Origin of the sequence: Bergeyella cardium (assembly GCF_003614945.1) — a bacterium.
GTDB lineage: Bacteria > Bacteroidota > Bacteroidia > Flavobacteriales > Weeksellaceae > Bergeyella_A > Bergeyella_A cardium.
The window spans coordinates 1,233,174-1,348,516 of the sequence record NZ_QYCZ01000001.1 but is presented as its reverse complement, the minus strand read 5'-3'; the positions used below and the strand labels follow the sequence as shown (position 1 = coordinate 1,348,516).

Here is a 115,343-nt window from a genome sequence, read left to right as displayed (position 1 = left end):
CAACGGTTTCAAACTCTTGAGGGCGGTATTTTCGGGCCGAAACAATGAAATTTTCCATACGCCAAAAATAGGTATTTTTATTTTAATACTATTGTTTTAGTGAGTAATTATTTTTTTACGGGAATTTTCTACCCCATACATTAGAGAGATTTTTTTCTAATTCTGCCCTCCCCATCCCATCAATGCAAAAAAGGGAGCGTGCATAATGAAAAAAATAGGAAAAACGCCCTCTGAGGGGTCTCTATATAGGTTGATGACAAAAAAACGCTCCAAAAATTTTTTGCGAAATCAAAATCGTGAAGATTTAAAGGGTTTTTGCTTGTTTTGTTATTAAATCAATAAAAAAACGCTGTTTTAGTTTTAAAGGAGCTTGCCAGAGAGTAGTAGCCCTGCTACGGAGAAGTAAATAATCAGCCCTGTAACATCTACAAGAGTGGCAACGAAAGGTGCAGATGAGGTAGCGGGGTCAAGTTTCAGTTTTTTCAGGATAAAAGGCACCATAGAGCCAGAAACCGCTCCCCATAGTACGATAGCCACCAGAGAAATCCCTACGCTGAAGCCTATGGAAACCCAGAACTGACCATAATCTATAAGCCCCGCTTCTTGCCAGAGGGCAATTCGTAAGAAACCGATAGCGCCTAATATGCTTCCGAGGAGTGTGCCTGTTATAATCTCTTTGCGCATTACATACCACCAGTCTTTTAATGAAATTTCTTGCAGAGCCATTGCCCTGATGATAAGTGTTGCTGCCTGCGAACCAGAATTCCCTCCACTGGAAATGATGAGAGGGACGAAGAGTGCGAGTACCACTGCTTTTTCAATCTCGTTTTCAAAGTAGCCCATAGCCGTTGCTGTGAGCATCTCGGAGAGGAAGAGGATAACGAGCCAAAAGCCCCTTTTTTTTACCATTTCCCAGATAGAAGTATCGGTATAAGGCAGGTCGAGAGCTTCCAAACCCCCGAATTTCTGGATGTCTTCGGTGTTTTGTTGCTCTATCTGGTCGAGGATGTCGTCTATGGTTACAATCCCTACCAGCACCCCTGCTTCGGTGATGATGGGCAGTGCAGAGCGGTCGTATTTCTCAAAGTAGGAAACGGCGTCTTCCTTCGTTGTAGTGGTAGTGATTGCCACGAAGTGGTTATCGGTAATATCAGAGACCAAAGCGTCTTCCTCAGAGAGGAGGAGATTACCTATGGTAAGGTCATCAATCAGTCTATTTTTTTCATCAACCACATAGAGGTGGTTCATTGTTTCCACTTTTTTTCCCACCTTTTTAATTTGTTCAAGGCACCTTTTTACTGTCCATTCCTTTCGGATTTGGATGTAGTAGGGCGTCATCAGTCGGGCAATGGAATTGGCATCATAGCCTAAGAGTTTGAGGGCAACCCGCCTTTCCTGAGGATTAAGGTGGTTGATGGAGTATTTTATCAACTCATCGGGAAAGTCTTCAAAGAGTGCCGTACGGTCGTCTGGCGTCATCGCATTAAGGATTTCCGAAACCTCTTCACTTCCGATTCTCCTAATGGTTTCCTCTTGAAAATCTGGTGCAAGATGAGAAAAAACCTCTGCTTTATATTCTTTGGGTACTTTTAAAAAGGCAAGTACGCGCTCGTCTGCGTGAAGCTCGCTCAGAGTTTCAGCAATATCGGCAGGGTTGAATATAAGCTCGGTTTGATTCACGATTTCTCCTCTTATTTGCGGTGCAAAAGTAGTTTAATTTCATAAAAAATGAAAATAGATACCGTAGGCAATTGTGGCAATTAATTAAACTTCTATTTTAATAAGTCATCAATAGATAATCTTATTTTCTTAGTTAAATAAAAACTCTCTGTGCAGTGGATAAATGCTTCAGAGGCTATCCGTTTGTGTTTGGTGGGAGGGTGAGGCTTTTTTATTTTTGCACTTTGATTTTTTTTGAAGAAAAAGATGAAATTAATTAGGTTTATATTGATTTTTGGAGCCCTTTGGGGAAGTTTGATAAAGGCGCAAGAGGATTCATTGAATGTAGAACTGAAAAAAATACATAAGAAAACCAATATTTTAAAGGAAAAAGACTCTTTGAGAGAAGTTTTGCTTAGGGAAGAGTTTGCAAATCTGGCTGCACCCAAGTCTGCAGAGCTCGAAAAGTATAAAAAAGAGCTTAGAAGGATTCGGGAGGATGATTCTCTGCGATTGGCACAGGAGAAAGAGGAGATTAACAGGCTTCGGGAGAAAGTGGAGCCACATTTAGTACAGTTTGATCACAAAATACTCTTTAAAATATATTCTGGTCTGGGACCTTTCTCAGCAAAAGATAGAGCCCTCAATGCTACTCAACAGATAGAAAAAGTTTTTGAGGGAAAAATTTATATAAAAGACTCACTGAAAGCACAAAAAGCACATAATTATATCAATATTCTATACTCGGGAAATATTATTACAAGTATTTCCGAAGAAGATGCCCTCTGGGAAGAATCTACTCAGGAAGAGCTTGCAGATAGGTACCTAAACATCATACAAACAAGCCTAGAGGCGAGCAGAGAGGCGCATACTTTTGAGAATACGGTGAGCCGTTGGCTGCAAGCGCTGGGCATTGTAGTGGGGTTTGTACTCCTTTCTCTTTTGACTGACAGGCTTTTTGGTTTTGTGATAAGGAAAATCATCCGCTCTTGCGAGAGGAAAGAAGGTGGCCTCGAGGTGAAAAACTATCAAGTGATGAACAACCGCCAGCTGAAGAAATTCCTCGTCAGAATCCTGAAATGGCTCAGAATCATCATCAAAATCTTCCTGTTTGGCGTGAGCCTTAGCCTTATTTTCATCGTCTTCCCTGCCATTGAGCACTGGATGATGATGCTTTTGCATTGGCTATCCGCCCCATTGAAGGAGGTTTTTGACTCATTTGTGGAATATATTCCCAATATGCTGAGGATTATCATCATCCTTATCGTCGGGAACTACTTAAACAAGCTGCTGAGGTTTATTACCATAGAAATAGAGAGAGAAAAGCTGAGAATAAAAGGTTTTCACACGGAATGGGCAAGGCCAACTTACCAACTGATGAGGATTTTCCTGGTTGCCTTCACCATTATAATGGTTTTCCCCTTCCTACCAGGGGCAGATACCAGCGCATTTAAGGGAATATCTGTCTTTTTTGGGGTCATTCTTTCCTTAGGTTCGTCCTCTGCCATCGCAAATACCATTGCGGGCTTCATCATCACCTATATGCGGCCTTTTAAGGTGGGCGATTGGATTAAAGTGAACGATATTACGGGCGAAGTGATAGAAAAAACCGCCCTTGTAACGAGGCTGAGAACCATAAATAACGAAGATGTTACCGTACCTAACTCAATGATTCTCACAAATAAGACGATTAATTACAGTTCCTCCACACCAGAAAAGGGATTGATATTAAATGTAGAAATGAGCCTGAGACACGATATCCCATACCACACGATCAACCATTTAATGATAAAAGCGGCGCTAGAAACAGTGGGAATAGAGCCTTCACCTGCACCCTATGTCCTTAAAAATAAGATTCTGGAAACCAATGTAGTCTACCAACTCAATGCCTATACACTACAGCCCGATAGAATGTTTTACATTATCTCTGACCTTAATGAAAATCTCATTAAAACCTTCGAAGAAGCCGGCATACCAATACTTAGCCCTGTATATTACCCAAAACCAAAGACTGATTAATGCAAATAAACCTTATAGAATCTATCTATAATTATAAATTATACATTAGATTTGGAGGATTATATGAAATTTTATACTTTTGCCGCTCAAATTTTTAATAATACAGAATTATGAGAAAGATTATTCTTGGAGCTATAGTATTAGGAGCAGGATTATTCTCCAATGCTAATGCACAAATCCAAAAAGGTAATTTGATAATTGGTGGAGACATCTTCGGTGCTAATTTTGGACTGAACAAAGGTGGAGGATATAACTTCAATCTTCAACCGAAAGCAGCTTATTTTGTAGAAGATAATGTAGCAGTCGGTGGATATGCAGACTTAGGTTTCAGTGGCTCGAACGGAGGACAAACAAAATTCACTTATACAGTAGGAGCTTTGGGAAGATATTACTTATCACCAGGACAAGGTGGCGTAGATAACCTTCTAAAGCACGGAAGATGGTTCTTGGAGGCTAATGTAGGCGTAGGTGGAGAATCAATTTCCAAAGGAGGAAACTCTGCTAACGGTCTTGGCTTTGGCTTCGGACCTGGATACTCTTATTTCTTGACACCGAACATCGGACTAGAGGGAGTTGTTAAATATGATGCAAATGCGGGCTTTGGTAATGGAGGTTATACCCACAATATTAAATTTGGTTTAGGGCTCAACATCTTTATTTCTACTGCAAAGGCAGAAGAAATCATTAAAAATGTAAAATAATTTATATTTCATAGTTGTAGAATCTCCACTCAGTTTTTTTGAGTGGAGATTTATTATATATCTCTTATATATTGATGATATCCATCTCACCGCAGAGTGGGCGCTCAAATAAGCTGGCAAAGGGCTGGTTTTTATAGTTCGGATTGCCCATAATGTGCATAGATTTCGTAATGGCAGCTTCCGCAGTAATATTATGACCGCTAATGGCCCCAACTTTATGGAAAATATTTGAATTGGAATACTTCCCAATGGCTATTCCGCCAGATACACACTGGCTGATAACGACAATCTCTATCCCTTTATCTCTAATTTTCATTAAAGTGTCTTCAGTATCTTTGTTATTGAATATCGTACCAGAGCCAAAGACTTGAAGCACCAGAACTTTCACCGTAGGAAGGATGGAGAAGTGCTTAAGATTCATACCTGGGAAGATGCGGACGAATAAAACATCAGTGGAGAGGTGGAAGTCGCAATAAAAATCCTCACCCGAAGGGGGGCGGTAGAGCACTTCTTTATCAATATTGAGATGTACCCCCGATTGCCCCAGCACAGGATAGTTTGGGCTTTGATAAGCATCAAAATACTCGGCAGAATGCTTCAGCGAACGGTTTCCGCGCAGGAGTTTATACTCAAAATAGAGGGCGATCTCCTGTATTACAGCCTCGTTACCATCATAAAGACTGGCGTAGTAGAGGCTCGTCAGGAGATTCTCCTTAGCATCTGTTCGGAGGTCTCCGATCGGGAGCTGGGAGCCCGTTAAAATCACAGGTTTCTTTAAATTTTTGAGCATAAAACTAAGAGCAGAGGCGGTGTAGGACATTGTATCCGTACCGTGCAAGATGAGAAAGCCATCGTAATCCTCATATCGCTCTTGGATACAGCCTGCAATGCGTTTCCATTCCTCAGTACCTACATCTGACGAATCCAGAGGCTCTGGGAAGGAGTAAAGAGAGACTTCGCACTCAAGTAGATTCATTTCGGGAATCTTTCGGAAGATATGTTCAAAGTCAAACGGCATAAGGCTACCTGTTTCGTAGTTCTTTTCCATACCTATCGTCCCTCCTGTATAGATAATGAGCACTTTCCTTTTCATTATTTCAGAAAAATTTTATCGATAATTAGAAATGAAAGCTTTGCCCAAGCTCTGGGAGGAGAAGTTCTACGCCATTCTCTTCAAAAACCTGTACAGCAGCCTTATGATCTATGCTGATAGGAGGAAAAGTATCAAAATGAGCACCGATAACTCTTGGAGTTTTAATGAGTTTTGATGCTGCAAAGGCCGCCTCTTGAGGAGACATTGTATAATGCCCACCGATGCACAAAATACTGAGGTTTATCTTTCCATAAAGCCCTTCGAGCAAGCCCATATCGGCGATAGCACCAGTATCTCCCGAGAGGTAGAGGTTATATTCTGGCATTCTCAATACAAAACCTGCCACAGTGCCTCCATAACTCCCATCTGGAAAGGAAGAAGTATGAGCAGCAGGTACCATACTGAGCATCAGCTCACCAAGATGAGCCGTACCTCCTATATTGAGGTCTATTGATTTAGAATGAGAGAAGTAAGCGCAGATTTCGGGTTGAGCGATGAGAGAAGCATCGGGGTGATGCTGCAAAACCTCTTGCACATCTGCGGTATGGTCTGCGTGAGCGTGGGTTATTAGCACAAAATCTATTCTCTGAGCAGCGATATCAAAGCCCGATTTTTCCTTTTGATAGTTATAAAATGGGTCGGTAATGATCGTTTTTTCGTTATAAGAAATTAAAAAGCAGTTTTGACCTAAAAATCTTATTTCCATAGAATTATTTTTTAGAGGTTGAGTTTAATGCCCAAATATAAACATTTCAAAATAAACCTTGCCATCCTTGTGAATCATTTAATTCTTAGTATATTTACCGCATTAATTAATACTTATAATAATGAACATCAATTGGAAAACAGCGAAAGAATACGAAGACATTACTTATAAGAAATGTAATGGAGTGGCGAGGATTGCAATCAACAGGCCTGAGGTGAGAAATGCATTTCGGCCGAAAACAACCTCAGAGCTTTACGATGCTTTTTATGATGCGTATGAGGATGCATCAATTGGGGTAGTTCTCCTCACAGGGGAGGGCCCGAGCCCGAAAGATGGGGGCCACGCCTTTTGCAGTGGGGGCGATCAGAAGGCTCGTGGGCATCAGGGATATGTAGGGGAGGATGGTAGGCATAGGCTGAATATCCTTGAGGTGCAGCGGCTTATCCGATTTATGCCAAAGGTGGTCATCGCCGTAGTGAATGGATGGGCTGTAGGTGGTGGGCATTCGCTTCATGTGGTCTGTGATCTTACCCTTGCCAGCGAAGAGCACGCGATTTTTAAACAGACAGATGCCGATGTAACCAGCTTTGATGGAGGATACGGTTCGGCATATCTCGCAAAAATGGTGGGGCAGAAAAAGGCGCGGGAGATATTCTTCCTTGGGAGGAATTATTCCGCAAAAGAAGCAGAGGCTATGGGTATGGTAAATGCCACAGTACCACACGAAAAACTAGAGTCCACAGCCTATGAATGGGCTCAGGAGATTTTGGCAAAATCGCCTACCTCCATACGAATGCTTAAGTTTGCTATGAATCTAACAGATGATGGTATGGTAGGCCAGCAAGTCTTTGCAGGAGAGGCTACTCGCCTTGCTTATATGACGGATGAGGCTAAGGAAGGAAGAAATGCTTTCCTCGAAAAAAGAAAGCCCGATTTCGGAGAGAATCAATGGATTTCATAGGTGAAAAATCCAATAGATAGAGGATGAATCCTTAAAGGAAAGAACCAATACACTATATGCAGAAATATTACCTGTATCAAGGTTCTTCTTGCTAACAATTGGTTATTGAAAAAAAATCTATATCATAGAAAAAAGATAATCTGTACTCAATGAAACAACTCATCTATGTATTTATAGGAGGTGGGGTTGGGAGTCTGTTAAGATTTTGGCTGTCTAATTATACACAGAAGTTTTGTCAACTCCATCATTTCCCTATTGGAACACTTGTAGTAAATATTTTGGGATGTTTTATTATGGGATTGCTATCATCTTGTATTAATGTAAATTCAACATCTCTCCGTCTTCTCTTAATGATAGGTTTTTGCGGTGGTTTTACTACTTTTTCTACATTCTCAGCAGAGAGTATTAGCCTTCTGCAAGAGGGGAGTGTCATTACAATGTTCCTCTATATAGTATTAAGTCTAATATTGGGCTTTTTTGCTTTTGTTTTGGGAATGAATATTATAAATAAAGTATATTGATGGTGAGAATTTATCCCTGATTAGGATATAGATGATGAGCAATCTGTTTAGAAATTTCGTCTAACATCTTATATCTATTGCGATACAGAGCTCTTTTGTGGGTTTTTATCTCTTCCATTGGCTTGCGGTAGAGCGTTGTAGGGAGTTTAAACCAACCTTCGGTATATTCCTCTCCTCCTGCCTCTTTCCAAAGAGCGTTATAATCAAAACTCAGTTTATGCAACCAGTCAATATGGATGAAGTGCTTTTTATTATGGGCTTGTATGCGGTTACTAGTACCTAAAATTTGGGAACAACCAAGTTGTCGTGCAATTTCCTGAACAATAAAGATAGCCAGAGCTTTTGGTCGCAGTCCATACATCAGTTTTTGAAGGTCTTTTACATTGTTTTCCACAGCTGAAAGTCTGTTGCCCTGTACACAACCGATAAGGCAGGTATAATTTCCATTTTCTTCCCGCTCTATACTGAATGCCACTTCATAGATAAGCCCTCCTAATTGCTCGCAATTAATAGATGCTACAAATTCACCTTCTTTTCGGAATCTTTCATTGTAGCCGAGATAGATTTCTCCTTTCGTTTGTTGGTCTTTAAGGATAAATTCTGAGATTTTAATGGGAGATGAATTTTTTACTACTCTTCTAAGAAAGGTATTGGTGTTTGCAAGGGCATATGAATCAAGGATAACCTTTAATCTTCTATTTTTATCCCACTTTGTTGAAAGATATACCCGAAAGGGTTTAAAGAAAAGTCGTGGGCGGCTCTCAGTAAGCCATTTGTTTTCTTCCTGGCTGATAAAGCTGAACCACTTTTTGGCAAAACCTAAATTTAGAAAACTATGAAAGAGTATTTTTCTCTTCTGTTTTATGATATATTTTGGACTTTCGGTAGAAAATCCCCTGTCTACCATTTCTTTTGCGGTTTTTATTAACTCCTTAGTTGTCATCACACTTTTATCGTCAGTCTTCATCACTATATCATTTAAAATATCCCCAAAAATAAGTTTTTTTCTAAAACTCATTAGCGGAGTGATTATTATCTATGCCACTTTACTCTCTAATGTTTTTGTAATCTTTTAAAACAGGAGAAAGTATGATTATCAATATATCTCTGATGCACTGTTTGGAAATTTAGGGGAAGAATGTATTTTTGTATTAAGGAAAAAATGGGAGCGGTCTATTGGCTATACAATAAAAGTCCCAGAATAAAGTTTTTATACCAATTATTAGAGAACAAAATCGATAGATTAATGAATAAGATACTGGCATTTGCTTTCATTGCTTTGTCATCACTGGCATTTTCTCAGATTAAGGAGGAGAAGCTTATACTCGAAAGAAAACGAGAGCCTGAAGTGAAGAGAATTGAGAAGAAAAAGGCAGCTGCACCTCTTGAAAAGAACTATCCGCCTAAGGAAAAAAAGGTGGAGGATTCGCTAAATCTGAAGTATGATATTATTGATGTGCCTTCGGTTTCTGATTTCCAGACATCTACGATACAGAGGACAGACATAAACCTAAAGCTCTCGAGAGAAAGTCAGAATAACTACTTCCGAATCGGTTTTGGAAACTACGGTAAGGTGCTGGCGGACGGAAATATATCCAAAATGCTGGACAACAAGATAGAGCTGGGAGGGGATATCCATTACCTATCGACCAGTGGGCTTAAAAAGCAGTACGATTGGGATTCTGGGCAATACAATGCCGATTTGGCAGCCTTTGCAAAGCATTATGGCGAGAAAGGAAAGGCTTCTGCAGTGGTAGAATACAGCCGAAATAGTTATAACTTTTATGGAATTTATAACAATGATTTTGCTGTGGGAAAAGACCTCAGCCAAGCGACAAATCACCTTAAAGTCAATGCCTACTATGACTATTATTCCAATGAAATCCTCAATGATGTTCGGGTGAAATCCTCTTTTTTGAGCGATAAATTCAAGGCGAATGAATCAGCAGTGGAAATGATTGCGAATTTATCAAAACATCACTTGGATTTATCGAGTGATATCCGTCTTAATGCAGATTTGGGGCTAAATTTACTCTATCAGAACACCGATTTTGAGGTAGGAAGTCAGCATAACTCGAGTTTTCTCAACTTTGAGTTCAATCCAAAACTGAGTTTCTTCAAAGGAGAGTCACATCTTCGCTTGGGGTCTGGCTTTTCCTTCTTTAGTTCCAAGAATAGCAGCCTTGCAATCACTGAGCCTGAAAAATTCTCTAAGATATATTGGTTCCCAGAGGTGGAGTTCCTCCTTGCGGTTGGGAGTCCATTTAAATTCTATGGTGGGGTAGATGGTGGATTGAAAATTAACTCCTATTCCAGTCTATTGAGTGAGAATCCTTACCTCCTGCCAGACCAAGAGCTGAAACCTACACAGACCAAGTACAGATTCTACTTTGGATTAAAGGGGGATATCTCCGAAGCCTTTAAATATGATGTTTCTGCAGGTTTTTTAAAGCTTAGAAATATAGCTTTCTTTAAGGCAAATGGCTTTCCAGATAGCAGAAGTCCAGAGCAACCTTATGAATTTTCAAATACTTTCTCTGCATTGTATGATAATGGCAGTCAAAGTTTTGTAAAAGGCAGCATACACTACTTCCCGATAGCTAATGTAGTGATAGATGGAGAACTTTCTTTCCAAAAATATACCCTTGATAACCACGAATATATCTATAATGTGCCGCTTGTTAAGGCAGAATTGGGGGCGACCTCCTTTATGTTGGGCAGGAAACTCCAACTAGGGGTAAAAGGCTTCTTCGTAACGGATAGAACCAGCAATTCTTTCAGTTTAGTTTCTTCTTCTCTTCCTTATCCAGTGCTTGAAGAGGATAAAGACACCAAGGTTGGGGGGTATGCCGATATAAACCTCTCTGCAGAGTATAAACTTCATAAAAATTTCAGTATATTTGCCCTCGCAAACAACCTATTGAACGCTAATTATCAAACTTACAAAGGGTATAAGGTCTTAGGAACACAAATACTTGGCGGTTTGAAAATCAGTTTTTAAAATCAGTTGGAAATATGCAAATGGTCGCATAGTTTAATGGATAGAACTTCGGATTTCGGCTCCGACAGTGAGGGTTCGAATCCTTCTGCGACCACAATCTACTTTATAAATCATGTGTTTATAAAAATTGGGGACTAAATCAGGAACTTTTTAGATTCCTGATTTATTATTAATACAAAAAAGGCTACTGTAGAGAGTAGCTTTTATTATTGATCTCAAAAGTTAGGATATGGTATTATTTATTTAGATATTTTAGTTCTTTTTTTTGTTAGAGGTCCCTTATATCCTTTTGATCCTTTTAAATTTTACTTTTTGTAATGTTCCTGCAGGAGCATTAGGATGATTATTTGGTACCCATTGTTTTACCCTAACAGCATTTATATCTTTTTTGCTACCGTTACTATAAGTTATTTCTACAGCTTTCCCATTCCTCCCCATTCTATATTTCAAAGTATTAATCTTAATACCTCTTCCCATTCCTCTCCCATACATAAACTCATATCTGGCTTGTTTGGAAAAGTACCCTCCTAAAATAAATGCCCTATCCATATAATGATAATCTCTAAGGGCATATATCATTTCAAATTCAACTAAAGCTCCTCCACTGAAAAAATTAAGTGCCTTTTCATACCAAGTTCGTTCTTTAATTGATGGAATAGGGTCTTCTCCTCCCATCTTATGCATCACATGATTCAGCCCAGCAATAATCTCTCCTATTGCAGCTCCCTGCCAAAAGTTCCCTCCACTCAGCTCTGCTCCTATGTCTCCACTTAATGTTCCAAAGAATATCTGTCCCCCTGCACTACTAGACCAAGACCCTACAATTTGTCCAAAGGCTTCTGCTCCTAAACTTCCTCTGGATCAAACCATTCTTTACGCTTAGCCACTTCTATCATATGGGAAACTTTAATAACAGGATGTTTTTGTTTGTATTTAGGAGGACTTAATAATAACCAACTAAATAAGCAACCTAAGGGAGAAGGGGTAGGATTGAAATATTTCTCAATATCTAAATAGCCTGAATTTATATCAAATTCTTTAAAAAAATCATTCATCAAGAAAAATGCTTCATCATCTAAATAATCAGGATGGTTTATGATATAATCTTTTTGAACTTTTTTTGAAATATTTTTTTTGAAAAAAAATAAAACTTTATCTTCTATACTCATAATTAAAAATTTACTTAGGGCTATTAATAAATTTATATCCTCCATATATCATGGAATCTGTACCTATTAATGCAGAATTTCTTCCTATAAATACTCCTAAATTATTGGTTCTCCATAATTACTTCTTAACCACATTGCAATACCTTTTGACCATCTTGGATAACCTTCTGATGTCTCTTTTGGGATATGCTATTCACTTTTATAAGATTTTCAAATTTATGTTTTTAAATAAATATGGTTTGAAGATAGAATTTTAGAATTTTCCTCTTTTTTATATTTATAAATGATATTTATTTTATAAACAGATTTCTTTGGTAGTAGGAGGTAATTAAAAAATTTTGTTTTACTATTATAGTAATTTTTGTAAAAATCAGCTTCTTTATATTTTTGGATAGGGAATGTTAGTGTGATATTTTCATTTTTTTTAAGTAAAAAAGAATTGTTATCTTTTTTTAATGAATATAGCTCATTGTAATTATTGGAGATAGAAATAAATCTTGAAGAAGGCTTATTATTAGTATACATAATAAAAATATAAAATGTGTTTTCCTGAAGAGTATCTATATCGTTTATATTCTTATAAATAATATATTTATAATCATATTGGTTTTTTATTGATAACTCATAATCACAATTATTAAATATTGTTACTTTTAAATAATCAGTGTCGATATTATTTATTTTAATACCTTCTTTTTCTGATAATTTAATTATGGGTAACAATAGGACTAATAATATTTTTTTCATTTTTCCATACAATTTAAACTTTCCAAGTTATTGTTTCTATATTTTTCATAAAATATACTTCGTAAAGAATCTATGTACTTATTTAAATCAGGACTTTCATAAAAATCCAATGCTTTCTTTAAGGTCATAGTAGTTTTAAGATTTGGGTTATCTGTTGGCATACTGGGGGAATAGTTTTTCATAAGCCATTTATTAATCATTTTTTCATAATTTTCATCGGTATAAGAAGGGTGTTTTGAGGAATAAAAATCAATTTTAAGACAATATTGATGATATAGCTCTGTTGAGGATAGATCAAATAGTGAATCTATCTTTTTTATATTATATTTTTTTTCTTCTTGCTTTATAGACTTTTCATACAAATCTATAAATGCATATCTTCTATGTTTTGATAATAGAATTTCTATTTTCATTTTATCCTCTTTTTCTTTAATTTTTTTATTTGAGAAACACTGAATAAAAAGGATAAATATCAAAGGGTAATACATATATTTCATACTTAGTAGAATTTATTATAATGATTTAGATAAAGTGTATTTCCAAATCTTGGGTTTCCATTATTTCTAAAAACTATATCAACATGATAAATCTGTCCTTTTGCTTCAAATTTATTAATAAACTGAATAGCTATACCAAATTGTGACATATTAGCCCCTCCATTAAATGAAATGAATCTAGAATCTATTGCCTTATAAAAGCTAGTTGCAGATGTATAATATTTTTTACCTTTTGCTCCATAATAATCTCCTCCTATATCAATTTTAGACTTTTCAAAAGCAATACTCATCCTAATTGCACAAGTGTTTTCATACTTACTTGGATTCTTCAAATATTCTTGATAGAGAGCTCCCCCCACTTCTTTATAAACAGATTCCGCATCAGGATATTTATCATAATTTGGATAATTACCACCTATTAATTCTATTTCATTTTCTGTAAGCCGTCTTTTATTGATAGGCTTTCTTGGATCTTCACCTCCAAGTTTATGCATCACATGATTTAGCCCTGCAACAATACCGCCTATTGCAGCTCCCTGCCAGAAATTTCCACCTGTAAGTTCAGCACCTACTCCTCCAGACAGTGCTCCAAAGAAAATTTGTCCTCCAGTGCTACTAGACCAAGACCCTACAATTTGTCCAAAGGCTTCTGCTCCTAAACTTCCTAAAGCTCCACTAGCAAAACCTTGAAGGAAATCTCCCCCTTGTAACACAGATAATACTCCCTGAGACACTCCATGTGCTGCTGCCTGAGCTAAAAACTTAACTCCCCCTAATGCTTGAACTACCTTTCCAGCTGCAAAAAGCTCTCCTAATCCAAAGGTAGCTGCTCCCGAGATGGCTCCAAATAGAGTTGCTTTTAAAGCTCCTCCAATATTCCATGATCTAAATTACCTGTAACAGCTAGTATCTAAAATAATCTATATACTATCATTCCTATACATTTTTAGGTGTATAGTTGCTTTTACCAATCAGCTTTATACTTTTTCCAGTCTTCTGGGATTTTCTCCCATTTTTCATACACTTCACATTCCATTACATCATTAAATGTATGATCATGTAATATATATATTTTATCTCCTTCTATTTTTACACTTAATGTTGCTATATATATTCCTCCTCCTTGAAACGCAAATTGATCGTCTATTTTTATTTTATTATTTTTGGTATAAATAATACCTCTCATCCCTGACCTACTGGGATCTCTATTAACATCATCATACTCAATATTTTGTCCATTAGGAGAGGTTAAAGTTCTAAAATGTCCTGTTGGATAAAATTGTATTACTCTATTTACATCAGGAATTTCACCACCTATATTATTGTAATTATCATCCGAAAAATATGAGTATTTTTTTTTATAAAAGTAATTTATATCTATATTTTTATATACATCCTCCCGAAAATATTGGATATTTCTAAATACATTCCCTTTTGGAACTTTAGTTCCATTGTATAAAATCTCACTTTTAATACAACTATTAAGAAATAATACGCCTAAAAAAAATATAATTCTATTTATTCTTACCATGATGTAAACATATTTTTTGTGTGAGATTGAAAATAGGGTTTTATTCCTTTTGATAAGACCCCAAAACCAGGCTGTGGAGATAGCCAAGAATGTGCTAAAATATTCTGTATCGGATAAGATGTTTATTTTTATCTCATTTATTCTTTAAATACTTTACCAGTCTGGATACTGTCCCTCTATATTTTCTTTTGGGAGTTTTATTTTTTTTAAAACTTCTCCATGTTGAGGATGTGATTTCCTATACAAGATAATACTATCACCTCTTACAAAACCAAAACTCTCAGATATATATAAAGTACAATCTCCTATAGTTAATCTTTTTATCTTAATATTTCCTACAGAATCTACTTCATAATATCCCATCTTTGCTTTTTTAGAGTCAAAAATATATTGCTCTATTGGGGTTTCTTTTTCTATGATAAATAATCCCACCTTACCATTAGAATAAAACTTCGAATAAGCATTATATGGATATGTATTTTCTGAGCCTAATTGATAATAATTAGAAGAAAATGATGCATAAGAATAATATACAGCCATTGTATCTATGATATCATTATAAGTATTTTTATATCCTTCTATACTTTTTCTAGGAAGCCCATATTCTGATCTAAGTCCCGTGTAACAACATGATACAATAGAAAAAGTACCCAAAATTATTTTTATTAAATTTTTTACCATGATGTAAATTTATTTTTTGTGTGATATTGAAAAATATGTATACTACTCCTGCTTAATCAATTGTAAGGAACCAATTTTATAAATGGTTGATTTGATTTTTCACTTCTAAAAATTAAAGAATCTCCATTATTTTTCTTTATAAGAATCTCTTTTATCCATCCTCCTCCCTGTGGATGTGTAAAATACTCTTTAATAATAAAACAGCCTTTTTCATCAAGATAATATTTCCCTTTTTTATATTTTGAAGAGACGCGAACTATCTTATCATTATAATTTGTTCTTGAAAAATATACAATATTCCCCTCTTTTGTGAATTGTAGAAAACTATTTGTTTTTCTATCAAGATAATTTTCAATAGGAATTGATTGATATAATTTTGAAGTATCAATTATGGAAAATACATCTTTACTAAACATTTCTTTCTCACATTCTTGTTGGAAAGTACCTTTAGATATAACTATATTATTGATACATCCCAGACAAAAAAGTAAAATTATAATATACAATAAGATATTTTTTCTTGTTACCATGATGTAAATCTATTTTTTGTTTGAGCTTGAAAATATGGCTTCCAATCCCAAGATTGGTCTATATTCTATCTTTTCTTAATATATTTTGTAGTATAACCTTTAGTCTGAGGAGATTTAAGAACATTACCTATAATAGTATCCCCATTAATTTCTAATTCTTCTATAGAAGTGAAATTTCCTTGTACATGTTTATGGCTAAATATAAGGTTTATTTTTCCATTTTTTATACAATATTTCCCCTCATTATACTGATTTTTCTGCTTTCGAAATTCTATAACTTTTCCATTGTTATAAAATCGGAGACCCAAACCTAATTCTTCTAATTTGACTGTGTCTTTTCTTGAATTTATAAAAAAATCCTTATTGTCTAATTCTATCAATCTATAAATGGAGTTTGTGTCTATTTTTCCTAATACTACTTCTTTTAAAACATTATCTTTACTACAGTCTATATTTTCGTGCATAAAAACACATGAATTATATCCCATACAAAGAATGATAGCAAGACTTATTTTTATAATTTTTTTCATTACCATGATGTAAATTTATTTTTTGTGTGAGATTGAAAATATGGATTCCATTTCCAAGATTGGTTCTTAAATCCCCCATCCTTTATTAATCCATGAATGAATCTATCTTGAATAGCATGTCTTACATGCTCACTATCTGTACCAATTCTAAAATTTTTCCAACCTATATAAGCCGCTCCTAATCTATATTTATCTCCTATTTCTGCTACAAATCCTCTTGGATATTTTCTTCCCCAAGATGTTACTCCTTCTACTCTTGGAAAAATCCCATTTTGATCAGACATTCCTGTCTTTTTTTCATATTCTAAATCTCTATATCCTGTAAAGAGGTTTATACCTGCAGAAAAGTCACCTATACTTATATTGAATGCGGCTGTCCTATAGCTATCCCCTTTATCTCCTAATCCTAAATGTTTAATTACGGCACCTCCATCATTTTCATAGTTCATTCTAAAATCACCATGTCTAAATCCAATAATTCCTGTTTTTTGTGCTAACTCTGCCATACTACCAGAACCACTCCACCAATTAGAGCCTAAATTAAATCCAAATTTGCCATCATCATAAGAAAACATTTCAGATTTTCTATACTCCCATCCACTTAGTCCACTTCCTGCATGTGCTGCATAGTACATTACCCCAAAACCATAAGAATAAGAAAAATCTCCAGCATGAAAAGTTGCACTTACATTTGCTCCAAATCCCCAGCCTTTTCCTATGGCAATACTTGGCGAAATATTAAAACTAAAATCACCTATATTAATTTCCCAAGAAGGTAACACACTTGATATTATACTACCAAAAACATAATTAGTGTAAGAAAAACCTGCTGTAAATAAACTTGCATTATAAACTCCCCCAAAAACTGCTCCCGTAATAGTTCCCATCAATATAGACTTACCAAATCCACTCCATGAAAAATTTCCAGTTATTACAGCGTTTAGAAGATATGAACCTGCACCTATTGTGGCACCAACCACCGCTCCTGTTATTATTCCTGCAGCAATTTCATCCAATTTTTATTACTAACTTCCTACAAATTTACTATTAAATAGAGACAGTAAAAACATAAAATAAACAACTTTATTTTAGATTTATTTTTGCAGGGATAAACTCAAAATCTCCTGTGAAATATTCATAAGAACCACATTTCTTATTTTTTATTTTCAATAATACTTCTTTGTTTTTTTTATCTGCATTTTTTAGAATATGAAAATATCCATTATTGTTTAATACAATATTCTCTCCTTGCCTATAATTGGTGATTTTAAAATAATATTCCTTTTCATTATTCGCTTTAATATATTTCAAAAACTCATTTCCTTTGATAAAGGATTGACAACCTAAGCTATCCATCAATGTCTTATCTTCGGTATTAGGAAGTAATTTTCCAACTTGGCTCAGCTGAATATATTCAGGATTACTTTTTTCATATTCATCTTCGTAATAAAAATCAGTGAGCATAGGAAATTCTATTAAAAAATTTCTATTAGTATTATTTCTCAGTTTCATTACCAACATACTATCAATTTCACTCATTCGTGTTTCAATTACTATTTCAGGATTTTCCGTAAAACAACTGCATAAAACGATAGATAAGAAAAAGATAATTGCATTTTTCATATACTAAAATTTGAAAGATTTAATTAATGGTTGTAATAATTTATCTAATTCTAAATGAGATTGTGGTATTTCCCATGATTTAATTACTTGCATCCAATTAGTTGGTTGAAGCCAGCTATTATGCTTAAATAACTCCAAAGACATTTTTCTAATTGAAATATGCCCTAGATCATCAAAAAAAACACCAAATCTTCCAGACCCTTTAAAAGCCGTATTAGCCAATAAAGAAAGATTAGAATTGTTTAAAATAACATGTCCCGTTTCATGGGTGATTACTTCTGTTAAGAGGGCTTTTGATGAAAAGGCATATTTAGAAATATAAATATCACTTTTTATAGTTACACCTAATACATCACCAGAAACTCTTTGACCATTTACCCCTATCTTATCCCAAAAATTCTGTTTATAAAAAGCTCCATCTTTTGCAATAGCATATCCATTAGGGTTTTTTAAGTAATATTTTTGCACACCATAATTACCCAATCCTCCATATCCTTTTTCAAATTCTTTTAATGTTCCATAAGAATATTTTTGTGCTTTATCTGAAGATGAACCCGAGTTCATCGTATCTTCTCTCTTTACCTCATGTACTCTATCTCCTCCTTTAAAGAATTTACCAACTTGCCAACTAATCGCAGCTATAGCCCCGCCAATTATTGCTCCTTTAAATACACCTTCTAAAAAGTTTTGTCCAGTTAATAATGCTGTTACCCCTCCACTTCCAGCTCCCGCTAATGTGCCATTTCCTACAGTTGCCCAAAATCCACTACTACTAAACATCTGTCCTAATGAACCCAAAACCGCTCCTGTAATAGCCCTATAGACTTACCAAATCCACTCCATGAAAAACTACCTGTAATTGCAGTTTGTACCAGATACATCCCAGCACTTATTCCTGCTCCTATAACTGCTGCTGTAGCTGCTGCTCCCCAAAAAGCAGGGAGCGCCGCAAAGATAGCAAAAACAAACTCCCCACTTGGGTCATTATACATTAGTGGGTTGTTAAGTACATAGCCATATTTGTTATAGTTTTGAACATTTTGCTTCCTATATCTGTTTTTCGAGCTCAATTTCGACTAATAAAATTTCATTTGATAAAAAAACAAAAATTTCATCTTCTTCGATATAATTGTTTTTTTTAAGCAAATACAATTCTATTAATGATATTAAATACAAATATTTTTCTAATGATATTTCATTGTTATTATACTTTTTTTTCAATAAAAGTAATGCATCTAATGTGATATTAAAATTATCTAAAATACTTGTATCTAAAAAATTAATACTACCTCTATTTTTATAACTTTTTATAAACAGATTTATATCTTCAGTATTAATGTTTATATTATCTAAATCCATTATTTACTAATTATAATTCTACCATATTCCTTGACTTTCTTTACTAAGTGCTCTAAAAATAGATGATAATCTTTTCATGTCATATGAAGTTGCCATATCCTTTATATGATATTTTTCCAATTCTTCTATATCATCAGATAATTGACCTAATGTTAATTCTTCAGGCTCTTCATAAGGATTGAATATTGAATCATCAGGAATATCCCAATAATAATCAGTTTTTATTTCAATTTCATCTCCTATATTTTCTTTAAGCTTAGAAAACAAATACAATGTTATTAATTCTAAATTTTTAATCTTTATAGTCATAACTTATTCTTTTTTGTTTCTTGGATTTCAAAATTTACTTGAGCTAAATTAAATACTCTTTCTATCCCCATATCATCAATACATACATAATCAAAAGGAGGCTGGTTTATATAAAAATTATTTTTAAATCCTGTTAACCTATCAAATTTGTATTCTTTGTTTTTAATCTCTAAATTATTTAATATATCTGTAGCCTTAGGAATGATCACTTTTATAAAATGCGTTGGTTGAGATTTAATATCTGTCATTCTGCTGCTATCACTGTAAAAATCAGCACCTTCTCCATATACTTCTAAAAATTCATTTATGTTTAGTACATTTCTCTCAACCAATAATTCCCAATTAACTTGTACCCAATCATTCATAAAATCCTCTTGATTGCAATATAGATTATCATATAACAAAGGATAAATTATATCCCAATTTCTATTCAAAAATCTAGAAAATATATTTATTGCTTCTTTTACTTTCATTTATTTAGATATTTTAGTTCTTCTTTTGTTGGAGGTCTCTTATATCCTTTTGATCCTGGTAATGAATTTTTAAACTTTACTTTTTGTAATGTTCCTGCAGGAGCATTAGGATGATTATTTGGTACCCATTGTTTTACCCTAACAGCATTTATATCTTTTTTGCTACCGTTACTATAAGTTATTTCTACAGCTTTCCCATTCCTCCCCATTCTATATTTCAAAGTATTAATCTTAATACCTCTTCCCATTCCTCTCCCATACATAAACTCATATCTAGCCTGTTTTGAAAAGTGCGCACCTATAACAAGCCCCCTCTCCACAGTAGAAAGATCTTTAAGAGAAAGCATCCACTCAGCTTCATCTAATGCTCCTCCACTGAAAAAATTAACTGCCTTTTCATACCAAGTTCGTTCTTTACTTGATGGAATAGGGTCTTCTCCTCCCATCTTATGCATCACATGATTCAGCCCAGCGACAATACCTCCTATTGCAGCTCCCTGCCAGAAATTTCCACCTGTAAGTTCAGCACCTACTCCTCCAGACAGTGCTCCAAAGAAAATTTGTCCTCCAGTGCTACTAGACCAAGACCCTACAATTTGTCCAAATGCTTCTGCTCCTAAGCTTCCTAAAGCTCCACTAGCAAAACCTTGAAGGAAATCTCCCCCTTGTAACACAGATAATACTCCCTGAGACACTCCATGTGCTGCTGCCTGAGCTAAAAACTTAACTCCCCCTAATGCTTGAACTACCTTTCCAGCTGCAAAAAGCTCTCCTAATCCAAAGGTAGCTGCTCCCGAGATGGCTCCAAATAGAGTTGCTTTTAAAGCTCCTCCAATATTCCATTGATCTAAATTCCCTGTAACAGCTAGCCCTATTGTATAGCTTGCTAGCCCTACTGTAGCTCCTATAACTGCTGCTGTAGCTGCTGCTCCCCAAAAAGCAGGGAGCGCCGCAAAGATAGCAAAAACAAACTCCCCACTTGGGTCATTATACATTAGTGGGTTGTTAAGTACATAACCATATTTGTTATAGTTTTGAGTATTATATGGGTCTTGGATGTTCTCATCTGCATTTAAAAATCTTCTTAAGAGTGGGGCATACAATCGCCCATTCATATGTATGATGCCTACTTCTTGGAAATGTTCGTGTGAGGTATATCCTCTATCAATTAATAGAATTTTCTTTTCAATTTTATCAGGATCAGAGATAATTTCATTATCACGAATTTGTAGATGAGTAAGATTCCCCCAAGCATCATAGTGTCTTTGTTCTAGCTTATCTCCTTTCTCATCACTAATAGCGAGAATAGACCCAAGATAATCTTTATGCAGGAACTTATAAGAGCCTTCGGAATCTTCATTAAAATCTTTTATATAGATGATATTACTTTCATAAGGAGAGCCTCCTATGTAAATAATGGATTTTTCAGAGCCATTAGAGTGATCTAATGTTACTTCAAAAGTTCCGTCTTCACTATAGTATCTGGTGTATCTACCATGTCTTTTTTCATTATCAACTTCTCCTCCGAAGCTAACAAGCTGTCTCATATGAGTAAGTCCATATTCAAACAGAACATCTCCTTTTACTCCATTAATAAATACAGGGTCATTATTTTCATTATAAGCAATATTTTCAATATGTCCATAATTGAATAATTTGTTACCAGTAGAATTTAAATAAATGGAAGTAGGCTGATAAACTTTTTTATTATCATCAAAAGAAATAGTTCCTAATTGGTCATTCTCAATAATTCTACCTTGAGGATCATATTTATTGGAGTGCATTTCTCCAGTTCTTGGGTTGCTCCAATTAACCAGTCTATTATGATCATCATAGATAAAGGATTCAGAAATATTGAAGCTACCACCAGTAACTCTAGAGTTAAGTTCATTTTTTATAGCATTAAAAGAGTATGATATATTAAGAATATCAGGTTTATCTTGAGATGTATGATGGATGTTTTGTAAAAATCCATTTCTATCATATGTATTTTGAATAGATGTTTTTCCCAGTTTAGTTTTAGTAGCTTGTCCTTTGGTATTGGTTTCATTTAATTCCCAAAGAACTTCGTTAGAATCTTTATCTTTGATTTGATAAAGCTCGCCATTCCAAGAGCTATATGTATATAAAATATTGGTTTTTAAATGAGCTTTTGTTTCTAATGAGTGGAGAGATTTTGTAAAGGAGATAATATTATTTTTATCATCATATTTAATATTATCAGTATTAAAATAATATCCATTATTTTCCTCAGAAGAGGATAATACTCTACCAAAATTATCATAATTAATAGATGTACTGAATCTTTTTCCATTAGAAAAACCTTGTCTATTAATGATTAGTCCTTTGCTATTATATGAAAAGGATATTGTTTTATCGGTTGCATTAGATACATCAGTAGAGATTTCTTTTTGAGAGATAAGCTGGCCTTTATCGTTATAGAAGAAGGATTTTTCTCCTTTAGGACTTATTTCTTTAGTAAGAAGTCCGAATCCATTATTGTATTCGTAGCGGTAAATACCATTAGAGGGGTCATTATATTCTATTTTTCTTCCCCAAGCATCATACTTAGTAATAACGGTATTAGTTCCATATTTTGCTTCAGTAACAGCACCATTAGCATTATATTTAAAATAGATAGTACCTCCTTTATCCTCAGTAGAGGATATATTTCCTAGAGGATCAAAAGTTTGTTTTTTAAATTGGTTATTAGCATTGGTTTCAGTAGTTGTTATTGAATTTTTAGAGTATTTAGTCTCAATAATTTTACCTGTAAATGCAGTAGCTTTAATAGGGCGAGAATATTCATCATACAGGATTGAATTCCATTTAAAGTTTTCATTATTGTTCGTGTAGAAGGGTTCTGTTATTGCAACTTTTCTTCCTAATGGGTCAAATAGAGTCCATACTGAAATATATTTTCCGGTATCGAAAGCTTTTGTTGTTGTAAGGAATGTTTGCCCTATTTTATTGGTATAAGAAATATTTTCTCCACCATCAGAGGTATATTCTGTTACTTTTGTTGTACCTGTATCAAATTTTTCATAGGAATAAGAAACTGTTCCTGAAAGATTATTTTGGGTATTAAGAAGCTTTCCCCAATGATCATAGGAATTATGGAGAGTATTTCCTAAAGGATCGGTTTGAGAAAGAACTAATCCCCAATCATTATAGGTTATATTAGTAATTAACCCTAGATTATCTATTTTTTGAATTACAAACCTGCCCTTATCTTCATAAAAGCTTCTGGTTATTTGAGTATTGTTATCAATACTATTAGAGATAATTTTCTCTACGATATTGCCAAATCCATCATAGGAATAGGTTTCATTAATCCATCCAGAGTTATTATTATTCCAAGATTTAATAGATTTAAGGAGGTTGTTTTCATAGAAATAATCTTCTTTTGCTCCTTTGCTGTCTCCATAGGTACGGAGAAGCTCAGTTTTAGATTTAGGTCTTCCTATATTGTAATCTTTTCCTTCGGCGGATAGATTAGGAGGATAGTACTCTATAGCTGTAGTTTTTTCTGCAAAACCTTGATTTGTATTTTGAATTGTTTTTACTGGAAGGTAATATTCATTATACTCTACTGTGCTTGTGGTGATAACCTCTTTAAGAAAATCTTTCGTTATTGTCTCGGTAGGAACAATAGCAGTAACAACCTTTGCTTTGTTCCCATTATTTACTGAAGAAATAATTTTACCATCAAGGAGTTTATCAAATTTATATTCTATGGTTTTTAGGGTAAGAAGCTGATTATTATTAAAAGATAAATCAGAAGGAAAAATACAATCTTCATCATTGGTTTTTATACTCCATTCTTTAATAGGTACTCCCTCATTAATAGGATCTATCTCTACACCAGACCAAACTTTAGTTTTTTCAAATTCAGAAGAATACCAGGAAGAACGAGCGGTTTTTCTAAAGCCTATAATACCTTTCCCTTGAAGATGAGAGATGAATCCTCTGTATCTAAAATCTTGTTTTATTTGAAGAAGATTAGAATCTTCTATACCTGGTATTAATTGTTTTAATTGAGAAACCACATAGGACTGAGCAAGTTTATCAAGTTCTATATAAGGATATTTTTCTTTTTTACTTTCAGAATAGAAATTAGGATTTTTATTTGGATCAAGTTCTTTATATTCTATTTCTGTATATAATCCTCCTTGTTCTATTGATGTAATTCTATAGTTGGAAGGTGTATTAAAATAATTAAGATGTATAATATGATTTCTATCACAATTATTGGATGGACAATCATCAGGTCTTCCTATGAGGACGATTTGTTGGTTGTTTCTATTGATAAATATTGGGCTAAAGGGAATAATCTTACCTTGGAAATAATTTGTAGAGTATTTGGTCTGCCCAAAATGAAAAGGAAGGTTAGTTCGTCCTATTCTTTTATTACTATTCGTTGAGTAAACAAATAATTCTACATTTGTATATTCTGAGTCACTATGTTTGTTCCAGCTATGATCTCGAAGAATAACCTTTGTTACAATAATTTCACTTTTTCCATCACCATCAAGATCTGTAGAATTATACTTATAATAAGTGTGGGTTCCATAATGACAGTATGTCTCAAGGAAGATATTTCTATGCTTTCCCTCATCTGATTTTTCAATATTAGAAGAAAAATATATAAAATCATTGTAGATAAATTCTTTAAAACCATCACCTGTAGATATATAGAATTTCCATTTTTTGGATCTATTTTCCTGAGGGATGGCAAAATCTACTTTTCCATCTCCATTAAAATCTCCTTTTATTAAACTATGAATAAGCCCCGTTAATGAGATATTAGGATGAAGTTTTGTATGAATATACTTTTTGCCAGACAAATCTTTTTTTAAATTAAAAATCTTGTCTATACGATTGTTCTCTATTTTGAATAATTCATCAATTCCATCTCCATTAAAATCAGCAAAGTTCCAGTTTTCCCCCTTGTTATCTTCAATATCAAACATATAAAAACTTTGTTCATACGGAGTTTCTTCTTTAATATCAAAAAGAATAGAAGAGTTTTTTGTAAATGTATATATACCAGGATCAAGATTATCTGGTAATGATTCTATGGGATTAGATATTTTTGTTTCTTGATATGATGATGCATCGGAATTATTTAATAAACTATGAAAAACCTCTGTATTATCATAGGTGAGATTAGGTAACCTAATACTACTATAAGAGCTCTCTTCTTTATCTATTTCTTTATAAAAAATAGAGTGAGAAGGAGGAGGTGGGTCTAAAAGATCTGCTCTATGGCAATCTACATTATGTATAAAATTTAATACAAGCTCGCTTAGTCCACCTCCATCATAGTCATAAGCATCTATATGGTCAAGCCAAGAATTTATTTTATGGCAGTAAAGATTACTATTATTATATTCTGGAAATTTACTTGAGGCTTCAAAATCTTCAAACTTTAGAAATTTTGAATATAGAAAATCAAGGCTTTTATTTTTGATATTTACAGAATAAGCTTTAAACTCGTAGTCTATTATTTTTAAATCATTACCTCTTTGTTTTTCTACAGGAACAATAAGTACAATATTATTTCTAATAATATCATTTTTTTTGATAGTGGCTAGAGTAGCTTTACTAAAGTCCTTATGGCTAAAATCAGAAAAGTTATAACTTAAATTAACAGCATCTGTACTTTGATAGATAGATTTTTTAAAAAATAGCTGCCCATCATTTGTCATTTCTATGAAATCAATAATACCATCAAAGTCAAAGTCTCCATATTTTTTATACTCTGTATGTTTTATCTCATAGTCAAAAGAGGTGTTTTCGGCTATATTAAGAGGTTTTTCATATTTAAAGGATACAGGATTTGCAGGCTCATTTTGTGAGTTATATTCTGTGATATTTTTTACAGATTGATAGCCCGAATTTTCAGTTTTATTATATGTAATAACATATTTTTTAAATTGTTTTCTATTGCTATTTACTATAATATCTGATAGTATGTGATGTTGAATAAATAGAACTCCAGCTATATAAGAAGATTCCTTGAATTCTCTAGCATCATAATTAAATATAATTTCATTAAAATGATTTTTATTGAGATTTTCATTTCCTCCCCATTGAATACTAGATATTGAAGAAACATTATCAAATTGTATATAATTGTAAGAGATGTAATTACCTTGAGCATCTTTCCATTTTGTAATATTATACTCTATAGGGTTTTTAGAATTAGCTATACTTCCATACCATGCTTGAGAGCCATCTTCAAAAGTGACTTCCCAATAATTAGGGCATTTCCAATTACTATTAGTGCCGATTGATTTTATTTTAATATTAGAATATTTTTCGGTGGTATATATAGCTCCATCTTTACCATAGTCTCCAGAAACGAGGATTAATTTTTGTCCATTAAAACTATAATTATCTTCATATGATAGCTGAATTTCTTGTCTAGTACCATCTTTATCCAAGGATTTCCCTATTCTGGAAATAGCTGTAATACCAGAGATATTCCATCCATAACCAGCAATACCATTACCTGTCCCACTAGTATATGTTAAGTTAATTTGAGGAGCTACGGATTTTATACCAGGAGGTAAAGCTATAGGAAGACTAAATTGTAGCTGCCCCATTCCATTTACTTCAATATTTCCTTTTGTATCATGAAAAAAAATATTAGATTTCCTACTAGGACTTATAATTTTATTTATTGTACTAGATGTGGGAAATAGTTGCTGACCAGAGAAAAAAGAGGAGATAATTATAAATAAAAAAAGATAGGAATTTTTCATATGAACTAGGTTAAAAGTTTATTTTTTGATAAAGTGGCGAGAGGTGTAAGCACCATCTGTTAATTCTAATCTTAAGATATACATTCCAGGATTAAACATTGTCATATCAATAGGAAAATCATATAATAGATCTTTAGGATTGTTAATATATATATTCCTTAATATAAAAGGAGAGAATTGAGGTGCATATATTTGTATTTTTGATACAGTTGTGGCTGCTTTTGATGAAAATCTTAAATAGAGAGTACTTTCTACTGGAACAGGAAATATTTTGATTTGTTTCCAAATCCAATGATTTCTATTTTCAAAAAAATCTCTTGGAATTGGTTCTTGTGTTTTAGGTGGGGGGCATATTCGAGAATGTATTATTTCTTGTCGTGTTTGATTCCCTGCTTCATCATAATTAAAGACTAATCGAAATTGAGCAAAAGAGGAAGTTGATATTATAAAAATAGCAAAAAAGGAAAAGTATAGTTTCTTCATAATATTTACATTTTTTTATTGACTTATTGCTTTTTTTTATCCTTATAGGTAAATATATTATAGAAATAAAAAAGACTTTTCAAAAGTATTATAATTTTAACTTACTTTAAATTTTTAACACTATGATTTTTATTATATTTTGATTATTTTAATAAAAATCAACTATATACATAAGTAAGACAATGTAAAAAAACACCTTAAAAACTCATTAAAAAGAAAATATACTAGTGAATTTTACCTGAAATGAGCCACAATATCTGATCAAAAACAAACTATCTTCCAAAAAATTATTGCCTTTATAGAAGAGTTCAAAGAAGGTGGGAGTGTAGAATTAATCAGTTGAGTGGATAGGAAAGTTTATTATAATATTTCTTCTGGATAACTATAAAAAAAGCGCAAAATCTACTATTATTTTTTAGGGAGGAATTCCTTTGAAATTGTATTATTTAGCATTATTGTTTCTTTACTCGCTATTATGTAGAAATAACAAGCATGTCTCTGCTTGGAGGCAAAAATACCGAAAATATCTTTTGGGAGTGCAAAATTACTTCTTAGTAGTAGTGCTTCCACTACCTTTAGAATGAGTATTTGTACTGGACGTTTTAGGAGGATTGTTCGTTCTATTGCTACCAGATGGGTTTCCTGTTTTAGAAGGGAAACCTGAATTGGGATTACTAGCTCCTGGTTTTACTTTGCTCATAGTAGATTTTTTTATTACTCCCACAAAGATACGGTATTTATATATATTTATAATGCCTAGGATATTATTTTTTCAAATTATTTCCATAGTATAGATGCTCAATTCTCTAAATATAAGAGTAGTAAATTTAATCAAATAATTTTACTTATTACTTATCCAGTTTATTTTATAAAAAAGGACATTTTGTTGTATATTTACACTGATAAAAGATAATGAAAACATCTGTTTGCATATTAAATAAGATTAATAGACTTCCCAAAGGGTATGTTTTTACCTATAAAGATTTCAATCAAAAGGTGAAAAGTAAAGAAACTATTATTAAAGCATTGAATAGAATGGTAATTTCAGGGAATCTTGAGAAGATTGCTAAAGGAAAATTCTATAAACCAGAAGAAACTGTATTTGGAAAGTTGGAACCATCAAGAAAGCAGATTGTGAAAGGTTTACTTTAAGATAATGAAAAAAATACAGGCTTTATTACTGGATTAAGTATCTATAGTGAGATGGGATTAACAACACAAGTCAGTAACACCATTCAGATTGGAAAAAATGAAATTCGTCCTACTTTTAAAAGAGAAAGATTTACAAATTCTTTTATTAAGCAAAAAAATATAATTACTAAGGAAAATATTCCTTTACTCCAGATTTTAGATACTATTAATCAAATTAAAAAAATTCCAGATACAACGACAATGCTGAATAAATCCGTATTAAGAATTATCGAAATTATAACTCCCTTTCTGACGAGGGAATTTTTAACATTCAAAAATTATCATTAAAATATCGTCCTTTTACATGAGGTTTTATAGGTTGGTTTTTTGTAAAAGAGGAATTACATAAAAAGTTAGATAAAAAATATGTTAGAAAAAGCAAGACAAATAGCAATAAATGCCCATAGTGGGCAGGTTGATAAAGGAAGTAGTCCTTATATATTACATCTTATAAGAGTAATGAATGCGGGTACCACAACTGAGGAAAAGATTTGTGGAATGCTACACGACCTTGTGGAAGATACAGATTGGACTTTTGAGCAGCTCAGAAATGAAGGCTTTGATGAAAGAATTATAGAAGCTTTAAAATGTCTTACAAAAAATGAGGGAGAGGGCTATGATAGCTTTATACAAAGAGTTATTACCAATTCAATAGCTATAAAAGTAAAGCTGAATGACTTGCAGGATAATATGGATATTCGCAGGCTTTCAGAGATTACAGAAAAGGATAGGGAGCGCCTCAATAAATATTTACGAGCTTATAAATATTTAAAAAGTATATCCTAATTGGATACTGAACCAGAAAAATTATACCTCTTTTTCTATTTCTTTTCATTTTCAGAAATTGAAAAGGTGAATTGAGTAGGCAAATTCAATATTTATATGAAAGCATAAGAAGATTATTAAAAAATGATTACCTTTGCCCGCGAATATTTAAAAAGTTTAAATAGTAACCGTGTTCAATACGGAACACACAGAAGATTAATTTTTTTATGAATGCACCACAAGCAATCAAAGAAACTATCCTGCTAAAAGATGGCAGGGAAGTTACCATCGAAACAGGCAAACTGGCTAAACAAGCCGACGGAGCCGTAGTAGTAAAATGTGGCGGTACAATGCTCCTCGCAACCGTAGTTGCCGCAAAAGAAGCCAACCCAGGTACGGACTTCCTACCGCTAACGGTAGACTACAGAGAGAAGTTCTACGCAGGAGGAAGAATTCCAGGGAACTTCTTCAGAAGAGAAACAAAACCATCGGATGACGAAGTCCTTACAATGCGTTTGGTAGACAGGGTACTCCGCCCGCTTTTCCCAGATGACTTCCACGCAGAGGTTCAGGTGATGATTTCCCTCATTTCCTACGACAAAGAAGTAATGCCAGAAGCATTGGCAGGTCTTGCAGCATCGGCAGCAATTGCCATTACAGACATTCCTTTCAATGGTCCTATGTCTGAGGTAAGAGTTGTGAGAATAGACGGAAAGCTGTCCATCAATCCAAGCTATGAAAACCTCCTGAAAGCAGATATAGACATTATGGTAGGCGCTACGAAGGACTCTATCGTAATGGTGGAAGGTGAGATGAAAGAAATCTCCGAGCAGGAAATGCTTGAAGCCATCCAATTTGCACACGAGGAAATAAAAATACAGATACAGGCTCAGGAAAGGCTCGCTGAGAGGGTAGGGAAGTCTCTTCCCAAGAGAGAATACTGTCACGAGGAGCACGATGAGGAAATCCGCGAGAAAGTTTGGAAAGAATGCTACGATAAGGTGTATCAGGTGGCAAAAATCCCTTCCAATAAAGAGGAAAGGGCAGAGAAGTTCCAAGCGATATTAGATGAATTCCTCGCTCCTTATGCAGAAGATGAAGAGGAACTCGAGAGAGTAACGCCATTTGCTGAAACCTACTACCACGATGTGCAGAAGGAAGCAATGCGCCAGATGATATTAGAGGAGCAAATCCGATTAGACGGAAGGGATCCATTCACCATCCGCCCAATATGGTCGGAGGTAGATTATTTACCAGGAGCACACGGCTCTGCGGTATTTACCAGAGGAGAAACTCAGTCGCTCACGGCAGTTACGCTCGGGTCTATTAAAGATGCTAATCTTATCGACAGTGTGATTACCCAGCACGATGAGAAATTCTTCCTCCACTATAACTTCCCTCCGTTCTCCACAGGAGAGGCACGCCCGCTAAGAGGTACTTCAAGGAGAGAAGTGGGGCACGGTAACCTCGCTCAGAGAGCATTACAAGCAGTAATTCCAGAAGATAATCCTTACACCATCAGAGTGGTTTCCGATATTTTGGAATCCAACGGTTCATCATCTATGGCTACGGTTTGTGCAGGCACCTTAGCACTAATGGATGCAGGGGTACAGATTACAAAACCTGTATCAGGTATCGCAATGGGGCTTATTACCGATGAAAAAACAGGAAAGTGGACGGTTCTCTCCGATATCTTGGGAGATGAAGATCACCTCGGAGATATGGACTTTAAGGTAACAGGTACCGCTGATGGTATTACCGCTTGCCAGATGGATATTAAAATCCAGGGGCTTTCTATGGATATTATGGAGAAAGCACTCCTCCAAGCAAAAGAGGGAAGGTTGCACATTCTCGGTAAGATTACCGAAACCCTTTCTACACCGAGACCAGATGTGAAACCTCACGCACCGAAGATGGTTCTAATGGAAATCCCGAAAGACTTCATCGGAGCAGTAATAGGTCCTGGTGGTAAGATTATCCAACAAATGCAGAAAGATACGGATACCGTTATCTCCATCGAGGAAAGAGATGAAATCGGTTATATAGAAATTGCAGGTACCGACAGAGAGAAAATCAATCAAGCCGTAGCGATGATTAATGAAATCGCTTTTGTACCTGTAGTAGGCGAGGTTTATAAAGGAAAAGTAGTGAAGATTATGGATTTCGGAGCGTTTATACAGCTTGCAAAAGGTACCGAAGGGCTTCTCCACATCTCCGAAATAGACTGGAAGCGTACCGATAAAGTCCCTTACAAAGAAGGTGATGTGGTAGAAGTGAAGTTTATGGGCTACGATAACCGTAGGAAGATGAAACTCTCCCGAAAAGTTCTCCTACCGAGACCTCAAAAAGAGAATAAACCCAAAGCTGAGCAAAACGCTCAATCATAATAACACAGGCTGCCGAACTCGGTAGCCTTTTTCTCATTTCTTTTAGATTGAATCAATGACCAAAATCCTGAACTATCTCTGGCGTGGCTGGCTCCTCATCCTCGGAAGTTTGCTTACAGCTTTCTGCTTCCTGCCTGTGTATTTTCTTTCTTTCAGTAAAAAACACTACAAATATGCCTACTTTTTTGTGCGAATATGGTGCTTTGGGCTGTTCTACGGTATGGGGTTCAGGTACAGTTTTATTGCAAAGACACAGAAGAAAATTGAGAGAAATAGGCAGTATATCATCATTGCCAATCATACCTCTATTATGGATATTATGCTCGTTTGCCTGCTCTTTCCTCACCACCCTATATGTTTTGTAGGGAAGAAGGAACTAGAGAAAATCCCTGTTTTTGGGACGATATACAGGCGGATTTGTGTGTTAGTAGACCGTAGCTCTGCAAGGAGCCGTGCTGATGTCTATCGTAAATGTGCAGAGCGGATGAAGGAGGGCGACAGCATCGTTATCTTCCCCGAAGGTGGCGTACCAGATGATACCCGCATTGTGCTGGATAGCTTTAAAGACGGAGCCTTCTCCCTTGCTACTACTCACCAGTTTCCCATTGCGGTCTTTACATTCTCTGGCTTAAAAGAAATGTTTCCTTTTGACCATTCTCAAGGGTATATGGGGCGGGTAAAGGTTTTCTTTAATGATATTTTGGAGCCCAACGAAGACCTCCAAGCTCTTAAATCTAAAGCCTACCACCTTATAAAATCTACGCTCTGTGAAGATAGCATCTAGCTTTTAGCAGTCTACAAATAGTTTGTAATAAGTGCCTCCCACGCCAGTGGGTGCTGGGTTACAGTTGCCTATTGTATAGTTTAGAGGAGCTCATTGGTACGGTGATTTTAGATCCTGATTTTGATAATTTGATAAACAGTAAGTTATTTTAATGTTATTTTTTTATGGTTTGCATGAAAATATTAGTAAGGTTACTAAGATGACATATTTAATGAGATGGCGATTAGAATTTTATCAAAAAAAATCGCTTCAAACCAGAATTTGAAGCGATTTTTTTGCGTATAGCCTATTGCTTACTGCCTACTGCTATCTAATTATTGGCGTTGGAAGACTCACCACCAATATTCCAGGTAAGACCGAAACGGAGGGTATTGTCAAGAGCAGTATTTGTCTTTGAAGTATTGATGAGGTAGGAGATATCCAGCCCGAAAGACTGATATTTAAAGCCCACCCCTACGGTAGCGAAGCGTCTGCCGCCCTGCTCATCGCTCTCGTGGAAGTAACCACCACGCACAGCAAAGGCATCATCATAGGAGTATTCCACAGCACCGCTTAGCATTACACTTTTTTTATTGCTGAAAGATTTACCTATACCCTCTACTACACCTACATTAGGAACTTCGTATTTAGGGTTGTTAGGATCGGAATTATTTAGCTGAGAGCCTGGAACGAGGAGTTTTGATGCTTCAAGGGAAAGCCCTACTTTATTCATATCATCAAGATATAAATCATAGCCAGCACCTAATCTGAGTGTAGTCGGCAGATAGGAACGAGAGTTTTCATCTCCTGAATAGTCCAATTTTGGTCCAAGGTTCTGAATAGCCCAGCCCGCTCTTGCTGTACCTTCGTAGTCTCCAAAGCTGGAGTGCTTTTCAGACTGATAGAAACCTGAAACATCTACTGCGAAAGTATTGGCAGGTTTTATAGTGCTGTTGTCTCCAAAGGTACCGAAATCCGAGCGGATGTATCTACCTGTAACTGCCATAGAGTATACATCTGAGAGTTTAAGCCCATAGGCTACATCTACAGAAAATTCATTAGGCTTTACCTTACCTGTAGTTACGATTTGTGTGCCTGACAGTTGATTGAGTTCCACCTCTCCCATATTAAAATAATTGATACTTGCAGAGATGGTAGATCGCTCTTCCTGCCCCAGAAACTGATGATAAGAAGCATAGAGGAGGAATACATCGCTTGTAAGTTTGCTGAGATAAGGCGTATAGTTTACTGCTACAGCAGAGCTAGTTTTACTGAATGGGTACTTAGCGGCATTCCAAAACTGAGAGAATGCATCTGTAGAGGTTGCTACCCCTTGGTCCCCCATACCTGCTGCTCTTGCATCTGGAGTTATTCTGAGGAAAGGAGCCCCTGTAAGTACGGGTTTTACTTCTTGAGCTGCTGCCGAAAGGCTAAGCCCAAGCCCAAGTCCTACAAATAATTTTGATTTTAAGTTCATAAACGAATATTTTAATTATTATAATCTGTTTTATTTCAGCAGTACCATCTTTTCTATGGCAGATGCTGTTCCTTTACATTTGTTTTGGTTTTTACTTTTCGCCAAGATTTTAAAGATATAAGTTCCCTTGGCTACAGTATCTCCGAAATCATCCGTTCCGTCCCATTCTATTGCCTGTTTAGGCGTTCGGAAGCCTTCTCTGAATGGTTCGGCACTTATTGTAGTAGAAAATGTTCTGACCAGCTTCCCTGTAATAGTGTATATCTGAACATTGACATCAAGGATGTCATCGCAATTATGTTCAAATTGTATATAGGTTTTATCCGTAAAAGGATTTGGCCAGTTGAGAGGTCTATTGATGGTCAAATTAGCCTCTGCATCATCTTTTACTACGAAGTTTAACGAGGTAGTAGTGGAATTATTGTTTATATCCCAGACCTTGAATGTAAGCTGATGAGCACCAGGTTTTAGATTGCGAAGAGGGTAGGAGATACTGCCTTTCTGATAGTCGGCAAGAGATGGATTGATACAGCCATTGCCTTCGCCCGCAGTGTAAAAATCATTTAGTACTACGGTATTGACTACCTGCCCATCGAGCACAAGACTGATGTCGTGCCCAATACCGCTACCTGCGGAGTTGATGCCTATATTATCGGTAATGCAGGCGAGTAGGGTAGGGTTCTGATGGGTAATTCCCCCGTCAGCAAAGTTGGTATTGTTCATATACAGTTTTACGGCTGGTGGAGTAGAGTCATTGATTGGGTTCGGGTTGATTTCTCCTATTGGGTAAGCTTTGTTCTCATATACATCATAGGCATTGCCTTTTGCAGATTCGAAGTTGTCTGCATAGGCTAAAATTCTACCTTCGCCTAAGGTATAGTTAATATCTTTTGGCATATAAAATTCGGCGGTATAGAGCCCATTAGCTACTTTTCCAGAGGTTTTTACTATGGCAGCATTTTCCTCGGTATATTGCATTGTGCCGAGATTTCCATCATTGTTTTTGGTTTCTTTATTTACCTTTTTATCAAATATGCTGATGCTTACTTTTCCGTTGAAGTTAGTATCTGTATTCCCCGAATCATCAAGCACTCTACCCGAGATTTTCACGAAATCCAATGCTCTGATTTTTCCATTTTCTGGGGTTTCTATATTGTCTATGCTCAGCTTTTGTTTTGGTCGACTAAGCGTCATTGCAGGGTCTCCGAGTAGATTTACTTTTAAATGGTCGTAGCTTACTCCTTTTTCCTTTCTTGCAGCGAGGAAAGCATCTCCAAGAGTATCGAAGTTATTATTCGTTATTTTGAAGATATGATTGGTGAATATCTTGGTTAATTCAGAACCATAATGCACACCGATTGCCCGGCTGGAAGTAATCATATTGGCTGCACCGCCATTAGGGTGTTTGATGACCTGCTCACCTACGGAATTTACCAGAGGTTCGTCCCAGAGTGTAAATTCACAGGTAATGGTAGAAATGAAAGGGAATCGGCTGTAAATAGACGAGTAGTTATTAAAGTTTTTTACTTCATCAGAGGTTAAGATTCTCTCCTGTGCCCAGCCGTTAATACCTCCATGCCCAAAGTAGAAGAGATAGAGGCTATGTCCTACATCATTAGCTATTGCTTGATTTACTTGTGGATATCTCTGTCCTCCTGCTACTGTTTCCGCTTGAAAAGCATCTATATACAACTTTCTTACATTGTATTCTTTTCTTTCGGTACTGGTTTCAAAATTGGTTTTTATGGATTCATCTACGATTTCGTGGAAGGCAGGACCTCCTTCGTTATTATCATCTACTATAAAGTCGAGTTTCATTTTCCAATCTCCAAAGGGGGAGGACTGACCTGGTAGTGCATTATAATAAGCCAAGGTTTTATCTACCAAGAGTTTTGCTTCGGATACATTAGAGGCAATTAACCTTCCGATAGGTATTTCAGGGATATTATTGGTTATAGAAATATTTCTGCCTTGTGGAGCCGTCATTACGAAATAATCATCGGTAACGAAAGATGAGCTGTAATTACCGCTGATTTCGCTCTGATAGCTTGGGATTACATTATCATTGCCTTTGGTTTTGTTTTTATAGTCGTAGCTGGTATCTCCAATGATGAGTACATATTTCACGCCCCCTCTTTCCTTATGGAGCCTTGTAATAAAGTCCCTTACAGCAGTTATATCTACTCTACCGCTGCTAAATTCATTATAGATTTTCTCAATATCTACTACTTGGGTGCTAAAGCCTTTTTTGTCTCTGTAATATTGAGCGATTCTCTCTCCTTGAGCCATCATATCTGCTCTGGTAATGATGAGGTAATCTATATTTTGAAGCGAATGCAAGTCCTGATTGGCAATTCTCCCAACAAATGAAGGTGTATATGCCGAAGAGCTTTTAAATGCTATAAATTCATTGTTGAAAAACGGACTGCCGGCATTATATCCGAAGGAGAAAGTTGTATTATTTCCAGATTTATTTACTTTTCTTTTTGCGTTAGTAATATCGGAAACATCCCATACCTGCTCTATTTGTGAAGCATCGGAGATAGAGAAGCCATAGTTATCATTCGTCTTTTCATCTATATCAAAAACCCTGAAATTCATCTGTGAGCCATTGAATTTTAAGTCTTCTTTATAGGTTACTTCTGCATAGTCAAAGTAAAGCAATCCATTCGGATTGGCAGAGATATTTGGAGTAATATTTATTGTGATGCTATTTCCAGAGAGGTTTTTTATGGTTCTTTCATCTGTTTTTTTGTAAAACTCTCTTTCAGGAAGTGAGCCAGAGCTCCTCTCATTGGTATTATTAATATCTATTTTAAAGGAATTTCTTCCTCCATTATAATTGACTACAGAAGTCCTGTAGGTAATCTCATCACTTGGCTGTATTGTTGAGCGCAGATTAAAGGTAATGGATTTTTTTGTACTGAAATGGTCATCTACCCAAACCCGTCCTACTTTCATCAGGTTATACTTGTCATTATCTACGAACTGATAATCATCAAAGCGGGTAAAAGTAGTTCCACTAATAGCTATATCACTATTTTGGATTCTCTTTCCTTCAACTCCATTATCAAAATTAATGAAGTAGTAGGAGTAGTCGTCATAAATATTTTTGGTGTGTGCGGAGCGGTCGGTTCTGCTGTCTTTCCTTTTATTTCCATTTCCAAATGTCCCGTACAGATTATATCCATCGGTGCCTTGAGCATAAAACAGAGCATAGTCTCCATCGTTCCAAACACCATCATCTTCTCCTATTACCTGTATTGCGAGTTCTTGAAGTGAAGAAAATCGTTCATCTTCATTGTGTTCTGGGAGTATTATCCCACCATTTCCATAAATTTTAAAGTGTTTTGGATTGATGTTCCCAACATTAATCCCGTTATCTGAGAGGAATTTTTTATCAATTTTGAAAAGTCCAGATTTATCTACTTTTATTTTGTAGAAAGTTCCATTATTTAGAGGGTTTTCGGTAGTTCCAAGCCTTTGTGCCGATAATTTTCCTGTCAATGCTTCAGTACGCACATCATCTACTATTTCAAAGGATTGAAGCTGGTATAAAACATCGCCTTCCCTCTTAAATGCCGATATTTTTGCATCATAAAACTCCTGCCCTGTCTTTGGATCAGTGTAGTAACTTACTCCTTCTGTTGCTTCACTGCCCAAAATATCATCAGGAATATCTAAAATGTCTTTTCTGCTTATGGTTTTCCATTGCAGGTTGTCAATTTTTACACCTTTTCCATTTGAGCTATTTCTCAGGCTTACATAAACGCTTCCTCCCTCTACAGAATAGCCTTTATTGCTAAATTTAGGGTAGGTCATTTTTGTAAATCCATAATCTACTGTCTCGGTTCCCTTCCAGTTCAGATTTACTTTCTGTCCGTGCAGATACGCTGAAAAACCAAATAATAAAGATATACAGATAGTAGTTTTTTTCATACTGAAATTTTCAAGCTACAAAATAAACGAAAAAAATAAAAAAATGATATGGTACAATAAAAATAATTTCCCCTCGTTTAGCTAATGTATTTTTTGGAGAGATACTATCTACTTGGGTTTAATTGAAAGTAGTATTACGAAAAATTTGAAAATCTGCAGAAGAAAAGAAATATACAGTGGGAAAAATCAAGAGGCTAAGTAGAAAAAATAAAACATATTAAGGAGAATTAAATCCCAAAAATCTTTAGACTCTTCATTATTTTTAAATCAAAAGAAATCCTATAGAGAACACAAAAAATATGGACATTATTTGAATAATTCATTCAATTATATTTTCTTTGTGACCTGAAATTTTTGTATAATATCAAAGATTATGAAAAGAATAAAAAATATTTCTTTTTTGGTACTTGGTTCTGCCTTACTTCTTGTAAGTTGTGGAGGCAATAGCACTAAAAAAGGGGGAGGAACTAAAAAATTCACAAGCCAGTCGGGCTGGAAACCAAACGAAAAGGAAGGTTGGTTCTTCTCTGGCAAACAACAAAAGCAAAAAGGCTGGCCAGGAATGATCTATGTAGAGGGGGGAACCTTTACTATGGGAGCTGTTAAAGACGATGTAATGCACGATTGGAACAATACTCCAAGAAGAATGCAGGTAAGTTCTTTCTTTATTGGTGAGACCGAGACTACAAATTACGATTATCGTTCTTATGTTACTTGGCTTAAATATGTATTCCCACCCGCTGACCCTGGCTTTAGAGATATTTATAATGGAGCACTTCCAGATACTACGGTTTGGGTAAACCAGCTTTCCAGAAACGAGCTTGCAGAGACCTATTTCAGATCTCCTGAGTATGATTATTACCCTGTTGTAGGGGTTTCTTGGCTTCAGGCATCAAGGTATTGTGATTGGCTTACTGATAGAGCTAATGAGAAAGAGCTGATGAACCAAGGAGTTATTTCCAAGGATCTCTATTCTAATGAGAGCAATAATATGGGAGTTTCTGCATTTACATTGGATAAGTATAAGGCAAATGATCCAGAGATGCAGGCGTACCTCAATACCCAAAGATTGCAGAAGACTACGGGAATCAATACCAACAGCCAAAGATTACTTGCTGCTAATAGAAATGCAGCTGCTGGTGTTGTAGAAAAATTCAGACTTCCTACTGAGGTAGAATGGGAATTTGCAGCATTAGGACTTCAGAAAGACAGGGAATATAACCTTTACTTAGGTAAAAGAGCCAAGATTGAGGATCTGAGAGGAGCAAAAGGCAGGAATAGAGGAATGTTCCTCGAGAATTTTAAATACGGTAGAGGAGATTACTCTGGAGTTTCTGGTTGGAAAAATGATGGTTCTGCCATTACTTCTGATGTAAGACATTATCAATCTAATGATTTAGGAATCTATGGTATGTATGGGAATGTCGCAGAATGGACTGCCGATGTATACAGACCTATTATAGATGATGAGGCTAATGACTTCAACTACTTCCGAGGTAATGCTCCAAAGCAGGTAGTAAAAAATCCTGATGGTACAAGCCGAATCGTTTTACAGGATAAGATTGCTTATGATACCTTAGCTGATGGAAGGCTAATTTATAAAGGGCTTCCAGGTCAGTATGAGAGACAAACCGTTGCGGATTATAGAAACTTCAGAGATGGAGATTTTATGTCTTCCTTAGAAGCAGGCTATGGTAGAGGGGCAGACAGTGTATCTGCGGGTTATAATATGTATAACTCCCCAAGAAAAAGATTCCATATAGACGCTAATGGAAATGTTATTATGGAGAAAGATCGCGTGAAGAGAACATCTCAGATTAGTGATGAAATTCGTGTAGTAAAAGGGGGCTCTTGGAAAGATACCGCTTATTGGTTAGACCCAGGACAAAGAAGATTCCGAAAAGAAACCAAAGGCTATGGCTGGATTGGTTTCCGTGTGGCACAAGATGCTAAGAACTCTGATAAGCCACGAACAAAAAGATAATTTATATTTTCATCATAGTACATTGAATAAGTCTTCCAAATTTTTGGGAGACTTATTTTTATTAAAGTTTTGTAACCTTTTCTCAGGCTTTTTCGTATAAGTAATTGTAGTCCATAAAAAGGGTTATCCAAATATAAGATGAGACAACTAAAAATTACAAAACAGGTTACCAACAGGGAAACAGCATCGCTTGATAAGTATCTTCAAGAGATTGGTAAAGTAGAGCTAATTACTGCAGATGAAGAGGTAGAACTCGCTCAGAAAATCCGTGCAGGAGATAGGGTAGCTTTGGAAAAATTGATTAAAGCCAATTTGCGTTTCGTGGTTTCTGTTTCCAAGCAGTACCAAAACCAGGGGCTTTCTCTTCCAGACCTTATTAATGAAGGGAATCTCGGTTTGATGAAAGCAGCTAAAAGATACGATGAAACCAGAGGATTTAAGTTTATCTCTTATGCTGTTTGGTGGATTCGTCAGTCTATTTTGCAGGCATTGGCAGAACAATCGAGGATTGTAAGACTTCCGCTGAATAAGATAGGTTCTATTAATAAGATTAATAAGGCGTATGCGCTACTTGAACAAGAGAACGAAAGACCGCCTTCGCCAGAGGAATTGGCAGAAGTACTCGATATGAGCGAAGATGATATTAAAGAATCGATGAAGAACAGTGGAAGACACCTTTCGATGGATGCTCCGCTTGTGGAGGGGGAAGATTCTAATTTGTATGATGTGCTCCGCTCAGGTGAGTCGCCAAGCCCTGATAAGGATTTGATGCTCGAATCCCTTCAAATAGAGATAGAAAGAGCGCTACAAACCTTAACACCAAGAGAAGCAGATTTGGTAAGGTTGTATTTCGGGCTTAATGGTAAAAATCCGATGACGCTAGAGGAAATCGGAGAGACTTTTGACCTTACGAGGGAGAGGGTAAGACAGATTAAGGAGAAGGCGATTAAGAGACTGAAACATAACTCGAGGAGTAAGATACTGAAGTCTTATCTCGGGAAATAGAAAAGGAAAACAGCTGATGAGTCAGCTGTTTTTTTTTGTTGTTATTTCTTGCGTTTTGAGATGGATTTTGCTTTCTGCTGAGCTCTGTTGGCCCCATATTTCTTTGGAGGTTTTCTTTTGCTTGGCCCACCGAGGTTGATTTTTTTATTTTTTGATTTTTTTTCGTGGAAAGCGCCTCCACCTTCGTTGGTTTTGAGTTTTACAGGGTTTTTCATCTTCACCTCTTCTTTCTCGGAGGCTATTTTTTTAGGATTTATAGCTACAAATTCTTCAGGGAAGGGGAGGAGGGTGAGTTCTTTATCCATCAAGAGCTCGATGTTGAGAAGCGGAAGCTCTTCTTTCTGTGTAATGAATGTGAGAGCCCTTCCATTTTTATCGGCGCGACCTGTACGACCGATTCTGTGGATGTATTGCTCGGGGATTTCAGGGACTTCGAAGTTGATAACATCGGTGATGTTTGATATATCTAAGCCTCGAGCCATTATATCGGTTGTAATAAGCCCTCGGATTTCTTCATCTTCAAATTTTTTCATTGCACGGAGGCGATAATTCTGGGATTTATTGGAATGGATGACATCAAAGGTGTTTGGGAAGCGTTCGTTGAGCTTTGTGAAGAGGTAGTCGGCATTTTTCTTATTGTTATTGAATATGAGAACCTTGCTCATCTCTGGATTTGTGCTGAGGAGGTATTCCAGAAGATTGATTTTGGTATTAAAGTTCTCTACTTTGATGCCCGTTTGCTCGATTTTCTCAATCGGAGTGCCTGATTTTGCCAGCGAAATCTCTACGGGAGAGGCAAAATACTCGTGGAGCATTTCATCGACGGCTTCGGTCATAGTCGCGGAGAAGAGGATGTTCTGTCTTTTTGCCCTCATCATCTCAAAAATGTGGGTAAGCTGTGGTCGGAAGCCGAGATTGAGCATTTCATCGAACTCATCGATGATAAGTTTTTTGATTTCCTTGAGCGAAATGGCGTTATCGATTGCCAGATCCATCACTCTGCCTGGCGTGCCGACGAGGATGTCGCATCCATCATTAAAAAGGAGCTTCTGAGTATTGATATTCTTCCCCCCATAAACACCGATGACCCTCGTGCTGAGGTTTTGGGTGAGCCGATCGAGGATTTCGGTGATCTGAACGACGAGCTCGCGGGTCGGAACGAGGATGAGTACCGTTGGATTGCCACTTTTACTGTACGACCAGTTTTTGAGGACTGGAAGTAGGTAAGCGAGGGTTTTCCCAGTGCCGGTTTGGGCTATCCCCATCACATCTCTCCCTGAAAGTATGGGGCTGAAGGTTTTCTGCTGGATTAAAGTGGGTTCAAAGAGGTTGAGATCGGCAAGCGCGTCTAAGATTTTATCTGAAAGATTGAAATCTGCAAAAGTTATAACCATTTCTAATAAAAAAATATGGGCAAAGATAGTTTTTTCCTTTTTAGTTGTGCTGGGGAAGTTATTTATGGAAGAGATAAGTAGATAAATTGGGGGTATCTGATGTGTGTATTATTTTATAGTAATGGAGTAAATGCTTTTGTGCTATGTGAAACAAATAAAAAACTGCAATGATAAATTTCATTGCAGTTTTCCTTTGATAGTTAATAATATGAAAGGTTTACATATAGAAACTGTTGATAGGATCCCCTTCTGTTTCTCCTGCTTGATCGGCTTCCAAGATATATTCCTGAACCTTTTGAGGAGTTATATTGTAATATTTAGCTAGGCTTTTGAAGAATTGATCTTCACCATCGTTATATCCAACTACAATGAAAGGGATATCTTTAAGAAAATCAGTAGTTCCAGAAGTTAGCAGCCTTTTATGGGGCTCATTGGCTGGAGAGGTTGTCCCATCCTGATTGTATTTGGATACATAAAGATGACGGAGTTGTACTGTCATATTGAATTTAGCCAGATTTTTCTTGAAGAAGAAGTAACCTTTGAGTCCTATAGGATCATTGGTGAGTTTAGTACCTTTTGTAACATTAAACATTCCATTTTCTGGATCTGTATCTCGATAGGTGTAGCTGTAAAGGTCTGTAATAAACTTTTTACCATCACCAAAGTTCTCACCAGTAACCCAATTAGAGTATTGCTTAACCGTAAAAAAGTGTTGGTGGATGTCTAGCATCTCGGGGGTGAGGAATTGGCTGTTCATACGCTCTCCTTTACTGTTGTAATAGATGATTTCCATAGCGTATCGGGTTGCTCTTGGCTCACCATTGAGGTCCGGTTCACCTGTGGTAACGACTATTGGAGCGTTATCGTCTTTTTTTACTCGGTAGAATTTGTATTTATCTTTTCCGTTTTTATCTTTTCCGTCGCGGGTAACCCTCATATCCTCACGGGTAGTTTTGATGTATCCGTTTTTATCAATTTCATAGGTAATGAATTGCTTTTTAGGAAGAATAGGGACATCTATTAAAAGTCCATTTCCGTGAAAAAGCTTCCCATGAAGATGCCCTTCGTGTACGATGATTTCTACTTTTGCCCAGTTATCGTGCCCTTTTTCTTCGTGCTCGTTTGTAGGAGGAGCGGGCTGCTCATTGTCTCTGTTGCAAGAGATAAGGCTGAATGCGATGATCGCCGAGAGGGCGAATGTGATGATTTTTTGAATGTTTTTTTTCATTGTATAATAGTTTAAAATTTTAGAAATTATAATTAATTCGAAACTGAATATTTCTGCCAACGCCGTGCACAAAATATCTGAAATTGTCCGTATAATCCTTATACAGATGATTCAGGAGATTGGTTGCAGTAAGGGACATACTCATATCATTTTTTGTATTGATACTGATATTTGTGCCTAGCGAAAGGTTGAGTAAATGGTATGCTGGTGGAGAGTCTGGGATGAGATCAGCCTCTTTACTGAACCTCTTTTGTTTATTTGCCCAGAGATGTTCTATACTGATATAGGCACCACTTAGTCCTGTGAGTTTCGATAAGTTGAAATTTAAGGACTGAGAGAGATTCTCTGGTGAAATGGAGGGAAAATAATAGTCCTCCGAAAGGTTGTCAGCATATACAGCAGAGGCTTTTGCCGAATATTCTAACCAAGAGAGCGCTTTGAGCTTTATACTGAGGTCTGCACCCTTGAAAAGGGCATCAGACTGCTTGTAGGCAAAGACAGGGAAGTATCCGCTCCAAGTTTCTTTGAGCTCTTTTGTGGGCATTTCGTAGATAAAGCCTTTAATCTTTTGTAGGAAGATATCTGCTGAAATAAAGAGCCTCTCGTTAGCATATTCTATTTTAGAACTCCATTTTATGCCTTTTTCAAGGTTGAGTTTTTCATCTCCTAAGAGATAGAAAGCACTCCCGTGATGCACTCCGTTGCTGAAGAGCTCTATCGCTTCGGGTGCGCGCCAAGCTAGACCGATGTTTGAGGTTATTGAGAGGCTGCGACTGAAACTTTTATTCACTCCAAAGTTATAACTGAGATTGCTAAAAGTTCGCTCACCAGAGTAGTAAGCTCCATATCGGTTGTAGCCAGCAGCATTAAAGGTTTTATAGTCATATCGAATGCCTGCATCTAATATCCAAGAGCCTTTCTTGAACTTTTCGGAGAGGTAAACTCCAAAATTATTGGAGATGAAGTTGGGCAAGATGGAGTTGGTACCATTGCCAGGGATGTTATAGTTGTCCTGCCTAGAGCCCGTAACGCCTATATAGTTTTTGAAGTATTCATTATGCTCCTTTTCAAAATCTAATGATGCTGTATGTGTGCTTAGCTGGACATCAAAGGTAGGTTTGGAGGCGAAGGGCCCTATCCGAAGGTCGTATTCCTGCCTATGGTTTCTTTGATAGGCATAAATGAAGCTGAACTTGCCAAAATTTCTGTCGCTTTCTATTTTTAGCTTGGTAATCTGGTGTTTTACTTCTTGTTTTGGGAGATTAATATCGTAGGAAAAGCTTCCTTTATCGAGTGGTCTTCCGTATTCTAACCTGATATCCCAGTCACTCATACTTCCAATTCTTGAACCTTGGAAAATCCCGAGCTTCGTAGAGAAGAAACTGTGGAAAATCTCGAATTTCTCGTGTGGTAACTGATATCCGATGTTTGCAGAATAATTGAGCTCTCGAATTCCTGTATTCTCTACATAATAATCGGGAGTTTGATAGTTGCCCGCCCTCTTACCACTCGACTGAATACGCCAAGCAATAGGGTTTTTCTTATTGAAATTCCCTTGTAGCATCAGGTTGCCCGCCCATTTTTCTCCGTTGGACTCGCCTGTAAGCTGAGCCTTGCCACCGATAGCCTTACCATCGTAAGGTAAAGCTTCGCTTCTAAGGAGCACTACGCCACCAAGGGCATTAGCACCGTATTTTACGGCTTCTGCACCTTTGACGACCTCTATATGATGGGCGAGGAACGGGTCTATCTCGGGGGAATGGTCATTTCCCCACTGCTGGCTTTCAATTTTTACATCGTTATTCATTATCGCAATGCGTTGATTGGTTAATCCTTGTATAACAGGTTTTGAAATATTACCTCCGTTTTGGAGCATTGTAATGCCAGAGATACTTTTCAGAGCATTAGCAAGGTTATCACCGCTGCTTTTCTCTAAATCTTTCTTACTTAGCTCTGAATAGATGTGGGGTCTGTGGAAAATAAGCGATTTTTTTATAGTTATGGAATCGATATTCCTCGTTTTAATCTGGGCATAAGCTATTCCACTACAAAGGAATAGTCCTGCTAATAAGACTTTATTGTTTTTCATTAGATATAGCTTCCAACTGGGAGGACTGATAGTGCTCACAGTGTGGTAGGCTCTTAGTTATCCTCTGTATAGGGAAACTTTTAGCCGTAGAATGGAAGTCATTTACTGGTTAATAATTATTGTAATACTTTGAAAATAAGGAATAACACAACTTAGGCTTATTATATTAAAGCATTGAATAGTTGTGCAAAAGATTTTATGCAATGGGAGGCCCCCTTTGCTGAATCAGAAACTGAAATTCTGAGAAATAGTTTGAACAATAGTATTTAGGCACAGGAATAAACTTGTGCTCTGTATGATTTTTTATGTTAATATACTCCGCGAGTAAAGGTGTATATTGCAGGAAGTGGAAATTACAGATAATACAGTCTTCCTTTGCCTGAAATGCACCTTTGTGGTGATCGTACTTATACTCTAATTCCTCCTCGTGATGATGATGTAAATCAGTATAGTTTATTCCATAATTCGCAAATGTAAAGATACTTAGCAATAGTATTGCCAGTATCTTCTGTACTTGTTTTATATGCTCTCTCGGGAATAACACGACTGCAAAAGTATTTATTTTTTTGTTAAGTGTCAATAGGTGGTAAGCAGTAGGCTTTTGGCTATTAGCTAATTTTTATAAGTTTTGCAAATTTTAGGAGGAGGTTTTTCTCATCATTTCCTTCGAAGAGGATTTTGGCTTTTATATTTTGAGGGTCTGTACCGTCAAGGAGGAGAACTTCGCCTATACCAAATCTGTCGTGCCTTACTCGGTCTCCTACCTCAATATTTTGAGTAGAGCCTCCTGCTGGGTTATTGATTTGTGCTTTGGCAATAGGATTTAGTCGCTTAGGCGCAGGCATAGGACTTTCTTTTTTAAGGTTAAGAGGTTTCTTAGGTTCAATCTTTTTAAAACTTCTTGGAGTAGGTGGAGTATCATCAAAAATATCAGATTTTAAGCCAGAGCGGTTGATGACTTTCCTCTCAGCAGTGGGGTTTATGAAGTCTATAAACCGAGTATCTACCTCGCTTATGAATCGGCTTGGTTCGCAATCAGTAATTTTTCCCCACTGGAAACGAGATATAGCGTAGGTGAAGAATGCCTGCTTCTCGGCTCTGGTGAGGGCTACATAGAATAGGCGGCGCTCTTCTTCTAATTCCTCCCGTGTAGAGGTACTGAGAAAACTCGGAAAGAGATTTTCTTCTAAACCTACGAGATGCACAACAGGAAATTCCAACCCTTTAGAGAGGTGGATGGTCATTAGGGAAACTTTATCCTCATCATCGTCTTCTTTTTTATCTTGATCGGTAGAGAGGGCTATATTTTCCAAGAAATTGGAGAGCGAGGCATCGCCGTCTTCTAACTGAAGCTGTTCGTCTATGAAGCCTTGCATTGAATTCATTATCTCTTGGATATTTTCTACTCGAGAGATGCCTTCTGGCGTTTGGTCTTCCTTCAGGATTTTGATGAGCCCGCTTCGTTTGGCAACTTCCATAGCTACGGTGTAGGCATTTTCGGTTTTTAGCATTACTCGGAATGCTTGAATCATTGACCAAAAATCTCCCAGTTTATTTAGCGTAGTATTGTTTATTTTGAGCTGTGGAGCATAATGAGAGAGCTTGTTCAGCACTTGAGAGAGTGGTTGATTAATAGAATCTGCAAAGACGATGAGCTTATTCTGAGTAGTCTCTCCGATGCCTCTGCCTGGGTAGTTGATGATTCTTAGCAGTGCCTCATTATCATTTTCATTCACCAAAAGGCGGAGGTAGGCTATTAAATCCTTCACCTCTTTTCTTTGATAGAAAGACAGTCCGCCATATACCCGATAGGGAATATTCTTCTTCCTCAGGGCATCTTCGAGAGCGCGGGTTTGGGAGTTGGTTCTATAGAGTATGGCGAAATCTCCATACTGTCTCTGTTCTTGGTTGTGAAGGTTCCAGATATTGGTTGCTACGAAGTTTGCCTCATCAGCATCGGAGAGGGCGCGGTATATTTTTATTTTATCACCAACTTCATTGTCACTAAAAACATTTTTCGGGAACTGCTCAATATTGTTGGCGATAACGGCATTTGCTGCTCCTACTATATTTTGTGTAGATCGGTAGTTCTGCTCCAGAGATACTGTTATTGCATCGGGATAGTCTTTTTTAAAGTTGAGAATGTTTTGAATATTTGCTCCTCGAAAGGAGTAGATAGATTGGGCATCATCGCCCACCACGCAGAGGTTTTCAAACTTCGAGGCAAGAGCTTTTACGATGAGGTATTGCGAGTGGTTCGTATCCTGATACTCATCTACGAGAATGTATCGGAACCTGTCCTGATACTTCGCGAGCACTTCGGGAAATCTCGTAAGTAATTCATTTGTTCTTAGCAGGAGGTCATCAAAGTCCATAGCACCATTTCTGAAACAAGCCTCTACATACCTTTTATATATCTCACCGATATGTTTCATATTGGCTTGTGCATCGGCTTCTATCAGTTCAGGGTTATTGAAATAAGCCCTTACTGTAATGAGGTTGTTTTTATAGGTGGAGATTCTGGACTGTACTTTCTTTGGTTTATAGAAATCGGGATCTATATTCATTTCTTTGATGACTTTTTTCAGTACATTGAGAGAGTCCTGAGTATCGTAGATGGTAAAGTTGGATGGAAAGCCGAGGTGATGAGCCTCTATTCTAAGTATCCTTGCAAATACTGAGTGGAAGGTTCCCATCCAAATACTTTTAGCATCGCTAATGCCTACTACTTTCGCAATTCGATCTTTCATCTCTCGAGCAGCTTTATTGGTAAAGGTAAGCGCCAGTATATTGAAAGGATCTACCCCATTGGTGATGAGGTGGGCAATGCGCATTGTGAGCACACGAGTCTTCCCAGACCCCGCCCCTGCCAAGACCATTAGAGGTCCATTAAGGGTAGTTACAGCTTCGTATTGATTTTCATTGAGCCCTTTCAAGTAGTCTTCCATCACTAAAAAATTTAATTTGCAAATATATTACAGAGGTAAGCAGTAAGCAATAGTCCATAAGTAGACTAACCACACACATACCGCCTACTGCCTAAAGCAAAAAAGGCTGTCTTTATTGCAAAGACAGCCTTTTTTATTGGTAAAAACCTGTCAGGGTACCCCGATAGGATAATTGCCTGCCTTGCTAAAGGCTTCCCATAAGGGAACAGGATAAAAAACCACTTTTTGGAGGGAGATAAGTCCGTCAGCTGGTAGCTGGCTAATAGCCAGAAGCCAAAAGCTAGAAGCCAACTATTGGTATCGGCGGTGTTCTTTGGGTTTTGAGAAGCGGTTGATGAGGGGTTTTATAAGGGCTTTGTACTTCTCGATATCGAAGACTTGGGAGTCCGTGAGTGCTTTGTAGGAAAGCCAGATGCTGAACCCAAAGAGTACGATATTAGGAATCCACGCGGCAGCATAAGGGTCTAGCTCACCTTTCCAAGTGAGGTTTTCTACGGAGATATTCAGTGTGTGTAGAATGAGGTAAATGATAATGGAGATGACGACAGGGAGCCCCATCCCCCCTTTCCTAATGATAGAACCGAGGCTGGCACCAATCATAAACAAAATAATACAGGTACAGGAGTAGGCGAGAATCCTCTGCTGGTAGAGAATCATTTTATTTCGCTCTTTTACTGCATCCATAGCGAGTTCTTCCTTAAATGCAAGCTCAGCTTTCAGGTATTTTATCTTGTCATATGCTGCGTGGAGCGCCTCTATTTTTTTCTCCTTTTTTAGGGTATCTATCTTGTATTGAGGTTCTATTTTCTTGCCTTTGAAATCCCGTTTATCGAGGTATTCTATATAGTTATTTGCATTTGAGGTGAGGGTAGTGCCCAAATCCTTAAAGGTGGAGGCATCGTTTTTCTTGCCTTTATCGATGAGGGTATCGATGCCCAAGTAGGAATTAAACCTGTAATCTTCGGTAATCTGCTCCTTTTCCATAGCCTGCTCTACCAGCTCGGTAATGTCTAAATAGGATACCATTGTATCAAACTTAATCGACTGGTTGGGCTGTTTTAGCCTTTCGGAATCGGTTTTATTTCTGAATTTATCTTCAAAGATATATCCATTGTAGAGGGTGAGTTTGAGGTAATTTTTATTCTCCTTAGCCTTTACAATCTCTCCTTTTTTAGCGATGATGGACTGCTGGTCGTCATACATCCCAGCGGTTTTATGAATGAAAATTCCCTCGATATACTCGCCGTTTTCGCCATAGATTTTATCAAACTTCATTGAATACCCAGGGATTTGATTGATGAAATGCCCAGGGATAAAGTTGAGTGCAGGGCGAGCCGTCGTAATATTATACATCATATTCTTAGCCTTGCGCTGAGAGTAGGGGCTTATATTATTCTGAAAGAGAAATAATATGACGGAAAGGATGAGGCTAACGATGAAGAGTGGTGCCATAATCCGTGCAAGAGAGATTCCCGCAGCCTTCATTGCAGCGAGTTCGTAGCGCTCACCAAACTCTCCAAATGCCATAATAGACGCCAGAAGAATGGTGAGCGGAAGCACCATCGCCACTACGGTAGCCCCAGCGTAGAGCATAAACTTCATAATTTCGAAATAGGTAAGCCCTTTGCCCACGATTTCGCTGAGCTGTATCCAGAGGATATTCACTACGAAGAGGAATGCCAGAATGCTAAATATAAAAAGGAAAGGACCGAAAAAAGTCTTGATGATATACCTATCGAGAATCTTCATAGAGGGCAGAAAGAGGAGCCTTAGAGCTCAGTAATGATATAGTTTTTGTAATTCGCTTTTTTAAAGGTGAAAGTATCGGCGCTCAGGTTTTGGTTCGCCTTATACTCTTGGATGCTAATCCTTGCAAAAGAATTATCGGTAGAGGTCTGGTCTATCCTCAGAATTTGATTCTGTTTGGTATCTATATAGATATTCACTTCCTTTATTCCATTGCTTTTAATCGGTGTTAGCTTTATCTGCTCGGTGCTTTTACCTTCTATGGTCTTTTTGCCTGCGTAGGTAGTGTTATATTCCTTTTTATAGGAGTTCAGGTAGTTGGTAGGGGAGAACATCATCTCGCTACCATTGGCTTTTGCTATGGTTACTTCCTGGTCTTCACTGCTGATGTTATAGACTTTATTACCGTCAAAAATCTGCTCTATACCCATTATTTTGAGCCTATGTTGGGTTGGGGTAGTGTAGAAAGTTCCTGTTTCGGTTTTGGTTATTTTTCCTTTTTGCCCACTCCCATAGCTGAATTTAAAGAAAGTATTTTTATTTGCCTTGTATTTTTTAGCTACGGCATCTAATATTTGGGTAGATTTAGCATCTGCTTTCTGAGCATAGATGAAAGCAGTACTTGTGATAATGCAGATAAGTCTGAGTAGTTTTTTCATTTTATTTTAATTGTTTAATTATTTTCTGAATTGCTCCAAATGTTGTTCCAGAGTATTTAAATCGGTGATGAGCACTTCGCGTGGCTTTGCACCGTTGAAGCTCCCTACAATACCTGATGCTTCCAGCTGATCCATAATCCGCCCTGCTCTGTTGTACCCGAGTTTCAGTTGCCTTTGGAGCATAGAAGTAGAGCCTTGCTGAGTAGAGACAATGATTCTTGCTGCTTCTTCAAACATTGCATCTTTTTCATTCGGGTCAAAGCCTCCTGCTGAGCTTCCATTTTCCTCAGAAGTATATTCTGGAAGGAGGAATGCTGAGGGATAACCTTTTTGCTCACCAATGAAATCTGCGATTTTTTCTACCTCTGGGGTATCTACAAAGGCGCATTGCAATCTTAGGATTTCGCTACCATTAAAGAAGAGCATATCCCCTTTACCTACCAGCTGTTCTGCCCCTGGCGAATCCAGAATTGTTCGGGAATCTACACTTGAAATTACTCTGAAAGCTACACGGGCAGGGAAGTTGGCTTTTATCATCCCTGTAATCACATTTACGGAAGGTCTTTGCGTTGCTACGATGAGGTGTATGCCCACTGCTCTGGCAAGCTGTGCAAGTCTGGCGATAGGGTGCTCCACTTCTTTTCCTGCGGTCATTATAAGGTCTGCAAATTCATCAACTACCAAGACGATATACGGCAGGTATCTGTGTCCATTCTCTGGGTTCAGCTGTCGCTCGGAGAATTTTTTATTATACTCTTTTATATTTCGGCAGAAAGCGGATTTCAGGAGCTCATACCGAGTATCCATCTCAATACAGAGGGAGTTGAGGGTATTAATTACTTTATTGGTATCGGTGATGATGGCTTCCTCTGCATCTGGGAGCTTTGCCAAATAGTGTCTTTCAATTTTGGAATAAAGGGTGAGTTCTACTTTTTTTGGGTCTACCATTACGAATTTAAGCTCGCTCGGATGTTTTTTGTAGAGCAGAGAGGTGAGTATGGCATTAATCCCTACGGATTTTCCTTGCCCAGTAGCTCCTGCCATTAGGAGGTGTGGCATCTTGGCGAGGTCTGCCATAAAGATTTCATTGGAAATGGTTTTCCCAAAGACGATAGGCAGTTCCATATCAGTGTTTTCAAACTTTGATGAGGCGATTACACTGCGCATAGAGACCATAGAGGTTTTTTGTCTCGGAACTTCTATCCCGATAGTCCCTTTACCAGGCATTGGTGCTATGATACGAATTCCTGCTGCCGAGAGATTTAAAGCGATATCATCTTGTAATCTCTTAATGGTAGATACTCGGATGCCCGCTTCCGGAACGATTTCGTAGAGGGTAACGGTAGGGCCAATCGTTGCTTTTATCTGGGCAATCCCGATGTTGAAGTTTCGGAGGAGACCTACAATTCGGTTTTTATTCTCTTCCAACTCCTCTTTGTTGATGGAGATTTCCTCATTACCATAATTTTTCAAGAAATCAATGCTCGGAAATTGGAAGTTTGGGAGTTCTAATTTATGGTCATAAAGTCCGTATTCTTCTACTAATTGTTTAGATTTCTGCTGTATATCGGTGAGGTCTTCGTCTTTGGGTTTTGCTATTTCTATTTCAAAGTCTAAATCATCTTTCTCGCTTTTGGGTGTTTCAGGTGGGAGTAAAGGCTTTGCAGGAGTGGCTGGAATCAGCTCTTCCGAATTAAAGGTTATCTCTGTGGAGTCCTTAGCTTTTTCTTCTAATGCTGCAGGTGAATCTTTTACACTCTTGATTTCAGGGCTTATACTTATCTCTGGTGTAGTATCGATTTCAATCTCTGTGGAGCTGCTTACGGTAATATTATCAAAATCATCATTGGTTGTGTTCTCCATTGGTTCTGCTTCGGTTTCATCGTCATCAAAGGAGGGGAGGAGGCTTTGCGCTTTGTCTTTAATGGAATAAAATCTCGCTTTTATCGCTTCTGGGCGGAGGTTAAATTCTAAAATAAAGTAAAGCAAAATACTACTGGTAATCACTACCCACAGCCCGAAAGTCCCAATAATTGCATTGAGGTATTCCATTATCTGATAGCCATAAACGCCGCTTATTGCGCCTTGTCCTTTGCTTATCGCTCCAGTGAATATCGGTAGCCAGCAGATGAAAAATAATGAATGCCCGAGGGTTTTCCAAGGTTTGAAGTATTTCTTTTTGAGGATAATCAGCCCGAATACGAAGAACAGAAAAGCGATGATAAAGGCAGCAATTCCTATGCTTTGAAAGATGAAGAAATTCCCCAGCCAATCGCCCATTTTGCCAAAGAGGTTGGAGGATTGTATGGACTTGTCCAGCATAGTACCCGCTTGGCTTTGGTCGGCTTTCCAGTTTTTAAGATAAGAGATGAAAGAGAGCGCAAGTACAAATGAGAATATGATAAAAGATATCCCAAAAAATATCCTTGTTTTAGAGAGTAATTTACCTTGTTTTGAGGTATTGGTTTGGTTTTTCTGCGTGTTTTTGTCCATAATCTGATGGGCAAATTTAGATAAAAATTAGTTGCAATAAAATAAGGACAAGAGAAATTCTTATCCTTATTTGCCTTTGAGACTTTGTTCTATTGTTTTAGAAAATCATTCTCCCGAGAAGGTAGGTAAGCCCTGCGATAAGTGCGCTTACGGGTATCGTCATAATCCATGCCCAGAGGAGGCTTACGGTAATTCCCCACCGCACTGCGGAGACTCTCTTAGTGAGCCCCACTCCAATGATAGACCCCGTGATGGTATGCGTAGTAGAAACCGGGATACCAAAATGGTCGGTTAAGAACAGGGTGATAGACCCCGCCGTTTCGGAGCTTACACCCTCTAATGGGGTTACTTTTGTGATTTTCGTACCCATTGTTTTTACGATTTTCCATCCGCCGCTCATCGTTCCGAGTCCTATTGCTATAAACGATGTAATCGGTACCCAAGTGTAGTGCTCGGCGAAGTATTTAAACCTGTCGGGAGCATCGATATAGGCTACATCATTAATGTTCAAATGGTGGTAGATGACCGCTGCACCTATAATCCCCATTACCTTTTGGGCGTCGTTTAGCCCGTGCCCTAAGCTGAGCAGTGCAGAGGAGGCCAGCTGGCATTTTTTGAAAATTTTCTCCGCCTTGTGAGGGTTTGAATTTTTAGAAATATAAATAATAATAGAAGTGATGGTAATCGAGATAAAAGCACCCAGCACGGGAGCCATAAAGATAAACAGAAAGATTGGGATTACTTTGCTGTACTTCACTACGCTCTGCTGGCTCACTTTGTCCATCGTGGCAGAGATGCTGTCCCACAGGCTAAGGTCTGGCTGTGCCTGTACAATTTCGTTGTAGTCTAGGATAAAGGCGTGCATCAGTGCGGCACCGAGAAAACCACCGATTAGGGTGTGAGAGGACGATGAGGGAATCCCAAACCACCAAGTGAGCAAGTTCCAGAATATCGCGGCGATAAGCCCACTGAAAATCACTTCAAGGGTGATGAAATTTTCGTTTACCGTCTTGGCAATCGTATTTCCGATTTTAAACTCACCGATGATGTAGTAGGCGATGAAAAAGGCGGCGAAGTTCCAAAGTGCTGCCCATACTACGGCTTGGAAAGGCGAGAGAACTTTGGTAGAAACCACCGTGGCGATTGAGTTTGCTGCATCGTGGAAGCCATTGATGTAATCAAACAACAGGGCGAGAACGATGATGACGACCAGTAATACGGGTAAATCCATTTCCTATGCGTATTTAATGATGATATTCTCCAAAATATTGGCTACATCTTCCGCCTTGTCGGTTACGCCTTCTAAGTAGTCCAGCACCGAATTTACTTTTATCACCCGTATAGGGTCGTTCGTTTCAAAGAGGTTTACCAATGCTTTGCTCAGCACATCATCGGCAAGGTTCTCGTAGGAGTTTATTTTGCTGCAAGACTCCTTTACTCCTGCGGGGTTTTTGAAGTCTTTAAGGTTTTTTACCGCGTTCTGAATTTCCAGGCACGCCTTGTATATCAGCAAAGAAAACTCCGCGTATTCCTTCGTCTCAGGGGTTTTGTAGAGAAAGAGGTACTTCGCGGAGGCATACATATAGTCGGCAATATCGTCCATACTATTGCTGAGCATAGAGATATCTTCCCTGTCAAACGGTGTGATGAAATTCTGCCCGAGCTCTACGAAAATCTGATGCGTGAGGTCGTCATTTTTATGTTCAAAATCACTGATTTTTTGGAGGAAAATCTCATTATTTTGGTCAAATTCCAATATCCCTTCGTGGAAGAATTTAGACATCTCTACGAGGTTTTGGGCTACTTTATCAAAAAGTACGAAGAACACCTTGTCTTTGGGTTGGAAAGCCTTGAAAATATTACTTAGTCCCATTATTTGTTTTTATTAAAATTCGGCTACAAATATGTAAAATAAGTTTCGTATACAGAAAAAATGGGGATTAATTTTTACTAACATCTCTTTATTTAAAGCGGGTTTAAAGTATCAATCCCCCTGAAAAACAGTTCTTATTGGGTTTATCGCTTTTCGCAGGTTCTCAGAAATCGTTTATTTTAGGATTTGATATATTTTCGTCTTCTTTTTTGCGAAATATTCAATAAAATGATGAAATCATTTGTTCTTTGGTCTTGCGCAGTTTGCGCCATTGCACGGAAGTACTTCCGAGATGCGTTTCAGTTTGCGCCAGACCTCCGAAGCACTTCCGAGAGGCATTTCAGAACTGCGCAAGACTTCGGAAGCACTTCTTTTTTGCATTTCAGAACTGCGCAAGACCTCCGTAACACTTCCGAGAGGTATTTCAGAGCTGCGCAAGACCTACGGAAGCCTTCCGATGAGCATTTCAGAACTGCGCAAGACCTACGGAAGAGATTTTAAATAAAGCCTTTCTCCGCCTTAGTCTATGGCTAAAATGATTATCTTTGCCCGCAGTTTCAGGGGGAAGTTTTCCATTCTTCTACCCAAGAAAACGGCATTAAACCTATTAAAAATAAAAGATAAATGACCAGGAAAACGATTGCTTTAGCCATTATAGCCAGTGTTTTATACATCGTAGGATTTCTTTCGTCTTATCCTTATTTACTGGATTTTGAGAACCCCAATACCCCGCCCACAGGCGCCCTGAGATCGGTAGTAGAATATGAGCTAATGTTTTTATCCTTCCTCTCGTTCTGTATTTTTTTACTGAGCAAGACTAAGGTTTTAAGGGGGTTGAGCTATGTGCTTTTGCTTTTTCTCAGCCTTAATTTTATGCTCTCGGCATCGTGCTTCTTTATCTATAAGCAGGGGTTTAATGTGGGGATGACCATCAGTATCTTAGAGACCAATGTCTCCGAAAGTTTGAGTATGGTACGCACCTTAATCTATCCTATCTCAGCGAGTTTGGTTTTTTACATCATCCTACTGATGCTCTTCCGCAGTGGGGTAAAGGATAAGGAAAACCTCTCACCGAAATTCAGAAAATATACTGTGTTCTTCTCCCTGCTCTGGCTCGTGATGCCTTATGCTTATTCCCTCAAGCATACCTATATTAAGAATAAGGGAGGGGGAGTGATGATTAAAAATACCTTCTATCATCTGTCCGATTTTCTAAGAGCGAATAACCTGAAAAAAGAACTGGAAGAGGTGAAAAATGCCAAGGTAGATTATCAGCTTAGCCGTACAGATACCGAGCCTGTGGAGACCATCGTAGTCCTCGTAGGAGAGTCGCAAAGGAGGCAGAATATGTCGCTCTACGGCTACGAAAAAGATACTACCCCCGCCGAGCTCGCCGAGAAAGCCAATATGCTCCTCTACCAAAACGCTTATGCACCTGCAGCGATTACCAACCTCGCCGTACCTATCGCCCTTAGTAATATCAATATACAGCACTACGGAAGAGGGGTAAAACAGCTCAGCGATAACATCCTGAATGTAGCCAACCACCTCGGCTATGCTACCTACTGGTACAGCACGCAGGGAGGGGCGCAGGGCATTACTGCTATTGCCAGCTTTGCTAAGGAAAAGAAGTATATTAATGGCTATGATGAAGCCCTACTCCCCCCTCTGAAACAAATCTTAAAACAAGGAGCAAACAAAAAGAAACTCATCGTGCTCCACATTAATGGGAGCCACCCCTATTGCTGTGATAAATATCCTCCAAAAGAAGCCGTATGGCAAGGCGGAATAGATGAATGCTATGACAACTCCATACGATACACCGATAAGATTATCGGGCAAATCTTCCACCTGCTGAAAGACCAAAATGCAAGTCTCGTTTATCTCTCCGACCACGGACAGATTAAAGAAAAAGATACCTATAAACACGGTGATTATAAAGAAGCCGTACAAGTGCCGCTCTTTATTTGGTACTCTGCTTCCGTTCATACAAAGAATAGAGGAGAAATCATCTCCGAAACTACCCCTACTTCGGTAGTCTATCCAAAAGTTCTCGAGCTTATGGGCGTTAAAAATCCTAAAACCATAAATAATGCAGGTAAATACCTCAAACTCGACCTCCAAACCATAGACTACAAAAACCTGAAATAGAAACTTGAACTTAGTATATTTGCTCTAAATTTTTAAATAATGATAGATAGTTTTAATATACGAGTCTATGCCCTCTGTATAAAGGACGAGAAAATCCTTATCTTAAATGAAGAATATGCAGGCAAATACCTTACAAAGCTCCCAGGTGGGGGACTTGAATTTGGCGAAGGTACCCTCGAATGCCTCCAAAGAGAGCTCGCCGAAGAGCTTAATCTCAGCATAAAATCAGCAGAGCATTTCTATACTCAGGAGGATTTTCTGGTATCCAGGTTTAAGGATAATGAGCAGCTCCTTACCATTTATTACAAAGTAGAACTGGAAAACGATGAAGATTTGCTCGTAATGGATCCGTGTATAGAGCAGGTCGTATGGCACCCAATAGCCGATGGAAATCCTTTTGACCTACCGATTGATAAAATTGTATATGAAAAACTCGTAAGTGAGAGGGAATACTAAAGCCGAGAAAGGTCTCGGCTTTGGTTTTAGTATCCTAAAAGTTTGAGAACTTCTTCGGGTTTTTGCTCTTCACGGAAGACGGTATAGGTAAAGTTCCCCTCCTCATCGGTATCTATAAGGATGTGCTTGGGCTGAGGCATCAGGCAGTGATGCACTCCACCATAGCCGCTAATCGTCTCTTGGTACGCTCCCGTATGGAAAAACCCGATGTAGAGTGGCTTGGTATCGTTATAAGTTGGGAGGTAGATGGCGTTAATGTGCTGTTCAGAGTTATAATAATCATCCGAATCGCAGGTAAGCCCACCGAGGAATACCCTTTCATAAGTATCTTCCCAGCGGTTCAGGGGGAGCATAATGAAGTGCCGAGAGATGGCCCAAGTATCGGGTAGGGTGGTCATAAATGAGGAGTCTATCATATTCCACTTTTCCCTGTCGTTTTGTCTTTTCTGAGCGATGATTTTATAGAGGTGCCCCCCGCTTTCGCCTACAGTAAAGCTCCCGAATTCGGTATAGATGTTCGGTTCTTCTACGCCTTCTTCTTCGCAGAATTTCTTTATCTGAAACACGATTTCATTAATCATATACTGATAATCGTAGTCAAAGTTCAGCGATGTTTTTATCGGTAGCCCACCTCCGATGTTTAGGGAATCTACTTCTGGTGCTACTTTTTTGAGCCTTGCGTAGACTCTCAGGCATTTGTAGAGCTCGTTCCAATAGTAAGCCGTGTCTTTAATCCCCGTATTGATGAAGAAATGTAACATTTTAAGCCTTGCACTTGGGTGGTCGGCTATTTTTTGGCTGTAGTAGGGGATGATGTCTTTGTAACCAATCCCCAATCGAGAGGTATAGAACTCAAATTTTGGTTCTTCCTCAGAGGCAATACGAATCCCGATATCAAAAGTAGTGTCTATACTTTCGGTGAGCTTTTCCAGCTCTCGGTAGTTGTCCAAGATTGGGATAATGTTTTCAAACCCTTGATTGATGGCATCGGCAATTTTATTGAGGTAGTCATCGGTTTTAAATCCATTGCAGATAACCTCCATATTTTTATCAAACTTCCCTTCTTCGTACAGAGATTTCACGATGTCCATATCATACGCCGATGAGGTTTCAATAGAAATATCATTCTTCAAGGCTTCATCTAATACAAATTTGAAGTGGCTGGATTTGGTACAATAGCAGTATCGGTAGCTTTTTGTGTATTCATTTCGCTCGAAGGCTTCCTTAAACCAAGTTTTTGTCTTCTGTATGTTCAGCGATATTTTGGGGATATAGTTAAACTTCAGTGGCGTACCAAACTTTTCCACCAGCTCCATTAGTGGGATGTTGTGAAATTTCAGGTTGTTTTCCTCTACATTAAACTCCTCCGTAGGGAAGTAGAGCGTTTGGTCGATAAGCTCAGAATACTTTATTTTCATTTTCTAATTAAGGTAATTAAGTCGGTCATTTAATATCGGCTGCAAATTTGCTAAAAAAATTGATAGCAAGGAGGGAGGTACTGCCTCTTTTTTCATTTTATAAATAAAAGCACGCCCAGCGGAGGAGGCATTGCCTTTTTTTTAGAGGTATCGTTTCTTTTATTAGGAGGCATCGCCTCTTTTTTATTTAATAATTAAGTGGAGTAAAGGCGTCGTTTCCGTATTATCCAGACTATAAAGAGGAGTATCACCGCACTGAAAGTCATCATCCCAAAAATATTTTTCATCATCGTGAAAATACTCCCGAATTGAACCACCATTGGGGAGAGTTCGTCGTAGCTTTTAAGTCCGATAAAGGTGCAGAGGTTTTCAGAATAATCAAAAAAGCTGGTGAGCAGCGGTAGATAGCTTAGGATTTTTAGCCATTTGCTTTCTGCGGAGAGCTGTTGCAACAGCCTGCTGATAATCCAAGTATAGGCTAAGGCAAAAAGCGCTGGGTAAAACGCATCGAGAAAGAGCTGAGGGAAGAGGTAATAGCTGCGCCCCTCGCTTCCTAAGGCGGTGTATAGCGCTTCTACTTCGTTTAGTGTATAGCCTTTTGGTCTCATATCTAATATAGGCAAGCCCTGTGAAAGCATTTGCAGATGAGGGATGCTCACTACAATCATCAATAAATACACCGCATTGGCAAGTAGAAATGCTATCCATATCTGGCGATTTTTCATCGGTGCGAATACTATTTTTTTCATAGTGATTTATTAAAAAAAAGAGGCAAAGCCTCTAAGTAATAAAGGAGGCAATGTCTCCCCCCTTTAATGGTATTTTAAATTCATTTTGGGTTTTATTTTAAGAAGGGTTTCGTAGATGAGTTGGATTACATTCTGAACATCTTCTTTAGAGACCATTTCTACTGTGGTGTGCATATACCTTAGGGGGAGTGAGATGAGGGCACTGGGTACGCCGCCGTTGGAGTGTGCAAAGGCATCAGTGTCTGTACCTGTGGAGCGGCTTGCAGCGGCTCTTTGGTAGGGAATGTTTTTCTCCTTAGCGGTGTTTATAATCAGCTCCCGAATGTTGTGATGCACACTTGGTGCAAAGAATACCACAGGACCGTTGCCACATTTTTGGTCGCCTTCTTTTTTCTTATCAATCATCGGTGTGGTAGTATCGTGGGTTACATCGGTTACGATGGCGATATTGGGTTTTATGGTGTCGGCAATCATATCTGCACCGTATAGCCCCACTTCTTCTTGTACGGAATTGGTAATGTAGAGTCCGAAAGGGAGTTTCTTTTTGTTCTCTTTTAGCAGGCGGGCTACTTCGGCTATCATAAAACCACCGATTCGGTTGTCCAGCGCACGGCATACGAAGTATTTATCGTTCATTTCAAAGAACTCATCTGGGTAGGTTATCATACAGCCCACATAGATTCCGAGGCTTTCTACTTCTTCTTTGGAAGAAGCACCGCAGTCTATAAAGATATTTTCAATTTTTGGGGTGGGTTCGTCTTTGCTTCCTATTCGTGTGTGTATGGCTGGCCAGCCAAAAACGCCTTTTACGATTCCTTTTTCTCCGTGTATATTTACCACTTTGGAGGGAGCAATGGCTTGGTCGGAGCCCCCGTTTCGTATTACATAAATGAGCCCATCATCTGTGATATAATTCACATACCAAGAGATTTCATCTGCGTGTGCTTCTATCACTACTTTGAAGTCTGCATTTGGGTTTATAATCCCGTAGCAGGTACCGTAGTGATCTACTTCTATGGTATCTACATAGGGCTTTATGTAGTCCATCCATACTTTTTGTCCATTGCGTTCGTAGCCTGTAGGAGAGGCAGTATTCAGATAGTTTTTTAGAAATTCTAATGATTTTTCATTTGTATTCATAAGAAAGGAATGGTTTTTGTGTCGTTGGAAAATTCAAGGCGTAAAAGTAATGAATATTAATAAATATACGAGCATTTTCTTCCTTTTTATAAGTATTTGGGCTTATTCTCAGGATGATAATACAGCGGTAACGGTGAAGTCTCTAAGCCAGTATCCACAGGATAAGATAAAAGTAGATGAGCACGGTAACCGCTATTATTATGATGAAGCTCAAAAGGCCAAAATTTATGAAATAGATGGAGAAACGGTCGTGGTTTTAGATGAATTAGTCCTTCTCAATAAGCCTAGATTTAATAATCAGCTCGACAAAAATTATTATTTCTTTATCAATAAAAAACTCAGCAGGGTGTATCCACTCTTTCTAGAAGCGCTTGACCAATATCGTGATTTAGAACACAAATTAGAACAATACAAAGGTCGCGAACGCAGGCAGTATATAAGAAATAAGCAAAATGAGCTCGCCTCTCAGTACGAAACTAAATTAAGGGAGCTCACCACTTCCGAAGGGCAGATTTTTGCCAAGCTAATGCACAGGGCAACCGGAAAAACCGTATATGAAATTATAAAGGAGCTTAGAGGAGGCTGGAGCGCTTTCTGGTGGAATGTAAAAGGAAATGCAGTAGATGTATACATAAAAGAGCCGTATGACCCGCACAGGTTCAGGGCTGATGAGTTTTTAGAAAACCTTCTCCAGAGCAGTTGGAATTTTGGCTATCTAAAGCCTTACGAAGGTTATCAGGACTTTAAAATTGCAAGAGGTAATTAGTTTTCGATTTTCCATATAATTGTATTTTTCCCAGCAGTAGGCTTTCCTATTGCTGGGGTTTTTATTTTTGCGAAGTCTGTGCTAATCCTTACATTTGTTCCCTTAATTTTTGAAAATAAATAGGATTATATAATGAAAAACTTTGTAGAAGAACTGCGCTGGCGAGGGATGATTCAGGATATAATGCCTGAAACTGAAGAACACCTTATGGAAGGGCTTCGTTCGGCATATATAGGATTTGACCCTACTGCGGATTCATTGCATATTGGGAATTTGGTTGGGATAATGATGCTAAAACACTTCCAGAATTGCGGACATAAGCCGTATGCCCTTGTGGGTGGTGCTACGGGGATGATTGGCGACCCCTCTGGTAAGTCGGCTGAGAGAAATCTCCTGACTGAGGAAATGCTCGCACAATACATTATGGGCATTAAAAAACAACTCTCAAAGTTTCTCGATTTTGATAGTGATGCTCCTAATGCTGCCGAGCTCGTTAATAATTACGATTGGATGAAAGGCTTCTCCTTCCTCTCTTTCATCCGTGATGTGGGCAAGCACATTACTGTAAATTATATGATGGCAAAAGACTCCGTAAAGAAACGATTTGACCCCAATGAAAACACCGATGGAATGTCCTTCACCGAGTTTTCTTATCAATTGATTCAGGGCTATGATTTCCTCCATCTCTACAAAGAAAAGCAGTGTACGCTCCAGATGGGCGGCTCCGACCAATGGGGGAATATCACTACGGGTACGGAGATGATTAGGCGTATCTCTGGCGGTAAGGCGTATGCAATGACCTGCCCGCTCATCACGAAGGCAGACGGCACCAAGTTCGGAAAAAGCGAGGGAGGGAATATCTGGCTAGACCCTGAGAAAACCTCACCCTATAAGTTCTATCAGTATTGGCTCAATACCTCAGATGCCGATGCCGAGCGCTACATCAAAATCTTTACAATGCTCGCGAAAGATGAGATTTCTGCTCTCGTAGAGGAGCATTCTCAGGCGCCGCACCTCAGAATTTTGCAGAAGAGGCTCGCACAGGAAATCACCACTCTTGTGCATTCTCGAGCGGACTGGGAGAATGCCGTAAAGGCATCAGAAATCCTCTTCGGAGGGGCTGCCTCTCAGGAAATAAAAACATTGGCGCCACGAACTTTCCTTGAAATCTTTGAGGGCGTACCTCAGAAAGAAATCAGCCGCGAAGAGGTCTTGGGCACTGGCATCGTAGAGCTGCTCTCCGAAAAAACAGGCTTCCTCAAATCCAAAAGCGAAGCGCAAAGAGAGCTGAAAGGCAATTCCATCTCGGTAAATAAAGAGAAGGTGGCAGATTCATTTGTAGCTCGAGAGGAGGATTTCATTGCGGGAAGCTATCTCCTCCTCCAAAAAGGAAAGAAAAATTATTTTATCATTAGAATAATCTAATTACGATTTTAATTAATAGTTATCAAACTCCTTCTTAATATTTTTCCTTATTCAGGGAAGTATTGGGAAGGAGTTTTTCTATTTTTTCAAACTATATCGGTAGGTTTATATTTCCTATGGGGTTTCCAACTTTTTGCTTCACTGATGGCTAAAATAGAAAAAGGAGAAATAAATCGATAGTTTTTAGTGTAGATTTATTGAAAATGAAGTTGGAGTAGGAAATAAATACTGTTGAATAAATTTAAAATAGTATATTTTATAGGTGGTTCATTGGTTTTTAATAAAAATATGGGCTAATCAGGTTTTATTGCATTAATTTTATTAATTTGATTTGTAGGTTTTTATATTTAAACCTAAAATGAAATGGGAAAAACTTAGGCTAAAAATTTGAGCTATCAATATTTTTTTACATATTTGGGAATTCAAAACCCATATTATAATTATAGGTATGATACATAAAAAAGATATGAGAATAAAAGTATTGAGTGCCGGTGTTTGGTTTTTCTTAGGACAGACGATGATTATGGCACAGACGAAGAAAACCGACTCTACGAAAGTGACGAGCATAGATGAAGTAGTAGTAGTAGCGTACGGTAAACAAAAGAAAGAAGCGATAGTAGGTGCAGTATCCTCCGTTGATAGTAAGACCCTTAAGACGCAACAAGCAACCAATATTGGTACAGCATTGCAGGGCTCTACAGCGGGGGTTAATATTTATAATACCTCCGGTCAGCCAGGTTCATCGCCATCTATCTACATTCGCGGGGTAGGCTCTATGTCTGCGAGTACTTATCCGCTGATTATATTAGATGGAGTGCCGTTTAACGGTAACCTGAGCAGCATACCGCAAGACCAGATAGAATCTATGACGGTGCTGAAAGATGCTGCATCATCTGCACTCTATGGTTCCAGGGCGGCGAATGGGGTGATTGTAATCACGACTAAAAATGGGAGGCTAAACGCTAAGCCTTCATTTAATCTCACTTCATTGGTAGGGGTATCCTCACCGGGGGTGAAACTTCATAAGCTCCTCGGTGCAGAAGACTTTATGAAATACACTTGGCAGGCGCTTAGAAACAGCCAGCTCTATACTTATGATGCACAGGGTAATCTTACCATAGGAAACAGTGCTGCGGCGGGTCAGTACGCATCTGATAATTTAATAACCACTCTTGGCTATAACCCTTATAATGTAGCTCGACCGATAGATGAAAATGGTAATGTGGTAAATGGAGCAGGTCTTCGATGGGATACCAATTGGGAAGATGCTGTACTTAATAAAGCAGCATTTAAACAGGAGCATCGTTTTGATGTGAGTGGTGGTAGTGCCAATACACGATACTTCTTTGCAACAGATTACCTGAAAATGGACGGTATGGTGAGGTCATCAAACTTTGAAAGAGTAGGCGTAAGGATGAATATGGACTCCAAATTGAAACCTTGGCTTAATGCAGGGCTCAGAACCGCATTTAATGCTTCCAATGAAAATATTCCTACTCAATCAGGATATGAAGGTGGTATGGCTTGGATTTACAGAATGCCAAACATCTACCCAATCTATAAAATGGATGCAAATGGGCAGCCTCTAAGAGATGCACAGGGACATCCTATTCTTGACTATGGTAATGGTACAGGCATTAATTCTAAAAGACCATCAACTGTAGGAAATAATGATAATATATTGGGAGATCTTAAATATGATAAAACCCTTATAAGAAGGTACAATACCCTCGTAAATGGGTATATGGAAGCTACACTTGCTCCTTATCTTACCTTTAAATCTCAACTCGGTTATGAGTTTTATATCTATGACTCTTACAGCTACAGCAACAACCGATATGGATATGTAGCTGCAACAAGTAAAGGAAGTATTACCCAGGTGAGAAATATCAATCAGACGATTAACTTTACCAATAGCTTAAACTATAACCAGTCCTTTGGAGAACATAACCTCAATGGGCAAGGGATATTCGAGGTATATCAATATACTTATGAGCCATTCTCTGCTACAGCCACTGGTTTCTTAACAGGTGTAGATGTACTCGATGGTGCAAGTGTGAAGAAATCTATTACAGGGAATTTCTATCGTGAAAGATTGGTTTCGTATTTGGGAAGGCTCTCTTATAACTATGGAGGTAAGTATTTCCTCGAAGGCTCTTTCCGTACCGATGGCTCAACCCGATTTAGCAAAAATACCAGATGGGGACTCTTCTACTCCGGAGGATTCTCTTGGGTAATCTCCAAAGAAAACTTCTTGAAAGACTCTAAGAATATCAATAACCTTAAACTAAGAGCTTCTTATGGAGAATTGGGGAATAATAAGACAGATTCTTACTTCCCATACATCACACTCTACAATGCAGGATATAACCAGGGAGAAAATCCGGGGGTAGTTTTAGGAGGAGTATCTGATAGAGATTTGCGTTGGGAGAAAACAGCAACGGTAAATGCAGGACTTGATTTTGCTATTCTAAAAAAAAGGATAAATGGTAGTGTAGAATACTTCGAGAGGAGCTCTGTAGATTTGATTTACGCGAAACCGTTACCAGGCTCTACAGGGAATAAATCCATAGTAACCAATATTGCAAGTTTAAAAAACTATGGCTGGGAAGCAAACCTCAATACGGTAAATGTGGAATCTGATAATTTTACTTGGAACTCAAACTTTAATATTTCATTCGTTAAAAATAAAATCACAAAATTCCCACAAAAAGAATTGCTAACGGGAACTAAGAGATGGGAAGAAGGTCGCTCTTTATACGATTTCTTCCTTCCAGAATGGGCAGGTGTAAATCCTGATACAGGTCTTGCTCAGTGGTATATTAATGATGCAAACGGTAACAGAGTAACCACTACCGATTACAACGAAGCAAATAAGAAAGAGAACAGAATCTATAAAGGGTCTTCTCTACCAGACTTCACGGGTGGCTTTACCAACTATTTTAAGTATAAAAATTTAGACTTGAATATCCTGTTTAATTTTAGCTTTGGTAGTTATATTTATGACTATACTTATGCGGGGTTAATGTCTGGTTTAGCAGCTGTTAGACAGCAGTCAGAGGATATTAAAAATGCTTGGACTCCTGATAATAGATATACTGATGTACCAGCACTTTTATATGGAACTCAGGATGCGAATAAAAATGCCGCAAGCTATTCTACGAGATTCTTATTCAAGAATAATTACATAAGACTAAAATCCTTAACTCTTGGATATAACTTACCCAAAGAAATGCTTGAAGGTATAGGTGCAAAAAGCCTTAGATTCTTTGTACAGGCAGATAACCTTTGGACTTGGCAAAGTCATAAAGGTATAGACCCAGAGCAGGGAGTTTCTGGTACTACCGACGATAGAACCCCGTCTTTCAAGACGATTTCTGCAGGATTTACACTTGGTTTTTAATTTAAAATTTAATCGAAATGAAAATAACGAAATATATTATAGGACTATTAGCAGTGGCGATGACTCTGCAATCGTGTAGAGAAGAATATCTTAATGAACCACAGCCAAGAGATGCCGTTATCGAGGAAACTGTATATAGCACAGTGGAAAATGCTATGGCACATATTACTGGAACTTTAAGGCTGATGAGAGCGAGTTTCTATGATGATGCTTACTACTTGGCATATACCAATCTGGCGTCTGTTTATTATGCGAGAACAGTAAAGGGGAATGACTTTATTCTAAACAGTACAGACTTCTTTACCCGAGATTATAATTATACGGGTATAGATGCTATTAATGCTCGCCCTACTTTTACCTGGGATTATTTTTATCAGTTGATTAATCAGACTAATGCTCTTGTAAATGGTATTTCTAAAAGTACAACAATAACAGAAGCTGAGAAGAAACCTCTTCTTGCTCAGGCATTGGCTATGCGGGCTCTTTTCTATTTTGAGCTGAGTATGGAGTTTCAGACTACTTATTCCTACGATACTTCCCTCTTTGCTCCTCCTATTTATAAAGAAGCGAATACTACCCAAGGCTTACCGATGAGTAGCCAAAAGGAAATGTATGACTTTATCGTTTCTGATATAGAGAAAGCTATTGACTACGGTAGCTATGACAGAATAGATAAATCCTACTTTAATAAGCAAGTAGCTTATGCTATTGCTGCAAGAATATACCAAGTAATGGCAGGAAATACTAAAAATGCTGCTTATTGGACTAAGGCAAGAGACTATGCTAAGCTCGCCTATAATTCTAATATAGTCACTGCTTTGGATGCGGATGCGTATGCATTAGGTTTTGACTCTGCTACTGAGAATAAAGAATGGATTTTAGGGATTATACAGAAACCTGACCAAACCGTTACTTGGAAAACGGCTCCGAGTAGCTTCCTTGCAAGCCCTTGGTACGATACAGCTTGGGCAAATGAGAGTTTTGTGGCTCAATTTGCAGATGGAGATGTTAGGAAACTTTTCTATGATTACAATTTCTATGGAACTACAAAACAGAGAACCAGTAAGTTTACTTACTCAGATGCTGTAGATGTAACCCTTATCCGTACAGCAGAAATGATACTCATAGAAGCAGAGGCAGAGTATAATTTAGGAAATGAGTCTACAGCTCATGCACTCCTTTTCCAATTGCAGAAAAACAGATACCCGAATGCAGTACAATCTTCCAATACGGGAGCAGCACTCTTAGAAGAGATTCTTTTAGAAAGAAGAAAAGAGCTCTATGCAGAGATGGGAGTAGAGTGGTATGATGCTAAACGACTCCAAAGAGGGATTACAAGAGATGCTAACCATCCTACGGCACTCACACTTCAACCGAATGATAAGAAATTCTATCTGGATATTCCACAGTCAGAAATTAATGCAAATGATAATATTCCAAATAATATAAACGATAGAAGGAAGAAGTAATAATAAAGCTGTCTCGTGCTCGCGAGGCAGCTTTTCAATAAGTAAAAAGTAAAATGAGCACGACACAAACACAAGAGCAATGGAATTGGTGGAAGAATCTCCCAACGATATGGAAGAAGATATTCACGGCTCATATCTACTTTCCAAATGAGGTGAAGAAAGGGTTTAATGATAGTTTCATCATAGAAAATGCGTCTGAGAGCTTTCAGTCCGAAGAAGATTTACAGGAAGTCTTTCAATTGGTTCGCCTTAAATATTATTGTGAGTTTCCAGAAAATAGAATATCAGAAATCCCCGATTTTAAGTATCATAAAAGCCTTGTGTGGATAGATTTATTGGGAAATACTATAGAAAATATAGACTACCTTTCACCTGTAACAGGGATGTGGGAGCTCAACCTTTCAGAGAATAAAATACGAGATATAAAAGCGCTTTCGCAGATGAAGGAGCTTAGTGAAGTAGAGCTTGCTTCTAATCAGATAGAAAGTCTTGAAGCTTTTTCAGAACTTTCAGAAATCACAAATTTGGATCTCAATTCTAATCATATTAAGGATATTTCTCCTCTGTCGGGTCTTAAAAATCTTCTTTGGCTCAACCTGAGTGATAACCCGATAGAAGATATTTCTCCACTTGCAGAATTGCCTCAGTTATTGTCATTAAGCATTAATGGAGTTGAAATTTCTACAGCAGAATTAGCTTGGCTTAAACAAAAACTCCCTTCTACAGCTATTTATCATTAGGGAGTAGGAATACTAATCATCCAATATTGAACTAATAAAAAATTATATTATGATTTTAAAAAACCTAAATTATCCGCTTAATTTTAAATTTAAGCTTACGACCCTTGCGAGTGACTTTAACATTACCGATAAAGACGGTAATTATGTAGCTTATGTGAGACAGAAAATGTTTAAACTGAAAGAAGATGTTGTTATTTTCAGTGATCAGAAAAAGACCACGGAGCTTTTTAGAATAAAGGCTGACCGATGGATGGATTTCAATGCCTGCTATGATATTATGGGACTGCCAGATAATAAAAAATATGGAAGGCTCGTGAGAAAAGGTGTGAAATCTCTCTGGAAAGCTACTTACCAAATAGTAGATGAGAATGACCAGGAAAAATTCATAATAACAGAGGATAACGGTTGGGTGAAGGTCTGGGATAGTATTGTAGGAGAGATTCCGATTATTGGAATGTTCACAGGATATTTTCTAAACCCTTCGTATACGGCTCGAGACCTCTCTGGGAAGGAAGTTTTCAGGCTTAAGAAAATGCCATCCTTTATTGGAAGACGATTCCAGCTCGATAGATTAGTAGATATTTCCGATGAAGATGAAAGCCTTATCGTGCTATCTTTTCTAATGATGGTGCTTCTTGAAAAATCAAGAGGGTAATCATTACTATCATTCTTTGAAAGAGAAAAACAGAGACCTGATACTAAGGTCTCTGTTTTTTTATATTTGAGTATGGGGGTGTTAAATATATTTAACAGGGCATTTTATCTTTAAAAAATTATTGCAGAATTTTCTCCCAGATTTTGAGAATATCAGCTTCTTCATTTTTTAGGCTGTAAGTTTCGAGGATAAAGTCAGATGCCATTTTACCCTTTTCTAGGATAGATTGAGGGTCGCTTTCGTACTTATGCATTAGCCTTTCTATATTTTTTGTAAAGCTGATAATATCTCCTTCGGCTATTGGGTAGCTGAATTCCGCTTTTAAATATTCCTTACCTCCCTGCCCTTGATAACCGATAACAAAGCATCCGCACGCCATAGCTTCGGCAGGTGGTAGCCCGAAGCCTTCTCTATGGTTGAAGCTCAAAAATATCAGACTTTGTTTCATTATTTCTGCTACTTCTTTTTCAGACTTATTGTCTATGCTCACCAGCTTCCAGCCTTTGGATGCTGCTCTTTGCCTTAAAATATTGATGACTTGAGTTACATCTTCGCTAAGTTTCCTCGGCATAAAGCAGATTTGCTTTTCCTTTTTATCAGAATAGTTGAATATATGATGATTAATCCCCAGTCTAATCCTATGGATTTCGGATTTTGGAAAGGCGTATTCTAAGTAGTTTTTGGAGTCTTCAGATACTGTGATAATTGTCTGAATGCTCTCCTGAGCACAGGTATTATTCCTGTTTATAGATGATGTATTGAAAGTATAATAGCAGTTTTGATTAAAGATAATTTTCCTTACTTCTGGCTCTACAGAGTAAATAGCATTTCCATAGATTTCTGGGAAGACCAATATATCATTCTTACCTATTGTTTCACTCTGTCTTTTGAGCAGAGATAGTTTTATTTTTTTTGAAAAACTAAGTTTTTTTCCACTTAAAAAGTATTTTAGTAGTTTGAATAAAAATGGACTACTCTTTATAACTGCACTTGATTGAAACCACTTTTCTTTTGTTTTCTTTTTATGAAGAACAAATGCTTGGTAGCCGTTCTTTTGCAGTATTTCTACCTGTCTATAAATTTGCTTTATACCGCCACTTGCAAACTTATTTTTGGGGCATACAAAGTATATCTTAGTGCTTTTCATCATTGGATAAAATATTTTTAATCCAGTTTTTAATATGGTATTTCTTTTTGATATCCTTATCTATCTCCACATAATCTTCATAGAAGAATGAATCATCAATGTTTATATTATTAATGTCTTCAATTATGAAAATATTTTTAGGATGATAAAAATCGTAGTTTATAATATTTTTATTCGTCGTTATGAGTTTTTTCTTCAATCCTAAGGCTTCGTATGGGCGGAATGATAGCCCAACCTGATTGTTATGAGCAATATCCAAGATAATTTTACTGTCTAAATAGTATTTATACGATTCATAAAAGGGAATAATATGATCAATTATCTCTAATGGAGGTAGGATATTTTCTTTTATTAAGCTCCTGTCGTGAGTATAGATTTTCCCTTTTGATGCTATATTTTTCTCTCTAAAATAATCAAATATGGCTAAGGTATCACTAATTCTTTTATCATAGGTTGCAAGGTAGCAAACCATATTTTGAGAACCGATACTGTTATCTTCTGCAAAGTAAAAGTTCGTTATCTTTTTGAGGTTATATTTCTCGCAATCAGAGCTATCGAAGCTGCAGCATCTGTCGAATTTTGTGATGTATTTTTCCTGACTTGGAATTTTTTCTATACTGTCCCAAAAAATCGCAATAGAATATGCACATCGGGAGAGTATGTATTCTAAATCAGATGGGTGAACTGTGTCTGGTCTATTGATGAGTAATACATCAAAAGTTTGATTTGCAATGGTATTTTTTATATAGTCTTTGGTCTTCTTGTGTTTTATATTTACACCCAAGAATAATTTAGAGAAGAAATTATAGACTCTCTCTCCGAAGTTTTTGTATTTATACTTTTTTGTTGAGTTTAAGTGAAGTACTTCGTAGTTTGAGTAATTAATAAGCCCAGTATGCACAACTTCATTAAAACTGTAATAGTCAGGCGCTACGAATAATAACTTTCCTTTTGGACTGTACAGAGCAGATGTTTTGGTATGAGAGCTGGGTTGAGTATTTATATTTTCTTTTTTTTCATTCATAGTGTTAGTGTGAGTAATTGCAAAGATAGAATAAATTATACAAGCTCTTGGTAAACTGATATTAGGTCTCTGGAGATTTGGTCATCATTAAATTTTTGTACAAAATCAAGGTTTTTTTCTATTTTAATCTTTCGATAGTCTGAATCATTCCAGAGAAAGAGAATTTTAGATCGTATATCTTCTATATCGAGAGGATTAATGTATGTAGAATGTTCCCCTCCAGCTTCTGGAAGACTACTTGTATTGCTTGTAATGACGGGGATATTTGAGTATAGAGCCTCGATAATAGGTATGCCAAAGCCCTCAAAGAGGCTTGGATAAATGAATAGGTTTGATAGCTGATAGACTGCCGCTAACTCTTTCATCGTGATGTGTTGTAAGTGGAGGAGTTTGATATTTAATCTTTGGGCTTCGTGCTGTACTTTTTTGAAATAGGAGGTAGGTCGTCCGACCGCAACGAGTGGTATCTCGGTTTTGTGGAGTGCTTGTACGACGGAAAGAAGGTTTTTCCTCTCTTCAATTGTCCCTACATTTAGTAAAAACTTTTCTGGAAGGGAAAATTTCTCCTTTATCTTTGCTAAATATTCTGATGGAAGTTTTTCCTTGAATGCTTGATGACAACCTTGATACACAACTCGGATTTTATCCTCTGGTACCTTTAAGAAGTCTATAATATCTTTTTGTGTCTGCTCTGAGATAGCGATAATGAGGTCTGCCGTTTTGGCAGCATATTTAAACTTTTGGAAATGGATTTTTCTATCAAAGAAAGAGTAGAGGGCTGGATAGCGAACGAATATTAAGTCGTGGATAGTAACTATCTTTTTAATTTTTTTCTGGTTCCAGCGCAGGGGAAGTTCTCCAGAGAGTCCGTGGAATATATCGGCATTTAGATTTTGTGCATCAATGCCCATATTGAGCTGTCGACTGAAGAGACCTTTTGATATAGGAGTGAAACTTACTGAATCGAGAGATAGAATATCTGCTCCGCGCTCGCTCCTATTTTTTGAAAGCAGCAGATATTCATTTTGAGGATAATGTTGAGCCATTATACGAACCAAATCTCGAGAATAATTGCCAAGACCTGATGTGTTATGGAAGAATCTCTTTGCATCGTAAGCTATTTTCATTGTTTTTCTATGTTTATATTATGTGTGTTTTGTTGGATTTTTCATTTCACTTATTGGATATTTTATTTTACTTCTTAGAATTTTTATTATATCTATAAGATTTTATAGTTCTCTCTTAGGGTTTTATTTTTCGTTTTATGGGTTTTCTATTATACTCTTTGTGGTTTATATTTTATATGATAGGATTTTTAGTTTGTTTGTTGGATTTTTAACTTCACTCAATAGATAGTATGTTTCGCTTAATGGATATTATGCTTTGAGGATTCGTTTTTAATTAAATCTCGATAGAGTGCTGTTTTCCATCCTTTTTTATTAATGTGTATAAGGAGTTTTTCAAATTTTGCAATCATTTTATCGCCTGTATTTCTTTTGACATAGTGTGGGAAGTTGAATTCTTTATGGTGTAAGTTGGTGAACTCCCAAGGATGGAAGTAGAGGGTGGCATATCCTGTGCTTTTTATACACTGAGAAAGGAGGATATTGTAGATTATGAGAGGGAAATTATGGAATGATAGCCAGAATAGAGGGAATCTGAGAAGGCTAACGGCTGTAGGTATTTGCCAGAGGTCTTTTTCTTTATAGAACCTCTTAGGGATATGACTTTTGTTGTATCTACCAGGCAGGATGGTAGGGTTCACTGAAGAGTTATAGAAATATCCTGCTTTTTTAACTTCTTCAGCGGGGATGTCTCGCATTCTGGGCATACGGAGCCCGAGTATGGGGGTGTGGAAGTCTTGTTCGAGGGTCTTTTTTGAAAGCTCGAGGTGAGGGATTTCAAAATCTGTATGATAATAGGTATGTGAAGCGAGCTCGTGCCCTTCTGCAAGCAGTCTGTTAATAAGATCAGGGCAGTTTTGTGCAAATACAACGGTGGAGAAGAATGTTGCCTTTGCTTTGTGCTTTTGTAAAAGGTCGAGAATGGCAATTAAGCCTTTTCGGGAGGTTGATATTTGTCGGTCAAAGTCTATTTCGTAGCCATATTCTTTTGGCATATCAAATTCTTCGATATCAAAAGAGAGGTAAATCATTGGTTTAAAAGGTTGATAAATAGTTTTATATAATAGATATAATATTACTCTGCACAGATTTTATAGATAAATGTGCAGAGCATTTATTATGGACAGCAGATGCTATAGTAGAGGCGGAAAATCTTTTGATATGCTGGATTTATCTCGCTTTCTATCGGCTGCATTCATTTTTATAAGTATCTTAGAGATAGTGTATTCGTCTTTTTTATGTGTTCCTTTATAAATAATTTTTCCTGCATCAGCAACTTCGCTTATATAATTATAGAGATTTTTAAATACAGGCATTGCCTGGTGAGTTGTATTCTTAGATTTGTTCATTAATGAGTTTTGGAGGACATTGAGCCTTTCCAGTTCTGTTATTGAGAGGTTTAGCTTGTCTAGAAAGCCATCAGGCATATCTGTGAGCTTATCTTTATTGGCTACGAAATGAGGGAGAAACTCTCTAAGAGTCAATACGGAGCGTTCTATATTCTTTGCGCGGAGTTGTTTACTAATTTTTGTAAGCATTGAGGACTCTATTTTGGCTCTATCGGCATATTTTTTAAGAAATAGGAGCAAATCTTTGAGTTTTGTAGCCTCTTGGTAGAGCTGTTTAGTGGTTTCCTTTTGCTGGATACGGGTTGCGCTGATTGATGTAACCTTGCGGACTTCATCTATTGCCTGTTTAAAGTTTGCTAGATAGCTTGCGTCCATTGTTTTAAAGGCAGTGGTGAAATCTGCGAGGTCTCGCTCGAAACTTACTACGATAAAATCTGCTAGTGCAGCGTAGTTTTCTTTTCTTAAATTGAGTTTGTAAGACATAACTTTTTAATTTTTTTATATTAAACAATAAGATTTTTATGATGTGATAAAATTTTTGGTAAAATTAATATTATTTATTTATACTCCAAATAATTGATGAAGATTTTTTTTAATATTTTTATTTTCTCTCTTCGATGGGGTGAGTTTTTTAATGAATAATTATTCTAATTCGGGCGATTCTATTATTACTTTATTAAGGGTTTTGTATAAAGCGATAATAAATTTGTTTTGTTTAATATCATTTTTTAGTAGTTTGATATTTTCTTTTTCTATTTGAATACGAGGCTTGTATGGTTTGATACTATAGTACGGTATTTACTATAGATTATGCTCTTGTATAATGTATTCTGGGCGTATTTTGGTTTGTTTAAAGACTTTTGCGAGGTATATCCCGAGTATTCCAAGTATAGAGAGCTGTATTCCACCGAAGAAAACGACTGTCATAATCAGTGATGCCCATCCTGAAATCTCGGTGCCGCTTAGAAAAGCGTAAAGTACATAAGGTATATAGAGTAGGGAGAGTAGTGAGAAAATAAACCCGAGATATACAGCGAAGTATAGAGGTTTTACACTGAATGCAGTAGCTCCTGCGAGAGCAAGATTGAGCATTTTCTTTAATGTATATTTTGTTTCTCCAGAGTGGCGGGCTTGTGCAGTGTAGGGAATATAGATTTGATTAAAGCCTACCCAAGGTACAATGCCTCGAAGGAATGGTTCGCTTTCTTTCATTGATTTTATGATACTTACGACGGATTTATCGAGGAGTCGGAAGTCAGCTGAGCCTTCTTTTATCTCTACATCTGAGATAAGATTAAGGAGTTTATAGAAATATTTTGATGTTTTATCTTTCTTTTTTGATATTTCGGCAGGGTAGGAGCGTAGTGTAGCAACTACTTGGTTCCCTTCTTCCCATTTTTGGAGTAGTGTAGGGATGAGATGGGGAGGATGCTGCATATCGGCATCCATTGAGATGACTGCGTCGCCTGTTGCATAGTCAAGACCTGCTTTTACAGCCAGCTGATGCCCAAAATTGCGAGAGAAAGAGAGAAAGTGGATGTTGGTATGCTCTGATGAAAGCTCTTGAAGGAGAGTTTTACTTCCATCGGAGCTTCCATCATCTACGAAAATGAATGAATGAGTGTATTTTTCTTTTAGCTCGCTCTCATCAAATACAGTTTTAATGGCTTGATAGAGAACTTTGATGTTATCTCTTTCATTATAGCAAGGAATAATGATTTGTATATGTTTCTTTTGCATTATTCTATGGTTTTTAGGTTATATTTTATTTCCTCGTCTTTATAGTTTAGGGTAAGCATTTCGTATATAAGAGTAAGCCAGACGAGTGTAGGAGGTATGGCTCTTAATGAATAGTGAATGATATAGTTCTCCTTAATCGGTTTGAAGAGGTCGGTAGGAGAGAGAGAGGCTAGTATTGTCAGGATAAGGAGGATTAAGTTCCAGATTTTATATTTTGATGGAGAGGCGGTGTACCATAAGCCAATACCTACATAGGCGATAATATAGGTGCTGTTCTCCGTTCCTGTGCTGAAAAGACAAAGGAAGAGGCTAATGGATGATAAGACCATTAGTCTAAACTTTAAGCTACTGAATTGCTTATATCTAAGATAGGGAAGGAGGAATAATATAATTCCAGAGAGGATAACGAGCCCGTTGTTATTGTATATACCTGTTCGCTGGAGGAAACCGAGTAGGGATAAGTTCTGCAAGTTAAAGCTAATATCTGTATTCTGCTGGTTTTTCTCTTGCAATACTAAGAACCAGCCTTTATATTGCTCAATGACGAATTCTGGTGAGGAGATAAGCATTGGTAAGCAGAAGAGTAAGATAAACCAGATGATGAGAGAGTAGATAAAGCGAAGTTTATCCTTTGCAAAGAAAAAGAATGCTAATCCTACAATTCCGTAGAGCTTTGTAAGTGTTCCGATAACGATAAATAAGGTTGCCCAATGGCTTTTCCCCTTTTCGATAAAGATAAATGTAGCAATGAGCAAGCTAATAATACTCGGGTTAAACTGTTGCATACATACGGCAGTATACAAATCATGCGTGGATATGAGTATTATACCAAAGATTTGTTGTTTTGTGAGTGGGAGATTCATTATTGCCCAAAGGAGTAGGAATGAATTTGTGATAATCCAGAGTGATGCGCCAATTTTATCCTGTAATAAAGCAAAGGGAGCGATAATCAATGAAAAGAATATGCCGTAATGATTAACATCAAAGTACTCTGAGGGATATTCTTTGTATAGTCCAGTCTCGGATAGGGTATGCCAGAATACGCCTTTGAAGATAAGGTAATTGTTAAACTGACCCTTAATAAGGATATTCTGGATGATACTTGCGAGCGTAAGTAGCACCCATACGATAGAGACTATTATAATATTTTTTGAGTATTTCTCTTTCATTATATTTTGTTTTAGACTTTGGATTATCTATTATGCTTGTTGGATTTTATTGTTCACTCTTTGGATTTTGATTTTTGATTTATGGATTTTATTGTTTGTTCTTCAGTGCTTCTATTTTGCTCTTTGGATGTTGTTATTTGCTCTTAGAGTTTTCTGTTTTAGTCTTTGGAGTGAGGTTTTTAATGTATAAGATAAGGTTTAACCTTGTTAGATTAAACCTTATATCTTTTTCTTAGACTGATACACTGTTTTCTCGGAGAGCATCATTTAAGGAGGTTTTTTTATCGGTGGATTCTTTTCGTTTTCCTATAATCAGAGCGCAAGGTACTTGATATTCTCCTGCTGGAAAACTCTTTGTATAGCTTCCTGGAATCACTACGGAGCGTGATGGCACTCTTCCTTTGAGTTCTACAGGTTCTTCGCTTGTTACATCAATTATCTTGGTGGATGATGTAAGTACTACATTGGCTCCTAAAACCGCTTCGCGCTCTACTATAACGCCTTCTACGACAATGCAACGAGAGCCGATGAATACATCATCTTCTATAATCACTGGTGCAGCTTGGAGAGGCTCTAATACACCACCGATACCGACACCTCCGCTTAGATGGACATTTTTACCAATCTGTGCGCAGCTTCCTACAGTTGCCCAAGTATCTACCATAGTCCCAGAATCTACATAAGCACCGATATTTACATATGATGGCATCATTATAACGCCTGGTGCAAGGTATGCGCCCTGTCTTGCAATAGCGTGAGGGACTACTCTAACGCCCTGATTAGCATAATCAGTTTTTAGAGGGATTTTGTCGTGGAACTCGAAGCATCCTACTTCTATCGTTTGCATTTGTTGAATAGGGAAATAGAGTATTACAGCCTTTTTAACCCATTCATTAACCTTCCAACCTTCTGATGCAGGCTCTGCGACGCGTATTTCACCTCTATCGAGGAGTGCTATGACTTCTCGGATGGCTGTTTTACTCTCTTCTTGTTGCAGTAGATCGCGGTTTCCCCAAATTTCTTCTATCTTCTTTTGAAGTGTCATATATTTATACTTTATTATATTGTATTTTCTTTTTAGTTTGATTTTCTTTGTTTTAGAATATCCTCTTGGCGTGTAAGAAAGCTTTATTCCAGTACTTTTCACTGAGAGAGGAGATGATGACACCTTTGGAGGTGGATGCGTGGATAAACCTGATTTCTCCACTTTCATCGATGGAATGAGCAATGCCTACATGAGAAACTCTACTCCCTCCGCTGGTGGCAAAGAATAATAAATCGCCAGGCTTGATGTGATTGACGGAGATAGAACTTCCTATTTCGGATTGGTCAGAGGAGCGTCTGGGGAGGGTATAATCATTCTCGGCAAAGACCGTGAGCGTAAATCCTGAGCAATCAAACCCTGAGGATGTTGTGCCACCGAATCTGTAGGGCGTTCCTAAGTACTTTTCTGCGTCTTTCAGAACTTTCCTGATATGTTTCTCGGTCTTTCCGCTGAATTTGGAGGTTAGATTTCTTGTTTCGCTCGACTGATAGCGTGGTTTATAGCTTGCGCGGGCTGATTTAGTCGTCGAACAGCTTGTTACAAGCATCAGGATGCTTAGTGTGAGGATAAGTTGTTTCATTATAAGTGTTTGAAGGCTTCAAATTTAGGGAAAAATAAATTGATTACAAATCGTTTTTTCTATTAGAATGCTTATCTTAGCACATTATAAAAAATCTTCTATTATGGAAAGGAAAACGAGAGTTTCAGTCTTTGAGTCTGAAAGTACAGCCGAAGTACAGCTTATTAAAGCGAGATTAGAGAATGCTGGCATTGAATGTTTTATTGAAGATAAGTACTTGTCTTTTACTACAACACCTACAGCAAATACTCTAAGGGTCTTGGTGAGTATTTTAGATGAAAAAAAGGCTTTTGAAGTTATTGACTCTTATATTAAAGAGGCGAGATAGTCTATTGATGAAGAAAGATATTATATTTATACTTCCTGACTTGGAAACAGGTGGGGCAGAGAGGATTGTTACTACTATTGCGAATCATCTTCCAAGAGATAAATACGTACCTAAGCTAATGCTTCTTCGTAAAGAAGGTGGTTATCTTCAATTATTACGAGATGATGTGGAAGTGATAGACCTAGGGGTTCAGCGAATACGATACTCCATTCCATTTATTCTTAGGGAATTAATGAAGCGAAAACCCGATATTGTATTCTCAGGCTTTGGAGAAGTAAATGCTTATCTTTCCCTTTTTATTAGGCTCTTTCCTAAGGTAAAATTCATAGCAAGGGAAACTAATGTAGTCTCTGAACATGTGAAACGAAAGGAGATTCGCCTGTTCTATCGTTTTTATAATAATTATCATAAGATTATCTGCCAGAGCGATGATATGCAAGCTGATCTTCAAGAGAATTTTGGTGTGAAGCAAGAGAAGATGGTAAAGATTAATAATCCTGTAGATTTTGATTTTATAGACCAACAGCTCAGTATATCCTCCCAACCGCAGGCTTTAGCCTCTGAAGAATTTGATGTAAAAGATGTTTTAGCTATTGGGAACCTTTCTTCTCGCAAAGGTTTTGATAATTTACTTAGAGTATTTTCTTTTCTCCGTGATGAGCCTATCAGACTGCATATTTTAGGCGATGGAAGAGAGCGTGAGCAGCTTTCTCAGCTTAAGGAGCATCTTGGGCTTTCTAATGTATTCTTCCACGGAAGGCAGCCAAACCCTTATCAGTATTTTAAATATGCTGATTTGTTTATCCTCTCCTCACGATATGAAGGTTTTCCGAATGTACTGTTAGAAGCGGGAGCTTGTGGGGTTTATTCTCTTGCCAATGACTGTCCTGGTGGTATCCGAGAGATTATTCAGCCAGGGGTAAATGGAGAGATACATCGCATAGAAGATTATGAGAGATTTGCAGAGAGAATTAAGCAGGTTCTAAAGGATATTTATGATAAAGAGAAGATTAAAGCATCCATCAGAATGCGATTTTCCAAAGAGATAATTCTCGGTAAGTATGAAGAGGTACTTGGTAATTTATGATATTATTAAGTTTTTTCGCATTAGAATCTTGTGATTCGTTTAAAAGTTGTACCTTAGCCCCAATTGAAATTTAAAAATTAAAGTATAAATAAAATGTCACAGTTTGATGTTACCATTATTGGTTCAGGTCCGGGTGGTTATGTAGCAGCGATTCGTGCTGCACAATTAGGTTTTAAAACTGCTATTATAGAGAAATATCCTACTTTGGGAGGTACTTGCCTTAATGTAGGTTGTATTCCATCTAAGGCTTTGTTAGACAGTTCAGAACATTTTGAAAAAGCTAAACACGAGTTTGCAAATTTGGGGATTCTAATTAATGAACCCAAGGTAGATTTGCCGAGAATGATTGCTCGTAAAAATGAAGTGGTAGAGACTACTACCAAGGGAATTAATTACCTTATGGATAAAAATAAGGTAACCGTTTTCCAAGGGGTGGGGAGTTTTGAATCTGCTACTAAGGTAAAGATTACTAAAAATGACGGTTCTACCGAAACCATTGAATCTAAGTATATCATCATTGCTACGGGGTCTAAGCCGTCATCATTGCCGTTTATCAATATTGATAAGGAGAGGATTATTACTTCCACAGAGGCGTTAAATCTACAGGAAGTACCTAAAAAACTCCTTGTTATTGGTGGGGGAGTTATCGGTTTAGAGCTTGGTTCTGTGTATTTAAGGCTTGGAGCAGAGGTTACTGTAATAGAGTATTTGGATAAGATTATCCCAGGTATGGATGGCTCATTGTCTAAAGAACTTCAAAAAGTATTGAAGAAGCAGGGAATGAAATTTGAGCTTTCTACTGCAGTTTCTGCTGTGGAGAGAAATGGAGACTCTGTAAAAATCACTGCAACCAATAAGAAAGGAGAGGTGAGTTTTGAGGGAGATTATTGCCTGGTATCTGTGGGGAGGAGACCTTATACTGATGGCCTCGGCTTGGAAAATGCAGGTGTAGAGCTTGATGAGAGGGGTAGAGTAAAGGTAAATGACCATTTACAGACGAATGTATCTAATATCTATGCAATAGGAGATGTGGTGAAAGGTGCAATGCTTGCCCACAAAGCTGAGGAAGAAGGTGTATTCGTGGTAGAAAGCCTTGCTGGTCAGAAACCTCACATTAACTATGACCTTATACCCGGGGTTGTTTATACTTGGCCAGAAGTTGCAGGAGTAGGCAAAACTGAAGAACAGCTAAAAGAAGCAGGGGTAGAGTATAAAGTGGGTAATTTCCCTATGAGAGCTTTGGGTAGAAGCCGTGCTTCTGGAGATACTGACGGCTTTGTAAAGATTCTGGCAGATGCTAAAACAGATGAAATCCTCGGTTTCCATATGATAGGAGCAAGGGCGGCAGACCTTATTGCTGAGGGTGTTACGGCAATGGAATTCCGTGCTTCTGCAGAGGATCTCACCAGAATGTCTCACGCGCACCCTACCTATGCAGAGGCCGTAAAAGAAGCGGCACTTGATGCTACAGCTAAAAGACCGCTACATATATAGAGGTTTTAGAGTATAAAATACAGGTTTAGAGATGTTGACAATTTTGTCAGCATCTCTATTTTTTTTATGATTTTGATGACTCATGCTATTCAAAATGTAAGAGTTAAATAAAGTTAATAGGATTAATAAGCAAAATACTATGTTTTTCATAACTATGAATTTTAAAATATGAAAGCAGGAATTCTTGATTTCCTGCTGTGGAAATTTTTTTTCATCACTACGAAATTCTAATTTCATCACTACGAAACTCCAATTTCATCACTATGAAATTGAAATTGTCACGCGTGGAAAATTTTCAGAATACTTTTTGGCATTTTAATCGGTAGCTGGCAGAGGTTTTCCTATTACATTTGTCATTAATAAAAATTATTTTATGTCATTTTGTCATAAAAACGAAAAGAAAAATCTCTGGTATGGAATTAGCCAATACGGCGATGTCGTTTTAGAGGAGAAACCTCACGACAATCATTTAAATTTTAATTAAAAAATAAGAAAATATTATGAGTAAAATTATTGGAATTGACCTTGGAACAACCAACTCTTGTGTTTCAGTTATGGAAGGGAAAGACCCTGTGGTTATCCCAAATGCGGAGGGCAAAAGAACAACGCCTTCTATCGTAGCCTTTACCGAAGACGGTGAGAGAAAAGTGGGAGACCCAGCGAAAAGACAAGCGGTTACCAACCCTAAGAAAACCGTATACTCTATAAAGAGATTTATGGGTACTCACTATTCAGACGATGCAAATGAGATTTCAAAAGTGCCGTACGAAGTGGTGAAAGGAGCAAATGATACCGTAAAAGTAAAGATTGATGATAGAGAATATACGCCACAGGAAATTTCTGCAATGACACTTCAAAAGATGAAGAAAACCGCAGAGGATTATCTCGGTCAGGAAGTAACCAGAGCTGTAATTACCGTACCTGCTTACTTTAATGATGCACAGAGACAGGCAACCAAAGAAGCTGGTGAAATCGCAGGTCTTAAAGTAGAAAGAATCATTAATGAGCCGACGGCAGCAGCATTGGCTTATGGTCTTGATAAGAGCCATAAAGATCAGAAAATAGCAGTATATGACCTCGGTGGGGGTACCTTTGATATCTCAATCCTTGACCTTGGTGATGGTGTATTTGAAGTGCTCTCTACCAATGGGGATACTCACCTTGGAGGCGATGACTTTGATGAAGTGATTATCAACTGGCTTGCAGATGAGTTTAAAGCAGAGGAAGGTGTAGATTTAAAGGCTGATGCCATTGCACTTCAAAGATTGAAAGAAGCGGCTGAGAAAGCTAAAATTGAACTTTCAGCTTCTTCACAAACCGAAATCAATCTTCCGTACATCACTGCTACGGCATCTGGACCTAAGCACCTTGTGAAAACCCTTACAAGAGCTAAATTTGAGCAGCTTTCTGCCGACCTTGTGAGACGCTCTATGGAGCCTTGCAAAAAAGCACTTCAAGATGCAGGACTATCTACATCTGATATAGATGAAGTTATCCTTGTAGGAGGCTCTACCCGTATTCCAATCATTCAAGAAGAAGTAGAAAAATTCTTTGGTAAGAAGCCTTCCAAAGGGGTAAACCCAGACGAAGTAGTTGCCATAGGGGCTGCTATTCAGGGAGGTGTGCTTACAGGAGATGTGAAAGATGTGTTACTCCTTGATGTAACTCCGCTTTCTCTCGGTATAGAAACAATGGGTAGCGTATTTACTAAACTTATTGAGGCAAATACTACGATACCTACAAGAAAATCTGAGGTATTCTCTACCGCAGCAGATAACCAGCCAGCAGTAACCATCAGAGTAGGGCAGGGAGAAAGACCGATGTTTAATGATAATAAAGAAATCGGAAGATTTGAATTAACAGATATCCCACCAGCTCCAAGAGGTGTTCCTCAGATTGAAGTAACATTTGATATCGATGCAAACGGTATATTAAGCGTTTCTGCGAAAGATAAAGGTACAGGTAAGGAGCAGTCTATCAAGATTCAAGCATCTTCTGGATTGTCTGATGAGGAAATAGAGAGAATGAAGAAAGAAGCTCAGGAAAACTCTGCTGCCGATGCTAAGAGAAAAGAAGAGGCAGACCTTCTCAATAAAGCTGATGGACAAGTATTCCAGACAGAAAAGCAGTTGAAAGAATTTGGAGATAAAATCCCAGCAGATAAGAAAGCTGCTATAGAAACTGCAGCAGCCGAGCTGAAAACAGCCTTTGAAGCAAAAGATTTAGAAGCTATTAAAACTAAATCTGAAGCTCTTGATGCCGCTTGGATGGCCGCTTCTGAAGAACTTTACAAAGCTCAAGCAGAACAGCAGGGTGCAAACCCAACCGATGGTGCTAAAACTAACACAGGAGCTACCGATGATGTTCAAGACGCAGACTTTGAAGAAGTGAAGTAATTACGCTCACAAACGAGCATCAAACAAATAGTAAATAGCAGTAAGATAATAACTTACTGCTATTTTTATTTATAGAGTTTCTCATATTTCTTCGTTTCCTATTGATTTTAGTCGTATATTTGTACCATATTTGTGCCGCGACTTATTAGTGTATAAAGTGCGACTTAAATAAAAACAGAAATTGATTATCAGATAGATAAGAGAAGCGTATGCCAGCTGCAATATTTCAGATTGAGCGAAAGTGCGAATTGTGTGGGGAGACCTTTCTTGCCAAAACAATCACATCGAGATATTGTTCTACACAATGCTCAAGGTCTGCGTATTCACAAAAGAAGCGAGAGGAAAAGTTGGAAGAGCTCCGACGAGAGAGCCCCGCAAAGGTTCCCAAGGAACAACCCTACCTTTCTATCTCCGATGCTATTGCTCTATACGACGTTTGCAGAGATACGCTATACCGACTTGTTAGAAGTAAGGCTCTCCGAAGTTATAACTTGGGAAAAAGGATGACTCGCATCTGTAAAGAGGATTTAGAACGCAACTTTAATCTGAGGCCTGTTGATGAGCAAAAGGCGAGAAGAAGAAATGAGGCTAAGCTTTACAACCTTGAGCCCGAGTATTGTTACACAATTGGTGAAATAACAGCCAAGTTTGGTGTTACAGAAGGGACGGTATATAAGCATATCAGAAAGTTTTCCATTCCCATAAGGCAGAATAGACCAACTGTATAAATAACCTTAGATACAGATGAGAAAAGAATTACATAATACGAAAGTAACTGTGAGACTTCGCAAGAGTGCATATAGAAATGAGTGGTATCTCTACATTGAGAGTTATCCTGTCTATATCTTTGCTAATCTCTCAGCATTTTATTAACCTTACTTGAACCTTCTTTCTTTAATTTGTGTAAAGGTTTTATGTCATCGTGTATATAATTATCACACAAAAGATCTTTATTCCTTGAACCCGTGTAGTATGATGGAGCTTGAAATCCTTTCGGATATAATTTTTGATTTCTTACAAACGGAATAGATCTCTTATCCTCAGAGCAAATAAGCCTGCACTTAGTATCGATAACGATTGCAACTAAATGCGGATCGTCAAAATTTTCATCCTTCCAAACGGACTCTATCTCTGCTTGAATTTTATCAATATTCTCAGTATTTCCAATAATTACTTTATTGACTTCTTTTAGCAGTCGAAAAATAGGTAAATACTTCGGGGATTTTTTCAACTCAGCAATATATTTTGATCCGCCATAGACTAGTAATCCTTTTCCACTAACTATCCAATCAAGGACGGGTTTATACTCTTGATGATTTGCAGATTTTTTATCAAATACATTTGCAAAACAATTTGTGTCAATGATAATCGCCATTTTTCTACAACTCTAAAAGCTTAAGTTCTTCGTCGATAAAGAAGTCTCTGTAAGAACTCGGGACTTCACTTGTGAAAGAGCCATCACTGTTTATTTCTAAATGAGATATTCTGTTCGTATGTTTTTCACGTTCAAAAAATATTACTTGGCTATTAACTCCAGATTTTCCCTCTTTTGATAATCTATATCGAAAACGATTAATTGTGAAGTCACTATGTGTTTCTATTAGAAAAGTATTATTGTCTTTTTTTGCAGCGTTGAACAAAAAAGACCCGAACGCAGCTTGCGCTTTTGGATGTAAATGCACTTCGGGCTGTTGTATTGAAAAACAGAAATCTTTTGAAGATAATATTTCTACAATTAATGGTAAACACTGGGAAACTCCATATCCTACATTTGGTAGTTTTATTTCTGTGTCATCATATTTCACAACAATCTCAAAAGGAGAAGCTGTTTTTACTCCATAATTTTTTATGCATAACTCATCATAAAGATTTGACTCGCGCCCAAACTGATTAAGAATTTGAAGAATTCTCGCAGACTCTTTTTTCTTAGAGTTTGCAAACAACTCTTTTAAAAGCGATGGAATATGTTCACCTTCGGGAGAAAATTTCACTTCATAGGATTCATATATCCTTTTTGCTTTTGCACGAATTGGCGCAAGCCAAATATATCGTTTATACAACAGTGGTTCTGCTGCAAAAGGCATTGTAACTCGTTTGTTTTTAAAAGCAAGTCTATCTTCCAAAAAAGAAAAAAGTATAAATAAAGGGAGTTTTTGAGGAATATCAATCCTATTATATTTTTCACTATAATTAAAGTCTTGACACCAGTTAAGAAATGAAGAATTACTTAAATCTCTTGTACGATAATGTATTTGTTTTTTAGTTATCTTCATTAGAAAATCAGTAGTTTCGGTTTGATACTTTATTTGAGAAATTTTAGGTATTGATTTGTAATCCTTAAATTCCAATAAAACTCTTCTGATAGAGCCTTTTTCATTATAAGGAACTTCAATACCTATTCTAAAAAAAAGATCTGATGAATTGCGATTAATAATTTCATCAAAATATCCTAGTTCAACCTCAGAGTTGTTAAATTGTTCATTAAACCAAAATTCTTTTGAATTAATAATGTTTATCAATTTTAGGATAGAAGTTTTTCCTGTACTATTTTCCCCGACAAAGAAATTAATCTCTTTTAACTCAATTACCTGTTCCTCAAAACCCTTATAGTTTTTAATATATATTTTCTTCATAATTAAACTTGATTTACTTCTATATTTATCTCTTAAAAACACTCTCTAATAGTTGCAATCATATTTCAATCCAGCAAACTAGCATGTGTCTCATAACCAAATCACCTCTGCAAAGTTACAAAACTTCCTTTACTCCTTTCTCCATTTCCGAAAAAAACTTCCACCATTCACTAACAACCACTTTCAAATTCCACTATTTGTAGTGTTTTCTCCGTGTTTTGAATCACAGGGAAAACACTTTATTCATTTGTGCCATGTTAAACTCAAAATAGTATAGACATGGACAACAACGAAATTTCTTTTGAGAATCTACCGAAGGCGGTAGCTCACTTAGTGAACGAAGTAGCTGAGATCAAAGCATTGGTCGAGAAAGGGCAAGATGCGGTTATTTCTCCAAAACGTATTCCTATCGGGATAGATGGGCGTGTAAAATCATCGGGAAAGCCAAGCCTACAATTTTACGCCTGTGCGTAAGCGTTTACTCCCTTGCTACAAGAATGGAAAGCAACTCTACTTCTTCGAGGATGAGTTGCTCGAATGGATAGCCAATGGTCGTAGAAAAACTGTGCGAGAACTTGCCGAAGACTCAAAGCTCTTTATCTCTGAAAAGAAGGCCAAGCTCTCTCATTTCTAATATCTATTCAACGATGAAAGAAGAAATGGATGAACGACCAGAAGGGAAGCAATCCAAGAATGAACGGATAGAGTCCTTTCTAAGGGAGCACTATGACTTTCGATTCAATACCGTAAAAAGTCGCACGGAGTTTCGAGGCTCGAATAAAGATGAACCTTTCTACCCACTCGGTAAATTCGACATCAACTCCATGCGACGGCTATTGGATTCTTCACAAGGTATCAGTACTTCGGCAGAGAATATACGAGCGATATTGGAAAGTGATTTCTGCCCACGTATCAATCCTGTACAGGAGTATTTCCAAAAACTATCGAAGTGGAACGAGGGAGAGGATTCGGAGATTATTCACTTGGCTTCGTGCGTAACGGTTCGGAATCCTGAGAAGTGGCAAACTTATCTGACCAAATGGCTTATTGCAGTGGTGGCGAATGCGATGGATGATTTATTCTGTCGCAATCACACCTGTCTGGTTTTGACTGGAGAGCAGGGTAAGTTCAAGACAACTTTCTTAGACTTGCTTTGTCCTGTGGAGCTAAAAGCATATTTGTTTACAGGTACTATTGACCCTCAAAACAAGGATACGCAGACCCTTATAGCCGAATACCTATTTATCAATATCGACGACCAACTCAAAGCCCTCAACAAGAGAGACGAAAATGAGTTAAAGAATCTCATCACTACTCCACGGGTTAAGTATCGCAGACCATACGATACGTACATCGAAGAGTATCCTCACTTAGCCAGTTTTATGGCTTCGGTAAATGGCAATGACTTCCTTACAGATCCGACGGGTAGCCGCCGATTTCTTCCTTTTGAGGTAGAAGCTATTGACATAGAAGCTGCTAAACAGGTTGATATCAATAAGGTTTATTCGGAGGCTTGGTGGTATTGGAAAAGTGGATATCGGTACTGGTTTGATGATGCTGAGATTGCAGAGTTGCACCGAGAGAGCGAAGGCTTTCATGTGCAGACAGTCGAATACGAAATGTTGCTCAAAGGCTTTGAGAAACCAAGTCCTACGGAAGAGTCTTATATGACCACTTCGGAAGTCCTGAATTATTTACGTGGATATACTACGCTGAACCTCTCCGAAAAACGAATGGGTGAAGCTCTACGCAAAGCTGGATTTGAACGAAAGTCCCGGCGGATAGGAGGTAACTCTATGTATGTCTATCATATCAGGAAAGTCTTTCCGAATCCATTCGTGAGTTCCTTTTGACCTATTGATAAATTACGGTTACTACTTACTACAAGAGATGCTAATCCGGTGAAAGAAAAAAGATTGAGCGTGTAGTATGGTTTTATAATCTGTCTTACAACAGAGTTACTACTCGCACCGATGATACTACTACAAGAAAATAGGTTACGACTCTTTTTCTTTTCACTGTGAAGGAGTTATCCATCCATATTCATGTAGTAAGGAGAATCTCCAAAACTTAAAAAACATGATGAATATTGAACATATAAAATCCTTATCTCTGAAGGATTATTTGGCAAATAAAGGCCATTACCCCGTGAAGGAGTATACGACTTATGGAATGTATAGAAGTCCTTTTCGGGAAGAAAGCACTCCAAGTTTCAAGGTTGATTACAGAGCAAACCTCTGGTATGACTTCGGTTGTGGAGAGGGTGGTAGCATAATTGATTTGGTAATGAAACTACATGGCTGCACGCTGTCTCAAGCAATTGGACTGTTAGACAACTGTGTAGAGATTAGCTCTCTTACGCAGAACGACTTTGAACGACAGGTAGAGAGGCGCGAAGAGATGAAAATAATCGAAGCCGTCTCTTTGCATCATCCTAATTTGCTGAGATATCTGCAAGACCGTAAGATTGATTGCTCTGTGGTGAAACAATATTGCCGTGAGGTTCACTATCAAGTAAAAGGGCGTACTTATTACGCTATCGGAATGCCCAACGACTTGGGAGGTTATGCCATTCGTAATCTCTATTTCAAAGGCTGTTTACCTCCTTCCTATTTCTCCTCCTTTGATCGAAATACGGATACAGTGAATCTCTTTGAAGGATTCATGGATTACTTGAGTTTTTGTACTCTTTATCCTGACAGAAATGCTGAATCTGCAGTTGTATTGAACTCTATAAACAATCTCCAGAAAGCTCATCCTTTGCTCTCGAAATATGCCGTTGTTAACGCTTATCTCGATAACGATGCAGCAGGAAAGAAGACACTTGAAGTGCTTCGGAGAATGAATCTTCCCGTTAATGATTGCTCCATCCTCTATAGGGAGCATAAAGACTTGAATGATTTTCTCTGCCGAAAAAATCAAGCCCTCATTTCTCCTCCGAGAATGAAAAGTCGGGGACTCAAACGATGAATGGGTATGGAGTCAAGTCCTTTGATTATTAGGGGAGCAAGTTCTTTGATTATTAAGGGAGCAAGTTCTTTGATTATTAAGGGAGCAAGTTTGTGTTTTGGTCTGACCAAAACCTTGCTCTTCGAGGATTGACTCATCCCGTTGGCCTATTCATAAATCAAAAAACAAATACAGCAATGAAGACAATAGAAAATCGTAATACGAATGGTCGCCCACCCAAACGACCAGTAGAAAAGAAGAAATATAAGGTTACACTGAAAATGGCAACCGAGGAGTTCTACTCTCTGAAAGCTAAAGCACGTCTTGCTGGGATTACCCGAAGTGAATACATCCGTCGTTGTATCGCTGCGAGTATAGTCAGGCAAAGACTATCTCCCGAATTGATGAATCACCTTCGTCAGCTAAGTGGAATGGCCAATAATGTCAATCAGATTGCCCACAAAGCCAATGCTATGGGATACGCACGAGTCTATCAAGACAACCTTGCGATGACTGAGAGATTGGACAATATCATAAAACGAATCGAAGATGATTGCTAAGATTGTTCAGGGGAGAGGATTTCGAGGGGTGATAAACTATGTTTTGGAGAAAGAGCGTGCTCAGCTCTTGCAGGCGGAAGGTATTCGTCTGAAAGATAGAGAAGCTATAATCCGAAGCTTTATTACTCAAAGTAAACTTAATCCCAAGATTACGAAATCAGTAGCCCATATCTCTTTGGATTTCTCAGCTCAAGATAAAGGGCGTTTAACGGATGCTTTTATGGTCAAGGTGGCACAGGAATATTTACAGAAAATGGGCTACTCCAACACGCAGTATCTTATTGCTCGTCATCACGATACAGACCATCCACACATACACATGATAATCAATCGTATTGATAACGATGGTCGAAGAATTTCAGATCAAAATGAAAAACTACGTAGCACAAAGGTCTGCATGGAACTGACCAAGAAATACGGATTATATATTGCTTCTGGAAAAGAGAATGTCAAGCGTGAACGGCTGAAAGGGAACGACAAAACCAAATATGAGATTTACGACGCTCTCAAAAAGGCTATTCCTCAAAGTTTGACGTGGGGACAGTTGCAAGCAACCCTAAAGCAATCAGGTATAGGCTTGGAATTCAAAATGAATGGCAATACGTATAAGATTCAGGGCATCATTTTTGAGAAAGACGGCAATCGGATTTCAGGCTCCCATGTAGATAGAGAATGTAGCTTCTCAAAGATTGACAGGCAGATTAAAGATAATGCCTATCAAACACTGCAAGTGGCAGAAAAACAGGAGTTCAAAACATCAGAAACTGGAGGTGTGATGGAAGCTCTTGATTCTCTTATCGGGCAACTCAACATTTTCTCTCTCTTTAATAGTCCTCATTATGATGCAACGCTTGCCGAATACATTCAGGCTCTGAAAGCCCGAAAGTTGGCAGCCAAAAGCAAAATCAGAATACGCAGAGTACTGCGCTAATGTTTAATCACAAAAGAAAAAGTATATGAATACTGATAGAATGGATACCTCGGCCGTATATGGTCTATTTGAGGAATTGAAGCAAAGTCTTACTGAAATGACTACCTCATTAAAAGGAAGATCTGAACCACAAACAATCGATTTGAGTAAAATTGAAGAGCTTTTTGGGAAGATGAATACACTTTCAAAGCAAGAGGTGTTTTCTCCCGAACAAATCAGAGTCTTGGAAGAAATACTTACCAAGAGTGTAGTGGCAGGACTGGAGATAGCTTTCGAGAAGCTGGCTGGATGGGATTCAAAGAAAAAAGAGACTCTACAAGCCATTGAGGCAAAAATTGATGAGATGGGCAAAGAGAGTCGTACTGTCATTCGTAAAGAACATATTTTTAGTCTTGACTTTAAGAATAGTAAAACGGCTATCACTCTTTGCAGTATGGGGTTTGTTCTTTTGTTTTCTCTGGTTGGAAACATCTGGCAGATGCGACAAAATAGTCAACTATCAGATAATGACTTGAAGTATCGCTACATCAAAATGTATGGGGAAGTCGATAGGGAAAGGCTAATGGATTTGGAAACGCTCTTTACCTATGAGAGAAACGAAGAGCAGGTTACACTTATCCGAGAACAAGTGGAAACTTACGAACGATTAGTTAAAGAGCAAGTGGAAAAAACAGAACGAGCCCGCCTGAACACATCTCAAGCAAATGAACTTCGGAAGCAGGCTGAATCTATAAAACAACGGAAATAAAGCTTCTTTCTTGTACTAGTTGAAAAGATTTAAGGGAATGAGGATTTATTTTCTCATTCCCTTTTTCTATGCTATTTCATTTCATATCTTTGCGCTATCAAAAGAACATTGAACGCGATGGATAAACCCATGAATCGAATCAAAGAAGTGCTTGAGGAGAAAGGAATTAAGCAAACATGGCTTGCCGAAAAACTTGGCAAGAGCTTCAGCATTGTCAATGCCTATGTCTGCAACCGCCGCCAACCAAGCCTTGAAACCCTCTTCCGGATTGCGGAGATATTGAATGTGGATGTAAAAGAATTAATCATCTCTTCACATTGAAAAGGGGGGCGACTTCATAGGGTATTGGGAGTGATGTGAAGAAGTTAATCGTAAACAAAGAGAAATGAATAGAGAACATCAAATAGAAGAAAACCTGATTAAGCAACTTCAGGGGCTTAAATACGTTTATCGTCCGGATATTGTGGACAGGCAAACTTTAGAGCATAACTTCAAAGCTAAATTTGAAGCGCTTAATCGTGTGCATCTCACCGATAGTGAGTTTTTACGTCTGCGTCAGCAAATCATAACACCGGATGTGTTTGCAGCTTCGAAGATGTTACGGGAAACAAACTATTTTCAGCGCGAGGACGGTACGCCGTTACATTTCACTTTGGTAAACCTGAAGGATTGGTGTAAAAACGACTATGAAGTGGTCCGTCAATTACGCATCAATACGGAAAACAGCAATCATCGATACGATGTTATTCTGTTGATAAACGGTTTACCATTGGTACAAATCGAATTGAAAAGGATAGACGTGTCGCCTCGTAAGGCCATGCAACAGATTATCGATTATAAAAATGATACGGGTAACGGATATGGTAATTCTTTGATGTGCTTTATGCAGTTGTTTATCGTGAGTAACACCAACCGTACTTTCTATTTTTCAAACAACCAGAATCAACACTTCAAATTTAACGCCGACGAGCAGTTTCTTCCCATTTATGAGTTGGCGGATGAAAAGAATGTGAAAATAAATAACTTTACGGATTTCACGGAAAACTTTCTCAGAAAATGCACTCTCGGCGAAATGATAAGCCGATACATGGTACTGGTAGAAAGTGAACAGAAGTTGCTCGTGATGCGTCCCTATCAGATTTATGCCGTCAAAGCCATTGTGAACTGTATTTTAGAAAATAGGGGAAACGGTTATATCTGGCATACCACCGGTAGCGGAAAAACACTTACCTCTTTCAAAGCTTCGACCTTGCTGAAGGACAATCCGGAGATTGAAAAATGCCTGTTTGTAGTTGACAGGAAAGACCTTGATCGACAGACTCGCGAGGAGTTTAACAAGTTTCAGGAGGGCTGTGTAGAGGAGAATACGAACACGGAGACCTTGGTAAGACGCTTGCTTTCTACAGATTACACGGATAAGGTGATCGTCACTACCATTCAAAAATTGGGATTAGCACTTGACGGGAACAATAGGAAGAACTATAAAGAACGTTTAAAACCATTGAGCGATAAACGTATCGTATTCATTTTCGATGAGTGCCACCGCTCACAATTCGGTGACAATCATAAAGCCATCAAAGAGTTTTTTCCCAACGCCCAACTGTTCGGTTTTACAGGAACGCCTATTTTTGATGAAAATGCTACGTACAATTTCCGTGAGGGTGAATGCGCTTCTTACAAAACCACTGCAACTGTTTTCGAGAAATTATTGCACGCCTATACCATCACACACGCCATCGAAGACAATAATGTGCTGCGTTTTCATGTCGATTACTTTAAAGGAGAAGGTCTGCAAAAAAACAAACAGGGAGAGGAGATCACCCAGCAAGCTATCGTGGAGACTATTATAGAAAAACATGATTCAGCGACCAATAACCGAAAATTCAATGCGTTGTTTGCAACCGGCTCTATTAATAGTGCTATCGAGTATTATCATTTGTTCAAAGAGATACAAGCACAAAAACAGAAAGAGGATGTTGAATATTCTCCCTTGAATATCGCCTGCGTTTTTTCTCCGCCGGCTCAGTTGATTACCAACAACGGCGACCAGCAAAGTCAAAAAAATGCGACGGATATCAAACAATTGCAAGAGGATTTGATACAGGAAAAAGAAGACAACAAACAGAATCCCGAGGAAAAGAAAAAGGCATTGATGGATATTATCGCCGATTACAACGAACGGTTCGGCACCAATCACAATGTTTACGAATTCGACCTCTATTATCAGGACATACAAAAACGTATCAAAGACCAACAATACAGCAATGCCGATTATCCCCATCGTAACAAAATAGACATTACTATTGTGGTGGATATGCTGCTCACAGGGTTCGACAGCAAGTACCTCAACACCCTGTATGTGGATAAGAATTTAAAATACCATGGTCTGATTCAAGCCTTCTCCCGTACCAATCGTGTACTGAACGCCACCAAACCTTACGGTAACATCTTGGATTTCCGTTTACAACAGGATGCCGTAAACCAAGCCATTGCACTGTTTTCGGGCGAAGAGGACACGGAACGAAGCAGAGAGATATGGCTGGTTGACCCGGCTCCCGTAATAATTGAAAAATACAGGGAAGCGGTAGAAAAATTAGGTTGTTTTATGAAGCAACAAAATCTTGTTTGCGAACCGGAAGAGGCTTATAACCTAAAAGGAGATGCCGCTAAAATAGCTTTTATCAGAAATTTTAAAGAAGTTCAACGGCTTAAAACGCAATTAGACCAATATACCGATTTGAACGATGAGCAAAAAAATCTCATCGAAGCAATTTTACCGGATGATACGTTACAAGGCTTTAGAAGCTCGTACCTCGAAACGGCAAAACAGTTCAGAACAATACAGGAAAAAGAAAAAGAGCAGGCTCCTGCTGAAATTCAAGAATTGGACTTTGAATTCGTATTGTTCGCTTCGGCTATTATCGACTACGATTATATCATGAGTCTGATTGCCGACAGTACGCAAAAAACACCGGCCAAGCAAAATATGAGCAAAGCTCAAATCATCAATTTGCTCAGTACCACTTCAAACCTGATGGACGAACAGGAAGATTTGACGGAATACATCAACAGCCTGGATTGGAGTGTCGGGCAAGATGTCGAAAAACTTCGTAAGGGCTATGACACCTTTAAAGTGGAGAAAAACAACAGAGTGCTTGCAGCCATTGCACGCAAATACGGATTGGAAATCTTAGGCTTAAAGGCTTTTGTTGAGGATATCATAAGCCGAATGATTTTTGATGGCGAGAAGCTGACCGACCTTTTAGCTCCTTTGGATTTAAGCTGGAAAGAACGCAGAGTAAAGGAATTGGCACTAATGGAAGACTTGATACCCCAATTAAAAAAGTTGGCACAAGGGCGTGAAATTTCAGGATTAGCAGCGTATGAATAAATTGTATATGGAAGAAATAGAAAAATATTCTCCCGAATTATATGATGATGTTTGTCGGATGATTGAGTGAAAAACTGCATAAAGCAATAGCTATAGCAAGAGAAGGAAAAGAGACGAAAAATGAGTAAAATGAAAAAAATATTACCTGAGTTGCGCTTCCCCGAATTTAAAGATAGCGGGGAATGGGGATTTATTAAGCTAAAGCAATTGGGAACTTTTTATAGAGGTTTAACATACGGAGCAGAAGATACGGCGAGTAACGGTTTATTAGTATTGAGGTCAGGAAATATTCAAGATGATAACCTTGTTTTGAATAATAATTTAGTTTTTGTGAACAAAGAGTGTCCTGAAAATTTAAAATTACAAAATGGTGACATAGTAATATGTATGTCCAATGGAAGTAAAGCTTTAGTTGGGAAAAATGCTGAATATAAAGAAGGTTATGAAGGAAATATTACTGTCGGCGCATTCTGCTCCATATTAAGACCAAAGAATAGTTTTACGAAATACCTCTTGCAATCTGATACTTATCAAGATTTTATTGCTTTATCAATTGGCGGTGGGAACATAAATAATTTAAAAAATTCTGACTTGGAGGAATTTAGTTGTTCGGCACCTAAAAATCGAAAAGAACAACAACGCATCGCCGCTTGTCTCTCCTCTTTAGACGAACTTATCTCCGCTCACAGTCAAAAATTGGAACTGCTCAAAGCACACAAAAAAGGATTGATGCAAAATCTGTTCCCGCAAGAGGGCAAAAAAGTGCCCAAGTTAAGGTTTAAGGAGTTTGAAGATAGCGGGGAATGGAAAGAAGAAACGTTGGGGAAGGTTTATGATTTTAAATCTACAAATTCATTATCAAGGGAACACCTAAGCTATGAGAAAGGAATAGTTAAAAACATTCATTATGGGGATATTCATACAACATTTAGCACTTTGTTTGATATAACAAAAGAGAAAGTTCCCTTTATAAAATATAGTGTTCCCGTAAAAATTAAAAAGGACAATTACTGCATAGAAGGAGATATTATTTTTGCGGATGCTTCGGAAGACATTGACGATATAGGGAAAAGTATTGAAATAATTAATTTAAATAACGAGAAACTTGTTTCGGGTTTACATACACTATTAGCCAGACAAAGAAAACAAAAATTGGCAATTGGTTTTGGAGGTTATTTATTCAAATCAGATTGGGTCAGGAAACAAATTCAAAGAGAAGCACAAGGTGCTAAAGTTTTAGGAATTTCAGCAACAAGAATTTCAAGAATTCGAATCTTATTTCCCAAAAACATAATAGAACAACAAAAAATCGCTTCTTGCCTATCTTCTTTAGATGAACTGATTACGGCACAAAGCAAAAAAATAGAACAACTAAAGCAGCATAAAAAGGGGCTGATGCAAGGCTTGTTTCCAAAACTTAAAAATTAGGATATGGCAACAATAAATGAAATAGCAATACAATTAAAAACGAATGAGCAACCGATAGTGTTAATTTATGCTTTCAACTCAACAGGAAAAACAAAATTATCAGTTGAATACAAAAATATAACAAAGGATGGTAATAAGCATACGGGCGTTTATTACAATGCTTACAGTGAAGACTTGTTTAGATGGGACAATGATGAAGATAATGATAATGAAAATATGAGGCTTGAAATACTAAAAAGTAGTTTGAATCCGTATTTCAGTTCTATTGTTGAAAATCCTAGTTTACTGGAGGAAAAGTTAGCACCATATCTTCCAAAATACACTTACGAATTTGACAATAATCCGGATCCAGAAGTTGGCATCGATGCAATTCGTTTTTCAAGAGATAATGAGAAAAATATAAAAATCTCTAGAGGGGAAGAGAGAATTTTTATTTGGTGTTTCTTTCTTGCATTATTTGAAACTGACGCTTGGACAGGTGAACAAAATTCCCACTTCTTCATAGATGATCCTGTATCAAGTATGGATGAGCATAACATATTCATTACCGCTGACTCGATAATCAATTTGATTAAAGATAAAATATCTTCAATATCCGAAAAAAGAATTATTATAACAACTCATCATATAGGTCTATTCTCAATATTATCAGACAGGTTGATGAATAGCAGATATAAAAACAGTACCAAACGAATGATTCTAAGTCTCCGCAATAATGAGTTAGAGTTGAGAAACCATGACAAAGATGTATTCCTATATCATTTATATCTAATGCATATTTTGCAAGAGAGTACAGAAAATAATGATATAGAAGGTTACCATATCATTATACTTCGTCAACTTCTGGAAATTATCTCTTCTTTTTTAGGTGCAGGAGGTATAAAAAAGGCTTTGGAAGAGATAGGATATAGAGACAATATCGAGCAAATAAGCCACCAAATAAATTCCTTATCACATAAAGACGCAAGACCTCAGCCTATTATCTTAAACCATAATGATATCGAATTGCTTAAAGAAGTTTTCAATAAGATTCAAGAAAAATATAACTTTATAATTCATTGATCAATGACACAAAAAAAACAACATAAAAAATTAGGCGATACCCTTTGGGCAATTGCCAATGAACTGAGAGGGGCAATGAATGCCGATGATTTTCGCGATTATATGCTCTCATTTCTTTTTATGCGGTATTTATCTTTCAATTACGAAGAAGCAGCCAAAAAAGAGTTAGGCAAAGACTATCCATCCAGTCCTTCTACGGATTCAAGACCCGATTTTGTGGTTCCTCCGGCATTGGAAATTTGGTATAGCCAAAACGAAAAGGATATCAACGCATTTGAAGAACAGATGCGCAAGAAGGTACACTATGTGATAAAACCGAAATATCTTTGGAGTAACATCACTGAATTGTCCCGCACCCAAAATAAGGAGTTGCTTCAAACCTTGCAAGACGGTTTTCGGTATATTGAAAACGAATCGTTTGACCGCACCTTTAAAGGTCTTTTTTCGGAAATTAATCTGAACTCGGAAAAATTGGGCAAGACGCAAGAAGAAAGAAATGATAAGATTTGTAAAATCGTACGGGAAATAGCCGAGGGTATTGCCGACTTCTCGACAGACACCGATACCTTGGGTGATGCTTACGAATATTTAATAGGACAGTTTGCTGCGGGTTCGGGGAAAAAGGCGGGAGAATTCTATACCCCACAGCAAATCTCCACCATCCTTTCCCGTATTGTGATTTTAGATTCTCAATCCCCTGAAACGGGAGACAAACCTAAATTGAATAAAGTGCTGGATTTTGCATGTGGTTCGGGTTCACTGCTGATCAATGTAAGAAACCGATTGATAAAGGCGAAAGGGAGTGTCGGGAAAATTTACGGACAGGAAAAAAATATCACCACCTACAACCTTGCCCGAATGAATATGCTTTTGCATGGTATGAAAGACAGTGAGTTTGAGATATTTCATGGAGATACATTGTTGAACCAGTGGGAAATGCTAAAAGAGATGAATCCGGCAAAAAAAATGGAGTTTGATGCCATTGTAGCCAATCCTCCATTTAGCCTGCGTTGGGACCCCACCGATGCCTTAGCGGAAGATTTCCGCTTTAAAAGTTATGGAATGGCTCCAAAGTCAGCGGCAGATTTTGCATTTTTACTGCACGGCTTGCATTTTTTGTCGCAAGAAGGAACCATGGCCATTATTTTACCTCATGGCGTACTGTTTCGTGGCGGTGCGGAAGAAAAGATTCGCACCAAACTACTGAAAGACAACAATATCGACACTATAATCGGGTTACCTTCCAATTTATTCTATTCCACAGGGATTCCCGTATGTATTTTAGTTTTGAAAAAGTGTAGACGAGCTGATGATGTGCTTTTTATCAATGCCGTCGAATACTTTGAAAAAGGGAAAAGGCAAAATGTACTTTTAGATGAGCATATCGACCGAATTGTCGAGACTTACAAATTTCGTAAAGAGACCGAGCGCTATTCCCGCAAAGTATCCATGGAAGAAATTGAAAGGAATGGCTATAATCTGAATATTTCGAGGTATGTAAACACTGCCGTAGAGGAAGAGCCTGTCGATTTGGGAGAAGTAAATAAAAAACTAATGGAAATAAACGATAAGATAAAAGAATATAGTGATGAACACAATGCTTTTTTGAAAGAGTTGGGGTTACCTATGATATAATCGTTATAAAGAAGCTTACTCAACTCTTCTGTAACAAGTATTAGCAGTAAGAATTGATATCTATTGTCCGTTCATCTTTTTGAAAATCAGACGTACAAAATTTAGGTTATGAATAAACAGATTTTACTTGAGGCGTTGGGAAAATACCAAAGGTGGTTTGTTGAGAACAAAACGCAGGCTATGCTTGAACATAGAGAATGTGAAGAACTTGCAATCCAAGCTCGTAGCTTTACAAGAGAAGTTCTATTGAATATGTCGGAGGAGCAGCTCTATGATTATATCGCTCCTCTCTGGGCAATGGCTATGTGGGGCAATAAACATTATCAGATAGATAATATCATAGAAGCTAATGGAATGGATTTGCTCCGCGAACAGTTTGCCAATTTGATTTATGGTACATCTCCTATTGAAAAGCGGTGGGATGAATTTCGTTCCAAAGTTAAAGGAATTGGACCTGCGATTATGAGCGAATTACTCTGTAAAACCTACCCGGACTCATACCTCCTGTGGAATAAGAAAACCTACAATGGATTCTCTGCGCTTGAAGTTGCTAATTTGCCGAGATTTGAAGCCCGATTGAACGGGCATAAATATTCCAAATTATGTGAAATCGGGAGGCAGATTATCAGCGAGATCAAGTGCTCAGAGAATATGATCGTGACGGATATGCTTACGCTTAATTCCTTTATTTGGCAGGAGTTACAGGAAGAAACAAAAGAATCTGCAGCAACGTCAAAGCAGAAAGACAAGGAGGCATTACCGACTTCTACGAAAGAAGCGACTTTTATACATAATGACATTAGGGACAAAGTTGCAGAAATTGGCAGATGCTTGGGTTTTAGAGCCGAAGTAGAGAAGAAAGTTGCAGATGGAGCGGTTGTGGATGCTGTTTGGGAAGTTACCATTGGTAATATGGGGCGTGTCATCTATGTTTTTGAAGTTCAAACTGCAGGTTCTATTGATAGTCTTATCCTCAATCTGATGAAATCTAAAAACAATAAGGCTGTTCAGGGAATAGTCGCCGTAACAGACCAAAAGCAAATCGAAAGAATAAAAAGGGAGATAGCAGCCTTACCCATAAAGGATGAAGTTCGATTTTGGGATTATGAGGAAGTGTTAAGAATACACGAGTCTCTTCAGTTTGTAAATGAGTCTATCAATAATTTAGGTCTAGTTCCGAAAGGGTTGTGATTATGAATGATTGGATTTATAAATTTTTATCTGTCTTACTTCCTATAATCTGTACGATATTGGGATGGATAATTTACAGAAAAACTGAACGGATAAAAATAATGGAGAATCAGCTGTCAGATAAAAAATACAAGGCTTATGCTGATGTTGTTTCTGTATTCTTTGGTATATTGAAAGATACAAAGAATGATAAACGAGTTGCCAACAAGTCCATAATGGATAAAATGATTGACTCCAAAAAGGATATATTCATGTATGGCTCAGATGCTGTTTTCTATGCTTTTAATTCATTCCTCACTAAATCTTCAAAGGCTCCAAGTAATCAGAAAGAAATAATGGGAGCCTTTTTGTCCTTCATGCTGACAATACGTCAAGATATGTGTGGCAAACAATCTAAGTTATCAGTTAGAGATATCCTAATTAATTTAATACAAGATGAAGCAGAGGTCGACAAATTTATCTCGAATATGAAATGATTCAATAAGCAACATGATCACTAAGAAGGAACTTCTACAAATGCTCTAGGACACTGAAAGCTACAATATTGAGAGAACAGAATCGACTGGCAATATGGATAAGTTTTGTCAGGCGATATGTGCTTTTTCAAATGATATGGCGGGGAGTGGTAAGAATGGTTATCTCATTTTAGAGGATATTTAGCACCCAATGGTATGCGCCTTATTCAAAATGTGTCTGGTATAATTATGACTAAAAACATAATCCGTTAATTTTCAAATAATAACATAACAGATAATGAAAAAGCTTTTCGTGTTTTTTGCTCTAATGGTTATCGCTTCTACATCATATGCCCAAGTCTATAAAATGTATATGACTCAGAACTACCATAATCAACTTCGCTTAAATACGATGACAGGTGAAGTTCAACAAATTCAAGATGATGGCCAGTCTTGGGAAATTTGTAGTGCGAGAGAAGTTTTGGGTGATAAAGAAGAAAGATTTCGTCTTTATGAAACACAGAATATGTGGACATTCATAATGCTTGATACGTATACAGGTAGGAATTGGCAAGTTCAGTTTAGTGTCAAGGGTAAAAATTACATGTTTGCTGCACCAATTAATATATTTTCCCTTGCATATCCTGAGAAATCTTCAAATTGGACTAATAGATTTCAGATGTTTGCCACTCAAAATATGTGGACATTTATATTGTTGGATTCATATGATGGGAGACTGTGGCAAGTTCAATATAGTACACAAGATTTAGACAAGCTATTTTGTATTCCTATCAATAAATACGAATTAGTCGAAAATAACAAAAGGTGTATATTTTCTATTCAGCCACTGACAAGTATGTATCAATACTATCTTATAAACGATAATACAGGTGATATGTGGAAATTTCAATGGAGTACCAAAGGGGATGATTATCGATGGATTGAAAGATTTAGATAAACCTTATTCTTATATGTAGCCATTGTTTATTTGGGAGATTTGTGTTATTGCTATTTCAATTGGGGTAATAGTAGTGGTACGAATACTCCTAAAAGGCAAATCTAATGAATTTACAGAAAATTAAGCCATATATCTTCATGTCGTGAGAAATCAGATTATGAGCAGGCAAGAGAGTGATTATCGGAATTCCTTTATTGCTGAAGCAATGAAAGTCTTGGGCTATGTAAACCGATTCAGCCGTGGTGTCTATCGAGTTCAGAAGGAATTGGAAGAAAATGGTAACGGGCAAGCCTCTTTTGATTTTTCATTGATTACAGCTTTTCGAGTAGTTGAGAACGTCTCTCAAAAGTATTTTGAAGAAGGCTTTGGAGGAGATACATCCAAGAAACATCCAAGAAAAGCCCAAGAAACTACCCAAGAAAGGATTTTAGCAGCTATTCAGGCAAAGCCTGAAATTACTCAAAAGGAGTTGGCTCAATCTATCGGTATTACTCTTGACGGAATTAAATATCATATTAAGAATATGACCAAATTGGGAATCATCAAGCACGAAGGCTCTACAAAGGCTGGAAAGTGGGTAATAATCAAATAGAATATGAAGAATATGTTGTACATAATATTGAGCGGGCTTTTATTGCTTGTATTGGTTGTTGTTCTCATAGGAGTACTTTTTCCGAGAACCAGAATAAAGACACAGCAGTGTGTTTTAGATGCCCCTATTGATGTCGTTTTTGCTATCGTGACCAACAATCAAGATTGGCATTACAGAAGTTCTTTGGATGATTTGGAGATCATCCGTACCCAAGGGGATATTGAAGAATGGGAAGAGACTGCTAATGGTGTAACAATTCGTTTTAAAACACTTGAGAAGATACCACACTCTTTCTACAGCTTTAAGATGGATAGTAAAATGTTCACAGGAGAGTCGCAGGCAACATTCGAACCAGAGGAAGGTGGTAAAACTCTATTTACTGCAACAGAGAAGATCGAATACAAGAATTTAATCTATCGCTTAGTTGGGTATGCTTTTATGGACTTAAACAAGTTTATGACTATATACCAAGAAGAGCTCACAGCTCGAATAGAACTTGAAAAAACAAAGGCAAAATGATATATAAAATAATATGCTCTGAAATAAGAGTAGTATTTTTGCTTTATTTAGGAGATTATTCTCTTTCATTTTTAATATAAATGTCTTCTTTCTTATTGCGAATATATTATATTTTTCATTATCTTTTTAGAATATTAATTATAAGTTATCCTTAATTAGCTTTTATAGCAGTGATATCCCTTAAAGTTTTTCTATATTTGCCTGTATTAAAAAATCTAAAAAAATAAGAATGAATACTTACAAAAACCCTTTGGAGGAGCGATATTCCAGTGAGGAGATGCTCTATAATTTTTCACCGAATAATAAGTTTAGAACTTGGAGAAAACTCTGGATTGCACTTGCAGAGATTGAAAGAGATTTAGGTTTGGATATTTCTGAGGAGCAAATCCGCCAGCTGAAGGAGCAAGCGGAGAGCATTGATTTTGCTAAAGCAGCCGAATATGAAAAGAAATTCCGCCACGATGTAATGGCGCATGTGCATACTTATGGAGATGTGGCGCCGCTTGCAAAGGGCATTATCCATCTGGGGGCAACTTCCGCATTCGTAGGGGATAATACCGACCTTATCCAGATTCGCGACGGGCTTATGATTATCCGCAAGCAGCTCATCAATGTGATGAAGAAATTATCGGATTTTGCCCTAAAATATAAAGACCTCCCAACGCTGGGCTTTACGCATTTTCAGCCTGCGCAGCTCACCACAGTGGGCAAGAGGGCTACGCTTTGGCTACAGTCTCTGATTTTAGATTTTGAGGAATTAGAATTTTTCCTCGAAACACTCAGATTCCGCGGGGTGAAAGGGACTACGGGTACGGCAGCGAGCTTCCTCGAGCTGTTTAATGGAGATTATTCCAAAGTAAAACACTTGGATAGGGAGCTTTCCAAAAGGTTCGGCTTTGAGAAAGTCTTCGGTGTATCGGGGCAAACCTACGATCGCAAGATAGATGCTAAGGTGGTTGCGTTATTGTCAAATATTGCTCAGTCAGCCCACAAATTCACGAATGACCTTCGCCTTCTTCAGAACCTTAAAGAGGTGGAAGAGCCTTTTGAGAAGAACCAAATCGGTTCATCGGCTATGGCATACAAGAGAAATCCGATGCGCTCGGAGAGAATTGGTGCTTTGGCAAAATTCGTAATGTCAGTATCCTCTGGTTCGGCTATGGTAGCCTCCACACAGTGGTTTGAGCGTACGCTAGATGACTCGGCAAACAAGCGACTTACCATTCCGCAGGCGTTCCTTGCCGTAGATGCCATCCTCCTTATCTGGAATAATATAATGAGCGGTCTGGTGGTTTATGAAAACCGAATCCATAAGCATATAATGGAGGAGCTACCGTTTATGGCGACCGAATACATTATAATGGAGGAAGTAAAAGCGGGTGGCGACCGCCAAGAAATCCACGAAACCATTCGCCAGCATTCGATGGAAGCGAGCAAAAAAGTAAAAATCGAAGGTAAAGACAACGACCTTATAGAACGAATAATGAGCGACTCTTCCCTCAAAATGGATAAATCAAAAATCGCTGAAGTCCTCGAACCGAAAAACTTCATTGGTTTTGCTCCAATCCAAACCGAAGAGTTTGTAAATAATGAAGTGCAACCTATACTTGATAAATACAAAGACTTGATAGGCTTAGAAGCAGATTTGAAGGTTTGAGGTTATTTTTAATTATAAAGCCTAATATCAGTAACTTAAAGATAATTGAAAGGCTTTGCCAAATTTGATAGAAAATAGAAGACTTCTACTTTTTTTAGTGGAAGTCTTTATATATTATATAGAAACTTTTTTTGAGAAAGAATTTTTATTAATTACATAAAAAATTATGACGGCATAAAATTGAAAATAAGAAGAAAGGAAACTCTTTTTTTTTGATAGTGAAAATTGAGATTTCTGCAAGAAAAAACTGTATATTTGCGCGCATTTATTTTTTTAATTAAATAGTAAGTATTAAAAAAGATATTATAAATTGTAGTTTAATTAAAAATTTAATAAATACTATTTTTAAGAAAGTAATAAGCTTTAAAATATCCCCTTGTTTAAAGTGAAAAGAAATTATTAAATAACAAAGCTCTCGGAAAAGGGGAGGGAGCGCAAATACTAAATATACTATAAATGGAGAAAAAACTATTTCTAAAAGCTGGTGCAATGGCTTTTTTAGGATTTGGCGTAATGCTAAGTGCACAAGAAAAGTACGATGGAAAGTTAGGATTAAACACTGATACTCCAAAGGCTACAATGGATATTCAGCCTAGTTCTGAGAATGCAAAAGAAACTTCAACAACCAAAGAGGGATTGCTTATCCCAAGATTAAGTAAAAAGAGACTTGCAAATATTGAAAGTCCAGAGAAATCTACCCTTGTGTATGTAAATAACATTACCTATACAGGTACAGATACTAAGGTATCCGAAGTGAAAAGTGAGGGTTTCTACTACTATAATGGTACTAAATGGGTAAGTACAGATAGTAATCTCTGGGCTCAGAGAACAGATAATGGGGTTATCAAAACTTATCTAAAACCAGCAGAAGGTAATAATGATGTAGTGTCTTATGGTTCTAATAGAAAAATTACCTTTAATTTGGGTGGAGTTACGGAAAATGATTTACTATGGCATAGAGGTTCAGGTGTAAAAGGTTATGTAGAAAATACGATTCCTTTTGCCTTTCTTTCAAGCTCAGATACGCTTCCTAAGGAAGGTTTTGGAACCAATAAAGAATATTATTCATTCTTCCAGAATAATGCAATTATAAAGGAAGGTCATGTGAGTAAAGTAAAGCCTAATTCTATTTATCAGCTTTCTGAAAATAGAGTGGTAGCAAAAGATATTACATCTACATTGGGAAGCATATATGGAGCAAACTCAAGTGTAGATTTATTTTCAAACAATAAGGTAGATAATGTAATAGGTGCAGCAGGAGTAGTAACCGTAGGCACACCTGATAGTACTTACAGACCTGCACTTGAAAATGCAATAGGAGGTAGATTTAGTGCAAGAAACTATGCTAGTGGAGTTGAAAGGCTTTATGGTATGAGAGCTATAGTACATAATTTTGGACAGGCTAAAACTATCAGAGGGGTAGCATCAGAAGTTGCAACTCAAACCGTTCCTAGGGGGGGAAGTAATACTCCGCATAATGTAGAGGGTATTATAGGAATTGATAACTATGTTAATATAGCACCTCAAGCAACAGCTAGTTATTCTTATAATCAGAAAAATAATATTACTCTAAATGAAAATTCAACCAGTGAAAGAGTAAGGGGAACTATTCAGTTTATCGCAACAGAGTCAGGTGCTAAAGCTACTACTCTTATTGGGCATCAATCAGTATCAAATATAAAATCGGGCAGTACAATTACAAGCTATGAAGATTATTCTACTTATTCTACTGTAGAAGCAGGAGCTAATATAGATACTTATAAGGCATTTAATTTTTATCCTCAAGCTGTTACAGGAGGGACGATTAAGAAAATGTATGGACTTCATATAGGTAATGTAGAAGCGGGTTCTGAAATTAATAGAGCGATTCATACTGAAAGCGGAGATATTCGTTTTGGCTCATTAAAAAGCACAAGTACAGGCTATCGCCAAGTATATGTAGATAAAGATGGAGTGTTAAAAGCAGGAACTAATGCTAGCCAGACATTAGCTCAACTTTGGGAAAAAGATTCTAATAATGGTAATATAAAATTAGTAGGAAGAGATGATGTGAGTATAGACAATACAGGTAGTCTATTAGCTAGTTCATTTGTAGGTAAAAATGGTGCAAGTATTTTCCCAGACTATGTATTTCAGAAGTATTATACGGGGGATTCTACCATTAAACCAGACTATACTTTTGCAAGTCTTTCTCAAGTAGAGAATTTTGTAAAACAGAATGGGCATTTGCCAGGCTATAAATCTGCTGAGGCTATTAAAAAGCAAGGCTATATAGACCTGATGGATACTCAGCTTAAAAATGTGGAGAAAATAGAAGAACTTTATCTACACACTATTGAGCAAGATAAGAAGCTAAAAGAGAAAGATGCAGAAATCGCTGAACTAAAATCTCGATTGGAGAGATTAGAAAAACTTTTAGTAGAGTAAATATAAAATGCTTATCAATAGCCCTCTTATATCAGTAAGAGGGCTATTTCTTTCTCATCTTATCAAGTATAAGATAATCAGCATTCAAGGTTGAGTAACCACTTCCCTGTAAAATTATCCGAAAGTTCCTTTAAAGCAATCACTATTATGAGAGGTTAAAATCCATATTTATTGTATATTTGTGCAGAAAAATTCAGAATTTCTGGATAAGCAAAGTAAAAATGAAAAAAATCACCTTTCTGCTATTGGTGTTGATACTGGGGTTCTGCAAGGCAAACCCTGTACAAATGTCACTCAATAACTCCCCAAAAGAATATTTAAAAGAGGAAATACAAATCGTATTTTCTAAGGATATTAAGTTGAAATGGGATATCGCAAAGAGCAGATTTGTGAAAGATTCTTACTATGAAAATATCAAAAATAATCGTGAATTAATAAAAAAACTATTCAATAGCATTACTGATACTACCGATTTAAAAATAAAAACCGATACCAAGACCAATACTTTAAAAAAAGGCGATATTGCCTTTTTATATTTGAATGAAACAGGTGAAATTCAACTTTATAAATGTCTAAAAATCCAGTTTGATATCCTTGACAAAAGTAGAATACCCTACGGACTGCTGGATTATTTGGAAACTAACCGAGCAGAAGTAGCCAAAAAGGTAAAGGAATGCCACCAAAATAAGAAAGGATAATGAATATTATACAGAATAACTTCTTAAAAGATTAAAAAGCTAAATAAAAATTAAAAATGAATAAACGAATTTTCGTAGAGAAAAAACCGATTTTTGATGTAGAAAGTCCAAAAGTTTTCAATGAAATAAAAGCCATAGTCCCCCACATAGAAGGCGTAAAGGTCTATAATGTCTATGATGTTTTTGGATTGCCCGAGGTGGATTTTCAGAAGATAGCAGGGAGCACTTTCGCTGACCCTGTTACCGATATTTTACATACGACTAACCCCGCTACGGGGCTTTATTTCGCTACAGAATTTCTGCCTGGGCAGTACGACCAAAGAGCAGACTCCGCGCAGCAGTGTATCTCCCTTCTCACAGGAGTAGAGGGCGTTACCATAAGGAGCGGCAAGCTCATCTCACTTGCGGGCATCAGCAGTGCTGAGCTTTTGAGCATTAAAAATCTCCTCATCAATAAAGTAGAAAGCCGAGAAAAGGAACTCTCTGTTTTGGAAATTCCCACTCAGGAAAAACCTTCCTCTATAGCAGTCTTTGAGGGCTTTACCGAGCTCAGTACGGAGGAGCTACAAGCGTTCTACCATCAGCACGGCTTTGCTTTTGGCTTTGATGATTTGCAGTTTATTCAAAACTATTTTAAAACCGAACAAAGACAGCCCACCGAAACCGAACTTAAGGTTTTGGATACCTATTGGAGTGACCATTGTCGCCATACGACCTTTGAAACCGAGCTTATGGACATCGTTTTTAAAGGAGATTTTAAAGAGACACTTGAGAAGATTTTCGCTGATTATTTAGAAAAGAGGAAATTTCTCGGAAGAGAGGCGAAACCTATCTCACTGATGGATTTGGCGACCGTCTGCGCACGATATTTTCATAAAATGGGAAAGCTACAAAACCTCGTAGTTTCAGACGAAATCAATGCCTGCACCATAGAAATAGAAGCAGAGTACGACGGCAAGAAAGAGCCTTGGTATCTCCTCTTCAAGAATGAAACCCACAATCACCCCACTGAGATAGAGCCTTTCGGTGGGGCATCAACTTGTCTTGGTGGAGCTATCAGAGATCCGCTCTCTGGGCGAGCATTTGTCTACCAAGCAATGCGGCTTACGGGTGCTGCCGATGTTTTAGAGCCTATTTCATCAACCATTGAAGGAAAATTGCCGCAGAGAACCATCACCAAGCAAGCAGCGAATGGCTACTCATCTTACGGAAATCAAATTGGTCTCGCAACCACGATGGTCAGCGAAATCTATAACGAAGGCTATAAGGCGAAGAGAATGGAAGTAGGATTTGTGGTGGGTGCCGTACCAAAATCTTGGGTAAAGCGTGAGCAACCGCAGGCAGGCGATGTGGTCATTCTCCTTGGAGGAGCTACGGGGCGCGATGGCGTAGGCGGTGCCACTGGTTCATCAAAAGAGCAGGATGAAACCTCGATACACAGCCTCTCCACCGAAGTTCAAAAGGGCAATGCCGTAGAAGAAAGAAAAATTCAACGGCTGTTTAGAAATCCTGAGGTAACGACCCTCATCAAGAAGTCTAATGACTTTGGGGCGGGCGGTGTATCGGTTGCCATTGGTGAAATTGCTGACTCATTAGAAATCAATCTTGACATTCTTCCTCTTAAATATGAGGGGCTTAACGGTACCGAGCTTGCCATCTCCGAATCTCAGGAGCGAATGGCTGTGGTGGTAGATGCAAAGGATAGAGATAAGTTCATCCACCTCTGCGAGAGGGAAAATATTAAAGCGGTGGAAGTTGCCAAAGTAACCGATTCTGGTAGGATGCAAATGTTCTGGAAAGGCGATAAAATCGTTGATTTAAGTCGAGATTTTCTCAATTCCAACGGCTACCCTAAAAAACAATCTGTTGAAGTTTCTCATCTTAATAAAGTTTCTCTTCCTACGAAGGAATTTAATAAAGAAAGCCTCTTAAAAATACTTTCTGATAAGAATGTAGCTTCTCAAAAAGGACTATTAGAGATGTTCGACTCCTCAGTGGGCGCTACTACGGTGGCAATGCCCCTCGGAGGGAAGTACCAGCTCACCGGAATGGAGGGAAGCGTACAAACCTTGCCTGTATTAGGAGCTAAAAGCGTGGAAACCGTATCCCTTGCCTCTTGGGGCTTTGATGCCGAGATTTCTACCCAAAATTCTCTCGTGGGAGCAGCAAATGCAGTGGTAGAATCGGTTGCGAAAATCGTAGCAATGGGAGGGAATTACAAGGATATCCGTCTTAGTTTCCAAGAATATTTTGAAAAGCTGGGGCAAGCTCCTGAGAAGTGGGGCAAGCCTTTGGCATCTCTCCTTGGAGCTTATGATGCGCAGATGAATCTTGAGCTTGCAGCCATCGGAGGGAAAGACTCAATGAGCGGGACTTACCAGAACCTAAATGTACCGCCTACGCTGATTTCCTTTGCCTGCGCCAATGGTGAGAAGAAGAATATCATCTCCCCAGAGCTGAAGAAAGCGGGTAATTATATCTATCATTTCCACCACGAAAATGCAGAAAATGGCTTACCAAATTATGCAGACTTAAAGGCGGTATTTGATTTCGTTTATAAGCAAATCAAAGCGGGGAAAATCGTTTCTGTTAAGACCATTAAAGATGGAGGTATGGCAGTTGCACTCTCTAAAATGTGCTTCGGAAACCACCTCGGCGCAGAAGTAAGCCTTGATGAAAACCTCGTCCTCAAAAAGAATATCGGTGGATTACTCATAGAATCCATTGAAGAGCTGGAAAGCAATTCGCTACTCACACTTATCGGAAAAGTAAGTGAAAATCCAGAGCTCATCATTAATGCCCAAAGCTTCTCATTGGAAGAATTGAAAAAGGCGTACACTTCTACTTTTGAAGGCTTGTTCCCAACCGTAGAGCCTGAGAAAATTGAGATTAATATTGACAAAAAACTCAATTCTATCAACGAGAAAAATATCATCATTAAAAAGCATAATATCGCGAAACCGAGGGTTTTTGCTCCTGTTTTCCCAGGTACCAATTGTGAATACGAAACCCAAAATGCCTTCCGAAAAGAGGGTGCAGAAGTTTCGTCTTTACCATTATTAAACCTCAATCATCAGCTTTTGGAAGAGAGTATAGCGGCTTGGGTGAGGGAAATTAATAATGCTCAAATCCTTGTATTTTCAGGGGGATTCTCTGCGGGGGATGAGCCTGACGGCTCCGCAAAATTCATTGTAAATGTTCTTAAAAACGACAAGATGAAGCAGGCTGTGCATCAGCTTTTGGAGAGAGACGGGATGATATTGGGGATTTGCAATGGCTTTCAAGCGCTTGTAAAATCAGGTTTATTGCCTTATGGAGAGATTAGAGACTTGGATGAGCACTCGCCTACGCTTGCACACAACGCTATCGGCAGGCATATCTCCCAAATGGTAAATATACAGGTGGTTAATGACGATTCTCCTTGGCTTAAAGGGATGAAAGGGCAGACTTACACCATTCCGATTTCCCACGGTGAAGGTCGTTTTATGGCAAGTACGGAAGTTTTGGAGGAATTGTACAAAAATGGTCAAATCGCTACCCAATACATCGACTTTGAAGGCAATATAGCTCACGGAATGCCATATAATCCTAATAATTCAGCCTTTGGAATAGAAGGAATTACCAGCCAGAGCGGTAAAATTTTCGGTAGAATGGGGCATCCAGAGCGTTTTGCGGAAGGATTGCTCAAAAATATCCCTACCGCAAACTATCACAATATCTTCAAAAACGGTGTGGAGTATTTTCAGTAGCACATTGTTTTAATTTATCATTTCAGGTTTCTCTTTTTTCTAAGGGAAACCTGATTTTTGTTAAAGTTTAGTTAAAATACACAAAATTTATTTCTTCTTGCACGGTATTTGTTTCAATGGAGAAAACGGACAAATAAATAATTCTTCATAATACTTTATTTTTATTAAACCTGCATTTCTATAATGCAGGTTTTATTTATTTTTGCTTATGATTAATTTCCTAAAAAAGAAGCTCGCTCTCATTTTTGCCAAAAGAGAAGTTGCAAAATCCGAGCACTTTAAGCATAATGCTGCATCTGATCAGCAAAAACTCCTGCTCTCACTCGTAAGAAACGCCGAGAAAACCCTCTTTGGCAGAGCCTATGGCTTTAGTGAGATTCATTCTGTGGAAGATTTCCAAAATCGAGTGCCTATAACCGATTACGAAGCCCTTTCACCCTTTATAAAAAAGCTAAAACACGGCGACAGAAACATTCTCTGGACAGATGTACCTGAATATTTCGCAAAAACTTCGGGAACTACCTCTGGCTCAAAGTATATCCCCATCTCCAAAGAAGGAATTAACGACCAAATAAACGCTGCAAGGCTCGCCCTACTCCATTATATCGCGCAGAAAGGCGATGCAAACTTCATCACGGGCAAAATGATCTTTTTGCAAGGAAGTCCGCAGCTGAGCGAAGTCGGTGGCATCAAAACAGGAAGGCTTTCGGGCATCGTGGCGCACCATATTCCCAAATACTTACAAAAAAATAGGCTCCCAAAATACGAAACCAACTGCATAGAAGACTGGGAGACCAAAGTAGATCAAATTGTGAAGGAGACCGAAACCGAAAATATGACCCTCATTTCGGGTATACCCCCTTGGCTTATAATGTATTTTGAGAAACTTATCGCAAAGAACGGAAAGAAAATAAAAGAACTTTTCCCCAACCTACAAATCATCGTTACAGGAGGCGTAAATTACAAGCCTTATCGCGAAAAAATGGAGGAGCTCCTCGGTGGAAAGGTCGATATTATCCAAACTTTCCCCGCTTCTGAAGGTTTCTTCGCATTTCAAGATGATTATACGAAGGACGGACTGCTCCTGCTCACCAATCACGGGATTTTTTACGAGTTTATTGCCCTTGAAGACTACGGAAACCCCGATGCTAAGCGCCTCACAATCGAAGAAATAGAGCTTGATAAAGATTATGCACTTATCATCTCCACCAATTCGGGTCTATGGGCGTATTCCATTGGAGATGTGGTGCGTTTTATCTCAAAAGAGCCGTATAAAATCCTTGTTTCTGGGCGCACAAAGCATTATACTTCGGCTTTTGGGGAGCATATCATCGCTTTTGAGGCAGAGGAGGCGCTGAAAGCCACTGTAATGGCATTCCCTGCGCAAATTACTGAGTTTCATCTGGCTCCGCAGGTCAATCCTGCGAGTAGCCTTCCGTATCACGAGTGGTTCATTGAGTTTGAAAAGGAACCTGAGAGCTTAGATGCGTTTAAGGCTCAGCTCGATAGGGAGATGCGCAAGCGAAATCCTTATTATGATGACTTAATTTCAGGAAGCGTGCTCCAACCGCTGGTAATTACCCGACTGAAAAAGAATGCTTTTAATGATTATGCAAAGGCAGAGGGCAAATTGGGCGGTCAGAACAAAATCCCACGACTTGCGAATGATAGAAAGATAGCCGATAAGCTTTCCAGTTATGTATTGAAATAACAAAGGTGTGAATTATTTTCACACCTTTCCTTTGTTATAACATTACCGCTGCAGCTTCTCTCCATAAGAAAGGTCTCCCGCATCTCCCAGTCCTGGGGTGATGTATCCTTTCGGTGTGAGGTTTTCGTCTAATGCACCTACCCAGATGTGGGCTTCGGGATAGGCTTTTTGTACGGTTTCAACGCCTATTTTTGATGCAATTGCCGCTACGATGTGGATTTGAGACGGTTTGCCGTTTGTCAGCAGGTCTTTCAATGCTTCTATAAGACTGGCACCTGTTGCGAGCATTGGATCGGCTACGATGAGTGGTCGCCCTTCTATATTTGGACAGGTGAGGTAGTCTTGTTTTATGGAGAAGTAGTCGTTGGCATCGTGTTTTCGGTAAGCGGCTACGAAACCACAGTCTGCCTTATCAAAGTAGTTTAGCACGCCTTGGAAGAGTGGTACACCAGCACGCAAAATTGTGGTAATAACGGGCTGTACAGCGATTTCTCTCACTTTTATTTTGTCGAGAGGAGTTGTGATTTCTATTTCCTTTTGCTCAAGGTGTTTGCTTATTTCAAAAGCTGCAATTTCACCTATTCTTTCGAGGTTTCTGCGGAATTTCATTCGGTCTTGTTGCACCTCTACATTTCGGAGTTCATTAATCCAGGAGTTTACTAATGAGAAATTTTCGGATAAAATAGTGGTCATATATTAATTTTTAGCAAATGTATGAAACTTACAGACAAAGACAGGAATTGATTAATAAAAAGGGGAGCAATCTCCCCCTTATTTTTGTCTGAAATATACTTCTATCGGTACGCCAGTGAAGCCAAATTCTTTCCGGAGCTGGTTTTCCGTAAAGCGTTTGTAAGGCTCTTTTATGTACTGCGGAAGGTTGCAGAAGAACACAAACTGTGGCGATGGAGTAGGCAGCTGTACGCAATACTTTATCTTGATGTATTTCCCTTTTATGGCTGGTGGAGGGGTGTTTTCAAAGATAGGGAGCATTATTTCGTTGAGCTTTGAAGTTTTTATTTTCTTCTTTCGGTTTTCATAGACTTCCATTGCGGTATCTACGGCTTTCAGAATTCTTTGCTTGGTAAGTGCAGAGATGAAGAGGATAGGTACATCGGAGAACTGACCGATTTTATGCCTTATACCAGCCTCGAATTCCTTCATCGTATTTGCTTTTTTGTCTTCTACCAAATCCCATTTATTGACGAGGATTACAATGCCTTTTCGGTTGCGCTGTGCAATGCTGAAAATATTCATATCCTGAGATTCCCACCCGAGAGAAGCATCTACCATAATGATGACTACATCCGAGTTTTCTATGGCACGCACGGAGCGCATTACGGAGTAGAATTCCAAATCTTCGGATACTCGGTTTTTCTTTCGCATCCCCGCTGTATCTACCAGCACAAACTCGTGCCCGAATTTGTTGTACAGGCTTTGGATGCTGTCGCGAGTAGTCCCCGCAATATGGGTTACGATATTCCTCTCATTATCGAGTAAGGCATTGGTAAGGGTAGATTTCCCTACATTCGGTCGCCCCGCAATGGTTATTTTCGGCAGCCCTTCAAAGGGGTCTTTGTATTCCTTAGTGGGGAAGTCCTTTATAATATCATCGAGGAGGTCGCCAGTACCAGAACCCGTAGCGGAGGAGATGGTATAGTAGCCGTCTATCCCTAATTGATAAAACTCGGTAGCGGGGAGCTCTTCCTTGCTCGAGTCTACTTTATTTACTACGATATAGACTTTCTTGTTTGCTTTTCTCAGGAGGTGATATATCTCGTGGTCGGTATCCGTGAGCCCTTCCTCTACATTGAGCATAAAGATAACGGAGGTTGCCTCATCTATGGCGAGCTGCACTTGTTTGCGGATTTCCTCTTCGAAGATATCATC

100 protein-coding genes and 1 tRNA gene (2 of these 101 cut by a window edge) are annotated in these 115,343 nt (G+C 37.8%); 49 read left to right on the top strand and 52 right to left on the bottom strand.

What is annotated here, in order from left to right:
* Both dnaX and mgtE read right to left on the bottom strand, forming a co-directional pair.
* Window positions 1-58, bottom strand: partial view of a DNA polymerase III subunit gamma/tau gene (gene dnaX, locus D8991_RS06130; RefSeq protein ID WP_120489268.1) — the 5' portion only. Its footprint begins 1,031 nt before the window's first position; 58 of the gene's 1,089 nt are visible here — the first part of the coding sequence; its start codon is at window positions 56-58; its stop codon lies off the left edge, out of view.
* A gap of 302 nt (window positions 59-360) precedes the next feature.
* Window positions 361-1,680 (bottom strand): magnesium transporter, encoded by a 1,320-nt coding sequence (mgtE, locus tag D8991_RS06125; protein ID WP_394364117.1) that lies wholly within the window; start codon window positions 1,678-1,680, stop codon window positions 361-363.
* 246 nt (window positions 1,681-1,926) lie between these two features.
* Between mgtE and D8991_RS06120 the strand changes: the two genes are divergently transcribed.
* Window positions 1,927-3,678, top strand: a complete 1,752-nt coding sequence (locus D8991_RS06120) for a mechanosensitive ion channel family protein (RefSeq protein WP_120489266.1) — start codon at window positions 1,927-1,929, stop codon at window positions 3,676-3,678.
* Window positions 3,679-3,788: 110 nt separating this feature from the next.
* Window positions 3,789-4,379, top strand: coding sequence for a hypothetical protein (locus D8991_RS06115; protein ID WP_120489265.1), 591 nt, complete (start codon window positions 3,789-3,791; stop codon window positions 4,377-4,379).
* 64 nt (window positions 4,380-4,443) lie between these two features.
* On the opposite strand, the gene D8991_RS06110 is transcribed toward D8991_RS06115, so the two are convergent.
* On the bottom strand, window positions 4,444-5,472 hold the full coding sequence (locus D8991_RS06110; RefSeq protein ID WP_120489264.1) for an asparaginase: 1,029 nt from the start codon (window positions 5,470-5,472) through the stop codon (window positions 4,444-4,446).
* Window positions 5,473-5,497: 25 nt separating this feature from the next.
* Window positions 5,498-6,178, bottom strand: coding sequence for a metal-dependent hydrolase (locus D8991_RS06105; protein ID WP_120489263.1), 681 nt, complete (start codon window positions 6,176-6,178; stop codon window positions 5,498-5,500).
* Window positions 6,179-6,299: 121 nt separating this feature from the next.
* Between D8991_RS06105 and D8991_RS06100 the strand changes: the two genes are divergently transcribed.
* Both D8991_RS06100 and crcB read left to right on the top strand, forming a co-directional pair.
* The gene (locus D8991_RS06100) at window positions 6,300-7,139 is read left to right on the top strand and encodes a 1,4-dihydroxy-2-naphthoyl-CoA synthase (protein ID WP_120489262.1); all 840 of its coding nucleotides are present in this window, start codon (window positions 6,300-6,302) and stop codon (window positions 7,137-7,139) included.
* Between the two features lie 149 nt (window positions 7,140-7,288).
* Complete coding sequence (gene crcB / locus D8991_RS06095) at window positions 7,289-7,660, top strand: fluoride efflux transporter CrcB (protein ID WP_120489261.1); 372 nt, start codon at window positions 7,289-7,291, stop codon at window positions 7,658-7,660.
* A 10-nt stretch (window positions 7,661-7,670) separates the two neighbouring features.
* Here the strand turns inward: crcB and D8991_RS06090 are convergent, their stop codons facing one another.
* Complete coding sequence (locus tag D8991_RS06090) at window positions 7,671-8,627, bottom strand: VirK/YbjX family protein (RefSeq protein WP_245957193.1); 957 nt, start codon at window positions 8,625-8,627, stop codon at window positions 7,671-7,673.
* 279 nt (window positions 8,628-8,906) lie between these two features.
* Here D8991_RS06090 and D8991_RS06085 point away from each other — a divergent pair, with 279 nt between their 5' ends.
* Both D8991_RS06085 and D8991_RS06080 read left to right on the top strand, forming a co-directional pair.
* Entirely contained in the window at window positions 8,907-10,661 is a 1,755-nt protein-coding gene (locus tag D8991_RS06085; RefSeq protein WP_120489723.1) for a TonB-dependent receptor, read from the top strand.
* A gap of 22 nt (window positions 10,662-10,683) precedes the next feature.
* Window positions 10,684-10,755 (top strand) — tRNA-Arg (locus D8991_RS06080).
* A gap of 185 nt (window positions 10,756-10,940) precedes the next feature.
* Here D8991_RS06080 and D8991_RS06075 read toward each other — a convergent pair.
* From D8991_RS06075 to D8991_RS08920, 19 genes are all read right to left on the bottom strand, one after another.
* On the bottom strand, window positions 10,941-11,336 hold the full coding sequence (locus tag D8991_RS06075) for a hypothetical protein (protein WP_120489260.1): 396 nt from the start codon (window positions 11,334-11,336) through the stop codon (window positions 10,941-10,943).
* A 170-nt stretch (window positions 11,337-11,506) separates the two neighbouring features.
* Entirely contained in the window at window positions 11,507-11,830 is a 324-nt protein-coding gene (locus D8991_RS06070; RefSeq protein ID WP_162926740.1) for a DUF1493 family protein, read from the bottom strand.
* Between the two features lie 216 nt (window positions 11,831-12,046).
* Window positions 12,047-12,577: a hypothetical protein gene (locus D8991_RS06065; protein WP_120489258.1), complete on the bottom strand. Its 531-nt coding sequence runs from the start codon at window positions 12,575-12,577 to the stop codon at window positions 12,047-12,049.
* Window positions 12,574-13,074 (bottom strand): hypothetical protein, encoded by a 501-nt coding sequence (locus tag D8991_RS06060; protein WP_120489257.1) that lies wholly within the window; start codon window positions 13,072-13,074, stop codon window positions 12,574-12,576. The genes D8991_RS06065 and D8991_RS06060 overlap by 4 nt, the downstream gene beginning before the upstream one ends.
* A 2-nt stretch (window positions 13,075-13,076) precedes the next feature.
* A complete protein-coding gene (locus D8991_RS06055) occupies window positions 13,077-13,787 on the bottom strand; it encodes a T6SS effector amidase Tae4 family protein (RefSeq protein ID WP_221407574.1) in 711 nt (236 codons plus the stop codon).
* A 251-nt stretch (window positions 13,788-14,038) separates the two neighbouring features.
* A complete protein-coding gene (locus D8991_RS06050) occupies window positions 14,039-14,605 on the bottom strand; it encodes a hypothetical protein (protein WP_120489255.1) in 567 nt (188 codons plus the stop codon).
* A 153-nt stretch (window positions 14,606-14,758) separates the two neighbouring features.
* Entirely contained in the window at window positions 14,759-15,286 is a 528-nt protein-coding gene (locus tag D8991_RS06045) for a hypothetical protein (protein ID WP_120489254.1), read from the bottom strand.
* Window positions 15,287-15,342: 56 nt separating this feature from the next.
* Window positions 15,343-15,816: a hypothetical protein gene (locus D8991_RS06040; protein WP_120489253.1), complete on the bottom strand. Its 474-nt coding sequence runs from the start codon at window positions 15,814-15,816 to the stop codon at window positions 15,343-15,345.
* A gap of 65 nt (window positions 15,817-15,881) precedes the next feature.
* Window positions 15,882-16,346, bottom strand: a complete 465-nt coding sequence (locus D8991_RS06035) for a hypothetical protein (protein WP_162926739.1) — start codon at window positions 16,344-16,346, stop codon at window positions 15,882-15,884.
* Window positions 16,346-17,362, bottom strand: a complete 1,017-nt coding sequence (locus D8991_RS06030; RefSeq protein WP_120489251.1) for a polymorphic toxin type 23 domain-containing protein — start codon at window positions 17,360-17,362, stop codon at window positions 16,346-16,348. Before D8991_RS06030 ends, D8991_RS06035 begins: the two co-directional genes overlap by 1 nt.
* 67 nt (window positions 17,363-17,429) lie before the next feature.
* Window positions 17,430-17,969, bottom strand: coding sequence for a hypothetical protein (locus tag D8991_RS06025; RefSeq protein WP_120489250.1), 540 nt, complete (start codon window positions 17,967-17,969; stop codon window positions 17,430-17,432).
* Between the two features lie 3 nt (window positions 17,970-17,972).
* Complete coding sequence (locus D8991_RS06020; RefSeq protein ID WP_221407573.1) at window positions 17,973-18,767, bottom strand: hypothetical protein; 795 nt, start codon at window positions 18,765-18,767, stop codon at window positions 17,973-17,975.
* Window positions 18,755-19,039: a hypothetical protein gene (locus D8991_RS06015; protein WP_120489248.1), complete on the bottom strand. Its 285-nt coding sequence runs from the start codon at window positions 19,037-19,039 to the stop codon at window positions 18,755-18,757. Before D8991_RS06015 ends, D8991_RS06020 begins: the two co-directional genes overlap by 13 nt.
* Window positions 19,017-19,328 (bottom strand): hypothetical protein, encoded by a 312-nt coding sequence (locus D8991_RS06010; protein WP_120489247.1) that lies wholly within the window; start codon window positions 19,326-19,328, stop codon window positions 19,017-19,019. The genes D8991_RS06015 and D8991_RS06010 overlap by 23 nt, the downstream gene beginning before the upstream one ends.
* Window positions 19,329-19,346: 18 nt before the next feature.
* Window positions 19,347-19,637 carry a hypothetical protein gene (locus D8991_RS06005; RefSeq protein ID WP_120489246.1) on the bottom strand — a complete coding sequence of 97 codons (291 nt, stop codon included), beginning with the start codon at window positions 19,635-19,637 and terminating at the stop codon, window positions 19,347-19,349.
* Window positions 19,634-20,110, bottom strand: coding sequence for a hypothetical protein (locus tag D8991_RS06000; RefSeq protein ID WP_120489245.1), 477 nt, complete (start codon window positions 20,108-20,110; stop codon window positions 19,634-19,636). Before D8991_RS06000 ends, D8991_RS06005 begins: the two co-directional genes overlap by 4 nt.
* Window positions 20,107-26,880 carry an RHS repeat-associated core domain-containing protein gene (locus D8991_RS05995; protein ID WP_120489244.1) on the bottom strand — a complete coding sequence of 2,258 codons (6,774 nt, stop codon included), beginning with the start codon at window positions 26,878-26,880 and terminating at the stop codon, window positions 20,107-20,109. The genes D8991_RS06000 and D8991_RS05995 overlap by 4 nt, the downstream gene beginning before the upstream one ends.
* Window positions 26,881-26,898: 18 nt before the next feature.
* A complete protein-coding gene (locus D8991_RS05990) occupies window positions 26,899-27,363 on the bottom strand; it encodes a hypothetical protein (RefSeq protein WP_120489243.1) in 465 nt (154 codons plus the stop codon).
* A gap of 544 nt (window positions 27,364-27,907) precedes the next feature.
* Window positions 27,908-28,063 carry a hypothetical protein gene (locus tag D8991_RS08920; protein ID WP_162926738.1) on the bottom strand — a complete coding sequence of 52 codons (156 nt, stop codon included), beginning with the start codon at window positions 28,061-28,063 and terminating at the stop codon, window positions 27,908-27,910.
* Window positions 28,064-28,275: 212 nt separating this feature from the next.
* Between D8991_RS08920 and D8991_RS05985 the strand changes: the two genes are divergently transcribed.
* The 5 genes from D8991_RS05985 to D8991_RS05965 all read left to right on the top strand — a co-directional run bounded on the left by D8991_RS05985 (window position 28,276) and on the right by D8991_RS05965 (window position 32,490).
* On the top strand, window positions 28,276-28,515 hold the full coding sequence (locus D8991_RS05985; protein ID WP_120489242.1) for a DUF6088 family protein: 240 nt from the start codon (window positions 28,276-28,278) through the stop codon (window positions 28,513-28,515).
* Between the two features lie 51 nt (window positions 28,516-28,566).
* Window positions 28,567-28,842 carry a hypothetical protein gene (locus D8991_RS05980; protein ID WP_120489241.1) on the top strand — a complete coding sequence of 92 codons (276 nt, stop codon included), beginning with the start codon at window positions 28,567-28,569 and terminating at the stop codon, window positions 28,840-28,842.
* 78 nt (window positions 28,843-28,920) lie between these two features.
* Window positions 28,921-29,340 carry a phosphohydrolase gene (locus D8991_RS05975; RefSeq protein WP_120489240.1) on the top strand — a complete coding sequence of 140 codons (420 nt, stop codon included), beginning with the start codon at window positions 28,921-28,923 and terminating at the stop codon, window positions 29,338-29,340.
* A 206-nt stretch (window positions 29,341-29,546) separates the two neighbouring features.
* Window positions 29,547-31,706 carry a polyribonucleotide nucleotidyltransferase gene (locus D8991_RS05970; RefSeq protein WP_120489239.1) on the top strand — a complete coding sequence of 720 codons (2,160 nt, stop codon included), beginning with the start codon at window positions 29,547-29,549 and terminating at the stop codon, window positions 31,704-31,706.
* Between the two features lie 55 nt (window positions 31,707-31,761).
* Complete coding sequence (locus D8991_RS05965; RefSeq protein ID WP_120489238.1) at window positions 31,762-32,490, top strand: lysophospholipid acyltransferase family protein; 729 nt, start codon at window positions 31,762-31,764, stop codon at window positions 32,488-32,490.
* Window positions 32,491-32,800: 310 nt separating this feature from the next.
* On the opposite strand, the gene porV is transcribed toward D8991_RS05965, so the two are convergent.
* Together porV and porU are read right to left on the bottom strand one after the other, a co-directional pair.
* A complete protein-coding gene (gene porV / locus D8991_RS05960) occupies window positions 32,801-33,946 on the bottom strand; it encodes a type IX secretion system outer membrane channel protein PorV (RefSeq protein ID WP_120489237.1) in 1,146 nt (381 codons plus the stop codon).
* Window positions 33,947-33,976: 30 nt separating this feature from the next.
* Window positions 33,977-37,885: a type IX secretion system sortase PorU gene (gene porU / locus D8991_RS05955; protein WP_120489236.1), complete on the bottom strand. Its 3,909-nt coding sequence runs from the start codon at window positions 37,883-37,885 to the stop codon at window positions 33,977-33,979.
* Window positions 37,886-38,258: 373 nt separating this feature from the next.
* Between porU and gldJ the strand changes: the two genes are divergently transcribed.
* Both gldJ and D8991_RS05945 read left to right on the top strand, forming a co-directional pair.
* On the top strand, window positions 38,259-39,869 hold the full coding sequence (gene gldJ / locus D8991_RS05950; protein WP_120489235.1) for a gliding motility lipoprotein GldJ: 1,611 nt from the start codon (window positions 38,259-38,261) through the stop codon (window positions 39,867-39,869).
* Between the two features lie 138 nt (window positions 39,870-40,007).
* Window positions 40,008-40,874: a sigma-70 family RNA polymerase sigma factor gene (locus tag D8991_RS05945; RefSeq protein ID WP_120489234.1), complete on the top strand. Its 867-nt coding sequence runs from the start codon at window positions 40,008-40,010 to the stop codon at window positions 40,872-40,874.
* A 41-nt stretch (window positions 40,875-40,915) separates the two neighbouring features.
* On the opposite strand, the gene D8991_RS05940 is transcribed toward D8991_RS05945, so the two are convergent.
* The 10 genes from D8991_RS05940 to D8991_RS05895 form a co-directional block, all read right to left on the bottom strand.
* Window positions 40,916-42,268, bottom strand: coding sequence for a DEAD/DEAH box helicase (locus D8991_RS05940; RefSeq protein WP_120489233.1), 1,353 nt, complete (start codon window positions 42,266-42,268; stop codon window positions 40,916-40,918).
* 217 nt (window positions 42,269-42,485) lie between these two features.
* Window positions 42,486-43,496 (bottom strand): hypothetical protein, encoded by a 1,011-nt coding sequence (locus D8991_RS05935; RefSeq protein ID WP_162926737.1) that lies wholly within the window; start codon window positions 43,494-43,496, stop codon window positions 42,486-42,488.
* Between the two features lie 19 nt (window positions 43,497-43,515).
* Window positions 43,516-45,585, bottom strand: coding sequence for a TonB-dependent receptor (locus D8991_RS05930; RefSeq protein ID WP_120489231.1), 2,070 nt, complete (start codon window positions 45,583-45,585; stop codon window positions 43,516-43,518).
* Between the two features lie 196 nt (window positions 45,586-45,781).
* Window positions 45,782-46,129 (bottom strand): hypothetical protein, encoded by a 348-nt coding sequence (locus tag D8991_RS05925; protein WP_120489230.1) that lies wholly within the window; start codon window positions 46,127-46,129, stop codon window positions 45,782-45,784.
* 64 nt (window positions 46,130-46,193) lie between these two features.
* Window positions 46,194-48,533, bottom strand: coding sequence for an ATP-dependent helicase (locus D8991_RS05920; RefSeq protein ID WP_120489229.1), 2,340 nt, complete (start codon window positions 48,531-48,533; stop codon window positions 46,194-46,196).
* Between the two features lie 291 nt (window positions 48,534-48,824).
* The gene (locus D8991_RS05915; protein ID WP_120489228.1) at window positions 48,825-50,282 is read right to left on the bottom strand and encodes an LptF/LptG family permease; all 1,458 of its coding nucleotides are present in this window, start codon (window positions 50,280-50,282) and stop codon (window positions 48,825-48,827) included.
* Between the two features lie 20 nt (window positions 50,283-50,302).
* On the bottom strand, window positions 50,303-50,938 hold the full coding sequence (locus D8991_RS05910; protein WP_120489227.1) for a LolA family protein: 636 nt from the start codon (window positions 50,936-50,938) through the stop codon (window positions 50,303-50,305).
* Between the two features lie 18 nt (window positions 50,939-50,956).
* Window positions 50,957-53,431, bottom strand: a complete 2,475-nt coding sequence (locus tag D8991_RS05905) for an FtsK/SpoIIIE family DNA translocase (RefSeq protein WP_120489226.1) — start codon at window positions 53,429-53,431, stop codon at window positions 50,957-50,959.
* Between the two features lie 97 nt (window positions 53,432-53,528).
* Window positions 53,529-54,662: an inorganic phosphate transporter gene (locus tag D8991_RS05900; protein WP_120489225.1), complete on the bottom strand. Its 1,134-nt coding sequence runs from the start codon at window positions 54,660-54,662 to the stop codon at window positions 53,529-53,531.
* 3 nt (window positions 54,663-54,665) lie between these two features.
* A complete protein-coding gene (locus D8991_RS05895) occupies window positions 54,666-55,304 on the bottom strand; it encodes a DUF47 domain-containing protein (RefSeq protein ID WP_120489224.1) in 639 nt (212 codons plus the stop codon).
* Between the two features lie 228 nt (window positions 55,305-55,532).
* Here D8991_RS05895 and D8991_RS05890 point away from each other — a divergent pair, with 228 nt between their 5' ends.
* From D8991_RS05890 to D8991_RS05880, 3 genes are all read left to right on the top strand, one after another.
* The gene (locus D8991_RS05890; protein WP_162926736.1) at window positions 55,533-55,805 is read left to right on the top strand and encodes a hypothetical protein; all 273 of its coding nucleotides are present in this window, start codon (window positions 55,533-55,535) and stop codon (window positions 55,803-55,805) included.
* A gap of 123 nt (window positions 55,806-55,928) precedes the next feature.
* Entirely contained in the window at window positions 55,929-57,455 is a 1,527-nt protein-coding gene (locus D8991_RS05885) for a phosphoethanolamine transferase (RefSeq protein ID WP_245957192.1), read from the top strand.
* A 39-nt stretch (window positions 57,456-57,494) separates the two neighbouring features.
* Window positions 57,495-57,911 carry an NUDIX domain-containing protein gene (locus tag D8991_RS05880; protein WP_120489222.1) on the top strand — a complete coding sequence of 139 codons (417 nt, stop codon included), beginning with the start codon at window positions 57,495-57,497 and terminating at the stop codon, window positions 57,909-57,911.
* Window positions 57,912-57,937: 26 nt separating this feature from the next.
* Here the strand turns inward: D8991_RS05880 and D8991_RS05875 are convergent, their stop codons facing one another.
* The 3 genes from D8991_RS05875 to D8991_RS05865 all read right to left on the bottom strand — a co-directional run bounded on the left by D8991_RS05875 (window position 57,938) and on the right by D8991_RS05865 (window position 61,218).
* The gene (locus D8991_RS05875) at window positions 57,938-59,329 is read right to left on the bottom strand and encodes a type III PLP-dependent enzyme domain-containing protein (RefSeq protein WP_120489221.1); all 1,392 of its coding nucleotides are present in this window, start codon (window positions 59,327-59,329) and stop codon (window positions 57,938-57,940) included.
* A gap of 194 nt (window positions 59,330-59,523) precedes the next feature.
* Window positions 59,524-60,078: a hypothetical protein gene (locus D8991_RS05870; RefSeq protein ID WP_120489220.1), complete on the bottom strand. Its 555-nt coding sequence runs from the start codon at window positions 60,076-60,078 to the stop codon at window positions 59,524-59,526.
* Between the two features lie 63 nt (window positions 60,079-60,141).
* The gene (locus tag D8991_RS05865) at window positions 60,142-61,218 is read right to left on the bottom strand and encodes a M42 family metallopeptidase (protein ID WP_120489219.1); all 1,077 of its coding nucleotides are present in this window, start codon (window positions 61,216-61,218) and stop codon (window positions 60,142-60,144) included.
* A gap of 49 nt (window positions 61,219-61,267) precedes the next feature.
* On the opposite strand from D8991_RS05865, the gene D8991_RS05860 reads away from it, so the two are divergent.
* The 6 genes from D8991_RS05860 (at window position 61,268) to D8991_RS05835 (ending at window position 69,676) form a co-directional block, all read left to right on the top strand.
* Window positions 61,268-61,984 (top strand): DUF4294 domain-containing protein, encoded by a 717-nt coding sequence (locus D8991_RS05860; protein WP_120489218.1) that lies wholly within the window; start codon window positions 61,268-61,270, stop codon window positions 61,982-61,984.
* A 132-nt stretch (window positions 61,985-62,116) separates the two neighbouring features.
* Entirely contained in the window at window positions 62,117-63,409 is a 1,293-nt protein-coding gene (gene tyrS, locus D8991_RS05855; protein WP_120489217.1) for a tyrosine--tRNA ligase, read from the top strand.
* Window positions 63,410-63,857: 448 nt separating this feature from the next.
* Window positions 63,858-66,812, top strand: a complete 2,955-nt coding sequence (locus D8991_RS05850; RefSeq protein WP_245957191.1) for a SusC/RagA family TonB-linked outer membrane protein — start codon at window positions 63,858-63,860, stop codon at window positions 66,810-66,812.
* Between the two features lie 17 nt (window positions 66,813-66,829).
* The gene (locus tag D8991_RS05845; RefSeq protein WP_120489216.1) at window positions 66,830-68,281 is read left to right on the top strand and encodes a RagB/SusD family nutrient uptake outer membrane protein; all 1,452 of its coding nucleotides are present in this window, start codon (window positions 66,830-66,832) and stop codon (window positions 68,279-68,281) included.
* Window positions 68,282-68,334: 53 nt separating this feature from the next.
* Window positions 68,335-69,021 (top strand): leucine-rich repeat domain-containing protein, encoded by a 687-nt coding sequence (locus tag D8991_RS05840; protein WP_120489215.1) that lies wholly within the window; start codon window positions 68,335-68,337, stop codon window positions 69,019-69,021.
* Between the two features lie 49 nt (window positions 69,022-69,070).
* The gene (locus D8991_RS05835; protein ID WP_120489214.1) at window positions 69,071-69,676 is read left to right on the top strand and encodes an LURP-one-related/scramblase family protein; all 606 of its coding nucleotides are present in this window, start codon (window positions 69,071-69,073) and stop codon (window positions 69,674-69,676) included.
* A gap of 118 nt (window positions 69,677-69,794) precedes the next feature.
* Here the strand turns inward: D8991_RS05835 and D8991_RS05830 are convergent, their stop codons facing one another.
* From D8991_RS05830 to D8991_RS05790, 9 genes are all read right to left on the bottom strand, one after another.
* Window positions 69,795-70,826, bottom strand: a complete 1,032-nt coding sequence (locus D8991_RS05830; RefSeq protein ID WP_245957190.1) for a glycosyltransferase — start codon at window positions 70,824-70,826, stop codon at window positions 69,795-69,797.
* Window positions 70,810-71,847 carry a lipopolysaccharide core biosynthesis protein rfaS gene (locus D8991_RS05825; RefSeq protein ID WP_245957189.1) on the bottom strand — a complete coding sequence of 346 codons (1,038 nt, stop codon included), beginning with the start codon at window positions 71,845-71,847 and terminating at the stop codon, window positions 70,810-70,812. Before D8991_RS05825 ends, D8991_RS05830 begins: the two co-directional genes overlap by 17 nt.
* A gap of 35 nt (window positions 71,848-71,882) precedes the next feature.
* Window positions 71,883-72,974, bottom strand: a complete 1,092-nt coding sequence (locus tag D8991_RS05820; protein ID WP_120489213.1) for a glycosyltransferase family 4 protein — start codon at window positions 72,972-72,974, stop codon at window positions 71,883-71,885.
* 239 nt (window positions 72,975-73,213) lie between these two features.
* Window positions 73,214-74,002: a polysaccharide deacetylase family protein gene (locus D8991_RS05815; RefSeq protein WP_120489212.1), complete on the bottom strand. Its 789-nt coding sequence runs from the start codon at window positions 74,000-74,002 to the stop codon at window positions 73,214-73,216.
* Window positions 74,003-74,104: 102 nt separating this feature from the next.
* A complete protein-coding gene (locus tag D8991_RS05810; protein ID WP_120489211.1) occupies window positions 74,105-74,803 on the bottom strand; it encodes a hypothetical protein in 699 nt (232 codons plus the stop codon).
* A 318-nt stretch (window positions 74,804-75,121) separates the two neighbouring features.
* Complete coding sequence (locus tag D8991_RS05805) at window positions 75,122-76,060, bottom strand: glycosyltransferase family 2 protein (protein ID WP_120489210.1); 939 nt, start codon at window positions 76,058-76,060, stop codon at window positions 75,122-75,124.
* Window positions 76,060-77,229 carry a glycosyltransferase family 87 protein gene (locus D8991_RS05800; protein WP_120489209.1) on the bottom strand — a complete coding sequence of 390 codons (1,170 nt, stop codon included), beginning with the start codon at window positions 77,227-77,229 and terminating at the stop codon, window positions 76,060-76,062. The genes D8991_RS05805 and D8991_RS05800 overlap by 1 nt, the downstream gene beginning before the upstream one ends.
* 232 nt (window positions 77,230-77,461) lie before the next feature.
* Window positions 77,462-78,274, bottom strand: a complete 813-nt coding sequence (locus D8991_RS05795) for a 2,3,4,5-tetrahydropyridine-2,6-dicarboxylate N-succinyltransferase (RefSeq protein WP_120489208.1) — start codon at window positions 78,272-78,274, stop codon at window positions 77,462-77,464.
* Between the two features lie 52 nt (window positions 78,275-78,326).
* Window positions 78,327-78,854 carry a C40 family peptidase gene (locus D8991_RS05790; protein ID WP_120489207.1) on the bottom strand — a complete coding sequence of 176 codons (528 nt, stop codon included), beginning with the start codon at window positions 78,852-78,854 and terminating at the stop codon, window positions 78,327-78,329.
* A gap of 103 nt (window positions 78,855-78,957) precedes the next feature.
* Here D8991_RS05790 and D8991_RS05785 point away from each other — a divergent pair, with 103 nt between their 5' ends.
* The 5 genes from D8991_RS05785 to D8991_RS09110 all read left to right on the top strand — a co-directional run bounded on the left by D8991_RS05785 (window position 78,958) and on the right by D8991_RS09110 (window position 84,887).
* On the top strand, window positions 78,958-79,182 hold the full coding sequence (locus D8991_RS05785; RefSeq protein WP_120489718.1) for a putative signal transducing protein: 225 nt from the start codon (window positions 78,958-78,960) through the stop codon (window positions 79,180-79,182).
* Between the two features lie 4 nt (window positions 79,183-79,186).
* On the top strand, window positions 79,187-80,269 hold the full coding sequence (locus D8991_RS05780; protein WP_120489206.1) for a glycosyltransferase: 1,083 nt from the start codon (window positions 79,187-79,189) through the stop codon (window positions 80,267-80,269).
* Window positions 80,270-80,362: 93 nt separating this feature from the next.
* Complete coding sequence (gene lpdA, locus D8991_RS05775; RefSeq protein ID WP_120489205.1) at window positions 80,363-81,763, top strand: dihydrolipoyl dehydrogenase; 1,401 nt, start codon at window positions 80,363-80,365, stop codon at window positions 81,761-81,763.
* A gap of 500 nt (window positions 81,764-82,263) precedes the next feature.
* Window positions 82,264-84,159, top strand: a complete 1,896-nt coding sequence (gene dnaK / locus D8991_RS05765) for a molecular chaperone DnaK (protein ID WP_120489203.1) — start codon at window positions 82,264-82,266, stop codon at window positions 84,157-84,159.
* A 209-nt stretch (window positions 84,160-84,368) separates the two neighbouring features.
* Window positions 84,369-84,887 carry a helix-turn-helix domain-containing protein gene (locus D8991_RS09110; protein ID WP_120489202.1) on the top strand — a complete coding sequence of 173 codons (519 nt, stop codon included), beginning with the start codon at window positions 84,369-84,371 and terminating at the stop codon, window positions 84,885-84,887.
* 122 nt (window positions 84,888-85,009) lie between these two features.
* Here the strand turns inward: D8991_RS09110 and D8991_RS05755 are convergent, their stop codons facing one another.
* Together D8991_RS05755 and D8991_RS05750 are read right to left on the bottom strand one after the other, a co-directional pair.
* Window positions 85,010-85,534: a hypothetical protein gene (locus D8991_RS05755; RefSeq protein WP_120489201.1), complete on the bottom strand. Its 525-nt coding sequence runs from the start codon at window positions 85,532-85,534 to the stop codon at window positions 85,010-85,012.
* A 4-nt stretch (window positions 85,535-85,538) separates the two neighbouring features.
* Window positions 85,539-86,792, bottom strand: coding sequence for an AAA family ATPase (locus tag D8991_RS05750; RefSeq protein WP_120489200.1), 1,254 nt, complete (start codon window positions 86,790-86,792; stop codon window positions 85,539-85,541).
* Window positions 86,793-87,071: 279 nt separating this feature from the next.
* On the opposite strand from D8991_RS05750, the gene D8991_RS09040 reads away from it, so the two are divergent.
* From D8991_RS09040 to D8991_RS05645, 22 genes are all read left to right on the top strand, one after another.
* On the top strand, window positions 87,072-87,266 hold the full coding sequence (locus D8991_RS09040) for a hypothetical protein (RefSeq protein ID WP_245957187.1): 195 nt from the start codon (window positions 87,072-87,074) through the stop codon (window positions 87,264-87,266).
* Entirely contained in the window at window positions 87,259-87,426 is a 168-nt protein-coding gene (locus D8991_RS09035; protein ID WP_245957186.1) for a hypothetical protein, read from the top strand. The genes D8991_RS09040 and D8991_RS09035 overlap by 8 nt, the downstream gene beginning before the upstream one ends.
* A 13-nt stretch (window positions 87,427-87,439) precedes the next feature.
* Window positions 87,440-88,645, top strand: a complete 1,206-nt coding sequence (locus D8991_RS05740) for a virulence-associated E family protein (RefSeq protein ID WP_221407572.1) — start codon at window positions 87,440-87,442, stop codon at window positions 88,643-88,645.
* A gap of 226 nt (window positions 88,646-88,871) precedes the next feature.
* The gene (locus tag D8991_RS05735; protein WP_221407571.1) at window positions 88,872-89,762 is read left to right on the top strand and encodes a toprim domain-containing protein; all 891 of its coding nucleotides are present in this window, start codon (window positions 88,872-88,874) and stop codon (window positions 89,760-89,762) included.
* 176 nt (window positions 89,763-89,938) lie between these two features.
* Complete coding sequence (locus D8991_RS05730) at window positions 89,939-90,301, top strand: MobC family plasmid mobilization relaxosome protein (protein WP_021677739.1); 363 nt, start codon at window positions 89,939-89,941, stop codon at window positions 90,299-90,301.
* Window positions 90,291-91,232 carry a relaxase/mobilization nuclease domain-containing protein gene (locus D8991_RS05725; RefSeq protein ID WP_120489199.1) on the top strand — a complete coding sequence of 314 codons (942 nt, stop codon included), beginning with the start codon at window positions 90,291-90,293 and terminating at the stop codon, window positions 91,230-91,232. The genes D8991_RS05730 and D8991_RS05725 overlap by 11 nt, the downstream gene beginning before the upstream one ends.
* Window positions 91,233-91,257: 25 nt before the next feature.
* Window positions 91,258-91,980, top strand: a complete 723-nt coding sequence (locus D8991_RS05720) for a hypothetical protein (RefSeq protein ID WP_221407570.1) — start codon at window positions 91,258-91,260, stop codon at window positions 91,978-91,980.
* Window positions 91,981-92,109: 129 nt separating this feature from the next.
* Window positions 92,110-92,301 carry a helix-turn-helix domain-containing protein gene (locus D8991_RS05715; RefSeq protein ID WP_221407580.1) on the top strand — a complete coding sequence of 64 codons (192 nt, stop codon included), beginning with the start codon at window positions 92,110-92,112 and terminating at the stop codon, window positions 92,299-92,301.
* 64 nt (window positions 92,302-92,365) lie between these two features.
* Window positions 92,366-95,371 carry a type I restriction endonuclease subunit R gene (locus D8991_RS05710; protein WP_120489198.1) on the top strand — a complete coding sequence of 1,002 codons (3,006 nt, stop codon included), beginning with the start codon at window positions 92,366-92,368 and terminating at the stop codon, window positions 95,369-95,371.
* Window positions 95,372-95,500: 129 nt separating this feature from the next.
* Window positions 95,501-96,799, top strand: coding sequence for a restriction endonuclease subunit S (locus tag D8991_RS05705; RefSeq protein ID WP_221407569.1), 1,299 nt, complete (start codon window positions 95,501-95,503; stop codon window positions 96,797-96,799).
* A gap of 3 nt (window positions 96,800-96,802) precedes the next feature.
* A complete protein-coding gene (locus D8991_RS05700) occupies window positions 96,803-97,861 on the top strand; it encodes an AAA family ATPase (RefSeq protein WP_120489196.1) in 1,059 nt (352 codons plus the stop codon).
* A 3-nt stretch (window positions 97,862-97,864) separates the two neighbouring features.
* A complete protein-coding gene (locus tag D8991_RS05695; protein ID WP_120489195.1) occupies window positions 97,865-99,496 on the top strand; it encodes a type I restriction-modification system subunit M in 1,632 nt (543 codons plus the stop codon).
* A 180-nt stretch (window positions 99,497-99,676) separates the two neighbouring features.
* Window positions 99,677-100,687: a hypothetical protein gene (locus D8991_RS05690; protein WP_221407568.1), complete on the top strand. Its 1,011-nt coding sequence runs from the start codon at window positions 99,677-99,679 to the stop codon at window positions 100,685-100,687.
* Window positions 100,688-100,788: 101 nt separating this feature from the next.
* Window positions 100,789-101,163: a hypothetical protein gene (locus D8991_RS05685; protein WP_120489714.1), complete on the top strand. Its 375-nt coding sequence runs from the start codon at window positions 100,789-100,791 to the stop codon at window positions 101,161-101,163.
* 277 nt (window positions 101,164-101,440) lie between these two features.
* Window positions 101,441-102,100: a hypothetical protein gene (locus tag D8991_RS05680; RefSeq protein WP_120489193.1), complete on the top strand. Its 660-nt coding sequence runs from the start codon at window positions 101,441-101,443 to the stop codon at window positions 102,098-102,100.
* 157 nt (window positions 102,101-102,257) lie between these two features.
* Window positions 102,258-102,692, top strand: a complete 435-nt coding sequence (locus tag D8991_RS05675) for a winged helix-turn-helix transcriptional regulator (RefSeq protein ID WP_120489713.1) — start codon at window positions 102,258-102,260, stop codon at window positions 102,690-102,692.
* A gap of 3 nt (window positions 102,693-102,695) precedes the next feature.
* Window positions 102,696-103,211, top strand: a complete 516-nt coding sequence (locus D8991_RS05670) for an SRPBCC family protein (protein ID WP_185123860.1) — start codon at window positions 102,696-102,698, stop codon at window positions 103,209-103,211.
* A gap of 229 nt (window positions 103,212-103,440) precedes the next feature.
* Window positions 103,441-104,868: an adenylosuccinate lyase gene (gene purB, locus D8991_RS05665; protein WP_120489192.1), complete on the top strand. Its 1,428-nt coding sequence runs from the start codon at window positions 103,441-103,443 to the stop codon at window positions 104,866-104,868.
* 456 nt (window positions 104,869-105,324) lie between these two features.
* Window positions 105,325-107,295 (top strand): DUF4200 domain-containing protein, encoded by a 1,971-nt coding sequence (locus tag D8991_RS05660; protein WP_160224494.1) that lies wholly within the window; start codon window positions 105,325-105,327, stop codon window positions 107,293-107,295.
* 287 nt (window positions 107,296-107,582) lie between these two features.
* The gene (locus tag D8991_RS05655; protein WP_160224495.1) at window positions 107,583-107,993 is read left to right on the top strand and encodes a hypothetical protein; all 411 of its coding nucleotides are present in this window, start codon (window positions 107,583-107,585) and stop codon (window positions 107,991-107,993) included.
* Between the two features lie 56 nt (window positions 107,994-108,049).
* A complete protein-coding gene (locus D8991_RS05650; RefSeq protein ID WP_120489189.1) occupies window positions 108,050-111,742 on the top strand; it encodes a phosphoribosylformylglycinamidine synthase in 3,693 nt (1,230 codons plus the stop codon).
* Window positions 111,743-111,950: 208 nt separating this feature from the next.
* On the top strand, window positions 111,951-113,453 hold the full coding sequence (locus D8991_RS05645; protein ID WP_120489188.1) for a GH3 auxin-responsive promoter family protein: 1,503 nt from the start codon (window positions 111,951-111,953) through the stop codon (window positions 113,451-113,453).
* Window positions 113,454-113,495: 42 nt separating this feature from the next.
* On the opposite strand, the gene upp is transcribed toward D8991_RS05645, so the two are convergent.
* Together upp and der are read right to left on the bottom strand one after the other, a co-directional pair.
* Complete coding sequence (upp, locus tag D8991_RS05640; RefSeq protein ID WP_120489187.1) at window positions 113,496-114,146, bottom strand: uracil phosphoribosyltransferase; 651 nt, start codon at window positions 114,144-114,146, stop codon at window positions 113,496-113,498.
* 78 nt (window positions 114,147-114,224) lie between these two features.
* Window positions 114,225-115,343, bottom strand: the 3' portion of a protein-coding gene (der, locus tag D8991_RS05635) for a ribosome biogenesis GTPase Der (RefSeq protein ID WP_120489186.1). 192 nt of this gene lie beyond the right edge of the window; 1,119 of the gene's 1,311 nt are visible here — the last part of the coding sequence; the start codon falls outside the window, past its right edge — the gene reads right to left on this strand; the stop codon is at window positions 114,225-114,227.

What these genes read in the sequence shown, in the direction of transcription:
- D8991_RS05850 (WP_245957191.1), top strand. Translation starts at nt 63,858, where the DNA reads ATGATACATAAAAAAGATATGAGAATAAAAGTATTGAGTGCCGGTGTT.
- tyrS (WP_120489217.1), top strand. Translation starts at nt 62,117, where the DNA reads ATGAAAAACTTTGTAGAAGAACTGCGCTGGCGAGGGATGATTCAGGAT.
- purB (WP_120489192.1), top strand. Translation starts at nt 103,441, where the DNA reads ATGAATACTTACAAAAACCCTTTGGAGGAGCGATATTCCAGTGAGGAG.
- D8991_RS05735 (WP_221407571.1), top strand. Translation starts at nt 88,872, where the DNA reads ATGATGAATATTGAACATATAAAATCCTTATCTCTGAAGGATTATTTG.
- D8991_RS05645 (WP_120489188.1), top strand. Translation starts at nt 111,951, where the DNA reads ATGATTAATTTCCTAAAAAAGAAGCTCGCTCTCATTTTTGCCAAAAGA.
- D8991_RS06110 (WP_120489264.1), bottom strand. Translation starts at nt 5,472, where the DNA reads ATGAAAAGGAAAGTGCTCATTATCTATACAGGAGGGACGATAGGTATG.
- D8991_RS05835 (WP_120489214.1), top strand. Translation starts at nt 69,071, where the DNA reads ATGATTTTAAAAAACCTAAATTATCCGCTTAATTTTAAATTTAAGCTT.
- D8991_RS06050 (WP_120489255.1), bottom strand. Translation starts at nt 14,605, where the DNA reads ATGGTAAGAATAAATAGAATTATATTTTTTTTAGGCGTATTATTTCTT.
- D8991_RS05880 (WP_120489222.1), top strand. Translation starts at nt 57,495, where the DNA reads ATGATAGATAGTTTTAATATACGAGTCTATGCCCTCTGTATAAAGGAC.
- D8991_RS05920 (WP_120489229.1), bottom strand. Translation starts at nt 48,533, where the DNA reads ATGGAAGACTACTTGAAAGGGCTCAATGAAAATCAATACGAAGCTGTA.
- D8991_RS05970 (WP_120489239.1), top strand. Translation starts at nt 29,547, where the DNA reads ATGAATGCACCACAAGCAATCAAAGAAACTATCCTGCTAAAAGATGGC.
- D8991_RS06120 (WP_120489266.1), top strand. Translation starts at nt 1,927, where the DNA reads ATGAAATTAATTAGGTTTATATTGATTTTTGGAGCCCTTTGGGGAAGT.
- dnaK (WP_120489203.1), top strand. Translation starts at nt 82,264, where the DNA reads ATGAGTAAAATTATTGGAATTGACCTTGGAACAACCAACTCTTGTGTT.
- D8991_RS05930 (WP_120489231.1), bottom strand. Translation starts at nt 45,585, where the DNA reads ATGAAAAACAATAAAGTCTTATTAGCAGGACTATTCCTTTGTAGTGGA.
- D8991_RS05710 (WP_120489198.1), top strand. Translation starts at nt 92,366, where the DNA reads ATGAATAGAGAACATCAAATAGAAGAAAACCTGATTAAGCAACTTCAG.
- D8991_RS05840 (WP_120489215.1), top strand. Translation starts at nt 68,335, where the DNA reads ATGAGCACGACACAAACACAAGAGCAATGGAATTGGTGGAAGAATCTC.
- D8991_RS05685 (WP_120489714.1), top strand. Translation starts at nt 100,789, where the DNA reads ATGGAGAATCAGCTGTCAGATAAAAAATACAAGGCTTATGCTGATGTT.
- D8991_RS05905 (WP_120489226.1), bottom strand. Translation starts at nt 53,431, where the DNA reads ATGGACAAAAACACGCAGAAAAACCAAACCAATACCTCAAAACAAGGT.
- D8991_RS06035 (WP_162926739.1), bottom strand. Translation starts at nt 16,346, where the DNA reads ATGAAAAAAATTATAAAAATAAGTCTTGCTATCATTCTTTGTATGGGA.
- upp (WP_120489187.1), bottom strand. Translation starts at nt 114,146, where the DNA reads ATGACCACTATTTTATCCGAAAATTTCTCATTAGTAAACTCCTGGATT.
- D8991_RS05985 (WP_120489242.1), top strand. Translation starts at nt 28,276, where the DNA reads ATGAAAACATCTGTTTGCATATTAAATAAGATTAATAGACTTCCCAAA.
- D8991_RS06065 (WP_120489258.1), bottom strand. Translation starts at nt 12,577, where the DNA reads ATGAAAAAAATATTATTAGTCCTATTGTTACCCATAATTAAATTATCA.
- D8991_RS05695 (WP_120489195.1), top strand. Translation starts at nt 97,865, where the DNA reads ATGACACAAAAAAAACAACATAAAAAATTAGGCGATACCCTTTGGGCA.
- D8991_RS05870 (WP_120489220.1), bottom strand. Translation starts at nt 60,078, where the DNA reads ATGAAAAAAATAGTATTCGCACCGATGAAAAATCGCCAGATATGGATA.
- D8991_RS06115 (WP_120489265.1), top strand. Translation starts at nt 3,789, where the DNA reads ATGAGAAAGATTATTCTTGGAGCTATAGTATTAGGAGCAGGATTATTC.
- D8991_RS05725 (WP_120489199.1), top strand. Translation starts at nt 90,291, where the DNA reads ATGATTGCTAAGATTGTTCAGGGGAGAGGATTTCGAGGGGTGATAAAC.
- D8991_RS05875 (WP_120489221.1), bottom strand. Translation starts at nt 59,329, where the DNA reads ATGAAAATAAAGTATTCTGAGCTTATCGACCAAACGCTCTACTTCCCT.
- D8991_RS05980 (WP_120489241.1), top strand. Translation starts at nt 28,567, where the DNA reads ATGGGATTAACAACACAAGTCAGTAACACCATTCAGATTGGAAAAAAT.
- D8991_RS05860 (WP_120489218.1), top strand. Translation starts at nt 61,268, where the DNA reads ATGAATATTAATAAATATACGAGCATTTTCTTCCTTTTTATAAGTATT.
- D8991_RS05990 (WP_120489243.1), bottom strand. Translation starts at nt 27,363, where the DNA reads ATGAAGAAACTATACTTTTCCTTTTTTGCTATTTTTATAATATCAACT.
- D8991_RS06070 (WP_162926740.1), bottom strand. Translation starts at nt 11,830, where the DNA reads ATGAGTATAGAAGATAAAGTTTTATTTTTTTTCAAAAAAAATATTTCA.
- D8991_RS06040 (WP_120489253.1), bottom strand. Translation starts at nt 15,816, where the DNA reads ATGGTAACAAGAAAAAATATCTTATTGTATATTATAATTTTACTTTTT.
- D8991_RS05975 (WP_120489240.1), top strand. Translation starts at nt 28,921, where the DNA reads ATGTTAGAAAAAGCAAGACAAATAGCAATAAATGCCCATAGTGGGCAG.
- D8991_RS05805 (WP_120489210.1), bottom strand. Translation starts at nt 76,060, where the DNA reads ATGCAAAAGAAACATATACAAATCATTATTCCTTGCTATAATGAAAGA.
- D8991_RS05900 (WP_120489225.1), bottom strand. Translation starts at nt 54,662, where the DNA reads ATGGATTTACCCGTATTACTGGTCGTCATCATCGTTCTCGCCCTGTTG.
- porU (WP_120489236.1), bottom strand. Translation starts at nt 37,885, where the DNA reads ATGAAAAAAACTACTATCTGTATATCTTTATTATTTGGTTTTTCAGCG.
- D8991_RS05810 (WP_120489211.1), bottom strand. Translation starts at nt 74,803, where the DNA reads ATGTCTTACAAACTCAATTTAAGAAAAGAAAACTACGCTGCACTAGCA.
- D8991_RS05795 (WP_120489208.1), bottom strand. Translation starts at nt 78,274, where the DNA reads ATGACACTTCAAAAGAAGATAGAAGAAATTTGGGGAAACCGCGATCTA.
- D8991_RS09110 (WP_120489202.1), top strand. Translation starts at nt 84,369, where the DNA reads ATGCCAGCTGCAATATTTCAGATTGAGCGAAAGTGCGAATTGTGTGGG.
- D8991_RS05680 (WP_120489193.1), top strand. Translation starts at nt 101,441, where the DNA reads ATGAAAAAGCTTTTCGTGTTTTTTGCTCTAATGGTTATCGCTTCTACA.
- D8991_RS06100 (WP_120489262.1), top strand. Translation starts at nt 6,300, where the DNA reads ATGAACATCAATTGGAAAACAGCGAAAGAATACGAAGACATTACTTAT.
- D8991_RS05915 (WP_120489228.1), bottom strand. Translation starts at nt 50,282, where the DNA reads ATGAAGATTCTCGATAGGTATATCATCAAGACTTTTTTCGGTCCTTTC.
- D8991_RS05730 (WP_021677739.1), top strand. Translation starts at nt 89,939, where the DNA reads ATGAAGACAATAGAAAATCGTAATACGAATGGTCGCCCACCCAAACGA.
- D8991_RS05895 (WP_120489224.1), bottom strand. Translation starts at nt 55,304, where the DNA reads ATGGGACTAAGTAATATTTTCAAGGCTTTCCAACCCAAAGACAAGGTG.
- D8991_RS05815 (WP_120489212.1), bottom strand. Translation starts at nt 74,002, where the DNA reads ATGATTTACCTCTCTTTTGATATCGAAGAATTTGATATGCCAAAAGAA.
- D8991_RS05655 (WP_160224495.1), top strand. Translation starts at nt 107,583, where the DNA reads ATGTCACTCAATAACTCCCCAAAAGAATATTTAAAAGAGGAAATACAA.
- D8991_RS05940 (WP_120489233.1), bottom strand. Translation starts at nt 42,268, where the DNA reads ATGGTTATAACTTTTGCAGATTTCAATCTTTCAGATAAAATCTTAGAC.
- D8991_RS05670 (WP_185123860.1), top strand. Translation starts at nt 102,696, where the DNA reads ATGAAGAATATGTTGTACATAATATTGAGCGGGCTTTTATTGCTTGTA.
- D8991_RS06000 (WP_120489245.1), bottom strand. Translation starts at nt 20,110, where the DNA reads ATGAAAGTAAAAGAAGCAATAAATATATTTTCTAGATTTTTGAATAGA.
- D8991_RS09040 (WP_245957187.1), top strand. Translation starts at nt 87,072, where the DNA reads ATGGACAACAACGAAATTTCTTTTGAGAATCTACCGAAGGCGGTAGCT.
- D8991_RS06010 (WP_120489247.1), bottom strand. Translation starts at nt 19,328, where the DNA reads ATGGATTTAGATAATATAAACATTAATACTGAAGATATAAATCTGTTT.
- D8991_RS05910 (WP_120489227.1), bottom strand. Translation starts at nt 50,938, where the DNA reads ATGAAAAAACTACTCAGACTTATCTGCATTATCACAAGTACTGCTTTC.
- porV (WP_120489237.1), bottom strand. Translation starts at nt 33,946, where the DNA reads ATGAACTTAAAATCAAAATTATTTGTAGGACTTGGGCTTGGGCTTAGC.
- D8991_RS05700 (WP_120489196.1), top strand. Translation starts at nt 96,803, where the DNA reads ATGGCAACAATAAATGAAATAGCAATACAATTAAAAACGAATGAGCAA.
- D8991_RS05690 (WP_221407568.1), top strand. Translation starts at nt 99,677, where the DNA reads ATGCTTGAACATAGAGAATGTGAAGAACTTGCAATCCAAGCTCGTAGC.
- D8991_RS06085 (WP_120489723.1), top strand. Translation starts at nt 8,907, where the DNA reads ATGAATAAGATACTGGCATTTGCTTTCATTGCTTTGTCATCACTGGCA.
- D8991_RS05720 (WP_221407570.1), top strand. Translation starts at nt 91,258, where the DNA reads ATGAATACTGATAGAATGGATACCTCGGCCGTATATGGTCTATTTGAG.
- D8991_RS06075 (WP_120489260.1), bottom strand. Translation starts at nt 11,336, where the DNA reads ATGGGAGGAGAAGACCCTATTCCATCAATTAAAGAACGAACTTGGTAT.
- D8991_RS05650 (WP_120489189.1), top strand. Translation starts at nt 108,050, where the DNA reads ATGAATAAACGAATTTTCGTAGAGAAAAAACCGATTTTTGATGTAGAA.
- D8991_RS05995 (WP_120489244.1), bottom strand. Translation starts at nt 26,880, where the DNA reads ATGAAAAATTCCTATCTTTTTTTATTTATAATTATCTCCTCTTTTTTC.
- D8991_RS05750 (WP_120489200.1), bottom strand. Translation starts at nt 86,792, where the DNA reads ATGAAGAAAATATATATTAAAAACTATAAGGGTTTTGAGGAACAGGTA.
- D8991_RS05800 (WP_120489209.1), bottom strand. Translation starts at nt 77,229, where the DNA reads ATGAAAGAGAAATACTCAAAAAATATTATAATAGTCTCTATCGTATGG.
- D8991_RS05785 (WP_120489718.1), top strand. Translation starts at nt 78,958, where the DNA reads ATGGAAAGGAAAACGAGAGTTTCAGTCTTTGAGTCTGAAAGTACAGCC.
- D8991_RS05790 (WP_120489207.1), bottom strand. Translation starts at nt 78,854, where the DNA reads ATGAAACAACTTATCCTCACACTAAGCATCCTGATGCTTGTAACAAGC.
- D8991_RS05845 (WP_120489216.1), top strand. Translation starts at nt 66,830, where the DNA reads ATGAAAATAACGAAATATATTATAGGACTATTAGCAGTGGCGATGACT.
- D8991_RS05890 (WP_162926736.1), top strand. Translation starts at nt 55,533, where the DNA reads ATGATGAAATCATTTGTTCTTTGGTCTTGCGCAGTTTGCGCCATTGCA.
- D8991_RS05830 (WP_245957190.1), bottom strand. Translation starts at nt 70,826, where the DNA reads ATGATGAAAAGCACTAAGATATACTTTGTATGCCCCAAAAATAAGTTT.
- D8991_RS06045 (WP_120489254.1), bottom strand. Translation starts at nt 15,286, where the DNA reads ATGGTAAAAAATTTAATAAAAATAATTTTGGGTACTTTTTCTATTGTA.
- D8991_RS08920 (WP_162926738.1), bottom strand. Translation starts at nt 28,063, where the DNA reads ATGAGCAAAGTAAAACCAGGAGCTAGTAATCCCAATTCAGGTTTCCCT.
- D8991_RS06105 (WP_120489263.1), bottom strand. Translation starts at nt 6,178, where the DNA reads ATGGAAATAAGATTTTTAGGTCAAAACTGCTTTTTAATTTCTTATAAC.
- D8991_RS05705 (WP_221407569.1), top strand. Translation starts at nt 95,501, where the DNA reads ATGAAAAAAATATTACCTGAGTTGCGCTTCCCCGAATTTAAAGATAGC.
- D8991_RS05965 (WP_120489238.1), top strand. Translation starts at nt 31,762, where the DNA reads ATGACCAAAATCCTGAACTATCTCTGGCGTGGCTGGCTCCTCATCCTC.
- D8991_RS05715 (WP_221407580.1), top strand. Translation starts at nt 92,110, where the DNA reads ATGAATCGAATCAAAGAAGTGCTTGAGGAGAAAGGAATTAAGCAAACA.
- D8991_RS05885 (WP_245957192.1), top strand. Translation starts at nt 55,929, where the DNA reads ATGACCAGGAAAACGATTGCTTTAGCCATTATAGCCAGTGTTTTATAC.
- crcB (WP_120489261.1), top strand. Translation starts at nt 7,289, where the DNA reads ATGAAACAACTCATCTATGTATTTATAGGAGGTGGGGTTGGGAGTCTG.
- gldJ (WP_120489235.1), top strand. Translation starts at nt 38,259, where the DNA reads ATGAAAAGAATAAAAAATATTTCTTTTTTGGTACTTGGTTCTGCCTTA.
- D8991_RS06025 (WP_120489250.1), bottom strand. Translation starts at nt 17,969, where the DNA reads ATGAAAAATGCAATTATCTTTTTCTTATCTATCGTTTTATGCAGTTGT.
- D8991_RS06090 (WP_245957193.1), bottom strand. Translation starts at nt 8,627, where the DNA reads ATGAAGACTGACGATAAAAGTGTGATGACAACTAAGGAGTTAATAAAA.
- D8991_RS05675 (WP_120489713.1), top strand. Translation starts at nt 102,258, where the DNA reads ATGAGCAGGCAAGAGAGTGATTATCGGAATTCCTTTATTGCTGAAGCA.
- D8991_RS06005 (WP_120489246.1), bottom strand. Translation starts at nt 19,637, where the DNA reads ATGACTATAAAGATTAAAAATTTAGAATTAATAACATTGTATTTGTTT.
- D8991_RS05740 (WP_221407572.1), top strand. Translation starts at nt 87,440, where the DNA reads ATGAAAGAAGAAATGGATGAACGACCAGAAGGGAAGCAATCCAAGAAT.
- D8991_RS05865 (WP_120489219.1), bottom strand. Translation starts at nt 61,218, where the DNA reads ATGAATACAAATGAAAAATCATTAGAATTTCTAAAAAACTATCTGAAT.
- D8991_RS05755 (WP_120489201.1), bottom strand. Translation starts at nt 85,534, where the DNA reads ATGGCGATTATCATTGACACAAATTGTTTTGCAAATGTATTTGATAAA.
- D8991_RS05945 (WP_120489234.1), top strand. Translation starts at nt 40,008, where the DNA reads ATGAGACAACTAAAAATTACAAAACAGGTTACCAACAGGGAAACAGCA.
- lpdA (WP_120489205.1), top strand. Translation starts at nt 80,363, where the DNA reads ATGTCACAGTTTGATGTTACCATTATTGGTTCAGGTCCGGGTGGTTAT.
- D8991_RS05825 (WP_245957189.1), bottom strand. Translation starts at nt 71,847, where the DNA reads ATGAATGAAAAAAAAGAAAATATAAATACTCAACCCAGCTCTCATACC.
- D8991_RS06060 (WP_120489257.1), bottom strand. Translation starts at nt 13,074, where the DNA reads ATGAAATATATGTATTACCCTTTGATATTTATCCTTTTTATTCAGTGT.
- D8991_RS05660 (WP_160224494.1), top strand. Translation starts at nt 105,325, where the DNA reads ATGGAGAAAAAACTATTTCTAAAAGCTGGTGCAATGGCTTTTTTAGGA.
- D8991_RS05935 (WP_162926737.1), bottom strand. Translation starts at nt 43,496, where the DNA reads ATGAAAAAAAACATTCAAAAAATCATCACATTCGCCCTCTCGGCGATC.
- D8991_RS05820 (WP_120489213.1), bottom strand. Translation starts at nt 72,974, where the DNA reads ATGAAAATAGCTTACGATGCAAAGAGATTCTTCCATAACACATCAGGT.